The sequence below is a fragment of the Pyxidicoccus trucidator genome (assembly GCF_010894435.1).
Taxonomy (GTDB): domain Bacteria; phylum Myxococcota; class Myxococcia; order Myxococcales; family Myxococcaceae; genus Myxococcus; species Myxococcus trucidator.
In genome coordinates this window covers 630,169-743,066 of the sequence record NZ_JAAIXZ010000002.1, presented here as the reverse complement: position 1 = coordinate 743,066, position 112,898 = coordinate 630,169, and the positions used below count along the sequence as shown (strand labels likewise).

At 71.1% G+C, this 112,898-nt stretch carries 103 protein-coding genes (2 of these 103 only partly in view); 41 read left to right on the top strand and 62 right to left on the bottom strand.

Annotation, left to right across the window (positions count from 1 at the left end):
- The 3 genes from G4D85_RS09575 to G4D85_RS09565 all read left to right on the top strand — a co-directional run.
- Window positions 1–1,678: the 3' portion of an Rne/Rng family ribonuclease gene (locus G4D85_RS09575; RefSeq protein WP_164010243.1), read on the top strand. Its footprint begins 1,157 nt before the window's first position; only the last 1,678 of its 2,835 coding nucleotides appear in the window; its start codon lies off the left edge, out of view; it ends in the stop codon at window positions 1,676–1,678.
- A gap of 434 nt (window positions 1,679–2,112) precedes the next feature.
- On the top strand, window positions 2,113–3,498 hold the full coding sequence (locus G4D85_RS09570; RefSeq protein ID WP_164010241.1) for a YhjD/YihY/BrkB family envelope integrity protein: 1,386 nt from the start codon (window positions 2,113–2,115) through the stop codon (window positions 3,496–3,498).
- A 125-nt stretch (window positions 3,499–3,623) separates the two neighbouring features.
- Window positions 3,624–3,977: an HU family DNA-binding protein gene (locus tag G4D85_RS09565; RefSeq protein ID WP_164010239.1), complete on the top strand. Its 354-nt coding sequence runs from the start codon at window positions 3,624–3,626 to the stop codon at window positions 3,975–3,977.
- Between the two features lie 16 nt (window positions 3,978–3,993).
- Here the strand turns inward: G4D85_RS09565 and G4D85_RS09560 are convergent, their stop codons facing one another.
- From G4D85_RS09560 to G4D85_RS09510, 11 genes are all read right to left on the bottom strand, one after another.
- A complete protein-coding gene (locus G4D85_RS09560; protein WP_164010237.1) occupies window positions 3,994–6,072 on the bottom strand; it encodes a flagellar biosynthesis protein FlhA in 2,079 nt (692 codons plus the stop codon).
- Window positions 6,069–7,118 carry an EscU/YscU/HrcU family type III secretion system export apparatus switch protein gene (locus G4D85_RS09555; RefSeq protein WP_164010235.1) on the bottom strand — a complete coding sequence of 350 codons (1,050 nt, stop codon included), beginning with the start codon at window positions 7,116–7,118 and terminating at the stop codon, window positions 6,069–6,071. Before G4D85_RS09555 ends, G4D85_RS09560 begins: the two co-directional genes overlap by 4 nt.
- Window positions 7,115–7,909 (bottom strand): EscT/YscT/HrcT family type III secretion system export apparatus protein, encoded by a 795-nt coding sequence (locus tag G4D85_RS09550; protein WP_164010233.1) that lies wholly within the window; start codon window positions 7,907–7,909, stop codon window positions 7,115–7,117. Before G4D85_RS09550 ends, G4D85_RS09555 begins: the two co-directional genes overlap by 4 nt.
- The gene (locus G4D85_RS09545; RefSeq protein ID WP_164010231.1) at window positions 7,906–8,175 is read right to left on the bottom strand and encodes a flagellar biosynthetic protein FliQ; all 270 of its coding nucleotides are present in this window, start codon (window positions 8,173–8,175) and stop codon (window positions 7,906–7,908) included. The genes G4D85_RS09550 and G4D85_RS09545 overlap by 4 nt, the downstream gene beginning before the upstream one ends.
- Window positions 8,176–8,179: 4 nt before the next feature.
- The gene (gene sctR, locus G4D85_RS09540) at window positions 8,180–8,911 is read right to left on the bottom strand and encodes a type III secretion system export apparatus subunit SctR (RefSeq protein WP_164010229.1); all 732 of its coding nucleotides are present in this window, start codon (window positions 8,909–8,911) and stop codon (window positions 8,180–8,182) included.
- Window positions 8,908–9,345, bottom strand: coding sequence for a flagellar biosynthetic protein FliO (locus tag G4D85_RS09535; RefSeq protein ID WP_240359168.1), 438 nt, complete (start codon window positions 9,343–9,345; stop codon window positions 8,908–8,910). Before G4D85_RS09535 ends, sctR begins: the two co-directional genes overlap by 4 nt.
- Entirely contained in the window at window positions 9,342–10,487 is a 1,146-nt protein-coding gene (gene sctQ / locus G4D85_RS09530; RefSeq protein WP_240359167.1) for a type III secretion system cytoplasmic ring protein SctQ, read from the bottom strand. The genes G4D85_RS09535 and sctQ overlap by 4 nt, the downstream gene beginning before the upstream one ends.
- Window positions 10,488–10,634: 147 nt before the next feature.
- The gene (locus tag G4D85_RS09525; RefSeq protein WP_164010224.1) at window positions 10,635–11,117 is read right to left on the bottom strand and encodes a hypothetical protein; all 483 of its coding nucleotides are present in this window, start codon (window positions 11,115–11,117) and stop codon (window positions 10,635–10,637) included.
- A 22-nt stretch (window positions 11,118–11,139) separates the two neighbouring features.
- A complete protein-coding gene (locus G4D85_RS09520) occupies window positions 11,140–11,943 on the bottom strand; it encodes a flagellar M-ring protein FliF (RefSeq protein ID WP_164010222.1) in 804 nt (267 codons plus the stop codon).
- Between the two features lie 12 nt (window positions 11,944–11,955).
- The gene (locus tag G4D85_RS09515) at window positions 11,956–12,441 is read right to left on the bottom strand and encodes an ATP-dependent helicase HrpB (protein ID WP_164010220.1); all 486 of its coding nucleotides are present in this window, start codon (window positions 12,439–12,441) and stop codon (window positions 11,956–11,958) included.
- Between the two features lie 15 nt (window positions 12,442–12,456).
- Window positions 12,457–12,945, bottom strand: a complete 489-nt coding sequence (locus tag G4D85_RS09510; RefSeq protein ID WP_164010218.1) for a hypothetical protein — start codon at window positions 12,943–12,945, stop codon at window positions 12,457–12,459.
- A 227-nt stretch (window positions 12,946–13,172) separates the two neighbouring features.
- Between G4D85_RS09510 and G4D85_RS09505 the strand changes: the two genes are divergently transcribed.
- Window positions 13,173–13,493 (top strand): PilZ domain-containing protein, encoded by a 321-nt coding sequence (locus G4D85_RS09505; RefSeq protein ID WP_164010216.1) that lies wholly within the window; start codon window positions 13,173–13,175, stop codon window positions 13,491–13,493.
- A 16-nt stretch (window positions 13,494–13,509) separates the two neighbouring features.
- On the opposite strand, the gene G4D85_RS09500 is transcribed toward G4D85_RS09505, so the two are convergent.
- Window positions 13,510–13,917: a response regulator gene (locus G4D85_RS09500; protein ID WP_164010214.1), complete on the bottom strand. Its 408-nt coding sequence runs from the start codon at window positions 13,915–13,917 to the stop codon at window positions 13,510–13,512.
- 331 nt (window positions 13,918–14,248) lie between these two features.
- Here G4D85_RS09500 and G4D85_RS09495 point away from each other — a divergent pair, with 331 nt between their 5' ends.
- Window positions 14,249–15,301, top strand: a complete 1,053-nt coding sequence (locus tag G4D85_RS09495; RefSeq protein ID WP_205525482.1) for a tetratricopeptide repeat protein — start codon at window positions 14,249–14,251, stop codon at window positions 15,299–15,301.
- Between the two features lie 27 nt (window positions 15,302–15,328).
- On the opposite strand, the gene G4D85_RS09490 is transcribed toward G4D85_RS09495, so the two are convergent.
- From G4D85_RS09490 to G4D85_RS09450, 9 genes are all read right to left on the bottom strand, one after another.
- Window positions 15,329–15,700 (bottom strand): STAS domain-containing protein, encoded by a 372-nt coding sequence (locus G4D85_RS09490; RefSeq protein WP_205525481.1) that lies wholly within the window; start codon window positions 15,698–15,700, stop codon window positions 15,329–15,331.
- A 117-nt stretch (window positions 15,701–15,817) separates the two neighbouring features.
- Window positions 15,818–16,528, bottom strand: a complete 711-nt coding sequence (locus tag G4D85_RS09485) for an SH3 domain-containing protein (RefSeq protein ID WP_164010212.1) — start codon at window positions 16,526–16,528, stop codon at window positions 15,818–15,820.
- A complete protein-coding gene (locus G4D85_RS09480; protein ID WP_164010210.1) occupies window positions 16,525–18,393 on the bottom strand; it encodes a BatD family protein in 1,869 nt (622 codons plus the stop codon). The genes G4D85_RS09485 and G4D85_RS09480 overlap by 4 nt, the downstream gene beginning before the upstream one ends.
- Complete coding sequence (locus G4D85_RS09475; protein ID WP_164010208.1) at window positions 18,377–19,369, bottom strand: tetratricopeptide repeat protein; 993 nt, start codon at window positions 19,367–19,369, stop codon at window positions 18,377–18,379. The genes G4D85_RS09480 and G4D85_RS09475 overlap by 17 nt, the downstream gene beginning before the upstream one ends.
- A 14-nt stretch (window positions 19,370–19,383) precedes the next feature.
- On the bottom strand, window positions 19,384–20,445 hold the full coding sequence (locus tag G4D85_RS09470; protein ID WP_164010207.1) for a VWA domain-containing protein: 1,062 nt from the start codon (window positions 20,443–20,445) through the stop codon (window positions 19,384–19,386).
- Entirely contained in the window at window positions 20,442–21,452 is a 1,011-nt protein-coding gene (locus G4D85_RS09465) for a vWA domain-containing protein (protein ID WP_164010205.1), read from the bottom strand. The genes G4D85_RS09470 and G4D85_RS09465 overlap by 4 nt, the downstream gene beginning before the upstream one ends.
- A complete protein-coding gene (locus tag G4D85_RS09460) occupies window positions 21,427–22,413 on the bottom strand; it encodes a BatD family protein (protein WP_164010203.1) in 987 nt (328 codons plus the stop codon). The genes G4D85_RS09465 and G4D85_RS09460 overlap by 26 nt, the downstream gene beginning before the upstream one ends.
- Window positions 22,410–23,291, bottom strand: coding sequence for a DUF58 domain-containing protein (locus G4D85_RS09455; RefSeq protein WP_164010201.1), 882 nt, complete (start codon window positions 23,289–23,291; stop codon window positions 22,410–22,412). Before G4D85_RS09455 ends, G4D85_RS09460 begins: the two co-directional genes overlap by 4 nt.
- Before the next feature lie 7 nt (window positions 23,292–23,298).
- Window positions 23,299–24,288: an AAA family ATPase gene (locus G4D85_RS09450; RefSeq protein WP_164010199.1), complete on the bottom strand. Its 990-nt coding sequence runs from the start codon at window positions 24,286–24,288 to the stop codon at window positions 23,299–23,301.
- A 208-nt stretch (window positions 24,289–24,496) separates the two neighbouring features.
- Here G4D85_RS09450 and G4D85_RS09445 point away from each other — a divergent pair, with 208 nt between their 5' ends.
- From G4D85_RS09445 to G4D85_RS09430, 4 genes are all read left to right on the top strand, one after another.
- Window positions 24,497–25,408 carry an alpha/beta fold hydrolase gene (locus G4D85_RS09445; RefSeq protein ID WP_164010197.1) on the top strand — a complete coding sequence of 304 codons (912 nt, stop codon included), beginning with the start codon at window positions 24,497–24,499 and terminating at the stop codon, window positions 25,406–25,408.
- A 196-nt stretch (window positions 25,409–25,604) separates the two neighbouring features.
- The gene (locus G4D85_RS09440) at window positions 25,605–27,770 is read left to right on the top strand and encodes a Kelch repeat-containing protein (RefSeq protein WP_476705371.1); all 2,166 of its coding nucleotides are present in this window, start codon (window positions 25,605–25,607) and stop codon (window positions 27,768–27,770) included.
- A gap of 710 nt (window positions 27,771–28,480) precedes the next feature.
- The gene (locus tag G4D85_RS09435) at window positions 28,481–28,879 is read left to right on the top strand and encodes a twin-arginine translocation signal domain-containing protein (RefSeq protein WP_164010193.1); all 399 of its coding nucleotides are present in this window, start codon (window positions 28,481–28,483) and stop codon (window positions 28,877–28,879) included.
- 131 nt (window positions 28,880–29,010) lie between these two features.
- On the top strand, window positions 29,011–30,276 hold the full coding sequence (locus tag G4D85_RS09430; protein WP_164010191.1) for a radical SAM protein: 1,266 nt from the start codon (window positions 29,011–29,013) through the stop codon (window positions 30,274–30,276).
- Between the two features lie 58 nt (window positions 30,277–30,334).
- Here the strand turns inward: G4D85_RS09430 and G4D85_RS09425 are convergent, their stop codons facing one another.
- Both G4D85_RS09425 and G4D85_RS09420 read right to left on the bottom strand, forming a co-directional pair.
- On the bottom strand, window positions 30,335–31,438 hold the full coding sequence (locus G4D85_RS09425; RefSeq protein WP_164010189.1) for an ankyrin repeat domain-containing protein: 1,104 nt from the start codon (window positions 31,436–31,438) through the stop codon (window positions 30,335–30,337).
- Between the two features lie 33 nt (window positions 31,439–31,471).
- Window positions 31,472–32,107 (bottom strand): cysteine hydrolase family protein, encoded by a 636-nt coding sequence (locus G4D85_RS09420; protein ID WP_275900274.1) that lies wholly within the window; start codon window positions 32,105–32,107, stop codon window positions 31,472–31,474.
- Window positions 32,108–32,168: 61 nt separating this feature from the next.
- Here G4D85_RS09420 and G4D85_RS49235 point away from each other — a divergent pair, with 61 nt between their 5' ends.
- Window positions 32,169–32,510 (top strand): linear amide C-N hydrolase, encoded by a 342-nt coding sequence (locus G4D85_RS49235; protein WP_240359165.1) that lies wholly within the window; start codon window positions 32,169–32,171, stop codon window positions 32,508–32,510.
- Between the two features lie 103 nt (window positions 32,511–32,613).
- On the opposite strand, the gene G4D85_RS09410 is transcribed toward G4D85_RS49235, so the two are convergent.
- Both G4D85_RS09410 and G4D85_RS09405 read right to left on the bottom strand, forming a co-directional pair.
- Window positions 32,614–33,387: an AAA family ATPase gene (locus G4D85_RS09410; protein WP_164010183.1), complete on the bottom strand. Its 774-nt coding sequence runs from the start codon at window positions 33,385–33,387 to the stop codon at window positions 32,614–32,616.
- Between the two features lie 95 nt (window positions 33,388–33,482).
- Window positions 33,483–35,264: a serine/threonine-protein kinase gene (locus G4D85_RS09405; protein ID WP_164010180.1), complete on the bottom strand. Its 1,782-nt coding sequence runs from the start codon at window positions 35,262–35,264 to the stop codon at window positions 33,483–33,485.
- Between the two features lie 132 nt (window positions 35,265–35,396).
- Between G4D85_RS09405 and G4D85_RS09400 the strand changes: the two genes are divergently transcribed.
- The gene (locus G4D85_RS09400; RefSeq protein ID WP_164010178.1) at window positions 35,397–36,044 is read left to right on the top strand and encodes a hypothetical protein; all 648 of its coding nucleotides are present in this window, start codon (window positions 35,397–35,399) and stop codon (window positions 36,042–36,044) included.
- A 50-nt stretch (window positions 36,045–36,094) separates the two neighbouring features.
- On the opposite strand, the gene G4D85_RS09395 is transcribed toward G4D85_RS09400, so the two are convergent.
- Entirely contained in the window at window positions 36,095–36,820 is a 726-nt protein-coding gene (locus G4D85_RS09395) for a LytR/AlgR family response regulator transcription factor (RefSeq protein WP_164010176.1), read from the bottom strand.
- Window positions 36,817–38,493, bottom strand: coding sequence for a sensor histidine kinase (locus tag G4D85_RS50215; protein WP_164010174.1), 1,677 nt, complete (start codon window positions 38,491–38,493; stop codon window positions 36,817–36,819). The genes G4D85_RS09395 and G4D85_RS50215 overlap by 4 nt, the downstream gene beginning before the upstream one ends.
- Window positions 38,494–38,622: 129 nt before the next feature.
- Between G4D85_RS50215 and G4D85_RS09385 the strand changes: the two genes are divergently transcribed.
- The 3 genes from G4D85_RS09385 to G4D85_RS09375 all read left to right on the top strand — a co-directional run bounded on the left by G4D85_RS09385 (window position 38,623) and on the right by G4D85_RS09375 (window position 42,406).
- Window positions 38,623–40,029, top strand: coding sequence for an alpha/beta fold hydrolase (locus G4D85_RS09385; RefSeq protein WP_164010172.1), 1,407 nt, complete (start codon window positions 38,623–38,625; stop codon window positions 40,027–40,029).
- A gap of 111 nt (window positions 40,030–40,140) precedes the next feature.
- On the top strand, window positions 40,141–41,400 hold the full coding sequence (locus G4D85_RS09380) for a hypothetical protein (protein WP_164010170.1): 1,260 nt from the start codon (window positions 40,141–40,143) through the stop codon (window positions 41,398–41,400).
- A gap of 94 nt (window positions 41,401–41,494) precedes the next feature.
- On the top strand, window positions 41,495–42,406 hold the full coding sequence (locus G4D85_RS09375) for a LysR family transcriptional regulator (RefSeq protein ID WP_164010572.1): 912 nt from the start codon (window positions 41,495–41,497) through the stop codon (window positions 42,404–42,406).
- A gap of 11 nt (window positions 42,407–42,417) precedes the next feature.
- On the opposite strand, the gene G4D85_RS09370 is transcribed toward G4D85_RS09375, so the two are convergent.
- A complete protein-coding gene (locus G4D85_RS09370) occupies window positions 42,418–43,359 on the bottom strand; it encodes a YeiH family protein (RefSeq protein WP_240359163.1) in 942 nt (313 codons plus the stop codon).
- Window positions 43,360–43,671: 312 nt separating this feature from the next.
- Complete coding sequence (locus G4D85_RS09365; protein ID WP_164010166.1) at window positions 43,672–45,225, bottom strand: S1 family peptidase; 1,554 nt, start codon at window positions 45,223–45,225, stop codon at window positions 43,672–43,674.
- A 316-nt stretch (window positions 45,226–45,541) separates the two neighbouring features.
- Between G4D85_RS09365 and G4D85_RS09360 the strand changes: the two genes are divergently transcribed.
- Entirely contained in the window at window positions 45,542–46,300 is a 759-nt protein-coding gene (locus tag G4D85_RS09360) for a tetratricopeptide repeat protein (protein WP_164010164.1), read from the top strand.
- Between the two features lie 21 nt (window positions 46,301–46,321).
- On the opposite strand, the gene G4D85_RS09355 is transcribed toward G4D85_RS09360, so the two are convergent.
- The 3 genes from G4D85_RS09355 to G4D85_RS09345 form a co-directional block, all read right to left on the bottom strand.
- Window positions 46,322–48,115, bottom strand: coding sequence for a serine/threonine protein kinase (locus G4D85_RS09355; protein WP_164010162.1), 1,794 nt, complete (start codon window positions 48,113–48,115; stop codon window positions 46,322–46,324).
- A 60-nt stretch (window positions 48,116–48,175) separates the two neighbouring features.
- The gene (locus G4D85_RS09350) at window positions 48,176–49,114 is read right to left on the bottom strand and encodes a glycoside hydrolase family protein (RefSeq protein WP_164010160.1); all 939 of its coding nucleotides are present in this window, start codon (window positions 49,112–49,114) and stop codon (window positions 48,176–48,178) included.
- Between the two features lie 157 nt (window positions 49,115–49,271).
- The gene (locus G4D85_RS09345) at window positions 49,272–50,696 is read right to left on the bottom strand and encodes a M14 family metallopeptidase (RefSeq protein WP_240359162.1); all 1,425 of its coding nucleotides are present in this window, start codon (window positions 50,694–50,696) and stop codon (window positions 49,272–49,274) included.
- A gap of 42 nt (window positions 50,697–50,738) precedes the next feature.
- Here G4D85_RS09345 and G4D85_RS09340 point away from each other — a divergent pair, with 42 nt between their 5' ends.
- On the top strand, window positions 50,739–51,254 hold the full coding sequence (locus G4D85_RS09340; RefSeq protein WP_164010158.1) for an ureidoglycolate lyase: 516 nt from the start codon (window positions 50,739–50,741) through the stop codon (window positions 51,252–51,254).
- Here G4D85_RS09340 and G4D85_RS09335 read toward each other — a convergent pair.
- Together G4D85_RS09335 and G4D85_RS09330 are read right to left on the bottom strand one after the other, a co-directional pair.
- The gene (locus tag G4D85_RS09335; protein ID WP_164010156.1) at window positions 51,233–51,949 is read right to left on the bottom strand and encodes a Type 1 glutamine amidotransferase-like domain-containing protein; all 717 of its coding nucleotides are present in this window, start codon (window positions 51,947–51,949) and stop codon (window positions 51,233–51,235) included. The genes G4D85_RS09340 and G4D85_RS09335 overlap by 22 nt on opposite strands.
- A 2-nt stretch (window positions 51,950–51,951) precedes the next feature.
- Window positions 51,952–52,647: a type IV pilin protein gene (locus tag G4D85_RS09330; RefSeq protein ID WP_164010154.1), complete on the bottom strand. Its 696-nt coding sequence runs from the start codon at window positions 52,645–52,647 to the stop codon at window positions 51,952–51,954.
- A 196-nt stretch (window positions 52,648–52,843) separates the two neighbouring features.
- On the opposite strand from G4D85_RS09330, the gene G4D85_RS09325 reads away from it, so the two are divergent.
- The 5 genes from G4D85_RS09325 (at window position 52,844) to G4D85_RS09305 (ending at window position 56,597) form a co-directional block, all read left to right on the top strand.
- Window positions 52,844–53,854: a DUF2157 domain-containing protein gene (locus G4D85_RS09325; RefSeq protein ID WP_164010152.1), complete on the top strand. Its 1,011-nt coding sequence runs from the start codon at window positions 52,844–52,846 to the stop codon at window positions 53,852–53,854.
- Window position 53,855: 1 nt separating this feature from the next.
- Complete coding sequence (locus G4D85_RS09320; protein WP_164010150.1) at window positions 53,856–54,953, top strand: DUF4401 domain-containing protein; 1,098 nt, start codon at window positions 53,856–53,858, stop codon at window positions 54,951–54,953.
- The gene (locus tag G4D85_RS09315; protein WP_205525480.1) at window positions 54,950–55,447 is read left to right on the top strand and encodes a GDYXXLXY domain-containing protein; all 498 of its coding nucleotides are present in this window, start codon (window positions 54,950–54,952) and stop codon (window positions 55,445–55,447) included. The genes G4D85_RS09320 and G4D85_RS09315 overlap by 4 nt, the downstream gene beginning before the upstream one ends.
- Before the next feature lie 113 nt (window positions 55,448–55,560).
- The gene (locus G4D85_RS09310) at window positions 55,561–55,788 is read left to right on the top strand and encodes a hypothetical protein (protein ID WP_164009206.1); all 228 of its coding nucleotides are present in this window, start codon (window positions 55,561–55,563) and stop codon (window positions 55,786–55,788) included.
- Window positions 55,785–56,597 carry a biliverdin-producing heme oxygenase gene (locus G4D85_RS09305; RefSeq protein ID WP_164010146.1) on the top strand — a complete coding sequence of 271 codons (813 nt, stop codon included), beginning with the start codon at window positions 55,785–55,787 and terminating at the stop codon, window positions 56,595–56,597. The genes G4D85_RS09310 and G4D85_RS09305 overlap by 4 nt, the downstream gene beginning before the upstream one ends.
- A gap of 42 nt (window positions 56,598–56,639) precedes the next feature.
- Here G4D85_RS09305 and G4D85_RS09300 read toward each other — a convergent pair whose 3' ends face one another.
- Entirely contained in the window at window positions 56,640–58,364 is a 1,725-nt protein-coding gene (locus G4D85_RS09300) for a sigma-54-dependent transcriptional regulator (protein WP_164010144.1), read from the bottom strand.
- Window positions 58,365–58,705: 341 nt separating this feature from the next.
- Here G4D85_RS09300 and G4D85_RS09295 point away from each other — a divergent pair, with 341 nt between their 5' ends.
- From G4D85_RS09295 to G4D85_RS09280, 4 genes are read left to right on the top strand one after another with little or no spacing between them, the layout of a single operon-like run.
- On the top strand, window positions 58,706–62,191 hold the full coding sequence (locus G4D85_RS09295; RefSeq protein WP_164010142.1) for a serine/threonine-protein kinase: 3,486 nt from the start codon (window positions 58,706–58,708) through the stop codon (window positions 62,189–62,191).
- A 33-nt stretch (window positions 62,192–62,224) separates the two neighbouring features.
- A complete protein-coding gene (locus G4D85_RS09290) occupies window positions 62,225–62,935 on the top strand; it encodes a hypothetical protein (RefSeq protein ID WP_164010140.1) in 711 nt (236 codons plus the stop codon).
- On the top strand, window positions 62,935–64,203 hold the full coding sequence (locus tag G4D85_RS09285) for a YcaO-like family protein (RefSeq protein ID WP_164010138.1): 1,269 nt from the start codon (window positions 62,935–62,937) through the stop codon (window positions 64,201–64,203). The genes G4D85_RS09290 and G4D85_RS09285 overlap by 1 nt, the downstream gene beginning before the upstream one ends.
- On the top strand, window positions 64,200–65,552 hold the full coding sequence (locus G4D85_RS09280) for a TfuA-like protein (RefSeq protein WP_164010136.1): 1,353 nt from the start codon (window positions 64,200–64,202) through the stop codon (window positions 65,550–65,552). Before G4D85_RS09285 ends, G4D85_RS09280 begins: the two co-directional genes overlap by 4 nt.
- A gap of 9 nt (window positions 65,553–65,561) precedes the next feature.
- Here G4D85_RS09280 and G4D85_RS09275 read toward each other — a convergent pair whose 3' ends face one another.
- The gene (locus tag G4D85_RS09275) at window positions 65,562–66,353 is read right to left on the bottom strand and encodes a class I SAM-dependent methyltransferase (RefSeq protein WP_164010135.1); all 792 of its coding nucleotides are present in this window, start codon (window positions 66,351–66,353) and stop codon (window positions 65,562–65,564) included.
- A 196-nt stretch (window positions 66,354–66,549) separates the two neighbouring features.
- On the opposite strand from G4D85_RS09275, the gene G4D85_RS09270 reads away from it, so the two are divergent.
- Window positions 66,550–66,930 carry a response regulator gene (locus G4D85_RS09270; RefSeq protein WP_164010134.1) on the top strand — a complete coding sequence of 127 codons (381 nt, stop codon included), beginning with the start codon at window positions 66,550–66,552 and terminating at the stop codon, window positions 66,928–66,930.
- A gap of 72 nt (window positions 66,931–67,002) precedes the next feature.
- Here G4D85_RS09270 and G4D85_RS09265 read toward each other — a convergent pair whose 3' ends face one another.
- The 6 genes from G4D85_RS09265 to G4D85_RS09240 all read right to left on the bottom strand — a co-directional run bounded on the left by G4D85_RS09265 (window position 67,003) and on the right by G4D85_RS09240 (window position 72,916).
- Entirely contained in the window at window positions 67,003–67,779 is a 777-nt protein-coding gene (locus tag G4D85_RS09265; protein ID WP_164010133.1) for a ZIP family metal transporter, read from the bottom strand.
- A 39-nt stretch (window positions 67,780–67,818) separates the two neighbouring features.
- A complete protein-coding gene (locus G4D85_RS09260; RefSeq protein WP_164010132.1) occupies window positions 67,819–69,075 on the bottom strand; it encodes a COG3014 family protein in 1,257 nt (418 codons plus the stop codon).
- A 37-nt stretch (window positions 69,076–69,112) separates the two neighbouring features.
- The gene (gene lpoB, locus G4D85_RS09255) at window positions 69,113–69,721 is read right to left on the bottom strand and encodes a penicillin-binding protein activator LpoB (protein ID WP_164010131.1); all 609 of its coding nucleotides are present in this window, start codon (window positions 69,719–69,721) and stop codon (window positions 69,113–69,115) included.
- A gap of 13 nt (window positions 69,722–69,734) precedes the next feature.
- Window positions 69,735–70,565 (bottom strand): hypothetical protein, encoded by an 831-nt coding sequence (locus G4D85_RS09250; protein ID WP_164010130.1) that lies wholly within the window; start codon window positions 70,563–70,565, stop codon window positions 69,735–69,737.
- 13 nt (window positions 70,566–70,578) lie between these two features.
- The gene (locus G4D85_RS09245) at window positions 70,579–71,148 is read right to left on the bottom strand and encodes a hypothetical protein (RefSeq protein ID WP_164010128.1); all 570 of its coding nucleotides are present in this window, start codon (window positions 71,146–71,148) and stop codon (window positions 70,579–70,581) included.
- A gap of 127 nt (window positions 71,149–71,275) precedes the next feature.
- The gene (locus tag G4D85_RS09240) at window positions 71,276–72,916 is read right to left on the bottom strand and encodes a mechanosensitive ion channel family protein (protein ID WP_164010126.1); all 1,641 of its coding nucleotides are present in this window, start codon (window positions 72,914–72,916) and stop codon (window positions 71,276–71,278) included.
- Between the two features lie 182 nt (window positions 72,917–73,098).
- Between G4D85_RS09240 and G4D85_RS09235 the strand changes: the two genes are divergently transcribed.
- The 4 genes from G4D85_RS09235 to G4D85_RS09220 all read left to right on the top strand — a co-directional run bounded on the left by G4D85_RS09235 (window position 73,099) and on the right by G4D85_RS09220 (window position 78,121).
- On the top strand, window positions 73,099–73,482 hold the full coding sequence (locus tag G4D85_RS09235) for a response regulator (protein ID WP_120202605.1): 384 nt from the start codon (window positions 73,099–73,101) through the stop codon (window positions 73,480–73,482).
- Between the two features lie 5 nt (window positions 73,483–73,487).
- Entirely contained in the window at window positions 73,488–75,053 is a 1,566-nt protein-coding gene (locus tag G4D85_RS09230) for a cytochrome c family protein (RefSeq protein ID WP_164010124.1), read from the top strand.
- A 114-nt stretch (window positions 75,054–75,167) separates the two neighbouring features.
- Window positions 75,168–77,099 carry a LysM peptidoglycan-binding domain-containing protein gene (locus G4D85_RS09225; RefSeq protein ID WP_164010122.1) on the top strand — a complete coding sequence of 644 codons (1,932 nt, stop codon included), beginning with the start codon at window positions 75,168–75,170 and terminating at the stop codon, window positions 77,097–77,099.
- Window positions 77,100–77,329: 230 nt separating this feature from the next.
- Window positions 77,330–78,121, top strand: coding sequence for a L,D-transpeptidase family protein (locus G4D85_RS09220; RefSeq protein ID WP_240359161.1), 792 nt, complete (start codon window positions 77,330–77,332; stop codon window positions 78,119–78,121).
- A 9-nt stretch (window positions 78,122–78,130) separates the two neighbouring features.
- On the opposite strand, the gene G4D85_RS09215 is transcribed toward G4D85_RS09220, so the two are convergent.
- From G4D85_RS09215 to G4D85_RS09190, 6 genes are all read right to left on the bottom strand, one after another.
- Window positions 78,131–79,885 (bottom strand): AAA family ATPase, encoded by a 1,755-nt coding sequence (locus G4D85_RS09215; RefSeq protein ID WP_164010566.1) that lies wholly within the window; start codon window positions 79,883–79,885, stop codon window positions 78,131–78,133.
- Window positions 79,886–79,981: 96 nt separating this feature from the next.
- Complete coding sequence (locus G4D85_RS09210; RefSeq protein ID WP_164010118.1) at window positions 79,982–82,588, bottom strand: serine/threonine protein kinase; 2,607 nt, start codon at window positions 82,586–82,588, stop codon at window positions 79,982–79,984.
- Between the two features lie 122 nt (window positions 82,589–82,710).
- On the bottom strand, window positions 82,711–83,481 hold the full coding sequence (locus G4D85_RS09205) for a hypothetical protein (RefSeq protein ID WP_164010116.1): 771 nt from the start codon (window positions 83,479–83,481) through the stop codon (window positions 82,711–82,713).
- Entirely contained in the window at window positions 83,478–84,758 is a 1,281-nt protein-coding gene (locus tag G4D85_RS09200) for an ABC transporter permease (protein ID WP_164010114.1), read from the bottom strand. Before G4D85_RS09200 ends, G4D85_RS09205 begins: the two co-directional genes overlap by 4 nt.
- Window positions 84,755–85,456 (bottom strand): ABC transporter ATP-binding protein, encoded by a 702-nt coding sequence (locus G4D85_RS09195; protein ID WP_164010112.1) that lies wholly within the window; start codon window positions 85,454–85,456, stop codon window positions 84,755–84,757. The genes G4D85_RS09200 and G4D85_RS09195 overlap by 4 nt, the downstream gene beginning before the upstream one ends.
- On the bottom strand, window positions 85,453–87,114 hold the full coding sequence (locus G4D85_RS09190) for a hypothetical protein (RefSeq protein WP_164010110.1): 1,662 nt from the start codon (window positions 87,112–87,114) through the stop codon (window positions 85,453–85,455). Before G4D85_RS09190 ends, G4D85_RS09195 begins: the two co-directional genes overlap by 4 nt.
- Before the next feature lie 400 nt (window positions 87,115–87,514).
- On the opposite strand from G4D85_RS09190, the gene G4D85_RS09185 reads away from it, so the two are divergent.
- Window positions 87,515–88,618: an alpha/beta hydrolase gene (locus G4D85_RS09185; protein WP_240359159.1), complete on the top strand. Its 1,104-nt coding sequence runs from the start codon at window positions 87,515–87,517 to the stop codon at window positions 88,616–88,618.
- A 12-nt stretch (window positions 88,619–88,630) separates the two neighbouring features.
- Here G4D85_RS09185 and G4D85_RS09180 read toward each other — a convergent pair whose 3' ends face one another.
- From G4D85_RS09180 to G4D85_RS09170, 3 genes are read right to left on the bottom strand one after another with little or no spacing between them, the layout of a single operon-like run.
- A complete protein-coding gene (locus G4D85_RS09180; protein WP_164010108.1) occupies window positions 88,631–89,434 on the bottom strand; it encodes a hypothetical protein in 804 nt (267 codons plus the stop codon).
- 38 nt (window positions 89,435–89,472) lie between these two features.
- On the bottom strand, window positions 89,473–90,660 hold the full coding sequence (locus G4D85_RS09175; protein WP_164010106.1) for an ABC transporter substrate-binding protein: 1,188 nt from the start codon (window positions 90,658–90,660) through the stop codon (window positions 89,473–89,475).
- 36 nt (window positions 90,661–90,696) lie between these two features.
- Entirely contained in the window at window positions 90,697–91,434 is a 738-nt protein-coding gene (locus tag G4D85_RS09170) for a PspA/IM30 family protein (RefSeq protein ID WP_164010104.1), read from the bottom strand.
- Window positions 91,435–91,694: 260 nt separating this feature from the next.
- Between G4D85_RS09170 and G4D85_RS09165 the strand changes: the two genes are divergently transcribed.
- Complete coding sequence (locus G4D85_RS09165; protein ID WP_240359158.1) at window positions 91,695–93,062, top strand: sensor histidine kinase; 1,368 nt, start codon at window positions 91,695–91,697, stop codon at window positions 93,060–93,062.
- A 3-nt stretch (window positions 93,063–93,065) separates the two neighbouring features.
- Here the strand turns inward: G4D85_RS09165 and G4D85_RS09160 are convergent, their stop codons facing one another.
- Genes G4D85_RS09160 through G4D85_RS09150 form a run of 3 tightly spaced genes read right to left on the bottom strand, consistent with a single transcriptional unit; the run spans window position 93,066 to window position 95,236 of the window.
- Window positions 93,066–94,409 carry a 5'-deoxyadenosine deaminase gene (locus G4D85_RS09160; protein WP_164010100.1) on the bottom strand — a complete coding sequence of 448 codons (1,344 nt, stop codon included), beginning with the start codon at window positions 94,407–94,409 and terminating at the stop codon, window positions 93,066–93,068.
- Window positions 94,410–94,428: 19 nt separating this feature from the next.
- Window positions 94,429–94,833, bottom strand: a complete 405-nt coding sequence (locus tag G4D85_RS09155; protein WP_164010098.1) for a cytidine deaminase — start codon at window positions 94,831–94,833, stop codon at window positions 94,429–94,431.
- Between the two features lie 34 nt (window positions 94,834–94,867).
- Window positions 94,868–95,236, bottom strand: a complete 369-nt coding sequence (locus G4D85_RS09150) for a PilZ domain-containing protein (RefSeq protein ID WP_164010096.1) — start codon at window positions 95,234–95,236, stop codon at window positions 94,868–94,870.
- Window positions 95,237–95,604: 368 nt separating this feature from the next.
- Here G4D85_RS09150 and G4D85_RS09145 point away from each other — a divergent pair, with 368 nt between their 5' ends.
- A complete protein-coding gene (locus G4D85_RS09145) occupies window positions 95,605–95,889 on the top strand; it encodes a DUF4177 domain-containing protein (protein WP_164010094.1) in 285 nt (94 codons plus the stop codon).
- 18 nt (window positions 95,890–95,907) lie between these two features.
- On the opposite strand, the gene G4D85_RS09140 is transcribed toward G4D85_RS09145, so the two are convergent.
- The 3 genes from G4D85_RS09140 to G4D85_RS09130 all read right to left on the bottom strand — a co-directional run bounded on the left by G4D85_RS09140 (window position 95,908) and on the right by G4D85_RS09130 (window position 98,967).
- Window positions 95,908–96,318 (bottom strand): SET domain-containing protein-lysine N-methyltransferase, encoded by a 411-nt coding sequence (locus G4D85_RS09140; RefSeq protein ID WP_164010092.1) that lies wholly within the window; start codon window positions 96,316–96,318, stop codon window positions 95,908–95,910.
- Window positions 96,319–96,394: 76 nt separating this feature from the next.
- Window positions 96,395–97,540, bottom strand: coding sequence for a hypothetical protein (locus tag G4D85_RS09135; protein WP_164010090.1), 1,146 nt, complete (start codon window positions 97,538–97,540; stop codon window positions 96,395–96,397).
- Between the two features lie 122 nt (window positions 97,541–97,662).
- Entirely contained in the window at window positions 97,663–98,967 is a 1,305-nt protein-coding gene (locus tag G4D85_RS09130; RefSeq protein ID WP_164010087.1) for a thymidine phosphorylase, read from the bottom strand.
- 76 nt (window positions 98,968–99,043) lie between these two features.
- Here G4D85_RS09130 and G4D85_RS09125 point away from each other — a divergent pair, with 76 nt between their 5' ends.
- The 5 genes from G4D85_RS09125 (at window position 99,044) to G4D85_RS09105 (ending at window position 105,340) form a co-directional block, all read left to right on the top strand.
- Entirely contained in the window at window positions 99,044–100,231 is a 1,188-nt protein-coding gene (locus tag G4D85_RS09125) for a BMP family lipoprotein (RefSeq protein WP_164010085.1), read from the top strand.
- A 65-nt stretch (window positions 100,232–100,296) separates the two neighbouring features.
- On the top strand, window positions 100,297–101,772 hold the full coding sequence (locus G4D85_RS09120) for an ABC transporter ATP-binding protein (RefSeq protein WP_240359185.1): 1,476 nt from the start codon (window positions 100,297–100,299) through the stop codon (window positions 101,770–101,772).
- Entirely contained in the window at window positions 101,765–102,892 is a 1,128-nt protein-coding gene (locus G4D85_RS09115) for an ABC transporter permease (RefSeq protein WP_164010083.1), read from the top strand. The genes G4D85_RS09120 and G4D85_RS09115 overlap by 8 nt, the downstream gene beginning before the upstream one ends.
- On the top strand, window positions 102,885–103,814 hold the full coding sequence (locus tag G4D85_RS09110) for an ABC transporter permease (RefSeq protein WP_164010081.1): 930 nt from the start codon (window positions 102,885–102,887) through the stop codon (window positions 103,812–103,814). The genes G4D85_RS09115 and G4D85_RS09110 overlap by 8 nt, the downstream gene beginning before the upstream one ends.
- A gap of 374 nt (window positions 103,815–104,188) precedes the next feature.
- Window positions 104,189–105,340, top strand: a complete 1,152-nt coding sequence (locus G4D85_RS09105; protein ID WP_240359157.1) for a sensor histidine kinase — start codon at window positions 104,189–104,191, stop codon at window positions 105,338–105,340.
- 24 nt (window positions 105,341–105,364) lie between these two features.
- Here the strand turns inward: G4D85_RS09105 and G4D85_RS09100 are convergent, their stop codons facing one another.
- The 4 genes from G4D85_RS09100 to deoC all read right to left on the bottom strand — a co-directional run bounded on the left by G4D85_RS09100 (window position 105,365) and on the right by deoC (window position 109,100).
- Entirely contained in the window at window positions 105,365–106,018 is a 654-nt protein-coding gene (locus G4D85_RS09100; RefSeq protein WP_205525479.1) for a hypothetical protein, read from the bottom strand.
- 65 nt (window positions 106,019–106,083) lie between these two features.
- Complete coding sequence (locus tag G4D85_RS09095; protein ID WP_164010079.1) at window positions 106,084–107,811, bottom strand: phospho-sugar mutase; 1,728 nt, start codon at window positions 107,809–107,811, stop codon at window positions 106,084–106,086.
- Between the two features lie 63 nt (window positions 107,812–107,874).
- Window positions 107,875–108,267, bottom strand: coding sequence for a TraR/DksA family transcriptional regulator (locus G4D85_RS09090; protein ID WP_164010077.1), 393 nt, complete (start codon window positions 108,265–108,267; stop codon window positions 107,875–107,877).
- A gap of 14 nt (window positions 108,268–108,281) precedes the next feature.
- Window positions 108,282–109,100, bottom strand: coding sequence for a deoxyribose-phosphate aldolase (gene deoC, locus G4D85_RS09085; protein WP_164010075.1), 819 nt, complete (start codon window positions 109,098–109,100; stop codon window positions 108,282–108,284).
- 111 nt (window positions 109,101–109,211) lie between these two features.
- Here deoC and G4D85_RS09080 point away from each other — a divergent pair, with 111 nt between their 5' ends.
- The 3 genes from G4D85_RS09080 to G4D85_RS09070 are packed head-to-tail and all read left to right on the top strand — an operon-like array spanning window position 109,212 to window position 112,043.
- Window positions 109,212–110,444 (top strand): ComEC/Rec2 family competence protein, encoded by a 1,233-nt coding sequence (locus G4D85_RS09080; protein ID WP_164010073.1) that lies wholly within the window; start codon window positions 109,212–109,214, stop codon window positions 110,442–110,444.
- A complete protein-coding gene (locus G4D85_RS09075) occupies window positions 110,441–111,787 on the top strand; it encodes a ComEC/Rec2 family competence protein (protein WP_164010071.1) in 1,347 nt (448 codons plus the stop codon). The genes G4D85_RS09080 and G4D85_RS09075 overlap by 4 nt, the downstream gene beginning before the upstream one ends.
- A gap of 13 nt (window positions 111,788–111,800) precedes the next feature.
- Window positions 111,801–112,043, top strand: coding sequence for a DUF3006 domain-containing protein (locus tag G4D85_RS09070; RefSeq protein ID WP_164010069.1), 243 nt, complete (start codon window positions 111,801–111,803; stop codon window positions 112,041–112,043).
- On the opposite strand, the gene G4D85_RS09065 is transcribed toward G4D85_RS09070, so the two are convergent.
- A protein-coding gene (locus G4D85_RS09065) for an MFS transporter (protein WP_205525478.1) crosses the window boundary here: on the bottom strand, window positions 112,040–112,898 show its 3' portion. 338 nt of this gene lie beyond the right edge of the window; 859 of the gene's 1,197 nt are visible here — the last part of the coding sequence; the start codon falls outside the window, past its right edge; its stop codon occupies window positions 112,040–112,042. The genes G4D85_RS09070 and G4D85_RS09065 overlap by 4 nt on opposite strands.

Genomic DNA, 112,898 nt, shown 5'->3' with positions numbered 1-112,898 from the left:
GGACCACGTGGGCATCAGCCGCCGCATCTCCAACGAGAAGGAGCGCCGCCGGCTGCGCGAAATCGTGGACAAGCTGCGCCCGCCCGGGACGGGCTTCATCGTCCGCACGGTGGCGGAGAACGTTCCCCAGGAGAAGCTGGAGAGCGACATCCGGTTCCTCATCGAGGTGTGGAACCAGGTGGTGCGCCGTAACGAGAAGCGCGGCGGCCCCGGCCTGCTGCACCCGGACCTGGACCTCATCCTGCGCGCCACGCGCGACCTCTTCGCGCATGACGTGGAGAAGCTCGTCGTCGATGACCGCGAGGAGTACGAGCGCATCCTCGGCTTCGTCACCGCACAGGACCCCGCGCTGCGGGACAGGGTGGCCCTGCACGAGGGCGACGACACCGTCTTCGACGCGTACGGCATCGAGCAGGAGCTGCAGCGTGCCACCCAGCGCAAGGTGTGGCTGAAGAGCGGCGGCTACCTCATCATCGACCAGGCCGAGGCGCTCACCGCCATCGACGTCAACTCGGGCCGCTACGTCGGCAAGAAGAGCCTCGAAGAGACGATTACGAAGATCAACGTCGAGGCGGCCAAGGAGATTGTCTACCAGCTCCGGCTGCGCAACATCGGCGGCATCATCATCTGCGACTTCATCGACATGGAGAAGGCGCAGAACCGGGACAAGGTCTTCAAGTCGCTGCAGGAGGCACTGGGCCGCGACAAGGCCAAGACGAACGTGCTGCGCATCTCCGAGCTGGGCCTCGTGGAGATGACGCGCAAGCGCGTGCGCGAGTCCATCGGCCGCATGCTCCACGAGGACTGCCCGTACTGCGACGGCAACGGCTTCGTGAAGACGGCCACCACGGTGGCGTACGAAATCTTCCGGGAGATTCGCCGCGAGGCTCCGGGCTACAAGGACTCCACGCTGGTCATCAACTGCAACGCGGAAGTCGCGCGGCTGCTCCAGGGCGAGGAGCGCAACGAGCTGCGCCACCTGATGGACCGGTACAACAAGTCCATCCAGGTCAAGGCGCAGCAGAACTACCACCGCGAGCAGTATGACATCTACGGCCGCTCGGCCACGGGCCCCGAGCACAAGGTGGCCTCGTCGCCGGGCTCCGGTGACGGCGAGCTGGCCATGCAGCAGCGCAAGCCGGACAGCAACGGCGGCGGTGGCTACGGGCGCCAGGACCAGGGCCGCAGGGGCGGCGGCCGCGACAGGGACCGTGGTGGTGAGCGCGGCGACCGTGGCGGTGGCGAGCGCGGTGAGCGCGGCGACCGGGGTGGTGGTGACCGGGGCGGTGACAGGCGCGATGGCCGGCGTCCCGACCGGGGCGGCGACCGTCCCCGGGGCGACCGGGGCGGCGAGCAGCGTGGTGGCGGCGAGCAGCGCGGTGGCGGCGAGCAGCGCGGTGGCGGCGAGCAGCGTGGTGGCGAGCGCGGAGACCGTGGCGGCGAACAGCGCGGTGGCGAGCGCGGTGAGCGCGGCGGAGACCGGGGTGGTGAACGGGGCGAGCGCCGTGGCGGTGAGTCACGGGGTGAGCGCGGGGACCGTGGCGGCGAGCGCGGCGGCGGTCAGGGTTCGTCTGGTGGAAGCGGCTCTGGTGGAAGCGAAGGCGGTGGCGCACCGACGCCTCCGACTCCGCCCACGTCGTCGGGCGGCTCGGAGCCGTCGGGCGGCGGCACGACCTGAGTCTCGAAGTGAAGTCGGCTCCCGGCCCTGACGCTTCGTGAAGAAGCCAAGGGCCAGGGAGCAGGCGTCCTGCTTCACCCCGCGCCGTGGGTCCTTCCTGCGCGGGCTCCGCGGGCTCCTGTAAGGGGCCTTGGGCGTCCCAGCCAGGGCTATCGCGCCGTGGGTGCCCGGCGGGGTCTGCCAGGCAGGAGCGCCCGGGCGGTGTCGGATGCAGGGCGCTGGCCGTCCACCCGACCTGGGGTGGGCTGGCCCCGGGGGCCTCGAATTGGCTACCCTGTGGCCCCGTGCCGCGGGGCGTTGTCAGCTCCGGGCCCGGCCAGCTCCCACGGAATGATTTCCTCCTATCTCCCCAGCGGGCCGCCCCTTGACAGGCACCGTACCGCGCTCCGCGGGTGGGCCCGGGCCGGCGCGCGCCGGAGCGACAGGGGGGAGCCATGACGGCCAATCCGCTTCCGTGGCTGAGGGCGACTCGCGCCAGGGCGCAGGCCTGGGCCGTCCGGCTCTGGACGCCCTTCGAAGCCACCCAGGTGGGGCGCTTCGCGACGGACACCTTCATGGCGGCGCGGACCGTCGCCCAGGGCTTCCGCGGGGAGAACCTCCGGCTGCGGGCCGCCGCGCTCACCTACATCAGCATGTTCTCGCTGGTGCCGCTGCTGACGGTGGCGCTGGTGCTGCTCACCGCCTTCCACCAGGACGGCTTCAAGGCCGAGCTGCGCCGCGTCGTGGGCGAGCTGCTGGACCCCGGGGTGGTGGGGAAGACGTCCGTGTTCCTCGACCGGTTCCTGCAGCCCAGCAACCGCATCGCCATCGGCAGCGCGGGCTTTCTCGCGGTCATGCTGTCGGCGGGCTCGCTGCTGCGACAGCTCGATGGCGCGGTGAACGAGCTGTGGGGCATCCGTCGCCAGCGTCCGTGGGGCGTGCGCCTGCTCATCTACGCGGGCCTCCTGGTGCTGGGCCCCTTCTTCCTCGCCGTCTCCTTCTCCGGGACGGGCAAGGTCCGCGACTTCCTGCAGAGCCACGCGCCCCACGCCCCCTCCTTCATCCTGCTGGGCACCACGCTCATCGCCGTGGCCAGCCTCACCCTGCTGTACTACTGGACGCCCTACTCCCACGTGCGGGTGCGCTCGGCGCTCGCGGGAGGACTGGTGGCCGGCCTCGGGTGGATTGTCGCCAAGCAGGTCTACGCCGAGTTCGCCGTCCGCAGCTTCCGCCACAACCCCATCTACGCCTCCCTCAGCGCCCTGCCCCTGTTCCTCGCCTGGGTGTACGTGAGCTGGCTGCTGCTCCTCTTCGGCGCGCGGCTCTCCTACGCGGTGGAGCACGCCGCCTTCCGGGACTCGCTCTTCGCCTTCGGGAGCCATCCGCGCGCGTACGAGCTGGTAGGCGCCCGCATCGCCCAGGAGGCCACGCTGGCCTGGGTGGATGGGACGCAAGCTCCCACGCCCCGCGAACTGGCGACCCGGCTCCGGGTCCCCGAGTCGCTCGTCCACGAGGTCGTCGACCGCATGGTGGAAGCAGAGCTGCTGGAGCGCCTGCGCCGGGGCGGCGTCCGTCCCGCCAGGGACCCGGCCACCCTCACCCTGGCGGACACCACGCTGGCCGTGCACGGGGTGATGATCAGCGGCGACGCCGAGAGCTGGGAAGGCCCCCGCGCCCCCGGCTTCGAGCAGATGGAGCCCCTCTTCCAGGCGGCCGACTGTGCCGGCCTCGACATGCTGCGCCGCACCCGGTGGCTGGACCTCGTGGTGCCACTGCGTCCGGGACTGGCCGAGGCCGTGCCCGCCCCACCTCGAAGGGTTGCGGCTGGCGGAAATCCGTAGAGGTTCTGGGTGGTTGGCTATCCACCTCGCTTGCATGGGGGATGCGTTCTGTTATGTTTTCAGGATTCGACCGAGGGCCAGAGTGCCCTGTTTCCAAGGGGTCACCGGGTTTGCGGGAGCGTCCGATGCTCAAGTCCGATCTGATCAACATCCTCGTCGCCAAGCGGGGCGTGACGCAGAAGCAGGCTGAGGCCACCATCGAGACGATTTTCGAGTCGATGAAGGATGCCCTCTGCCGCGGGGAGAACATCGAGATTCGCGGCCTGGGTGCCTTCCACGTGAAGAACTACCAGGGCTACCAGGGCCGCAATCCGAAGACGGGACAGGTCATCCCGGTGAAGCCCAAGCGCGGCCTGCTCTTCCGCACGGGCAAGGAGCTGCGAGACCGGGTCAACCGTCCGCCGCCCCAGCAGGCCCAGACGGACCTGTCCCCTGTCTCCGAGAGCAAGAGCCCCGGCAGCACCGGCACGGGACTCTGAGCCATTCCCGACGGCATCAGCGCCCCATCGGCACGGGCGACAGCCGGCCGATGGGACGAATCTGCAGGGCCCCTTCCAGCTCGCCGTAGGTGAGCACCGCCACGTCCGGGAAGGCGCCCTCACAGAGCCTGCGCAGGGGCCGGCGCACATCCGGCGCGGTGAGCAGCACCGCCCTCCCGCCCGTGGCCACCTGCCGCACCCCTTCGAGGATTTCCGCCACCCGCTCCGGGTCGGGCGCGGGCCCCCGGGTCCCCGTGGCCCGAAGCACCTCCTCCACCTCCGGGTCCACGAGGTAGGCGTAGAGGGGCCCCGTCGGAGCGAATTTGTGGCTGAGGTACCGGCGCAGCGCCTGACGGCAGCGCTCGGCGAGCGCGACGGCGTCCCCCTCCGTGGTGGGCGAGACGAGCGCCTCGAGGATGGCGCGCAAGTCCCGAATGCTGACGCCTTCCTGGAGCAGCTTGCGAAGCACGTCCGTGAGCAGCGGGAGGGGCACCTTCTGCAGCGCCTCCTTCACCAGGACGGGTGACTGGGACTCCAGTCCCTCCAGCAGCCCCTGGACGTCCTGCAGCCCCAGCAGGTCCGCGGCGCGCGCTCGCAGCACGCTCCTCAAGTGGTCCGCGAGCAGCCCTCCCGGACGCCGCAGGGGCACCTGCGCCGTCTCCAGCAGGGCGCGCCCGGCCTCCGAGATTCGACTGATGGCCCTGCCGGTGGCGGGCTCCACCGCGGGCTCGGCCTTCACCTGGAGGAACGCGAGCTCATCCGGGGGCGCCAGCGCATAGAGGGCGCCCGGAACGACCTGGCCTCCACCCGCGGGTACCTCGTCCACCTGGATGCGGTACTCCCCGGGCGACAGGTACGCGGCCTGCGTCCGCACGCGGATGCCGGGGACTCGCACGCCCAGCTCGAAGAACAGCTCGTCCCGCACCGCGTTCAGCGTCTTGTGGACGAAGGCGCCGCCTTCCTCCTCCGCCAGCACCGTCAGGTCCGGTGCCAAATCCAGGGTGAGCGGTGAGACGCCCACGGGCACCGAGGCACTCTCTGGCGGAGCACCCGCCGCCCCCGCCGCTGGGGCCGCTCCCGGTGCCCCCGCCTTGTCACCGTCCTTCACTCCCGCCGCCAGGAGCCCGGGCTGGTTCAGCGCGTAGCCGAGCCCGCCCAGCCCCGCCGCCAGCACCAGGAACGTCAGGTGCGGCATGCCCGGCATGCAGGCCAGTGCCCCACAGAGCCCCGCCACCACCCAGAGCGTCCGGGCCTCTCCGAAGAACTGCGAGCCAATCTCCGAGCCCAGCGTGTCCTCCTCCTTCTCCGAGGCCACCCGCGTGACGACGAGCCCCGCGGCCACCGCGATGCAGAGCGAGGGAACCTGCGACACCAGCCCGTCGCCAATGGCGATGAGCGCGAAGGTCGACGCGGCCTCGGACAGCGACATGCCGCCCTGAAGCACGCCGATGACCGTGCCTCCCAGCAGGTTCACCCCGACGATGACGAGGCCCGCCACCACGTCGCCCTTCACGAACTTCATTGCGCCATCCATGGCGCCGAACATCTGCGACTCCCGCTCCAGGTCCCGCCGACGCCGACGGGCCTGGGCCTGGTCGATGGCTCCCGCCCGCAGGTCCGCGTCGATGGACATCTGCTTGCCCGGCATCGCATCCAGCGTGAAGCGGGCGGACACCTCCGCGACGCGCTCCGCGCCCTTGGCCACCACCAGGAATTGCACCAGGGTGAGGATGGCGAACACCACCGCGCCGACCACGTAGTCCCCCCGCACCACGAACTCGCCGAAGGCCTGGATGACCTCACCCGCGTGCCCCTCCGCGAGCGCCAGCCGCGTGGACGACACGTTGAGCGCCAGTCGGAACAACGTGGTGAACAGCAGCAGCGTGGGGAAGGACGTCACCTTCAGCGCGTCGCGCGCGCGGAGCGCCGCCACCAGCAGCGCCACCGCCACCGCCAGGTTCACCGCGAGCCCGGCATCCAGCAGCCAGGCCGGCAGGGGAATGATGAGGGCGCCCAGCACGGCGGCCATCGCCACCGCGAGCACCACATCCGAGGACTTCCGGGCCTTCAGCAACAGGTTCGAGAGCAGTTTCATGGCGTCCTTCTTCGTGGATGGTCGTCCACGCTTCGTGCCTCCATCGCCGTGCGCAGGACGACCGCGGCCGCCTGATACAGCTCCTCGGGGATGGGCTCGCCGAGGTCGTAGTGGATGAGGCTGCGCGCCAACGGGATGTCCCGGACGACGGGAATCCCGAGCCGCCGCGCCTCTTCCCGGAGCGCGAGGGCGTCCTCCTCGCGGGCCTTGGCCACGAGGTAGGGCGCCTCACACTCCTGGACGTCGTAGCGGAGGGCAATCGCGAGGTGCGTGGGGTTGATGACCACGGCGGTGGCCTTTTGCACTCCACGTGCCGGCCCTCCCTGCGCGAGCTGGCGGTGCAGCGCCCGCCGCTGACCCTTGTGACGCGGGTCACCCTCGCTCTCCTTGTGCTCGCGCTTCACCTCCTCGCGGCTCATCATCAGGTCCTTCACGTGGCGACGCCGCGCGAGCGCGTAGTCCCCCACGCCCAGCACCAGCACCACCCAGGCCAGCCGGGTGGCGAGCTGCCCGAGGCGCTCCACCAACAGCGTCATGCCCTCGGTGCCTCCCAGCCAGGAGGCGCGAAGCGCGTCCGGGCCGAGCTCCTCCACCTCGCTCCAGACGAGCACCGCCACGAGAGCCACCACCGCAAGCGCCTTCGCCATCTCCACCAGCGGCCGCATGCTGAACAGCCGCTTCAAGCCCGCCGCCGGGCTGATGCGCTCCAGCTTCGGTGCCGCATGGCTCGCCTCCAGTTCGAAGCCCACGGTCGCGACCGACACCGCGCACGAGGCCACGAGCGCTCCACCCAACGCGGGTCCGCAGAGCCGCGCCGCAATCCACAGTCCCTCCTGCCATGCCCCCAGGCCCTGCTGCTCCAGGAACAACCGCGCCGTCCAGGCCTGGAGCCGAAGGAAGCCCTCGGATGCGAACGCGGTGAAGCCGAGCAGTCCTCCCAACGTCACCGCGCTGGACGTCAGCAGCCGGCTGCGCGGAAGCTGTCCCTTGCGCCGCGCCTCACGGAGGCGCTTCGCGGAGGGTTGCTCCGTCTTCTCGCCACTCACCGCGCCACCTCGCCCAGCAGGGTCAGGGCTCCGTCCGTGGAGAGCACGCCCGCCAGCAACCGCTCACAGAGCACGCCCGTGCCCAGCCACAGCAGCGCGCCTCCTCCGAGAATCCGCAGGGGTGCCCCCACCTCCTGCAGGTTCACCTGCGGTGCCGCCCGGGAAGCCAGTCCGAGGAAGCAGTCCACCGCCAGCACCGCCGCCGCCACCGGAGCCCCTACCGCCAGCCCCGTGGCCATGGCGCCCCCCGCCAGCACGACGACATGCAGCGTGGCCGCCTCCGTCGGGACGAAAGCCCCCAGCCGCACCACCCCGAAGCCACGCAGCAGGCCAGAGAGGACCAGCGGAAACAGCGCGCCCGACACCACCAGCGCCACGAGCAGGTGGTGGAGCCCATCCCCCGTGGCCGACTCTCGGCTGCCCGCCGCCGGCAGGCTGGCCTCCGCCGACGTGCCCCGGAACAGGTCGATGAAGCGCCCGCCCATCCGCGCCGCGTCGAAGGGCAGCGCCGCGACGAGCCCCACCGACATCCCGTAGACCAGCTCGCGAATCACCAGCGCCGCCAGCTCCAGCGTGGACGCCACCGGCTCCGCCAGGGCCACGCCTGCCTCCACGCGCAGGAAGAGCGCCAGGGCGAGCACCAGCGCCAGACGGACTGTCGTGGGCGTGGCCTGCCCACCCAGCAGCGGGCACAGGAAGGCGATGGGCACCAGCCTCGCGGCGCACAGCGCCACCACGACGATGTCCGGCCCCAGTGCCTCCAGCCAGAGGCGAAGCGGCTCCAGGTTCATGCCGCCACCTCGGCGATGAGCAACAGGAGCTGGTGGGTGAAGCGCGTGAGCTGCCCGGCTATCCACGGCCCGGCGAGGACGAGCGCGAGGACCGCCGCGCACAGCTTGGGCACCACCGCGAGGGTGCTCTCCTGGAGCTGCGTGGTGGCCTGGAAGAGGCTCGACAGGAAGCCCACCAGCAGGCTCGCGCCGATGGGCGGCAGCGAGGCGAGCACCATCAGCAGCAGCGCCTCGCGCCCCAGGGTGAGCAGGACGTCCTGGGTCATGGTGTCACCGGTAGCCGAGGATGAGGCCACGCGCGAGCAGCGCCCAGCCATCCACGGCGACGAAGAGGAGGATCTTGAAGGGCAGGCTCACCTGACTCGGTGACAGCGTCTGCATCCCCAGCGCGAGCAGCACGTTGGCGATGACCATGTCCAGCACCAGGAACGGGAGGAAGACGAGGAAGCCAATCTGGAAGGCCTCCTTCAACTCGGTAATGACGAAGGCGGGAATCACGACGAAGAGGTCCGTCTCCCGCACCGCGTCCGCTTCCTCCGGCGGCCGGAGCTCGCGCGCCAGGTCCACGAAGCGGGCCCGCTCCTCCGGACTGCCATGCTTCACCAGGAACGAGCGCAGTGGCTCCGCCACCCGCGACGCCGCGGAGAGGAGCTGCGCCCCCGAGCCCGCCTCTGCCTCGTAGTACGCCACCTGCCCCGCGTCGTACATGCGCTCCATGACGGGGGCCATGATGTGTCCCGTGAGCACCGCCGCCAGCCCCGTCAGCACCATCGTCGGCGGTGCCTGCTGGGTCCCCATCGCAGAGCGCGCCAGCGACAGCACCACGGCGATCTTCGAGAAGCTCGTCAGCATCAGCACCGCGAACGGCAGCAGCGACATCAGCGCGAGCATCCCCATCATCGACAGCGGGCTGCCCGCGTAGGACATCCGTGAGAGCGAGGCCTCCGCCGCGGAGGCCACGGCTGGGACGAACAGCCCCATGCCCAGGAGCACGCGCTTCATCGCCCCACCCCCTTTCCCCGCCCTGGAACCCGCCGCTTCGGCATCGGCCGGCGTGCCTGGGCCAGCGCCCCCGCGAACACCACCTCCTGCTCCTGCGTCTCGCGGATCTCCGCGAACGAGTCACCGAAGGCCACCAGGTAGCCGCGCCCGTCCACCTCCACCAGCGCCAGCCCACAACGCGGCGACAGCCCCGCCCGGGAGACGACATTCATCCGCTCCATCGTCGGAATGCCCGGCACCGCGGAGCCCCGGCGATGCAGCCACCAACCCAGGCCCCCCAGCGCCACCGCGCCCAGCAGCCACCGAGCGGCGGCGGTCATGGACAGGCCCCCCAGTGGCCCGAGCGCCGCCAATCCGAGGATGAGGGCCCCCGCCGCCAGCAGGCGCGCGCGGGGAGACAGGGAAGAGAGCAGGTTGTTCATCGGGCGGCTCACGGCAGCAGCGCCAGGACACGGGCGCCGACCTCGCCCTCGATTTCCACCAGCTCCGCACGGGCCACCGCGCGGTCCCCCACGCGCAGCAACACCGGCTCGTTGGCGTTGATGTGCAGCGGCAGCAGCGCACCCGGCTTCAGCGCCGCCAGCTCCGACAGCGGCACCATCACCCGCGTCAGCTCGATTTCCACGTCCACCGGCAGCGGGGGCATGCCCTCGCTCTTCTCGTTCACAGCCACCATGTCCGACTCCTGGGAAAACGCGCGTCCCTGCGCGCGGGTCAGCGAAAAGCCCTCGGCGAGAAAGTCCCCCGCCAACGCGAAGCCCCGGGTGACCAGCCGCCCCTTCCCCAGGAGGCGCCCGTACTCGCGGCGCACCCCTTCGAAGAGGACGACGTCCCCCACCACGAGCGCCTCCAGCGCCGTGGCCGGCAGCGGCGTCTGTCCGATGAGACACCGCGCCTCCAGCGAGGCCGCGAGCACCTCCGGGGCGATGTCCGCGCCGCGCTCCACCGGCAGCTCCTGGAACACCGTCTGGAGCACCGGGGCCGGCACCAGCAGGCGCGCTCCCGCGCTCACCGTCCCCACCGTCAGCGACAGCTCGATGGCGACCAGCGACTGCCGGCAGTCCAGCCGCGCCACCACGTCCGCCCTCCGCATCGTCACGCCTGACAGCCTCGGCCCAAGCCTCGGGTTCAGCCCTCCCTGAGAACGCACCGCGGAGAGCGCCAGCAACAGCAGGTACGCCAGCGTCGCCTCCTCCAGCCGCGCCAGCTCCGTCACCACGCCCGGCCGCTGTCCCGCGCCAGCGATGCGCTCCAGCGCGGCGAAGGCCAGGGCCGGCTCCAGCTCCAGGACTCCCATGCCGCCCACTGCCGACAGCTCCAGCAGCGCGAACACCGCCGGCTGCGCCAGGCCTGTCGCCGGTGGAACGGCTGACTCCAGCAGCCGCGCCCGCGCCGTCACAGGGCAGCCCAGCTCCCGGGCCAGCACGTCCGCCACCACGCCCAGTGCCTCCCGGCCCAGCTCGGCCGCCCGGGGACGCTCGGCGAGCGCGAGGTGCGCCCGGGTCAATCGGCGTGAGCCCAGCCGCCGCAACGGGCGGACCTTCCTGGTGGGGGACTGCTCGGCATCAATGTTCATCGCAAGCTCCCTGGCGGCGTTGGGACACACCCCACCCGTGCACGGCACCCGCCAGGTGCCGCGCCCGTGAAGTCGAGGGGTTGAAGAGACGCGGCATCCGGATACGGGATGCCGGGTACGCGGGCCGGGACGGCTCCGCGGAAAGACTCAGCGCGTGGCTTCGCGGATGAGCCGCTCGGCCAGGGCGCCCAGCGCGGGCGGACTGGCCTCATCGACGGGCTCCAGCTGACGCTCCGGGAACAGGGTCCGGTGGTAGGGCGGCAGGCGACGGAAGAGTTCCCGGCGCAGCGGCTCCGACACCTCCTCCATCACCCCCCTCAGCCTCGCGGCGGCATCGGCCCGCTCCCCGAACTCCACCGCGACCTTCGCCTGCCGCTGCGCCGAGGACATTCCCGAGATGCGCAGCAGGTGCTCCTTCGCCCGCTCCGCCTCGCGCGTCCCCAGCCCGCTCAGCAACTCCGCCGCGCGCTCCCGTCCGAGCACCCACGCCACCAGCGCGTAGCGCTCCAGCGGCAGGGCCAGGGGCGGAAGAGGTCCGGCTGGAGGAGGCGCCTCCTCTCGCGGCGGAAGCTGAACGGGCTTCGTCTTTGCCTTCGGCCGGGTGGCCCGGCCCACACGTGTCGCTTCCATGGTGACGCCCTCCCCTGGCCTCTCACGCCACCTTGCGAGCCGCACCTGGCGTCAGCACCGGCCTCGCGGGCGCTGGCGTCGAGGGCGGCACCAAGGCCCGGTCCCGGTAGTGGCGCATCCGCAGCGTCACCAGCACCAGCGCCACCGCCAGCCCCGTCACCACCACGCCCAGCGCCGCGAGCAGCGCACGCAGCCTCGTCAGCGGCGACACGCCCACCCCCACGGGGACCTCCACCCGCGAGGAGACCTCGTCCACCAGCAGCGACACCGACTCCGGCGCCAGCCCCTCCACGCCTCCCGCGATGAGCGTCCGCAGCGTCTCCGAGGACTTCCGCACCCGGGCCGCGCTCCCCGGCGCCACGCGCAGCATGGCCGAGGCCTTCGACGGCGTGGGCACCTGACCGGGCCTCGGTGGCGCCGGCACCACCAGGTGGACACGCGCCAGCAGCACGCCGTCCACCGTCTGCAGCGTCTTCTCCAGCCCCCGCTCCAGCACCCGCACCCGGCAGACCCCCTCCTCCACCGGCGTGCGCACCAGCCCTCCCCCACCGAAGACGTCACACCCCACCTCCTCCGCGGGCCTCGGCAGCCCCAGCTCCGCGAGGATTCGCACCGCGTCCGAGGACTGCTCGTCCGTGACTTCGATGGACCAGGTGGGCTTCTTGCCGGCCTCCGGCACCTTGCGGGCGTCGAGCCCGCGCTCGATGAGCACCGCCTGGAGCTCGTTGGCCTGCCGCTCGTCCAGGCCGTGCTGGATGCGCTCCCGGCACGCACTGGCGCCCAGGAGCAGGAGGAAGATGAGACAGCGTCGGGGAGGGAATCGCATGATGGGTGCTCCTCAAACCTGGGTCTGGAGGACCTGCTTGACGCCGCCGGTCGCCTTCTCGACGACCTTGCCGGCGAGGTCGAGCTCCTGGCTCGCCCGGTAGACGTGGGCCTGCAGCGCGAGTAACTCCGCTGCTGTGAAGGTGCGGCCGGACTCCGCGAGCTTGAGGATGGTGTCCAACCGCTTCTGCGCCTGCCCCACCCGGTCCAACACCTGCGCCGCCTGCTGCTCGCGCGCCGCCTGCACCGAGTCCACCCGCGCGCCCGGCTTCACCTCCGCGCAGCCCGGTGAGGCCCGGCCCACCGCTTCCGCCCGGCTCGCTCCGCGTGGGGCTTCCACGGGCGCATTCCCCGGCGGCCCTTCCGTGGCCACCGGCAACCCGGCGCCCCGGGCAGGCCCCCGCGCTTCTTCCAGCACCTTCCCAAACCGCTCCCGTCCAGGCTCCACCGCGGGCGACACGCCCGCTCCGCCCACCGGGCCCACCTTGTCCATGGCCATGGCTCGCGCGGCTCCTCAGCGGATGTTGTTGATGGCCGCTTTCGCGGAGTCGTGGCGGACCTTCATGATGTTGGAGATGGCGTTGTGCTCGCGGCTCTCCTTCTGCATCTCGTTCTGGAGCTGCAGGTAGGCCATGTTGAACTTCTGGCCGTCCGCGCTGAGCGCCCGCTGCGCCTCCAGCAAGTCCCACGCGTCCCCACTGCCCGTGGCGCCCGTCGAGCCCGCGCCCCCCACGCTCCCGCCGCTGCCCGTGCCCCCCGCCACCGGCACCGTGGTGCTCGCGGAGCCCGGCGTGGTGGCCACGGCCGACACCACCGCCCGGGTGCTGGAGATGGCCGCGCTGACGATGGGGCCCGCCGGAATCATCCCCCCGACGATTCCCGCGCCCGAGCGCACCACCTCCTGTGCCGCGCGCGCCAGCACCGTGCCGAACTCGTCCTTCGGCGTCTGCCGCTGCACGGTGTGGGTGATGGTCAGCGAGGGAATCCGTTTGTCGTGGTCCATGGGCCGCCTCCTGCGGTGGGTTGCGGGAGGGCCTTCTTCAGCCGGCGTGCCAGAACGAAAGCCCAGCAATCCCAAGCACATGGCCCGAACGCGAGGGGACGACACCCTCCACGGTCCGGGAGGAGGGTCCGTCCCACGGGACGGACGGGGCGGACGGAAACTTGCCTCTCCTGCCGCGTGCCTCAGAGTTGTCGCACCCTGTCGCACGCAGAGGAGATGCACCGGTGATGACTCCCACTGACCCCAAGACGGTCGAGCGCTTCCACCCGCGCGTCGAGGCCGACATCCCCGTGAAGGTGCTCCTGGCGGGCCGGACGGTGAATGTCCGGGCGCGAGACGTGTCCATGGCCGGCCTGTTCCTCCAGGCCCACCCCGCGGACACCATGCGGGAGCTCACCATCGCCGTGCCCCTGCCCGGCGACCGCGAAATCGTCACCAGGTGCAGCATCCGGCGCCGCGACGTGGACGGCGTGGCACTGGAGTTCGGCGAGCTGGACTGGGACGACTTCATCGCCCTGGCGCGCTTCCTCCACCCGCGCCTGCCCTGAGGGGCTGGACGAAGGCTCAGGCGGGCTCGGTCTTCACCGGCCCCGCTCGCAGCCGCTCCACCAGCGCCATCAACTCCGCACCGCGGAAGGGCTTGTGGATGTAGCCATCCGCGCCAGCCAGCGTGGCGCTCTCCATGTCTGACTTCTTCGCCTTCGCGGTGAGCATGTAGAGCGGCACGTAGGAGGTGGCCGGGTCGCTCTTGATGATGCGGCACACGGAGATGCCGTCGAGCTGCGGCAGCACCACGTCCATCAGGATGAGGTGGAACGTCTGGCTGCGCGCCAGCTTCAGCCCTTCCAGCCCGTTGGCCGCGCACACCACGTCCACGGAGCCATCGCTCAACATCGAGCGCACCAGCTCTCGGATGACCGGTTCATCCTCGACGAGCAGGATGTGGAAGGGTGCCTGGTAATTGCCAGCCATGGTTCTCCGGACGCGACTCGAGACCACTGCGGGATGGCTCGCGGGCCTGCGCCACCCCCCGATGCCGGTGCCACCTGCGGCGCGCGGTATAGCCCCGGGGGGCCCCCACGCAACAGGGTGGTTACGTCGATTGTCGGGTGTCACCCGCATCGCCCATACGTAAGCCGCTCCCCGCGCGGTTGCCCCAACTTCCCTGCTGGAGTCCCAACGCATCCCGACCCCGGTCGCCCTCATGCCCGCTGATTAGCCGGCCTGACAGGCGGGTGAAGCCCGTATTGGGCGCCAGCGCACCCGGGCGGCGGTGACCCGCGGGCGCTATGATGAGCCGGAAATGGCTGCAAACCTCGAATGTCCCGAGTGCCAGGGGGCAGTGGCCGGGAACGACTTCCAGTGCGGGCACTGCGGGCTGCTGCTGGACGCAGACCAGGCCAGCGGGGAGTACGTCGCGACCGAGCCCACCATCGTCCGGGCGCTGCTGTCGCCTCCCCAGCGCACGCGCACGCTGGAGGTGCCCCAGCCTCCTCCGCCGAAGCCGCCCACCCCGCACGACCTCGCCACCGCGCGCTTCACCGTGCCCATGGACTCGCACACGGTGCCGCGCCTGCGGGCCGGGCTGGACATCGCCCTCCAGCCGCTCCACCCGTTCGAGGCCCACATCGCGTCCTTCATCGACGGCGTCCAGCCCGTGCCGGAGCTGGCGCTCGCGGCCCGGCTGCCGGAAATCGAGGTGAAGGTCGTCCTCAAGGCCCTGCTGGAGCGCGGCGTGGTGGAGCTGCACCGCATCCCCGGCGCGCCCTCCCTGCCCTTGCCCCCGGAAGAGCTGCCGGTGCTGGACGGCAACGAGTTCCTATCGCCGGAGCCCATGGCGCTCGGTGACGAGGAACCGCCGCCGCCGCCCAGGGCCTCGCGCCCACCGCCCCCCGCGCCGGCCCAGCCCACCCCGGCCCGCGCGCAGCCCCCCCTCGCCCCAAGCGCTCGCGCCGCGGCCCCCACGCCTCCGCCCCGGCCGTCCCGCCCCACCATGCCCCTGGATGCGCCCCCCACGGGCTTCGCCCCGGCGACGGCGGAGGACTTCCTCCAGCGCGCGGTGCGGCTGGAGCGCGACGGCCAGGTGGAGCGCGCCATCGAGGTGCTCACGCGCGCCATCGCCCGCGTGCCCGAGGCCGCGGTCCTCTACAGCAAGCTGGCCCTCATCCTCGTCCACCAGCGCAAGGACTACGCGCGCGCCGCGGAACTCCTGGAGCGCGCCGTGGAGCTGGAGCCGGGCAATGCCGTCTTCCAGCAGAACCTGCTCAAGGTGACGGGCCTTGCCGCCGCGTCCGCGGGTGAGCGCAAGCCGCAGAAGCCCGGCCTCTTCGCGCGCCTCACCGGCCGGCGGAGCTGAACCGGAGGGCCCGCCTCCCGGCACGGCTCACGGAGGCTCGCCACCGTCCAGCATCCGCTCCGCCTCCTCCAGGGAGAAGGCCAGGTAGGCCTCGTAGCCGATGCTCCGGCTGATGCGCTGGAACTGGAGGGCGGCCTCCGCGGAGCGCCCCACCACCCGCACCACCTGGCGCAGGCCTCGCGCCTGCGCGGCCTCGACGATGCGCCGGAGCTGCGCCGCGCACTCCACCGGGACTCGCGTCAGGCCACTGAGGTCCGACAGGATGTCGAGCCCCGGCCGCAGCCGGTCGACGGCGCGCACGGCGGCGTCGCCAATCTGGCGCGCTTCCGCATCGTCGAGGTCTCCCCAGATGCGCACCACCAGCCGATTCTTGCCGACGCGCGCCTCGACCTCGAACACGGAGCCACGACCTCCAGGAAGAAGCCGCCTTCCCTCCCGCGCCCAGTCTATCGCCGGGGCCTCGCGCGCTTCCAAGCCCCGTCGAGCGACACTTCCCGGCGGGCATCCGCCAGGGCTTCAGATTTCCGCTATCCCGTCCCGCTCGGCCCAACCCTCCAGGCCATTGGGGAGGCGGATGCGGACGAAGCGGCCCGTCTCCTCCAGGAGCCGCACCTTGAGGCCGGCGTGGACCTCGAAGATGGAGCGGGCGCCGGGCTGGGGCAGCTCGCGCGCCACCAGCGTGGGGGCCAGCACCACGGCCTCGTGCACCGTTTCGTCCACCCATGCATGCGTGGCGAGGAGCAGCCCCGAGGGCACCGCCACCGCGAAGAGCAGCGCGGCCACCACCCCCACCCCCGTGCGCCGGCCCGGGCGGAGCGCGCGCCACAGCAGCACCAGGGCGAAGGCCGCCACCCAGGTACCGAGGAAGGTCCACGCCACCACGTTGCCATCCGTGGCCGCCGCCACGCGGGGAAGGAACTCCTCCTCCGCCGTGGCGCCCACCACCTTGTCCACCTGGCGCGCGCGGGCCACGGACAGGTTGGCCTCCAGGTCCGGCGCGCGGCTGCCTTCCTTCTTCGCCTGCTCCAGGGCCAGCACCGCCCGGCCCAGGTCTCCCCGCGCCAGGTGCGTGGTGCCCAGGTTGTAGAGCACGTCCTGCCCACCATGGCCGTTCGTCAGCAGCTTCTCGTAGCCCGCCTGCGCCGCCGCGTAGTCCTCGCGCGCGTACGCCTCGTTGGCCTTCAGGAAGACGTCCTGCGCCTCTTCCGGCGTGTAGTAGCCGCTCACGCCCAGCCCTCCATGGCCGCCGCCGCGGCGTCCATCACCTTCTGACGCTCGGCGGGGTTGCCTCCGCCGCCATAGCGGCCGAGGTCACACGCCTCCAGCACGAACAGCACCTTCGAGCGCCGCTCCGCATCCGCGCCAGCCGCCGTCAGCCGCTCGGCGAGCACGTCGCGCGTGAGGCCGCCCACCGGCACGCCCAGGCGCGCCTCCAGGAAGCCATGCACCGCCTTCTCCACCTCTCCGTAGAAGGCCCCCACGTTGCCGCCTCCCTGCAGCTTCTCCGCTTCCGCCAGCCGCTTGCGCGCGGCCTTCGCCTGCTGCCGGCCGCGGTCCGCCTCCGTGCGGGTGGCCAGCTTCCCGCGCACCCCGCCGATGAGGGCCACGCCCAGCAGCAGCCCCAGCGGCGCCAGCACCGCCGGAAGGAAGAAGCTCCGCTTCCAGGGCGGCTCGGACGGCGTCACGAAGCGCGCCTGGTAGCGCACCGGCCGCAGCCCGCCCGCCGTCAGCACGTTCTTCTGCTCGTTGGCCGCATCCGCCACCTGCGACGGCGACGCGGGCAGCGCCGACACACCGCCCGCGCCCGCCTCCACCGTAATCGTCACCGGGTCCGTGCGAGCGACGTCGTACGACTGCGCACGCGGGTCGAAGAAGGGGAACTCCAGCGCGGGCAGCGTGAAGGTGCCCGTGCGCTGCGGCATCACCAGGTACTCCACCACGCGGCGGCCCTGCACGCGGTTGCGCTGCGGCGCCACCTTGTCGGTGGTGGTCGGGTCATAGATTTTGAGCGCGGCCGGGCCGGTGAGCTTCGGCGGGGTGACGTTCTTCACGTTGCCCACGCCCTCCAGGATGACCTTCACCGTGACGGGCTGGCCCAGCTCCACGCGCGTCTGCGACACGTCCATGGACAGCCGCCAGCTCCCCACGTGCGCGTTGGACATGCCCGGCGGAGCGCCCGGCGGCAGCGGCTTCACCTTCACCTTCAGCCCGTTGGAGACGCGGTGCACGCGGTGGCCCGCGAAGAGGAAGCCGGTGGTGATGTCCGCCTCGGCGGGGGTGATGGACAGCGCGCCGGCCTTCACCGGGAACAACGCGCGGCGGCGCAGCAGGTAGGCCCGGTATGGGATTCCGTCGACAATCTTCTGCTCACCGGACAGCTGCGTGGGGCTCTCCACCTCCTCCGTCCAGAAGCCCTCCAGCTTGGGCATGGTGACGGAGTCCACGCTGGACAGGTCCACCCGCGAGTAGATGAAGAGCGACAGCGTCAACTGCTCGCCCACGAAGACCTCGTCCCGGTCCAGGCTCGAGCGCAGGAACAGGTCCGAGTCTCCGCGCGGAATCGTGGGCTCGTCCTCCTCCAGCGCGTCCCCGAACGGGTCCGGCCTCTGCGTGGAGGGAGCGCTCGCGAACGGGTCCGGCAACGAGCTCCCGGACTGACTGGAGGGCGGCGACGAGCCCAGCCGGCCCGCCCTCACGGAAACCTCCACCGGCTGCGTCCTGTACGTCTTCCCGCGCACCGTGATTTGCGAGGGCGGAATCTTCAGCCTGCCGGCGCGATTGGCCCGCATCACCAGCGTGTACCGGGTGATGTCCTGGATGACGGCCGGGCCGCCACCCGACAGCGAAATCGAGCGCTGGCTGCTGCGTGAGCTGGAGAGGACCTCGAAGTCGTCCGACTCCGGCAGTTGCACCTGTGCGTTGGGCGGCGCGTCCACCACCACCACCGTCAGGCGGAACGGGTCCTGGCTCCCGACCTCTTCGCGGTCCACCGTCTGGTAGAAATCGAGGTCGTCGTTCGCCCAGGCCGGCGCAGTGGCCAGCAGGGCGAGCACGGCCAGCATGGCCCCGCGGGCGCTACCAGTCCTTCTCATTGGGCTTCCTCTGCTTCTTCTTCTGCTGGAAACGCCAGAGCTGGAGATTCCGCTCGTTCTGCTTCATCGCATCCAGCAGGCGCTCCGCTTCCTGCCGGTCCAGGTCCGCCGGGCTCATCCCGCCATCCGCGGCGTCCTCCGCGTCCTCTTCTCCCGCACTGCCGCCGTCACTGCCACCGTCCTGGGAGTCCCCCTCGCCGTCGTCCTGTCCACCATCCGCGCCGCCGTCCGAGCCGCCATCGCCCTTCTGCTCCGGCCCCTGCTCTCCACCGTCCCCGCCCCCATCCGCGCCGCCGTCGCTGCCGCCATCCCCCTGGCCGCCATCCGCGCCGCCGTCCGAGCCGCCATCGGCACTGCCACCGTCGGCGCCGCCATCCGCGCCGCCGTCCGTGCCTCCATCCTGGGGCGTGCCGCCATCGCCCTTCTGCCCACCGTCAGCGCCCGAGTCCGGACGCCCGCCGTCACTGCCACCGTCGGCGCCTCCATCCGCGCCGCCGTCGGGCTGGTTCTGCTGGGGCGGAGGCAGGTTGCGCAGCACCACCTCGTAGTTGTGGCGGGCCTGCACGTCCTGCGGGTCCAGCGTGAGCGCGCGCCGGTAGGACTTCAGCGCCTCCTGCCGGTCTCCCGTCGTCGCGTGCAGGTTGCCCAGGTTGTACCAGGCCTTCTGCCGCAGGTCGGGCCGGTTGGACTCCGTCACGCCGCGGAAGACCTCCTGCGCCTCGGGAATCTTCCCCAGCTTGGCCAGCGCGTCCGCGCGGTTGAAGTCCACCGCGGGGTCATTCGGCAGCTCCTTCTTCGCCGCCTCGAAGGCCGCGAGCGCATCCTCGAAGCGGCCCGCCGTGTACGCCTCGCGTCCCTGCTGCACCAGCGGATGGTCCTTCTCCAGCGGCCCCGCCGCCCCGGCGGACGACGGCAGCGCCAGCGCCACCACCAGCGCCCAGGCCAACAGGCGCGCCGCGTTCCCACGCGACTCCATGCCCCGCTCCGCGCTCACGACGAAGACCTCCGGCGCGAGGACGGCAGCAGCAACATGCCCAGCGCGAGCAGCGCCAGCCCCGGAATGGCGAAGGACTGGAAGCGCTCGTCGTAGCGGACCGTCACCCGGCTCTCCAGCTCGCTCTTCTGCATCTGGTCGATGCGCTCCACCACCTGCGCCATGGCCACGCCGCGCGGCTGGAAATAGAAGGAGCCCCCGGAGGCCTCGGCGATGGCTGTCAGCCCCGCGCGGTCCAGCCGCGTAATCACCGTGTCTCCCGCCGCGTCCTTCTTGTAGTCCACGAACTCGCCCCGCCTGTCATAGACGGGGATGGGCTCGCCGGACTCGGAGCCCACGCCCACCGCCAGCACCGGGACGCCCGCCTCCTTCAGCGCCTCGCTGGCCTCGGCCACTTCGCCGAAGAGGTCCTCGCCGTCCGACAGCAGCACCACCACGCGCTCCTTCGAGCCGCGGTCCGCGTTGTCCAGCACCTGCTTCGCCAGCTTCAGCGCCGCGCCCACGTTGGTGCCGCCCTGGGGCATCACCTCCGGGTCCACCGCGCGCAGGAACAGCTTCACCGCCGAGTAGTCCGACGTCAGCGGCGACTGGATGAACGCGTCGCCCGCGAACACCACCAGGCCCACGCGGTCGCCCTTCAGCTCGTCCAGCAGCGTCGTCAGCTCCAGCTTCGCGCGCTCCAGGCGGCTGGGCTGCACGTCCCGCGCGAGCATGGACTTGGACGCGTCCAGCGCCACCACCACGTCGATGCCCCTGCGCTTGGTCAGCTCGCTCTTCGTGCCACACTGCGGCTGCGCCAGCGCGAAGCCGAAGAGGGCCAGCCCCAGCCCATACAGGCCGCTCTGCATGGACGGACGCCACACGGAGACGCCCGGGGTGAAGCGCTCCGCGTGACGCTCGTTCAGCAGGGCGCGCACGCGGCTGCGACGGCGCAGCGCTCCCACCAGTGCGAGCAGGCCCAGCAGCACGCCCAGCACCATCAGCAGCAGGTAGAACGGCTGCGCCAGTCCCGCCTGGTAGCCGAGCACGGTGAAGCGCCAGGGTTCCACGGGCGTCACGGGAAGACCCTCAGGAAGGACGCGCGCAGGAGCAATTCCAGCGCCGCGAGGCCGAAGGCGGCCAGCAGGAACGGATGGAACTCCTCGCGGTAGGTGGCGCTGGCGCCGCCCTCCATCAGCTTCGAGCGCTCCAGCGAGTCGAGCACCTTCTGCAGGCCCGCGCGCAGGCCTTCGGGGTCCGTGGCGCGGTAGTACTCGCCGCCGGTGCGGTCCGCGATGTCCTGCATCAGCTCCGGGTTGATGGGAATCTCCGTCTCGCGCCACACGGTGTTGCCGAACAAGTCGGTGCCCTGCGGGAAGGGCACCTTGCCGCCCTTGCCCACCAGAATCGTGTAGATGGGCACGTTGAGCGCCTGGGCCATGTTGGCCGAGTCCATGGGGCTGATCTTCCCGGCGTTGTTGTCGCCGTCGGTAATCAGCACCACCACGCGGCTCTTGGCCTCCGAGTCGCGCAGGCGGTTGAGCGAGGTGGCCAGCGCGTCACCAATGGCCGTGCCGTCCTCCAGCACGCGGGTGCGCAGCTGCTTGATGACCTCCTTCAGCACGCCGTAGTCCAGCGTCAGCGGCGCCTGCGTGTAGGCCGCGCCCGCGAACACCACCAGGCCGATGCGGTCATTCACCCGGTTGGCGATGAACTCGCTGAGCACCTCCTTGGCCACGTGCATGCGGTTCTGCGGGCGGAAGTCTCCGGCCTCCATCGACGTGGACAGGTCCAGCGCCACCACGATGTCGATGCCCTCCACCGACAAGTCCCGCACGCGCGAGTCGCGCCCCTGCGGCCGGGCGATGGCGAGGATGGCCGCCGTCACCGCCGCCGCGCGCAGCAGCGGGAGCAAGGGCAGCAGGTACGTGCGAAAGCCCTTGCGGCTCCGGCCGAAGACGTGCGCTCCGGAGAAGCGCAGCGTGGCGCGGGCGCGCCGCTCCCGCCAGGCCTGCACCAGCAGCATCGGCACGAGCAGCAGCCCCCAGAGCGCCTCGGGGTTATTGAACGCGGGGAGCGGCGGCATTGACGGGAGCCTGGGGCGGCGGGGGCGGGACGTACGTCTTGTCGAGGAGCGCGTAGGCGAAGCCGAGCGCGTCGCGGCAGGACTCGGGAGAGGCATCCGCGCGCGCGTACTTCACCATGTCCGACTCGGACACGAAGCGCATGAGCGCGGCCTCGGGGAGGCCGGGGGTGGGCAGGCGGCGCAGCGAGGCCATCAGCTCGGAGCTGGTGCACTCCAGCGCCTCGAAGGCGTAGCGCTCACCGAGGTAGCCACGGATGATTTCGGACAGGCGGAAGTAGTAGTCCTTCACGTGGCCGCGCGCGGGCAGGTCCTCGGCCTTGAGCGCATCCAGCGCCTTGCGGGTGCGCACGTCCAGCGGCAGCGGCGGCACCACCACCACGTGCTTCGGGCGGTTCTTCCACCAGCGCCACAGCGCCCAGGCCAGCAGGCCCGCCGCCAGCACGCCCAGCACCGTCAGCACCAGCTGCCACGAGCGGATGGGCACCTCCTGCGGCGGCTGGTAGTCGAACAGCTCCGCGCCCTGCCCGTCCGCGTCCGCCGGCAGCGTGGACGTCACGTCCACCTCGCGGCCCGGCAGGGAGAACTTCTTCGGCCCGTCCGGCGTGGCCACGTCGAAGGTGAGCGCCGGCACCTGCACCGTGCCCAGCGCGAAGGCGGACATGCGCACGCCAAAGGTGGTGGTGGCCGAGTCCGGCCCGTCCTGGCGCTGGCGCGTCTGGTCCAGCAGCTCGAAGTCGCCCGTCTCCTTGGGCAGCACCAGCTCGTAGCGCTGGTCCTTCGGGTGGGTGAGGACCACCTCGTAGACGAACGGGTCGCCGATGCGCACCTGCTTCGGCTCCACGCGCACCGACACGTCCTGAGGCTGCACCGCCTCGTCCGCGGGCGCGCCGGGGGGCTGCGCGCCCCACGCCGGCAGCGCGGCCATCCACAGCAGGGCCAGCAGGGGCAGGAGCCGCTTCACGCCGCCATCCTCCGGGCCCGCGCGCGGAAGAACTGCGCGAGCGCCTTGCCGTGGTCATCGCCGGCCCGCAGCTCCACGTGGTCCAGCTCCAGCTTCTTGAACAGCTTGCGGCGCTCGTCGCGCGCGGCCTGCATGGCGCGGGCGAAGCGGCCCCGCACGCGCGGGTCGCTGGTGTCGACGACGAAGCGCTCACCCGTCTCCGGGTCCTCCATGTCCACCAGCCCCATGCGCGGGAAGTCCGCCTCCATCGGGTCTTCCACCACCACCGGCACCAAGTCGTGCTTGCGCCCCACCAGCCGCAGCGGCTTCTCGTAGTCGCGCGCCATGAAGTCGGAGATGAGGAACGTGACGGCCTTCCGCTTCGCCACCTGTCGCAGGTAGGTGAGCCCCGTGGCCAGGTCCGTCCCCTTCCCCTGCGGCTTGAAGGTGAGGATGTCGCTCACCAGCCGCAGCACGTGCGTGCGGCCCTTGCGCGGCGGCACCACCTTCTCCACCCGGTCCGAGAAGAGGATGAGCCCCACCCTGTCGTTGTTGGCAATGGCGCTGAAGGCAATCTGCGCGGCGACCTCGGCGGCAATCTCCGCCTTGGTGCGGTCCTTCGAGCCGAACTCCTTGGAGGCGGACACGTCCACCAGGAGCATCACCGTCAGCTCGCGCTCCTCGGTGAAGACCTTGACGTAGGCCTCGTTCATGCGCGCGGTGACGTTCCAGTCGATGATGCGGATTTCGTCACCGGGCTGGTACTGCCGCACCTCGGAGAAGGCCATGCCGCGGCCCTTGAAGACCGAGTGGTACTGACCCGCGAGCATGTCGGAGACCACCTTGCGGGTGCGAATCTCCAGCTTGCGGATGCGGCGGATGAGGTCCTTGGGGAGCACGGGCGTGTCAGGGGACTTCGACGCGGTCGAAGACGCGCTGGATGATCTTCTCCGCGGTGAGCTCCTCGGCCTCCGCCTCGTACGTCATGGCGATGCGGTGGCGGAGCACGTCGAAGGCAATCGCCTTCACGTCCTCGGGGGTGACGAAGCCGCGGTGGCGCAGGAAGGCGTGGGCGCGGGCGGCCTGGGCCAGGGAGATGGTGGCGCGCGGTGAGGCGCCGAACTGGATGTAGTCCGCCAGGTCCTTGAGGCCGTACTTGTTGGGCTCGCGCGTGGCGAACACCACGTTGAGGATGTACTCCTTCACCTTCTCGTCCATGTAGATCTGGTGGACGAGCTCGCGGGCGCGGACCAGGTGCTCCAGGTTGATGACCTTCTGTGCCTTGGGCGTGGTGCCCCCGGACATCCGGTCCATGATGACCTTCTCTTCATCCCGCGTGGGGTAGCCCACCTTCACCTTGAGCATGAAGCGGTCCACCTGCGCCTCGGGCAGCGGGTAGGTGCCTTCCTGCTCAATCGGGTTCTGGGTGGCCAGCACGAGGAACGGAGAGGGCAGCCCGAAGGACTGGTCGCCGATGGTGACCTGGCGCTCGGCCATGGCCTCCAGGAGGGCGGACTGGACCTTGGCGGGGGCGCGGTTGATTTCGTCCGCGAGGACGATGTTCGCGAAGATGGGGCCCTTGCGGACGGTGAAGTTCGCCGCCTGCTGGTTGTAGATCATCGTGCCCACCACGTCGGCGGGCAGCAGGTCCGGCGTGAACTGGATGCGCATGAAGGTGGCGCTGAGCGCGTCCGCCACGGTGCGCACGGTGAGCGTCTTGGCGAGGCCGGGCACGCCCTCCAGCAGCACGTGGCCGTTGCAGAGCAGGCCGATGAGGATGCGCTCCAGCATGTAGCGCTGGCCGACGATGACCTTGCCGGTCTCCTGGTTGAGGACCTCGACGAAGCTGCTTTCCTGCTGCACGCGCTCGGTGAGCGCGCGGATATCCGTGTTCATGTCGCCTCGTGTCGGACTGGCGGCGGGCAGCCTAGGGGTTCCCGGGCATCGGGCTCAACACCGCAGAAGCCCGGCCATTCCAGTAAGTTGCGCGTCCGACCGCCCCTGATGGAGCGCCCCTTCCCATGTCCCACCCTCCCCCGTCCCGCCTCCCGCCGTTCCACTCCGGGTGGAAGCCGGCCCGTCCCGTGCGTCCTGGGGGGCGCCCATGAAGGCCCCGGCGAAGGCTCCGGCGGTGGGCGCGGTGGAGGCGGGGCTGCTGGGGCAACTGGCCCCGGCCGTGACGGCGACGGTGCGCTGGCTGCCGGGCGGCGGGGCGTTGCGGGTCCTGGAGGGTGGAAAGGGGCCCACGGTGGTGCTGCTCCATGGGCGGGGCGGGGCGGCGTCCACGTGGTTCGTCTACCTGACGGCGCTGGCCCGGGGGCACCGGGTGCTGGCGGTGGACCTGCCCGGCTTCGGGATGTCCTCGGCGCCCGAGGGGGCCATGGACTCGGCGGAGGACGGGGTGCGCTTCTTCACGGAGCCGGTGGAGGAATTGCTGCTCCAGCCAGGCACGGGGCCGGTGGCGGTGGTGGGCCACTCGCTGGGCGGGCTGGTGGGGCTGGAGCTGGCGCTGCGCGGCCGGGTGCCGGTGGAGCGGCTGGCCCTGGTGGATGCGATGGGGCTGGGGCCGGAGCTGGAGCGCAAGGCGCGCCTGTTCTTCCGTGCCGGGCCGGAGCGGCTGGCGCGCTCGCTGGGGCCGTGGGCCTGGTCCCGGCTGATACCGCCGCCTCCCACGCCGCTGGGCGAGCGGCTGGGGGCGCTGGCGTATGAGCTGCTCTCGGTGCCCGAAGGCCGGGACGCGGGGGCGCGGGCGTTCAACACGCTGGTGCCGGTGACGGGGCCGGTGTTCCACCGGCGCGAGCGATTGGGTGAGGTGAAGGCGCCGGTGCTGCTCGTGTGGGGCGAGAAGGAGGATGTCCTGCCCCTGTCTCTCGGGGAAGAGGCGGCGCGGAGGTTTCCCCAGGCGCGGCTGCTGCGCGTGGACGCCGGGCACAGCCCCCACCAGGAACACCCCGAGCGCGTGCTCCCGGAGCTGAAGGCGTTCCTGGATGAGGGATTGCCAGCTCGCGAGCAGTGACGTGAGTGCGCCGATGAAAGCCATCCAACGCGCGCACCAGCCTTTCGCCCCGTGCCCTGTCGCTGGCTCGTTCCCGGCTCGCTCGCGCACCCGTTCTGCCTTTGCTCCGTGAGTGCACGGATATCAGGATGTGAGTCAGCCCGCCGCCAGGGTTCTTCCATGGTGTGCCAGGGCTACCCCGCAAAGGCGACTCCTCATGATGAAAAGACTTGCAGTACTTCCCTCCCTTGTCCTGCTCCTGGCATGTATGGCCTGTGGAGCGGATGCGCCCGCCACGGATTCCCGGGCCCCCGACACGCAGCGCGCTGCGCTGGGAACGCCCCAGTGGCGCGCCACCGGCAGCGCGATGACCAGCCGGTACAATGCCTCGGCGACGCGGCTGGCCTCCGGGCAGGTGCTCGTCACGGGCGGCTCCAACGGTTCCACGGTGGCGGCCGCGGAGCTGTACGACCCGGCCACCGGCACCTGGACGGCCACCGGCGCGATGACCATCTCTCGCTCGGAGCACACCGCCACCCTGCTCAACAACGGCAAGGTGCTGGTGGCCAATGGCTACACCTGCTGCCTCGCGGGCGTCTATCTGGCCACGGCGGAGCTGTATGACCCGGCCACCGGCACCTGGACGGCCACTCCCACCAGCCCGCGTGCGCGCGGCGTGGGCAAGGACGTCCTGCTCGCCTCGGGCAAGGTCCTCATCACCGGCGGCGCCGCCAGCAGCTCGCCCGCAGGTCCCACCAGCAACGTGGATGTGTATGACCCATCCACCAACGCCTGGTCGGTGGGTCCGAGCCTCCTCGCCGCCCGCTACCGGCACACGGCGACGCGGCTGCCCTCGGGCAAGGTCCTGGTGGCGGGTGGCAGCAGCCGGACCACCACGCTGAGGACCGTGGAGGTGTACGACCCGGCCACCAACGCCTGGACCTCGGGCCCGCAGCTGGGACTGGCGCGCTCCAACCACTCGGCGACGCTGCTGCCCTCGGGCAAGGTCCTGGTGGCGGGCGGCGGCAGCACCCTCACCGCCGAACTCTATGACCCGGCGACCAACACCTGGGCCTACACCGGCAGCATGACGCAATCCCATTCCAGCCACCGCGCCTTCCTGCTGCCCTCGGGCAAGGTGTTCCTCGTCGACAGCTTCGGTGCCGCGGAGGTGTATGACCCGGCCACCGGGACGTGGAGCGCGACGGTCAGCATGGCGATGACCGCCCGCACCGGCGCTGCCGTGGAACTCCTGCGCTCCGGGCAGGTGCTCGTTGCCGGCGGTTACGTGTCGCCCACGGCCGGCTACACCGCCACGGCGGAGCTGTATGACGCGGGCCGCTTCACGTGGAATGTCACCGCTCCGCTCTCCACGAACCGGTGCGGACACACCGCCACCCTCCTGGACTCCGGCCAGGTGCTCGTGGCGGGAGGAAACGACAGCGCCGGCTCGCTGGCCAGCGCGGAGCTGTATGACCCCGTCGCCCGGACGTGGACGCCCGTGGGTGACATGACCGAGCCGCGCGGAAATGCCGTCGCAACCCTGTTGCCCTCGGGCCAGGTGCTCGTCGTGGGCGGCAACTTCGACAGCACCGTCACCACCTCGGAGCTGTACGACCCGGCCACCGGCACCTGGACGGCCACCGGCAGCCTGCTGACCGCGCGCGTCTACTTCACGGCGACCGTCCTGGCCTCGGGCCAGGTGCTCGTCACCGGTGGGCGAAGCGACGGCGGCATCTACCCGACCAGCACCGAGCTGTATGACCCGGCCACCGGCACGTGGTCCTCCTCGGGCAACCTCGCCACGGGCCGCATCAACCACTCCGCCGTGCTCATGAGTGACGGCCGGGTGCTCATCGCGGGCGGCCACTACCAGGTCTTCACGACCCTGTACCGGCTCGCCAGCACGGAGGTGTACACGCCGAGCACCGGGAGCTGGCTCACCACGTCGAACCTGGCCCAGGCCCGCAGCAACTTCACCCTGCACCTGCTGGGCTCGGGCAACCCGCTCGCCGTCGGTGGGCTCATGGGAACCGGCTCGTACGTCGGCCAGGGCTCGCTGGCCTCGGCGGAGAAGTTCCAGGCGGTCGGTGTCTGGGCTTCCGCGGGCAGCATGGCCACGCCACGCCATGACCACGCGAGCGCCGTGCTGCCTTCGGGCGCGGTGCTGACGGCGGGAGGAATCTGGAAGATTGGCGGCTCCAGCGTCTCCAACCTCCAGGCCAGCGCGGACCTGTACGACCCGGCCACCAACGCCTGGAAGCCCACGGCGAGCATGCTGGCCGCGCGCTCAAGCCACACGCTCACCCCGCTGCCGACCGGTGAGGTCCTCGCGGTGGGCTGCGTGAGTGGCAGCGCCCTCGCGGAAGTGTATTCGCCGTGACGTGAGACAGCGGCGCGGGCCCGGCGCGAAGCAGGCCGGGCCCGCGCTTCCCGCGGCCGTCACCCGACCCCGGACGCGTGACTCATCAGGCCAGGGGAGGAGTGGCGGAGCCGTTCTTCAGCTCCTTGCGCACCGCCTCGCTGACGCGCTCGCGGAGGGTGTCGGCGATGCGCTCGGGGTCGAGCGGGCCGTACCCTGCGCCTGGACGCCCATGCCCATGGTCCGCTCGCTCAGCATGGTGCGCAGCGCCTCCCCAGCTCGGGAGGAGGGGCGCTGGCGCTCAACACGTGGGTGCCGCCCCCACCAGGCCCCCGCCGAGCGCATGCTACCGAAGCTCAAGACGCTCCTGGACGAGGGATTGCCGGCTCGAGAGGAGTCACGGCGATGAGCCGGGGACGTATTGCCTACCGGCTGAAGCGCACGCACCGCATCTGAAGTCCACCCTGGTCAATGGCAGACCGTGTGGGTCATTCCCAGCCCACGAAGGACCTTCCTGCGCCTCGTGACTGCCGGTGAGGTGTCATTGCCTCGGCTGGGGCACCCTCTCATACGGTGTCAAGGGAGACCTCAAATACAGTTTTTGCGTATTTTAACGCACTGGCTGCTCAAGCATTTCTATACGGGTTACCACGTATTGAATGCCTTACTTGGCCCGATACACACTCATATGCGCAGTGTGCGGCACCCCATCCGACGAAAGAGAGACAAACATGTCTGATCGCAAGAACGTGAAGCCGCCCGAGCAGCAGCCGGAGAGCACCGAGACCGCGGACAGCCGTCGCGGCTTCCTCGGCAAGCTGGGCCTCGGGGCCGCGGCGGTAGTCGCGGCGGCGGCGCCGGGCACCGCCCAGGCGCAGGAAGCGGACTGCAATGACCCGGCCCAGCGCGCGCGGGAAATCGTCACGGCGTTCAACTTCAACCTGGCGGCCGGTCACAAGATGTCCAAGGACCAGGTCGTGGAGATGAGCAAGGCGGTGGATGAGACGATCAAGAACGCCGTCGTCCGGGACGTCATCGGCACGCGGCTCAAGGAATATGGCCTCATCGAGTTCAATGACATCAACGAGGTCGCCAGCAACTTCTCGCTGCACATCAACGTCAGCTGGTAGCACCCGGGCACGCTCCGGCCTTTCGCTGTCCCCAGGCTCCGGCGGTGCCCCTCGCCGCCGCGAGCCGCTCCGGGCGGGCCACCTGCCCGTCCACCGTCCCCAGTGAAGCCCGCCCCCGCACCGAGGTCCCCATGAGCACGTCTCCAACGTCCTCCCAGATGATGCCGGGCATGCCGGCCCGCGTGAGCCCCGGCAAGCTGTTCATGCCGCAGGTGTACATCATGAAGGTCGCCAGTCGGTGCAACCTCGATTGCAAGTACTGCTACATGTACAACCTGGCGGACCAGACGTGGCGCAAGCAGCCACGGAAGATGAGCGAAGAGGTGCTGCGCGCGGTGGCCCGCAAGGTGGCGCTCGCCGGCACGCCCGCGCAGATCATCTTTCACGGCGGCGAGCCCATGCTCCTGGGGCAGGACTACTACCGTCGCGCAGTGCAGATCTTCCGGGAGGAGTGCCCGAAGGTGCGCCTCAACTTCGGGATGCAGACCAACGCCACCTTGCTGAACGACGCGTGGGTCGACACCCTGTATGAGCTGGGCATTGGCGTGGGCGTCAGCCTGGATGGCCCGGAGGACGTCAATGACGCGAACCGGGTCTACCGCGGTAGCGGGAGTGGCAGCCACGCGGACGTGGTCGGCGCCGTCCGGCGGCTGCAGAGCAGTGAAAAGGGCAGCAAGGTGCTCGGTGGCGCGCTGTGTGTCATCAACCTGAAGCAGGACCCGCTGCGCACCTACCGCCACTTCGTGGAGCTGGGCTTCAAGCGCATCTCGTTCCTGCCCATGGACGGCACGTACGAGAGCCCGCCCCCCGGCAAGGTGGCTCCCTTCGAGGACACACCGCTGGCGGACTGGCTCATTCCCATCTTCGACGAGTGGTTCCAGAACAGCCAGGGCGTGGTGGTGTCGCTCTTCGAGCAGATCATCCAGCTCATCTTCGGCGCCCGCGGCAGCTACGTGGACCTGCTGAGCACCTACCCCAAGGCGCTGGTCGTCATCGAGACGGACGGCGGCATCGAGCCGACCGATTCGCTGAAGTCGGTGGCCGACGGCCTCACCAAGATGGGGCTCAATGTCCTGCACAACGACATGGAGGACATCTTCACCAAGGACCTCTTCCTGCACCTCCAGGCCGGCGAGGAAGGGCTGGCGCCCAAGTGCAAGTCCTGCGTCTACAAATACGTGTGCGGAGGCGGGCTGCTGGCGCACCGCTACTCCGAGCGCAACGGCTTCGACAATCCCACTGTCTACTGCGCTGACATGTACAAGCTCCTCGGCCACATTGAGCGACGCGTGGGAGAGAGCCTGAGCCCGGAGTTGATGCAGCGTCTGCGCACCGCCATGGCCAGGCCCCCGGTGGCGGCAAGGGAAGGCGGGAGCCCGCCCGCCCTTGACGCGTGAAGGTCCTGACAGGACGCACCCACGGATGCGCGGGTCCACCCGCGCGGCTCCGTTGACGCTATTTGTCGATTCGCTGCTGGACGTCGAACCGGCCCGCCATCACCTGGTGGCGCTCAATCGTCAGCGTGTCGGCCTTCAGCACGCCGCGAACCTCCAGGCCGTAGTCATTGTAGTAGGCGTCGACGGCCCGGGCCCGGAGGTCGCCTCCGATGACCACGGGGCCCTCCGTATAGAAGGTGTCGCACTCGAAGTCGCCCCCCACGAAGAGCTGGCGGCCCTGGACGTTCTCGGCCTTCCCCTTCACCTTCAGATTGCCGGTCACCATCAACGAGCCCACCTTCAGGCTCCCATCGACCTCCAGGTCGCCGTGGTGGACGTAGACATTCTTCGAGACCTTCTTGACCGTCTTCTGCCTGGGCTCCCGGGTCGAGACCTGCTTGATGAGGCCGATGCAGGCGAAGACCAGGTGCGGCCTCATGCCGCCGTGCTCTTCGATGCTCTCGTAGAGCTGGTCGATGGTGACCGAGTACTCCTCGACGAAGACACTGTCCATGAAGTCCCGGAGCGCCTCCCAGTCCCGGGCCGCCAGCCGCTCCGGCGCGGTGCCGGACAGGTAGCGGGTGACGTTCTCCTCGGAGAGCTCCTTCGCCTTCTTCGGCGGGGGCGGTCGCTCTGACTTCGTCTTCTTCAAGAGCTCGACCAGCAGGGGGACCACATTCTTGCTGTGCCTCGAGCTTCGAGCAGCGGACAGGACAGTCCGGCCGCCCGGCGTCTTTCCTCGCGGGTCCAGCCCCTTCTCGATGAGGAGCCGGACCACCCTGTCGGCTCCGAACTCCGCCGCCCGGTGCAGCGGCGTGTCGTAGCCGGCCGTCGAATGGAGGTCGGCGCCATGCTCGAGCAGGAGCTGGACCACCTCGACGTTGTTGTGCGTCACCGCGACAGCCAGGGGCGTGTGGCCATTGATGGTCTTGAAGTCGAGGCTCACTCCCTCGGAGAGGAGCCGCCGGACGCCGTCGATGAGCGCGGCATTGCCGTCCTGGGCCTTGCGCAGGATGGCGAGGTACTCGGCCTGCGGCAGCTCGACCCTGTTGTAGGTCTCGATGTAGTGCAGGTCGTTGATCTTCTGGAGGAGGGAGACCAGCTCATGCTGCTTGTCCGTCATGGCTGGGAAGTGTATGCGACCCCCGCCCGCGCCTCACTTCGAAGGTGGAGGCCGCTTCGCCGAGCTGCGCTTCCGCTTCGCGGTCAGCTTCAGCTCATCGCTCCGGCAGACCCGCACGCGGAGGAAGCGCTGGAGCTGTGAGAGCGCGAGGTCATGGTCCTCGTCACTCTCGGCGGCGCAACAGTCACTCAGCACGGTGAGCTTGTACTCGTGCATGTGCGCGTCGTGGGCACTGAAGAAGATGCAGAGGTTGGTGGCGATGCCCGCGAGGATGAGCTTCTTCGTGCCCAGGTGCTCCAGCAGGGGCACCAGCGAGGTGGCGAAGAAGGCCGAGTGCTTGGGCTTGAGGATGAAGTAGTCGTCCGGCACGGGCTTGAGGGCTCGCGCGACGTCGCGGCCCCGGATGCCTGGCCGCGTGCAGTGCTTGTAGATGTCGCTGAAGTTGCTGCGCCAGTACCCGAAGTTGTCGTTGACGTAGATGACCGGCACTCCGGCCCGCCGCATCCTCGCGGCGAAGGGCCCCAGCCGGTCCACCATCCGCAGGGCCCACGGCAGGACCTTCTCTCCACCAGGGAAGTCCAGGTCGTTGATGACGTCGATGATCAACAGCGCCGTGTCGGAGCGCTTCTCGTTCGCCCGGCTGCTTCGCGCCTTCGCCTGCTTCGTCACGTCCACCTCATCAGCGGAAAGCTATAAGAGCACGATAAGCACGGGGGCCCTGTCGCGCCCGGTGAGGAGGACGCAAGCGCGTCCCGTCGGAACGCGGACCTCCGTTCCTTTCCAAAGCCAGACACTCAAGCTGCTGCCGCTGCACCTCCCCATCCACGATGCCAGCGGCAACAGCATCGTCGTGGAGTTCATCGACGGGAAGCCGAACATCTACTCCAACCCCGTGGCCGTCCTGACCAACGACCCGCCCTTCCCGCTCCAGCTCGAGAACCTCGGAGGCTACTCGAACCTGTCGCCCTGGGATGCCAGGCCCGTGGAGATGGGTGGCAAGTCCTTCGCACCCTCGGGACACGGCAGCGGCCTGAGGGGCATGCCGGGTGGCTCGTGTACTCCATCGACCTGAAGACGCTCGACTTCGGCAAGGCCGCCGGCAAGACGTTCCCCGTGCCGACGAGCCCCACCTCCATCGACCTCACCGCGAAGCTGTCGACCTGACCTGCTCCGCGTCAGGCCTCCTGACGCGGCACGAGCGGCTGGAAGCGGGACACGCCGTCGGCGGTGTCGACACGTTCGACCTCCTCGAGGTCGAACGCGTCCGCCAGCGTCACCGACGGCGTGCACAGCAGCACCTGGGAGCGGGAGGACGCCGTGCGAGCGGACTGGACCCGGTCCCAGAGGGCGTTCGCGGGCAGGTCCAGGTCGGGCTCCTCCAGGAGGAGGACCGTGTCCCCCGTCGTGGTGAAGTCGCCGGCGGGCTGGACGCGGAAGCCGCGCAGGAACTGGCGGACGTGCCACAGCGCATTGCTGACGACGAAGCCCAGGAACCGGGCCTCCGCGTCGTCAGTGCCGCCGCAGGAGTCAGGCGTGCTCTCGGGCTCCCGGGCCGCGTAAATGGGGAGCATTGACTCCTCGTGGGGAGCGTCGGTCGACGGGTCGATGAGGCTCATCGACGCGCCCGCATGGAGGTCCAGCTCCTCCTTCGTGAGGCGCCACACGCCCTCGGGAAGGTGCCGGAGCTCCACGCGGTACATGTTGAAATCCACGCCCAGCCCCAGCCGCATGAGCCCCCGGGCGCCCAGGCCGTCCAGCACGCCGGGCCGCGCCAGATGCTGCTGGAGCCGTCCCTCGGCCAGCTCCCGCAGGAGCGTGAAGAGCGCGGCCAGGTCTCGCGTGGCAGTGCCCCGTGCATCCAGGAACACCTCCAGGGGCCGTGGGCACAGCACCACGTCGCGCAGCGAGCGGAACCCCTCGACTTCCAGCCGCGTGAGCCGGGTCAGCATGCGCTGGAGCCTATGCCACGCGCTCCCGTGCTCAGGGCTCGAATGCGACGGTGAGGAAGGGCGTGGGGTCTCTCTGTCAATCGGCGGGCGCCGCCTCAGCGGTTGCGGTGGACGATGGTCGTGTCCTGCCCGCCGACGGGCTGCGCATCTCGAGGCGGGATGAGCCGCGTCGCCTCGTCCTCCACGTCGGGAATGGGCGCCGAGGGTAGCTCGCGCGTGAGCAGGGCTTCGACCTCGGCGGGCGTGGGGTCCCTGAGCTCCGACAACGCCCGCTCGCGAGCCCACCGCTCCGCGAAGTTCTCCCGCAGCCAGCTCGTGAGGTCGACCGCTGGAAGCTGGTGCCGGACCACTTCGAGCTCACGCTGGAAGGCCTTCGCGTCGGCGTAGCGTTGCTCCGGCTGCGGGTGGAGCGCGATGTCCAGGAGGTCCCTGAGCATTCGATATGGAGCCGGCGCGTCGGGGCGCTCCAGGCGCGGAAGCCGGATGGCCCCCGACGAGACACCGGGGATCAGGCCGAAGAGCAGCTCGTACAGGACGCAGCCGAGCGCGAAGAGGTCGCCGGACACGGTGGCCTCGGCCCCCTCGCGACGCTCGGGGGGCATGTACACGAACTTCCCGATGATGCCGCCCACCTCCGTCAGGCGGCTCACGGAAGGCACCGTCACGGTTTCCGAGACGCGCTCCTGCGGCTGCCCGGAGCCATGCGCGATGCCGAAGTCGACCACCTTCACCACGCCATCGAAGGACACCACGAGGTTGTCCGCGCTGATGTCGCGATGAATCACGCCGCGCTCGTGCGCGTAGGCCAGCCCGCGCAGCGCCTGCTGGCAGATTTCGACGATGACCTCGAGCGGCAGCACGGCGCCCTTGTTCACGCGCCGGACGAGCTCCAGCACGCTCACGCCACTCAGGTACTCCATGACGATGAACCAGCCACCATCCACCTGCCCGAGGTCATAGACAGACACGAGGTGCGGGTGATGGAGGCTGGCGGCGGTGCGGGCTTCTCCGATGAAGCGGTGGAGCCGGACGGCAGGGTCCTCGTGGCCCTCCTCCAGCATCCGCTTGAGGACGACGAGTCGATGGAAGCCCGCGCGGCCCGTCCTCACCGCGAGCCACACCTCGCCCATGCCGCCGCGGCCGAGCCGCACCAGCCGGCGGTACCGATGGATGCCGGTGCCCAGGTCCGCGCCCCGGAGCGAGCGCGCGGTGAGGATGGCGAGCGCGGTGGACGCGAGCAGCAGGAACGGGAGCCCCACGAGCGCGAAGAGCGGAGGCCCCGGGCTCCAGCCGACGTCGATGGCGAGCTCACGGGCCAGGAGCGCGAGCGCACAGAGCGCGGCCACGAGCACGGCGGCGGCCATCGCGCCGCGGCGCCGCAGGAGCCGTGCCGCTTCCAGCGCCCAGGTCCCGGCCACGCACGTCGCGAGCAGCCAGAACAGCGGAAGGCTCAGGCCCGCCGTCGCCCGCGAGAGCGCCTCCGCGGTCAACCCCGTCGCCGGCAGCGTGAACACGGACCAGGAGATGTCCACCACCCGTACGACGCCGAGCGCGACGGCCACCCCCAGCATCACCCGCCGCCAGCGCGTGAGCGGCAGGTCCAGCAGCGACCACACGACGCGCAGCAGGGGGTATGGAAGGAGGACCGACGTGAGCGCGCCGAGCAGGAGCCAGGGGCGCGTGTCGGAGAACACCGCGCTGGCTTCGCGGCTGGTGAGCCCCGTGGTGAAGCTGAGCACCGCGAACCCGAGGAAGCTCGAGGCCAGCCAGAGCTGGACGCGCTGGGAGCGCACCGCCGCCCACGTCGCCGAGTGCACCAGCGCGAGCACGAAGAACGCTCCCGCGAGTGCGAGGTGTAGCATCGTGTAGGGCGTCATGGGCCGGGACGGTAGTCGACCTGTCGGCGCTTCGTGAAGACGGGTGGGAATCCTGGGACGGTGAGGTCGTGGGCGACTCGTAGTGGATGGCGGCCTGAATCCAGCCCGCCTTCACCACCAGCGAGTCCATCCATGAATCGTTCAGCGTCCCTTCTCATCCTGTCCCTGTCGGCCTGGGGCTGCGGCACCGAAGTCGCCACCCCCTCCTCCAGCGAGGTGGCCGAGGTGCTCGCCAAGCAGGGCGTGTCACTCTCCAACGAGGAGCTCCAGGCCAGCCTCTTCCATCCCAGGGAGGCCATCCTCCTGACGCTCAACGGCGACAACCGCTCCGCCCTGCTCATGCTCACGGACAAGCCGGGCGCCTGCGCCCGGTTCAAGCAGGGCAAGATCGCCCCGTGGGAGAAGGGGATTACCTTCGAGCTGGGCAAGGCGGACGGCTACACCGAGGACTGGGCCGAGGCGAATGCCCTCCCGCTCGATGCGGGCTTCTACAAGGTCGTCCACCATGACGACACCTCGGCGGGACCGTTCCAGGACCGGTGGACCATCGTCTTCACCGCCGAGCGCGACGGGCAGTGCAACAACACGAGCACCCTCGGGTCCGCGCAGTCCGGCGGCGTCTTCCTCCAGTCGCTCGACCTGGGCGCCAGCGGCGGAGGCCAGGGTGCGTACTACGTGTCCTTCGGCGCCACGGCGTCGCAGCAGCGCTTCGGCGCCTTCGAGGCCACGCCCTGCCACATCAACATCGAGGACCTGCCGCCCGTGTTCACCTGCGAGTAGCGCCTGGGGAAACGCGAGCAGTGCACGGCGCGCGCCGAGGGCCAGGTCCGCTACTTCCGTGGCGGCATCCCGGAGTCCACGGACGTGGGCTCCAACCGCTCCTTGAGTGCCTTCACGCGGCTTCGGCCCACGGGAAGCCGCGTGCCCGCCTTCAGCTCCACGGACGTGCGTGAGCCTTCTTGAGTCCACAAGCGGGCCACGTCCTGGAGGGGGACCAGATAGGAGCGGTGGATGCGCACGAAGTCCGAGGGGAGCAGGACCTCCAGTCGGTCCAGGCTCTTCTCGCTCAACTCGGTGCCACCAGCGCGCAGCACCAATTCCGCGTAGTCCCCGGCCCCCTGGATGTAGGCCACGGTCTCCAGCGGCACGCGGAGGATGCTTCCGCCCTTGCGCACGGCCAGGGTCCGCAGCGGTGCCGCGGCACGGCCCTGGACGCGCGTGAGGGCCGTGGCCAGCCGCTCGCGCGTGTAGGGCTTGGCCACGAAGTCCAGCACCCCGAGTTCGAAGGCGCGCAGGGCCTGGTCCGTGTTCGCTGAAACCACCACCGTGTGGAAGGAACCCGCCGCCGCCTCTTCCAGCAGTCGGAAGCCGTCCTCCCCCGCGAGGTTCAGGTCCAGCAGCATCAGGTCCACGGTGCGTCCGGCCAGCACCTCTCGCGCGTCCGCGAGGCTGTCGCGCACGAGGGGCGGCGGCACGCCCGGGCCCAGCAGTTCCTGGCTGAGTCGCGCCAGGCGCCGGGCCGCCAGGGGCTCGTCCTCCACGATGAGCACCTTCATGCGGGAACCTCCATCACCGTGGTCCACCCCGCCTCCGTGGGCCCGGCCTCCAGGCTCCACGCGCCAGGGAAGGTCTCGTTCAGCCGCGCTTCGAGGTAACGGCTTCCCGTGCCCTCCCCCATGCCCGCAGCCGCACGCGTGCCGGTCGGCGCGCTGAAGGTGTAGCGCCGTCGGCCTCCCGCACGCCCTTCCTGGAGGCGGAAGGTCACCGGCGCGGTGTAGCGGTTGTGGGTGAAGGCATTCTCCAGCAGGGTGTGGAGCACGGCAGGCGGCACCGTCGCTTCGCCATCCACGCCCGGGGCCTCCAGCGTGAAGGTGAGACCATGGCGGTAGCCCATGACCTCCAGGTAGGCGCGACACAGCTCCAGTTCCCGGGCCAGGGAGATGCTCCGCTCGCCCGACACGCCGAGGAGGTGCCGGTACACGGCGCCCAGCGACTCGATGAAGCGCACGGCCTGGGTGGGCTCCGTCTCCACCCACTCACTCACGGCGCCCAGGGTGTTCATCAGGAAGTGGGGCTGGATGCTGCGTTTGAGCAGCTCCAGTTGGAGGCGCTCCGACGCGCGCGTGGCGTCGTCCAGGCGCTGTTGCTGGCGGCGGAGCTGGTGGGCATGCACGCCTCCCAGGCACAGCAGCAGTCCTCCGAAGGCGATGAAGAAGCCGCGCTCGGGAAAGTCCTGGGGCGACAGGAGGTAGAGCGCCATCGCGAAGCCCAGTCCCCCCAGGGCCGCCCATGCGCCGGGTTCACGCCGAAGCCTGGCGCGCACCACGATGACCAGGGACACGACCAGGGAGAGCCCCAGGCCCAGGGCGTTCCTGCCATCGAAGCCCCGGACCGCCAGGAGGCCGAGCAGGCTCACCGCCAGCAGCCCCCACCAGGGGGCTCGGCGCGGCTCGGCGAAGGCCACGTGCAGGGTGGCCGGCAGGAGGACGGCCACGGCCAACACGAAGGCGGACAGGAGCCAGAGCCGGACGATGTGCAGTGGGTAGGGATAGCTCGCGAGCCCCCGCCACGCTTCGAGGAGCAGCAGCGCCGAGGCGGCCAGGCAGAGCAGCCCCAGCAACAGCGTGGCGCGGCTGCGCCGCTCCAGGAAGTACCGCGCAAGGTGGAGCAGCCCCATCAGCACCATGGCCCCCAGCGTGGCCAGGGACGGCACGAGCCAGAGCAGGCGGGAGCGGGCGAGCTGTGAGGCCTCACCCACCTGGAGGCGGTAGAGCATGCCGATGGGCTGGAACCCCCGATGATGCGCCGAGGCCCGTATCACCAGCAGGTGCGGGCCCGGGGTGGCGTGCTCCGGTGGCAGGGGGAGCAGCAGGTCCACGTTGCCCGGAACCTCCTCCCCGGGCGTGCGTCCCACGCGGCCGTTGCGCCCCAGGAGCGCTCCGTCCCACCAGGCCTCCCACGAGCCCAGCAGGGAAAGGGCCAGGGCGGGCGTGGGCTCCCCGGGTGCTCGCGGAGGGACGTGGACGCGGGTGCGAATCCAGAAGGGAGCTGGCCCCTCGGCGACGCGCCACATCGACACGGTGCGCCAGCCTTCACCGCCGGGAGCCAGGGCGCGTTCCACGGGGAGGTCTTCCGCGTGCACCTCGACCCGCGCCTCTTCAATCGAGGGAACGGGCGTCTGGGCCATGAGGAAGATTCCCAGGCACGCGATGAGCAGCCAGCGAGACATGACGCCAGCATACGCAGTCCGGCGCCCCTCGCCTCGCACCTGGGCGACGTCACGAGACGCTGGGCGATGCGCTCCCCCGCGAGGCCCGGGTGACTCCTAGTTTCAGGGCACACCCACTGGAGGAGATTCATGCGAGCCCTGCTGCTCTTCACCCTGCTCACCCCCTTCGTCCTGGCGCATGCCGCGGACCTTCGATTGGAGCCCCACACCTTCCGCGCCAGGGATGGTCGGACAGTGGAGACCGAGCTGGGCCACCTGACCGTCCCCGTGCGACACGCCCGGCCCGAGGGCGCCTCGCTCACTCTGCGCTTCGTCCGCTTCAAGAGCACGAACCCGAAGCCGGGAGCGCCCATCGTCTATCTCGCGGGCGGACCGGGCGGCTCGGGCATCGATGCCGCGAGAGGCGTCCGCCATGACCTCTTCCTGGCGCTTCGCGAGGTGGCGGACGTCATCGCCCTGGACCAGCGAGGCACGGGGCAGTCCACCTTCCACCCCGAGCTGGGCCACCCCTGGTCGGTCCCACTGGACCAGCCGGTGGATGAGGCGCTGCTGACCGCGACGCTGAAGAAGGCCACCACCGAGGCCGCGCAGGCGTGGACCGCCGCGGGCGTGGACCTGGGCGCCTACACCACGGTGGAGAGCGCCGAGGACCTGGAGTCCCTTCGCGAGGCCCTGGGCGTGCCCCGCTTGAACCTCTGGGGCATCAGCTACGGGACGCACCTGGGACTGGCGTACCTGCGGCACCATGCGGACAAGGTGGACCACGCCATCCTGGCCGGAGTGGAGGGGCCGGACGACACCTGGAAGCGGCCCGCCCAGGCCGAGGCGCTGCTGGACCGCTGGGACGCGCTGCTGCGCGCCCGGGAGCCGAAGGGCAAGGGACTCAGGGTCCGGCTGCGGACCCTGATGGATGCGCTGGGGCGCGGTCCGCGCACCGTGAAGTTCACGGATGACAAGACGGGCACCGAGCGGACGTGGATTGCAACCCGGTTCGACCTGCAGCGGGCCACGTTCGAGTCACTGCGAGACCCGGCCACCTTCGAGCGCTTCCTGACGCTGCTCCCCGTGCTGGAGGCGGGACACTTCGAGGCGATGGCCCCCTTCGCGTCGGACCTCCGAAGAGGAGAGCTGGGGCCCATGTCGTTGGCCATGGATGCCGCGTCCGGAATCAGCCCTGCTCGCAGCGCCCGGATTGCCCGTGAGGCACGCACGGCCCTGCTGGGGGGAGCGGTCAACGCGGGCGTGGCGGAGGCCGCCTGGGCTCCCGGGGTGGTGGACCTGGGCGAGGGCTTCCGGGGCCCGCTGAAGGCGCAGGTCTCCGTGTTGATGATCAGCGGCACACTGGATGGCCGCACGCCTCCCGACAACGCGGAGGCGCTGCGCCCCGGGCTGTCCAGGGCCGTGCACCTGGTGCTGGAGGGGGCGGGCCATGACGGCCTCTTCCAGTCGGACCCGCGCATCCTGGAGCGCATGAAGGCCTTCCTCCGGGGCGAGAAGCTGACCGATGCGCGCCTCCAGGTAACGGGCGCGCGCTGAGCGGACGAGGCCTGCCCGCGCTCGCGCTCGCGCGGTGCAGGACACCCTCAGTCCCAAGCGCAGGCCAGGGCGCCGCGCAACCTGTAGGGCTGGCGCGTGTTCGCGGAGGGCATGCACCCAAGACTCCTGATGCTTGCCACCCTCCTGCTGTCCACCTCCAGCTTCGGCTTCGGCGAGGACCTCTGCTACGCCACCGATGGAGGAACACCGCTCAACTGCCAGCCGCTCCCCGCCGGCTGCGCGCCTGGAAACGCATCGGCGCAGTGCAAGACCGCGGCGCTCGCCGCGGCGGGAAATGCCCAGGCGCAGTCGAGCGGCGGCCGCAGCCTCGTCCACGCCGATACCACCCACCTGCTCGCCCAGGCCGTGGGCTTTCCGGCCGACAAGGCCTACTGGATTGCCGCCTACGACCAGGCCACCGACTTGAGCGTCTTCGAGCCGCGCACCCTCTCGGGGGCGCCGCTCTCCGATGGCGTGCAGCGCACCACCCGCTCCATCAACGGCGTCAACCGGGGCAACTTCGCCACCGGCGGCGTGCTCTTCCACTTCGTCGCCCCGCGCAATGGAGGCTCCACGGCGCCCGACCCCACCGTGGACGGCCTGCATCCGGACGCCGAGGACGTGGACGAGGTGCTGCTCACCAACCTGCGCGCGTGGGCGCTCGGGGGCTCGGCTCCCGGTCGCGCCTGCGCTGCCGGCCTGACGGTGCCCACGTCCGGTGGCGGCTATGCGCTCGGTCCGGCGTGCTACCAGTTCGGCGGACAGCCGGGCACCATCTCCGGGAGCCTCGCGGCGGTGGGACCGACGGCCGTTCCCTTCAACCTCCAGACCGGCCCGCAGGTCATCGATGATGAGGCCGGCGTGCTCGCCACCGACTTCGACACCTATATCGGAGCCAATGCGCCCGAGGCCCGGGCCGGCATCTATCTGCACACGCTGGCCGACCGCATCTCCCACCACGTCTGCACCGATGCGTCCTCCAGTTACGGCCCCACCGGGCTGCAGCGCACCTTCACCATCGACATGTCCAACGCGGAGTGCGTCCAGACGATGCACGTGCTGCGGCACGTCTGGGAGACGGGAGTGAACTTCTCCGCGCTGCCGCCCGCCGAGCGCACCACCGAAGCGGCCCTGGGCGCGGTCTTCGACGCGCTGCTGGAGATTGCCACCTACCGGGGGCTGGCCTCCGGCCCCAGCAGCCAGACCGAGGCCCTCAAGGCCCAGCTCGTGTCGGAGCTCTCCACGGCCCTGCAGGTCTTCGATGCCCGGCAGCGCGCCCTCGCCATTCGCGACGTCGGCTGCCAGCGGGGGTTCTCCGCCTTCCCCGGCATGGCCGTGTGCAGTAGCACCGTGCTCGGCGACGCCCCCTGAACCCCGGGGCGCCAGGTCCCTGCGCACTTGCGCGTGGACCGCGACAGGGCTTCTGTTCCGACGAAGCGTCGACCCGTTCCGTCCGGAGCCCGCCCTGTCTTCCCGTCTCGACCCTCGCCGTCTCGAAACCTTCCGTGTCGTGGCGACGACAGGCCAGATGTCCGCGGCCTCGCGGCTCCTGCACCTGTCGCAGCCGGCCGTCACCGCGCAGGTGCGCCAGCTCGAGCATGACTGTGGCCGCCCCCTGCTGGTGCGCACCGCGCGAGGCGTGCGCCTCAACGAAGCCGGGCGCATCCTGCTGGAGTACGCCCAGCGCCATCACCGGCTCCTGGACGAAGCGGCGCTCGCGGTGGCGGGAGAAGCAGCGCTGAGTGGCGAGCTGGAGCTGGCGGCCAGCACGACGGTGGCGAGCTACGTCGTGCCAGACCTGCTCGCGTCCTTCCTGCGAGACCACCGGGGCGTGCAGGTGCGGCTGGAGGTGGGCAACACCGAGCAGGTGCTCGCATGGGTGAGCGAAGGACGCGTGCCGCTGGGGCTGGTGGAAGGACACGCCCGGGCCTCGCGCATCCGGCTGGAGCACTACCTGGATGACGAGCTGGTGCCCGTCACCGCCTCGCGGGCTCCGGCGGAGCTGCTGCGGGTGCGCACGGTGGAGTCGCTCCGGACGGTGCCGCTGCTCTGGCGCGAGCAGGGCTCGGGAACGCGTGCCGTGCTGGAGCGCGCCCTGAAGCGTGTCGGCGTGCGGCGCCGGGGCCCCCAGCCGGGAGACCTGCAGCTCGGCAGCACCGAGGCCATCAAGGGCGCCGTGTCCGCGGGCCTCGGCGTGGGCTTCCTCTCCCGTTGGAGCATCCAGGGAGAGCTGGCCTCGGGCCGCTTCCGCCTGCTGCCGCTGTCCGGGCTGCACGTGAAGCGCGCCTTCTCATGGGTCCTGCCGGTGGACGCCCCCGCGGGAGTCGCCGGCCACTTCCTGAGGCATGCCCGTGCCACGCCGCCCGTCCAGCCGTGACGGTGGCGACCTCATGCGACGAGGTGGAACAGGATGGCGCCCAGGCTCAGGCTGGCCATGACCACCCATAGCAGCAGCCCCTGGAGCAGGGGCCGCATGCCCACGGCGCGGACGGCGCTCCGGGTGAGGTTGGCCCCGATGAGGAACAGGGTCAACACCAGCACCTGCCGGGAGACGCCCGCCACCACATGTCCCGCGGGCTGGAGCCCGGGCACCCAGGCGACGAGCGCCGCCGCCGCGAGGAACCCGAGGATGAACCAAGGCCAGCGCGTCCGCCCCTGAAGCGCCACCCCGCCCTTCCGGCGTTGCCACGCCCCCACCCCCAGCGTCAGCGGGACAATCCACAGCGCACGGGCCAGCTTGACGGTGGTGGCCACCGCCAGCGACTCCGGGCTGTACCGCAAGGCCGCGCCCACCACGGAGCTGGTGTCGTGGATGGCCAGGGCGCTCCACAGCCCGAACTGGTTCGCGTCCAACTGAAGCACGTGCCCCACGGCCGGAAAGGCGAAGAGGGCCACCGCGTTGAGCAGGAACACCGTGCCCAGCGCCACGGACACCTCCTGCTCCTTCGGGCGCAACACCGGCACCACCGCCGCGATGGCACTTCCTCCGCAGATGGCCGTGCCGATGCTGATGAGCAGGCCCGCCTCCCGTGACACCCCGAGCACCCGGGCCAGCAGGATTCCCAGCAGCAGGCAGGTGCCGATGCCCACCACCGTGTAGAGCACGCCCCCTGCCCCCACGGCGGCGACCACGCGCAGGTCCATGCCCGCGCCCAGCCCCACCACCGCGAGCGACAGCAGCGCGTGGGTGGCCCGGCGGGTGAAGTCCACGTAGGGGTTGCCCACCGTCAGTGCCACGCCGACTCCCGCCACCAGTGCGACTCCCGTGGACACGAAGGGCAGGAGACTGACCACCGCGCACAGCGGCACCAGCAGGTGCCCTGCGCTCAAGGAGCCCCAGCGCGGTACGAAGGGCGCTTGAAGGAGGCGCTGTCTGTCGCCAGCGCCGTCGGTGTGGGCATCCATGCGCCTCAAGCTGCGCTCGAAGGCATCAGCCCACCAGCCGTAAGAAGCGATGAGCCATCAGCTTCCTTGATGGCTGGGCTCCAGCCTGCTCCCGTGAGCAGGCACAAGAAGCGACGAACGCATCAGGCTCCCAGCCACTCACGCGCGGAGTGACTGGGAGCCCGTGGGTTTCCCGCCGTGCCAGAAGCGAACCCCACCCGCCTGTCGCTCGCGGGCGGGGCACGCACCCGGCTCAGGTCAGCGGTAGTCCCACTTCTGGTTCGCAGCGCCGGTGCACTCCCAGATGTGCAGCTTGGCGCCGCTGTTCCCATTCCACGCCGCGATGTCCACGCACTTGTTGGCGAGCACGCTGACCAGGTCCCCGGCGCCGCTCAGCACGAACTGCTGAGCCGGGTTGCCGTTGCAGTTGGCGAGCTGGATGGCCGCGCCGTTGGCCGTCGACGCCCAGGCCACGTCCATGCACTTGCCGCCTGCCTGGAGCGTGCCGTTGATGAAGGTCCACTTCTGCGCGCCGCTGTTGTTGCAGTCCCACATCTGGAGCTGCACGCCGTCGGAGAAGTTGGAGTTGGGCACGTCGATGCACTTGCCATTCCAGCGCGAGATGAACGACGCGCCACCGCCACCACCGCCCGTGGTCCGGAGCGTCAGGCCGTAGGTGCTCAGGATGGGGTTGATGGGCTGGTAGAACGTCTGCGGAGGGTTGCCATTGGCGCACGTCCCCGCCACGCCGGACGTCACACCCTGCGCCTGGTTGCCGGAGATGACCGAGCCACCCGAGTCACCGCCATCCGCGCAAGCGTTGGTCCTGCTGAGGCCATAGACGGGGCCGTTGGAGTAGTTGACCGTCACGTTCTTCGCCTGGAGCACCCCGCAGCGCCAGCCGGTGGTGTAGCCGGACCGACAGATGGACGCGTTGAGCGGAGCCTCCTGCGAGCCGGCGACCGTCACGTTGGCGCCAGCGTAGTTGTAGACCCAGGGCTGCGGAGTCCACGAGCCGTTGGTCGCCACCCAGCCGAAGTCGTTGCCGGGGAAGACGGACGCGCGGATGGTGCCCATCGCCACGCCGTTGTGGCCGGTGGTCGCGGTGCCCGCCCCGCCACAGTGGCCCGCGGTGACGAAGCCGCCGTTGACGGAGAAGCCCACCGAGCAGCGGTAGTTGCTGAAGTAGTACGGGTCACCGCCGCGCACGTCGTACGCCAGCTGCGGCGCATGGGTGGACGGGACGACGCGGATGGAGCCGTCCTTCGCGCCGCTGCTGCGCGCCACGAAGGCGTCGGCGCGGAGCTGCGACTGGCTGGCGGCATCCGCGTAGACGACGACGGTGTTGGTGGGCAGGTCGACGTACCAAGAGTGGATGGCGGGCGAGAGCTCCTGGACGTTGCCGTCCAGCTCCGCCTTCACGCGCTCCAGCTGCGCCAGGCTCCGCGTCACGCGCTGGGGCAGCGCGCCCGCGAGCCGGACCCGGGCGGCGCTGGCCTCATCCGTGACACCGACGACGAGCTGGCCACCCGCGGCGTCGAGCCAGGCGCCACCGAACTTCGCACCCAGTTGTTGGCGCAGCGCCTTCTCGAGCCCCGGAGCTTTCGCCTCGAAGGCGAGCCGGCGGTGGACCTGCTCCTCGGTGAGACCCAGGTCACGCCGCATCGCGGAGACGATCTCCGGAGACACGTCCCGCGCGGCAGGGGCCTCCTGAGAGGCGGCGGCCTCGGCGGACGTCGGGAGGCCGGTCAGGGTGGCCATGCCGGCGAACATCGCCGTCACGGTGGAGAGCCAATGGAAGGTTCGGGTCATGGATTGGGTCGGATGAGCCCAGAGCAGAGGCGAACGCCAGGGTGAGGGGGGCCCCTGCTCGTGGGCGATGGAGGTGTCCCTGGCGTTTCGCGTTTTCCCTGAGCAGAAGACATGCCAGCTCTTTCGCGAACCGCTGGGACTGCATGTTCCGAGGCAGGCGGGCCCGCGAGTCCGGGCGCCATGCCGTCAGACAGTGGTAACTGGAGTGACCAGGTGGAAACCGCTGTTACCAGCCGCACAGTCAGGGAGACGGCCCACCTGCCCCGGCCCGGCGCCTCCAGCGCGCGAACGGGGCCCCATGGTAGGTTTGGAAGGCATGGAATCCCACCTTCCCCTGAGAGTCTCGGTACCCCTGCTGGCACTGCTGTGCCTGTGCACCCTGCCCCGCGTGGCGCTGGGAAGCGACACGGGCGCCTCCGGGTCCGAGGAAGCCCTGAGCTCCTTCCAGCGCCGCATCGAGCGCGCCGAGCACCTGTACGAGTCGCTCGAGTACGAGAAGGCGCTCAACTGGCTGTCCCAGGCGAAGCAGGTGGCGTCCACCATTGAAGAGCAGGCGAAGGTGGCGCTGTACCGAGGCATCGTCCTGGCCGACCTAGGCCGGCGGAAGCAGGCGCTGGAGGAGTTCCGCGCCGGGCTGTCGCTCCAGCCGGAGTCCGCGCTGCCCTTGCAGGTCGCGCCCAAGGTCCGGCGGGACTTCGAGTCGGTGCGCAAGCAGGTGCTGCGCAAGCTGGGGACCACCGCCTCCAACTCCAAGCGCACGGGCGACGCCGACGCGGAGAAGCCAGTGGAGGAGCCGGCGGCAGCGCCTCCCCAGGCCGAGGCGTCCGTCGCCGAGAAGCCCGCCGCCGCCACGACGCCGGCTGCCACGCCAGCTCCCACGCGCGCGTCCACGGACCTGCGCTCCCGGCTGGGCGCCGCAGGCTCGGAGGTAGGCCAGCGCTTCGGGTCGGCCCTGGGCTCGGCGCTGGACACGGTGGTGGGCCAGCCCCGCAAGCCGGCGCAGACCGCGCAGCCAGAGGCTCCGACGGCTCCGGCGGCTCCGGCGCAGGAGAGCACCGCGAAGGACGAGCCGTAGGCCCGCGCGACTTCGCGGCCCTCACTCCTCCAGCAGGTTGAGCTTGAAGACGTTGGCCTCGCCGGCCTTCACCTCGATGCTCCGAGTCACCTTCTTGCCGAGCTTCGGGTTGACGGCCGTCACCGCGTAGATGCCCTCGGGCACGTCGATGGGAGCGAACGGCGTCTCGCCGACCTTCTTCCCGTCCAGGTACACGATGGCGTACGGCCGGATGCGGAACTCCAGCGTGCCGAGGTCTCCCTTCACCTCCCGCCGCGCGACGACCTTCCGCTCCGTCGTGGAGCCTCCTTCGGCCTTCGCGGTACTCGCGGGCGCCGTGCCCTCGGTCGGAAGGCCACCTTCCGGTGCCATCTCCTCGCCGTCCGCCAGAGTCTTCGCGGTGCCGGCGAGTTGAGTCCCGGCTCCTGTCGCCACCGCCGCACCGCCCACCGTGCCTGAGGGTTGCGTCCCGGCTCCTGTCGCCACCGCCGCACCGACACGTGGAGCCCCGTCCGCTGAAGCCGCCGCACCGCCCGCCGGAGCCAGACCGACGGCGGCGCTCAGCCCCTGTCCATTGACGGCGGGCGACGTGGGCGAGTCCGCCCCAGGCGCTTCGCGAGTCTCGGAGGCCGTGGCTGGCAGGGGCCGTGGCAGGTCCGCCCCTGGCGACGTCCCGAGCAGCAGATAGCCGCCTCCCGCGACGAGCAGCACCCCGCCCGCCACCGCCGCCGGAACGAACTTCCGGAAGCCCTTCGCGGACCGTGGGCGCTTCACCGTCGAGACGGACGAAACAGAGGAGGGCGGCTCCTCGCCGTCTCCTTGTCGCCGCGCGCCGCGCCCCATGGCCCGCGTGGGCTCCGTGCCGTCCTCGACCTCCGGACGGCGCGGCGAGGTCGCCGGCGTGGGCGCCGTCGGCGCGGCGTGCCCGTCCACCACCTGCTCGACGAGCTGGGCAATCTGGTACGCCCCCACCGGCACGCCCGTGGACATCACGAAGCGGTCCAGGTCCGCCTGGAGCGCACGGCAGTCCGGGTAGCGGCCCTCGCGGTCCTTCGCCAGCGCGGTGGTGAGGATGGACTGCAGGACGCGGGGCAGGTCCGGCCGGTAGCGCGTCGCGGGCACGGGCGCGTCCGAGACAATGGCCTTCATCATGCCCAGCTCCGAGGCGGACTCGAACGGGAGGCGCCCGGTGAGCAGCTCGTACAGCACGACGCCCAGCGCGTACACGTCCACCCGCCGGTCCAGCGGAGCCGCCGTCACCTGCTCCGGCGGCATGTACGCGACCTTCCCCTTCACGATGCCCGTCTGCGTCCGGTGCTTCTGCCCCGCCACCTTGGCGATGCCGAAGTCCACCACCTTCACCGCGCCCTGCCGCGACACCAGGATGTTGTCCGGGCTCACGTCGCGGTGAATCAACCCCAGCGGCTCGCCCGTGGCCGGGTCTCGGAAGTCATGCGCGAAGGCCAGGCCCTCGGCGGCGGCGGCGACCACCCGGGCGCAGATGGCGGGAGGCAGCTTCACCCCCTTCGACGCGGCCTGTCGCTCCCACCGGCGCAGGTTCGGGCCGTCGATGAACTCCATGGCGAGGAAGTAGCTGCCCTCCGCCTCGCCGAAGTCGAAGATCTGCACGATGTGGGGATGGTTGAGCCCGGCGACCAGCCGCGCCTCGCCGAGGAACATCTCCACGAAGGACGGGTCCTCCACCAGATGCGGGAGGATGCGCTTGAGCACGAGCGTCTTCTCGAAGCCCCCGGGCCCCTCGGCCTTCGCGAGGAAGACCTCCGCCATGCCCCCCGTCGCCAGCTTGCGGATGAGCTGATATTTGCCGACTCGCATTGCCGGGGGTTTTCCCAGGTTTGTGACGAAAGGGAAATCCCTCCCCCCCGCCCCCGCGGCTCACTCGTAAGGCAATGAGAGGTAGTGCGCGCCCAGCTCCGTCACCACTCCCGGTGCGCCGAGCAGGCTCGCGTAGCATGGGTCATTCGTCCACCGGCCGGTGAACCACGCGTAGCGGAACACGTCTTCACGGCGCTCACAGACGGCGACCATCTCCGCCATCTGCGCCTTCTGCTTCGCGACGGAGTCAATCTGCGCGCCGTCCTGCTGGCTGTGACAGTTGGCGAACTCGGTGACCCAGAAGGGCTTCCCATACTTCTTGAGCCGGTCGAGCTGACCCGCGAGCCCATAGTCATACCAGTGGAACGCGAGGTAATCGATGCGCGGGGCGCGGTTGCCATTCGCGGAGCGATAGGCCGCGTAGAACGCGTCGAGCCAGACGACCGGGTCCGAATACCCCTGCACCGTGCCCCAGCTCAGCGCGGGCCCCACGAGCTTCACCCCCGTGTTCGCGGCGACGCTCTCATACCGGGGCCACAGCTTCGCCGCGTCCTGGGGCGACATGTTCGCCTGGTCCGCGAGGTTGGGCTCGTTGAGGAGCAGCAGGTATTGGATGTGCGGGTTCGCCTTGAGGAAGGCCTCGATGCCCGGGGCGTCGAAGTTCCCGTTCCACAGCATGGGGATGAAATCCATCCCGTAGCGGGAGCGATAATCCGTGGGCACATCCCGATGAGGCCGGGGACTCCAGTTGTACCACCAGCTCACTCCGGAAGAGATGGCGGCGAGGTCGGCCGGCGTCGCGAGGTCAAAGGCAATCCCCCGCTTGGCGCTCTTCGTCGGAGCATCCGTGCCCGCATCCGATGAAGACCCGGTACCGGCATCCCATCGCCCCGAGGGCCCGGCGTCCGCCATCGGCGGAGTGCCCTCTCCCGGAGTGCTCGCACCACAGGCCAGCAGCAGGAGCGCGGAGAGGCAGGCCGGCACGAAGGACCTTCTCATGTGTCTTCACCTCGGGCCGGGAGGAAGGCCCCGCTGTCGTCTCAAGGCTGCCGGGCGAGCTTAGTCCAGAAGCCGAAGAAACTTCGCGAGGCGAGCGCGTCCAAAGCCCAGCGTCTCGGTGACGGCGACCGAGGGTCGGGCGCGGAGCCCGTGCGGCTCACCCGTCGAAGCGGATGATGCGCTCGACGCGATAGGTGGACGCCGACTCCAGCGCCTTCAGGAGCAGCAGCTCCCCGGACTGTCCCAGCTCCACGCCATCCTTCCCGGGCTTCTCCAGGCGGAGGGTGTCACCCACCTTCGCGGAGTGCCCCGCCAGCGGCACGGCGAACAACCCCTTGCCGTCCACTGTCTCGACCGCGCCCAGGACGCGCAGGTCGCCCAGCTCCGCCACCTTCCCGACGTGGGCCAGCTCGAGCTGCTGGCCCTTCCGCCGCACCTCGCGCGTGACGGCGATGCCCACGTCCGCGGTGAAGGGCTTCCCATCCGCGCCGAACAGGCCCACGTCCTTGAGCAGCACGTACACCAGGCCCGAGCTGACGTTCTCCGGGATGGAGTCGTAGCGCGCCACGTCCGCCTCCGCCGCCTTGCCGGTGGCGAGCGCGTCCAGGGCCGTGGCCAGCGCGACGAAGTTGAGCCGGACCAGCGGCTCGTCCGGCGGCAGCGACGTCCAGGCGCCCGTTTCGATGAGGACCGACGGCGTCCCCCAGCGCGTCATGTTGTCGCCGAAGGCGCGCACCTCGAAGGAGTCGTCGTAGCGCCCCACCTGCCCCGGCGCGAGCGTCTCCACCGCGTCGCGAATCACCGCGCACACCTTCTTGGCCAGCAGCCGCCCCGGGTTGTCGCTCCGCTTCTCGTCGAAGGCCGCCGCGAGCAGGGAGATGGACGCAGGACGCCCCGTCCGGCCCACCGCGTGGCGCCAGTCCTGGTTGTGGAGGTTGAAGCCGATGAAGGGCTTGAGCCTGTCGCGAAGCCCCTTCAACGCCCTCGCCTCCGGCGTCTGGAGCGCGAGCGCATCCCGGTTGATGTCGATGCCCTGCGCGTTGCGGCGCTGGAAGCGCTCGGCGCCGTCGGGGTTGAGCAGCGGCACGGCGTGGAGCGTCAGCGCCCCGAGCATCCGCGCAACCCACGGCTCCTGGCGGTGCGTCCGCACGTACTCGAGGAAGTCGAGCAGGGCCGTGGTGGCGGTCGGCTCGTCGCCATGCATCTGGGACCAGAGCAGCACGTGCCGAGCTCCGGTGCCCAGCGACACGTGGTACAGCGCCCGCCCCTCCACCGAGTGCCCGATGACTTCCAGTTGGAAGAGGTCCGGCGCGCGCTCCCGAAGGGCCTTCAGGTGCTTCTCCACGTCGGGGTGCCGCACCAGGGGCGCAAGTGGCAGCGCCTTCGAGTGAGCCTCCGACCACTGCGCGGAGAGCACCCCGGGAGATGGCATCGCCTGAGAGGAGACGGTGGAGGAAGCACGCATGGAAGTCTTGGGCGGCGCAGCGCCGAGCAGGAAGAGGGAGGACAGCAGGAGCAGGAAGCCTCGCGGCCGGAAGGTCTGTCTGACGGAGCCCATCACCATGTCCTTGTCTGCCCTCATGCTAACAGCCGGGAGCGCCCGATTGAGGCAAGATGCAGGCACATGGACACGCCGCGAGTGCCGCTCCGGGCACAGCCCCTCACACGCGAAGCCTTTGCCCCCTTCGGTGACGTCATCGGCCTGGGACTCTCTGGGGGCTCCACCGCCAACCAGGGGACCGCCACCCGGTTCGACAGGGTGGCCCGTCTGGCAGGCAGCCGGCCCCAGGCGGAGCCCAACCTCGCGGTGTTCCGCTCCGTGGCGAAGACGCTGCCCTTCGAGGTGCGGCTGCTCGAACGGCACCCGTGCTCGACGCAGATGTTCGTGGCGCTGTCGTGCCAGCGCTTCCTCGTCGTCGTGTGCCCGGATGACGCGCGCGGCGAGCCGGACCTCTCCCAGCTCCGCGCCTTCGTGTGCGGCCCCGGCCAGGGCGTGAACTACCGCGCGGGGCTGTGGCACCACCCCATCATCGCGCTCGACGGGCCGGCGGACCTGCTGATGCTCGCGTGGGAGGACGGCACCGCGCGCGACTGCGAGGAGCGTCCCCTGCCCGAGCCCTACCTCGTCACCAGCGACTGACGCAGGGGCGGGTCGAGCCGCGCCTCGCGCAGCACGCCTCCCTCGTTGTGCAGCTCGACCAGGGGGTGGCGCACGGGCTCCAGCCGCTGATCCGGGTGCAGGAGCGCGCCACCTCCCAGCGGAATGCCGATTCCGCGAGCCCCCGGGCCCGCCGCCCGCACCGCGCGCTTCAGCTCCTTCCAGTCCGGCTGCTCATGGACGCCGACGAGGAAGGGCGCGAGCGCGAGCGGTGTGAAGAGGGACGCCTCGCCGGACAGGGGCTCGCTCCACGCCTTCGCCGCGAGCTGCATCGCTCCCGCGGAGATGCCCATGAGGATGGCGCCTTCCGCGTGGCGCCGCCGGAGCAGTGGCTCCACCCCGTTGCGCTGGAAGGTCTCCCACCCCAGGAGCGGGTCTCCTCCAGCCAGCAGGATGATGTGCGCGCTCGCGAGCCACGCGCGGTCCTCGTCCGAGGGCCGCGAGGGAATCATCCGGCAGTGGGTGATGCCGGCCAGCTCCATGGCGCCGACGAAGAGCTCGAAGTACGCGGGCTCGTCTCCGTTGGAAGCGCCCAGGTAGGCCGCATGGAGTGACGGGCCGCCCGGCTCCGCCCCCAGCAGCGAGTGGAGACGGGCCAGGAACGGCCCGTCCCCGCTCCGCCAGAACAGGAGCGAGCTGTCCGCGAGGAGGAACAGCGGCTTGAGCGGAGCCCCCACCGTCAGTTCGTGAGGTCGCTCACGAGGTTCAAGGGGACGCCTGCCTGCGCGGCCAGGCCGTCCTCGTCCTGGAGATCGAGGTCCCCCGTGGAGATGACCCACACGTCCAGCGCCGGGTCGTTGTCGACGTTCCCGATGCACGCCATGGTGATGTTGCAGTCGGGGCACTGGCCGGACAGGCCGAGCCGCTCGGCCACGTCCGGGGGCAGGTCCGCCGTGGAGAGGGGCTGCATGGTGCCGTGGCGGAAGGTGTCCACACTCACGGCCACCGCGCCCTCCGTCGGCTCCGCCTGGGCCTGGGTGCGAGCCTCGACCGGGCCCTGGCCCGCGAAGTAGGCGTAGCGGTTGCCCCGCTCGGGCGCGAAGCCCACCTTCGCGAGGTTCGGCTCGTAGGTGTTGGCGTCGGCGTAGTGCGCCTGCTGGGCCGAGTACCACGCCTTCAGGTTCGCCTTGCACTCCGACTGCTTCGAGCGGGCCTGGAACCTGATGAAGTTGGGAATCGCGATGGCGGAAATCATGCCCACGCACGGGCAGGCCAGCAGCACCGCGACGACGCCGAGGATGATGTAGAGCGTCTTCCGGCTGGACCCCGCCGGGACGGAGGTCACGTTGCCGCACGCGCAGGTGATGCCGGAGCCCGGTGCGAGCCCCGTCACGTCGAGGGCACGGCCGCACTTCGGGCACTTCATGGTCGCCATCTGGAGAATTCCCCCTTCTGTTCCGGCGCACCCTCGCGCCGTGCGCGGCACCGTAGCATGGCCTTTCGTGCGCTCCGCCAATCCAGACTCCCCATTCGCGGCGCCCCATTGAGAGGCGAGGTCTCCCCGGCCCCACGAAAACAGGGCCCAGGGTGAACGTGGACCGCCGAGGCCCGGGGGCGGCTACACTGCGCCGGTGCCGAAAGACCTGCTCGACCTGGATGCGACGCCCGAGCGCCTGCGCGCGCTCGCGGACGCCGGAATCCTTCCGCCCGCCGCGCTGGAGCGCGCGCTGCACCTGTCCGTGGCGTCGCCTCCCAGGGCGGAGTGGCGGAGCTTCCTGTCCACCGCGCTGATGGCGCTGGGCACGATGCTGGTGCTCTCGGGGGTCATCTACTTCTTCGCGTACAACTGGGCGGACCTGCACCGCTTCGGGAAGCTGGGCCTCATCGCGGCGGCGATGGTCGGCACCTCGGTGGCCGCCTGGCGCCTGGGCGAGGGGCTGGCCGGACAGTTCGCGCTGCTGGCCTCGGCGGTGCTCGTGGGGGCGCTGCTGGCCGTGTACGGGCAGGCGTACCAGACGGGCGCGGACCCGTACGAGCTGTTCCTCGGGTGGGCCGTGCTCATCCTCCCCTGGGTGGCCCTGGCCCGCTTCGCGCCGCTGTGGCAGTTCCTGCTCGTGCTCCTGGACACCGGCGTCATCCTCTTCTGGGCGCAGGTGCTCGACGGCGACGAGGACAGCGCCGCGTGGCTCGCCGTGGTGCTGGGCCTGCTCAACGGCTTTGCCTGGGCCACGTACGAGCACTTCGCGAACGCGGGCGTGTCCTGGCTCCAGAGACGGTGGGTGCCGCGGGGGCTGGCGGTGATGACGGTGGCCCCGCTGCTCGCGGCGGCGGCGGTCTTCATCGTCGCGCCGTCGGAGGTCGGGCCTGGGGCCGGCGTGGCGCTGCTGCTGGTGCTCGGCACCCTGGCGGCGGACTACGCACTGCACCGCCACCTGCGCGGAGAGCTGTTCCTGCTCACCCTGGGCGTGCTGTCGGCGATGACGCTCGTCACCACGTTGGTGGGCCGGCTGCTCATCGTGGAAGGAGACATCAACGAGTTCAGCCTCTTCCTCATGCCCTTCGTCATCATCGGCGAGGTGGCGCTCGCGGTGTGGTGGCTGCGCAATGAAGCCCGGACCACGGGCTCCGCGGAGGAGGCCTGACATGGCACGCCCCTCGTTGCAGGACGTATTGAGCTCCCTCCAGGCGGAAGGACAGCTGGCCCCTGACGCCGAGGCGCGGGCCCGGACCGCCATGGAGGTGTACCGGCGCACCGACGTGGCCACCCCGTGGTTCGTGAAGGCGCTCGCCGGCTTCGGCGCCTGGGTGGCCGCCGGGTTCCTCCTCAGCTTCTTCGGCTGTGTCGGCATCCTGGATGAGGAGGCGGTGGTGGCCGTGCTGGGGCTCGTCATCTGTGGCGGCGCCACGGCGCTGCGCCGCCACGGACACGGCGTCTTCCTGGAGCAGCTCGCGCTGGCGCTGTGCCTGGCCGGAGCCGCCATGGTCGTGGTGGGCGTGGGCTCGGCGCTGGACAGCGAAATCGCCCCGGCCGTCGCCATGCTGGTCATCGGAGCGGTGCTGCTCGCCTTCTTCCCAGACGCCATCCTCCGCTTCCTGATGACCGTCTGCATGGCCGGGGCGACGGTGTTCCTGCTGTGGAAGGCGCTGGGAGAATTGGGCATCGAGCTGGGGCTGCTGGGCTTCACGGTGGCGGTCCACCTGCTCTTCCTGGAGCAGGTCCGGCTGCGCCTCGGGCGGTGGGGCGAGCTGGTGGGCCCCGTGGCCTACGCGCTGGCGTGCGGAGTCATGTGCTCGCTGTTCTCGCTCCGCTACCTCGGCATGGTGGACGCCATGCTGAGAGACCCTGGCGTCGCCACGCCGGATGCGCTGCTGACCCTGGGGCTGACGGCGGTGACGCTGTACACCGCGTGGCGGGTGATGAAGGAGCTGGGGCTGGACGCCACGGGGCTGGCGGGCGCGGCGGTGTTCGTCGCGCTGGGGCTGACGGCGGTGCTGACGCTGCACACGCCGGCCCTCATCGCCGCGGTGGGGTTGATGGTGCTCGCCTTCCACCGGCGCGCCCCGGTGCTGCTGGGGCTGGCGGGGGCGTTCCTGCTCGCGGCCGGCGGCGTGTACTACTACGACCTGGGGCTCACGCTGCTGGCCAAGGCGCTCGCGCTGACGGGCAGCGGCCTGGTGTTCCTGGGCCTGCGGACGTTCCTGCTGCGGCGCTTCCCCGCCGCGCCAGCGGAGGTGCGGTGATGCGCGCGGCGGTCATCTTCGGCGGGCTGGCGCTCGCGCTGGGAGCCCCGGCGGGGCTCGTCGCCCAGAAGGAATACGTGCTGGCCACCGGCCGCCCGGTGCTGCTGGAGCTGGCGCCGAGAGATCCACGCTCGCTGATGCAGGGCGACTACATGGTGCTCGACTACGCCATCAGCCGGGAACAGCAGCAGCAGGACCCGGGGCAGCCGCGCGACGGCCACCTGGTGCTGCGCCTGGACGAGCAGGGCGTGGGCCGCTTCGTGCGCCTGGACACGCCGGAGACGCCGCTGGCGCCGGGAGAGTTCAAGCTCCGCTACCGCGTCCGCCAGGGCCGCGTGCGCCTGGGCGCGGAGTCCTTCTTCTTCCAGGAGGGCCACGCGGGCCGCTACGAGCAGGCACGCTACGGCGAGCTGCGCGTGGCGGGCAGCGGCGCCAGCGTGCTCGTGGGCCTGCGCGACGAGCAGCGCGAGCCCATGGGGCGCGACGCCCGGTAGCCCGGGAGTCCACCCTTCCACAGACGCAACACCGTGGCGGCTTGCCCTCCGGCCCCCTTTCGGGCATCATCCATTTGATTTCGATAATCAAAATCAAAATCAGGAGAGAGAAGATGCTCGGTCAGGGATGCGGCAAGACGGTGTTGGCGCGAGGTCCGTGTGCGGAGGTGACGCGGTGCACGTGTGGGCACCTGCACCTGGCCATGGGCCCAGTGACAATCCGCGTGGAGGAGGACGTCCTCCGGGCCATCGGGTTGACGCTGGCCGAGGCGCTCCAGCGGCTGGGCGCGCCAGGAGCGTCGCCCGAGGGCGTGCTGGCCTCCGGAGGGTGGGAGCAGTGAGCGCCACCGGCTCCCTGCGCCGGCCCCGGACGGACCTGTCCGCGCGCGTCCGCCGCCTGCCCGACGTGGAGCCCTCCGAGCCCCTGCGCGCGCCCGGGACGGCCCCGCTGTCCGTGCTGCTGGAGGAAGGGACGGAGAAGACGCTCCAGCAGGCGCAGGACTCCCTCTTCCTCCAGACGCTCTTCCTCGACACCTGGGACGGAGGCGTCTTCGGCCAGTTCGTCCGGGCCCAGCACTACGTCAGCTATCTGCGCCAGCTGCACTTCCTCTACTCCGCCTTCGAGGACTTGCTGCCGCGCGTGGTGGACACGGCCATGACGCCGGTGCTGCTGCTGCCGGAGCTGCGCCGCGCAGAGGCGCTGGAGGCGGACCTGGACTACTTCTGCGGCGAGACGCGGACGGACACGTTCGCCTGCCTGGAGGCCCGGCTGCACGCGGAGCGCCTCCGCGAGGTCGCCGACGGCGCGCCGCACCTGCTCGTGGCCCATGCCTATGCGCGGTGCATGCTGGACCTCTTCACCGCGCCGGCCCGGGCCCGCTGCGTCGCGGAGGCGTTCGAGCTGGAGGACGGCCGGGGCACGCGCTTCTACGACGCTCCCCGCGCGCCGGAGCTGGACGCCTTCCGCGTCCGTCTCCACTCCCGCATCGACGGGCTGGAGCTGGACGCTGACGAGGCCCAGGAAGTCGTCCAGGAGGCCCGCATGGCCTTCCGGCTCCATGCGCTCGTCTGCGCCGAGCTGGCGCGCGGCGCGACGGGAATCGCGGCGAGGGAGGGCTCGGCGACGAGAGCGCCCTGCCCCTCCCGCTGAGCGCCGTCCCACCGGCGGTGCCCTTCACCCGGGCACCGCCGCTCAGGCCGCCTCGTCCTCCGACAGCAGGTCGGCGAAGGGAGACGTGTCCTCACCCAGGGCCTTGTAGAGCGCCTCCACCTTCTCCAGCTCGCGCTTGAGCGCCTTGTGGTGGTTGCGGTTCTTCACCAGGCTCTCGCGGCCCAGCAGCCGGAAGCCCTCGTCGCGGCCCACCTGGCGGATGGCCATGCCCAGCACCAGCCCGCGGAAGGCGTCCGCCAGGTCCAAGTCCAAGGGGGCGTTGCGCTTGCGTGCCTCGGCGACGAAGGCCTGCGCCGCCGCGCGGAGCGCTTCGGGGAGTGGCTTGGCGCCCGGGGCCTGCTCGTAGTCCAGCGCCCGGGCGACGTGCTTCTCCTGCAGCACCAGCTCGCCGGTGGCGTTGGTGTGCTCCACCATCGCCAGCGTGTAGGCCCGGCGGACGATGTTGTCGAGCTGCCGCAGGTTGCCCGGCCAGCTCCCGCCCACCAGCAGTCGCTCCGCCTCCTGCGTCAGCCGCGCGCTGCCCTCGGGCAGGCGCTCGCGGTGCCGCCGGACGACCATGTAGCGCGCCCACAGCGGGATTTCGTCCTGGCGCTCCTGCAGGGCCGGCATGCGCACCGGCAGCACGTTGACGCGGTAGTAGAGGTCCTCGCGGAAGCGGCCCGCGCGCACCTCGGCGTGCAGGTCCGCGTTGGTGCCGATGATGAAGCGCACGTCCGCCTGACGCTCGCCGGTGCCCTCGCCCAGCGGACGGTAGCTGCGCGACTCCAGCAGGTGCAGCAGGCCCGCCTGCGCCTTGAGCGACAGCTTGTCGATTTCGTCGATGAACAGCGTGCCGCCGTCCGCGCGCGCCACGCTGCCGGGCGCGTCCCGCACCGCGCCGGTGAAGGCGCCCTTCTTCCAGCCGAAGAGCTCCGCCATCTGGAGGTCCTCGGGCACCGTCACCAGGTCCAGCGTCTCGAAGGGCTTGCCCCGGCGGTTGGAGCGCTCGTGGCACCAGCGCGCCAGCCGCGACTTGCCCGCGCCGGTGGCGCCGCTGATGAGGATGGTCTCATCCTGCAGCGCGAAGACGCGGAGGATGGGCAGCAGCTCCGCCATGGAGCGCCCCACCACCGGGAGGAACTCGTCCACCTCGGGCGTGGCCACCGGCCGCTGCGGCAGCCCCGCCAGGTATGGCGCGGCGACATCGGCGAGCAGCTGCAGCCGGTCTCCCGCCGACAGCCAGACGAACTCCTGTCCCATGGCGGCCAGGCAGTCCGCCTCCAGCGAAATCATTCCCTCGATTCCGCCGCCCGGCGTGCGCAGCGGCAGCACGCACACGTGCGTGGCATGCCGGCCGAGGAAGCGCTGCCGGCTCTCGTTGCTATGGAAGCCCGCCAGTCCCGGGTCGCCCGTCACCGGGGCGTTGGGCGCGTGCGGCTGCACCGTGCCCACGTTGACGTCGATGGACACCGCGCACCGGTGCTCCACCACCGCGCGCCAGGCCGTGGCGGACGTGAAGAAGGGCGTCCCCACACTTGCATCCGTAATCTCAGAGGCCCCTACATCCAGCGCGGCCAGGCGGCGGTAGGCCTCGCCGGGGCGCAGGTGGACGATTCCGCGGAGGACGCGGGCCCGGGCTGCGTACCGACTGGACGCAACCGCCTCCTGGGCCAGGGTCAGCAGCCGGCGCAGGGTCGCGGACGCGGCGGTCTCGAAGTCCTTCGCCCCCCGCAACGCGGTCAGGAGCTGCGCCATCTCATCTTGCATCCACTCGCCTCCATCCGGAGCCATCCGACCCAACCCGTCAGGGCCGCATCGGAAAGGAGCAAGTGTAGCGGAGATGGAGATGAAGAACGCGGAAGGAGCGGCCCCTCCTTCCGCGTTCTCGGACCTCCATGACGGCGGGGCGTCCTGGTTTCCCGTGACGCCACGCCCGAACACCATGCGAACTTCGGGCCACGCGATCATCCGGCACCCCGTCCCAGTCCTTTCAAGGGGATGGCTCGAAAGGGGCTCCAGAGGCGCTCCGGAGTGCGTTCCAGGAGGACGCGAGCGCGTCCTGGTGGGACGCAGCGGGTTCTCGGCGGACTCAGCAGGGGGCGGCGGGTATGCTCCGCGCCCCTATGACGGCTCCAGCGTGGCTCCACTCCCTTCCTGGGGTGGGGGAGACCCTCGGCCCCTACCGGCTCCTCGAGGTGCTGGGACAGGGGGGCATGGGAGTCGTCTACCGGGGTGAGCACCCTGACACGGGCGAGGCGGTGGCCGTCAAGACGGTCCGGGCCGCCTCCGAGGTGCCGCTGGCCAGCATCCGCCGGGAGATTCACGCGCTGCGTCGGCTGCGGCACGCGGGAGTGGTGCGCATCGTCGCGGAGGGCGTGACGGACGGGCTGCCCTGGTACGCCATGGAGCTGCTGCGCGGGCAGACGCTGCGCGGCGCCAGCGCCGGCCAGGAGGCGGGCCCGGTGGGCCCGGAGCGACTGCGTGCCGTGCTCACCCTGGTGCGGCGCATGTGCGCGCCGCTGGCCTTCCTGCACGCCAACGGCCTCGTCCACAGAGACCTCAAGCCGGAGAATGTCTTCCTCCGCCCGGACGGCACGCCGGTGCTGGTGGACTTCGGCATCGCCGCGAGCTTCGGCGGCTCACGCGGCCGCGAGACGCTGGATGTGGGCGGCACGGTGGTGGGCAGCGACGCGTACATGGCCCCGGAGCAGCTGCGCGGCGGCTTCGTGGACGCGCGCGCGGACCTCTACGCGCTGGGTTGCATCTTCTATGAGCTGCTCACCGGCCGGCCGCCCTTCCTCCCCGGCCGGGAGGGCCCGGTGCCGCACCAGCACCTGCACGTGGCGCCGGTGCCCCCGTCGCGGCGGGTGGAGGGCTTGTCCGAGGCCGTGGACGCGCTGGCGCTGCGGCTGCTGGCGAAGAAGCCTCCGGAGCGGCCGGGCTACGCGGAGGACGTGGCGGCGGCGCTGGACGCGCTCGGCGCGGAGGGCGGCGGCGACGGAGGCGACACCGCGCCCAGGACACCGGCCTATCTGTATCGGCCGGACCTGGCCGGGCGCGGGGGCGAGCTGGGGCGGCTGATGGACGCGCTGGACGCGGCGTCGCGAGGCCAGGGCGGGCGCGTGTTCCTCGGCGGAGAGAGTGGCGCGGGCAAGACGCGGCTGGCGCTGGAGCTGGCGTCGGAGGCCACGTGGCGGCGCATGGCGGTGGTGACGGGCGAGTGCGTGCCGCTGGATGCCGGGGGCGCGGACGTCCACGCGGCACCGTTGCAGCCGCTGCGCCCGCTGCTGCTGGCGGTGGCGGACCGGTGCAACGAGCGCGGCGCCGAGGAGGCGGACCGGCTGCTGGGGCCGCGCGGGCGCGTGCTCGCCGCGTACGAGCCGTCCCTGACGCAGCTCCCCGGCCAGGGCGCCCAGCCCGAGCCCCCGCCCCTGCCCGCCCCGGAGGCGCGCGCCCGCGTGCTGGCGGCGCTGCGCGACACGCTGCGGGCCTTCGCGGAGGTGCAGCCGCTGCTGCTGGTGCTGGATGACCTGCAGTGGGCGGACGAGCTGACGCTGAGCTTCCTCCAGGAGCTGGGCGCCGCGCACCTCGCGTCGCGGCCGGTGCTGCTGGTGGGCACGTACCGGATGGACCAGATGGACGCGGAGCTGCGCGCCGTGGTGGGCGCGCCGGACGCGGTGCGGGTGGAGGTGGGCCGGCTGGACGCGGCGAGCGCGGGGGAGATGGTGCGCGGCATGCTGGCGCTGCGCGAGGTGCCCGGTCCCTTCGTGGATGCGCTGGTGCGCGAGACGAGCGGCAACCCCTTCTTCATCGCCGAGTACCTGCGCGCCGCCATCGACGCGGGGCTGCTCTTCCGCGCGCCCTCGGGGGAATGGCTCTTCGAGGCGGGCGGCAGCGCGGGCACCCGTCCCCTGCCCCTGCCGGGCAGCATCGTCGAGCTCATCGAGAGGCGGCTGGCCGACCTGGGCGCGGAGGGCCGCGCTCTGGCGGAGGCGGCGTCCGTGCTGGGGCGCGAGCAGGACGCGGAGCTGCTGCTGGCCACCGCCGCGCTGTCGGAGGCCGCGGGGCTGGAGGCAGTGGAGGAGCTGCGCCGCCGGCAGGTGCTGGAGGAGTCCGGCAGCGGGCGCCTGCGCTTCGTCCACGACAAGCTCCGCGAGGTGGCCTACGCGCGGATTCCCGCCGGGCCGCGTCAGGCGCTGCACCTGCGCTCGGCCAAGCTGCTGGAGCGCCGGTACATGGGCACCCCGGAGCTGGAGGGCCAGGCCGCGGCGCTGGGCCACCACTGGTCCCGCGCGGGTGTGCCGGCCCGGGCCAGCGGGTGGCTCGCGCACGCGGGAGACCGGGCACGGGCCGCGTACGCCAACGGGGATGCGATTGCGTTCTACGAGGCCGCGCTGCGCGAGGTGGCGGCGTCCGGCGGGAACGCGGACGCGTCTCCGGGGAACGCGGAGCCCCCCGGGGTTGGCTCGGGAGCACTCGCGGTGGACCGCGTCTGGGAGGGGCTGGGCGAGGTGCTGGCCCTCACCGGAAGGCAGGCCGAGGCGCGCTCGGCCTTCATGGAGGCCCTGGCACGCATTCCGCAAAGCGAGCGCGTCCATCGCGCCAACGTCCTGCGGAAGGTAGGCAAGGCCCTGCAGACGCACCACCAGAACGAAGAAGCCCTGCGCGTCTACGCGCGGGCGGAAGCAGAGCTGGGCCCCGCGCCGGGCCTTGGCTCATCCGCGCCAGGAGAGTCCGAGGCGGCGTGGTGGCACGAGTGGGTGCAGCTCCAGGGCGAGCGCATCACCGTGCACTACTGGCTGGCGCAGCTCGACGCGATGAAGGCGCTGGTGGAGGGCGTGCGGCCGGTGGTGCAGACGCACGGCACGCCGCTCCAGCGGGCGCGCTTCTTCAACTCCCTGGTGCAGATGCAGCTGCGCAGCGAGCGCTACCAGGCGTCCGCGGAGACGATGGCGCACGCGCGCGCCTACGCGGAGGCGGCGATGGAGGCGGGCGGAGACCCGGAGCGCGCGGGAGCCCGGTGCGTGCTCGCCACGGTGCTGCTCTTCCACGGCGTGCTGGACGAGGCCCGCGCGGAGATGGAGCTGTCGCTGCGCGAGGCGGAGCGACTGGGCGACGTGACGCTGCAGACGCGCTGCCTCACGTACCTCACCGTCATCCTCCGGCGCCTCGGACAGGTGGACGCGACTCGCGAGGCGGCCGGGCGCAGCCTGGAGGTGGCCTCCACCGCGCGGATGGCGGACTACGTGGGGGCGGCGCACGCCAACCGGGCCTGGGTGGCCTTGCGCGCCGGAGACCGGGCACAGGCTCGCGAGGCGGGCACCGAGGCGCTGCGGCTGTGGCAGCCCCTGTCGCTCGTCTATCCCTTCCAGTGGCTGGCGCACTGGCCGCTGATGTCGGTGGAGCTGGACGAAGGGCGCCTGCCCGAGGCGCTGGGCCACGCGCGGGCCATGCTGGCCACGAGCCAGCAGCGGCTGCCGGACACGCTCTCCGCGCCGCTGGCCGCGGCGGTGGCGGAGGAGGCGAGCGCCCCTTCCGCTAGCGAGCAGCTCCTGCTGGCGCGAGAGTCCGCGCGGCGGCTCGGCTACTTGTAGCAGTGTGACTTCCCACCGTTCACCGAGGAATGCATGGCTCCCAAGAGCGAGAAGGAATTCGTCTACCTCTTCATCCAACCCGACGAGACGAACATCCTCGAGGGCTTCACCACCGAGCTGAAGGTGATGGGTGTTCCGAAGAATGACCCGAACCACCCGGAGAACGTGACGCGGTTCGTGGACTTCAAGGTGAACCCCCCGCTCACCTCGGACCTGGTGGACCGGCGGGCCCAGGTGAAGATTGTCGACCGGACCCACGAGGCCGTCGTGGTGAAGGCGACGAAGCCGAACGCCGAGCCCGCCGAGCTGCTCGCCATTCCCAAGAAGGACTCGCCCCTGGCGCGTGGACTGGAGGCCCGGGCGCGGCTCTGGGTGGACGAGTCGGACCTGCTCCTCTATGCACCGGACGGAAGGGTCTACTGGCTGCCCACGAAGATGTGGACCAAGGCCCGGTCCTTCAATCCCAAGGAGCTCAAGGACCTGAAGCACCTGTCCAAGGCCATCATCCCGCTGCTCAAGAACGAGGCGGTGGTGGCCAACATCCCGCACCACGTCGGGCAGGAGGTGGAGGGAAAGCCGAACCATGCGGGCGGCAGCATCTCGGTGCCCGCTGGCGAGCCCGCCGAGCCCGTCACCTGCTTCCTGCTCAACCTCAACAGCATCCTGTTGAGCTACACGCCCAGCAAGAACCTGGACGCGCAGCGGCAGGACGCCTCTCCCTTCCCAGGCAGGAAGAAGTCCTGATGCCCCCTCGCTCCACCCGTCGCACGCCGGAGGCGGCCCCTCCCTCCGGCACCCTCAAGTCCTTCCGTCACGGCACACACCGGGTGGTGTCTCCCGGCGAGACGGTGGAGCGCGTGCGCCGGCTCATGCCGGCGCTGGGCATCACCCGCATCGCCAACGTCACCGGGCTGGACACCCTTGGCATCCCCGTCGTCATGGTGACGCGGCCCAACGCGCGCTCGCTGGCCGTGTCCCAGGGCAAGGGACTCACGCTGGACGCGGCGAGGGCCTCCGGGCTGATGGAGTCCGTGGAGGGCTACCACGCCGAGCACGTCTCCCTGCCGCTGAAGCTGGCCACATACAACGAGCTGCGCTTCCGCGAGGCCGTGGTGGATGTGGCCGGGCTGCCCCGGCTGTCGGTGAGCCTGTTCCACGAGAACTGGCGGATGCTGTGGGTGGAAGGGCTGGACCTGGCGCGGGGCAGCCCGGTGTGGCTTCCCTTCGACCTGGTGCACACCGACTTCACGCTGCCGCTGCCCACCGGGAGCGGCGCATTCCTGATGAGCAGCAACGGGCTCGCCTCCGGCAACCACGTGCTGGAGGCCACGCTCCACGGGCTCTGCGAGGTGGTGGAGCGGGACGCCACCGCGCTCTGGCACGCGCGGGGCCCTCGCGCGCAGGCGCCCACCCGGCTGGACCTGGACTCGGTGGACGACCCGGCATGCCGGGAGGCGCTGGAGAAGTACGCGCGCGCGGGCATCGCCGTGGGCGCGTGGGAGACGACGAGCGACGTGGGGGTGCCCGCCTTCACCTGCTCCATCATCGACCGCGAGCCGGAGCCCCTTCGCCCGGTGGCGGTGGCCGGCGGCATGGGCTGTCACCCGTCGCGCGAGGTGGCCCTGCTGCGCGCGCTGACGGAGGCGGCGCAGAGCCGGCTGACGCGCATCAGCGGCGCGCGGGACGACCTGCACCGCAAGGCCTACGAGGCGGCGCGGGACGGAGTGGCTGCGGAGCGCCTGCGCACGCGGCTGCGCGAGGAGCCCGTGGTGCGCCGCTTCCAGGACGTGCCATCTCAGGACGGGGAGACGCTGGAGGAGGACCTCGCGTGGGTGATGGGGCAGCTGGTGGCGGTGGGACTGTCCCAGGTGGTGGCGGTGGACCTGACGAAACCGGAAGTGGGCGTGCCCGTGGTGCGGGTGGTGGTGCCGGGCCTGGAGCCCACGCACGAGGCGCCGGGCTACGTGCCGGGCCCGCGCGCGCGGAAGGCCCTGCGGGAGCGAGAGGAATGAAGGTCTTCATCTTCACCGGACCCACGCTGCGGCCCGAGGAGGCGCGCGCGGAGCTGGACGCCATCTACCTGCCGCCCGTGCAGCAGGGCGACGTGTACCGGGCCGCGCGGGAGGGCCCGGTGGCCATCGGCATCATCGACGGCTTCTTCGAGCACGTGCCCGCCGTCTGGCACAAGGAAATCCTCTGGGCCATGTCGGAGGGCATCCACGTCTTCGGTGCCTCCAGCATGGGCGCGCTCCGGGCGGCGGAGCTGTCCGCCTTCGGCATGGAGGGCGTGGGCGACATCTTCGCGGCCTTCGAGCGCGGCGAGCTGGAGGACGACGACGACGTGGCGGTGGCGCACGCGGGCGCCGAGGACGGCTGGCGTCCACTCTCCGAGGCGATGGTGAACATCAGCGCCACGCTGTCGGCGGCCTGGGTCGAGCGCGTGGTGAGGGAGGACACCCGCAACGTCCTGGAGCGGGCGGCCAAGGCGCTCTTCTACGTGGAGCGGGCCTGGCCGGTGGTGATGGCACGGGGCGCGCGCGCGGGCGTGCATCCGTCGCAACTGGACGCGCTCAAGGCCTGGCTGCCCAAGGGCCGCGTGGACCAGAAGAAGGCGGACGCGCTGGCCCTGCTGCGCACGCTGCGCGAGCGACTGGAGGCCGGGTTGTCACCGAAGAAGGTGGCCTTCCCCTTCCAGCACACGGACGCGTGGGAGGAGGCACGGCGGCGCGCGGGGCGGCTCCCGCTGCGGAGGGACGCGCGGGCCCTCGAAGGCGTGGCCTCGGAGTCCCTCCTGGACGAGCTGCGGCTGCGGGGCTCGCTGGGCGCGGCGCGACGGGCGGGCATGGCGCGGGCGCTGGCGGTGGAGGAGGCCCGGCGGCTGGGACGCGAGCCCGCCGCCGAGGAGCTGCAAGCCACCGCCGAGTCGCTGCGGCATGAGCGGGGCCTCGCGCCCGAGTCCTTCGAGCGCTGGCAGGCGGAGCAGCAGGTGGACGACCTGGGACGGCTGCTGCGCGACGAGTCCCATGTGCGCTGGGTGGAGACGCTCTTCGAGCCGGATGTGCTGCGGCACCTCGCAGACCACCTGCGCCTGACGGGCGAGTACGGCGAGTTGCTGGCGCGGGCGCGCGACAAGGAGCGGGTGCTCGCGGAGGCAGGGCAGGTGGTGCCCCGGCTCGAGGACGCGGGCATCACCGAGGACATGCTGTGGCGCTGGTACTTCGAGGAGCGCCAGGGCCGGCTCCTGCCGGAGTCCCTGGGCAGGGCCGCGCGCGACGACGGCTTCGCGGACGTGGACACCATGCGCCGGGCCGCGCTGCGCGAGCTCTGCTACGTGCTGGCCAAGGCCTCCGCGCCGGACTGAAGCGGTGCGCTACCGCGTCCCGTCCGGCTGGAGGATGAAGACGCGGTCCAGCCGAAGGCTGCTCCGGCGCACGGGCGACTCCAGGTCGTAGTCGAAGTCGTACGCGCCCACCACGCGCAGGCCCGCGTCGCGGAACAGCTTCGTGGCCTGCGGCGCGCTGTACGTGCGGAAGAACCACGTCGTCTCGATGAGCCAGTCCTTCCCCGGCCCGGTGACGCGCAGCCGGTTGCGCATGGGGGAGCGGCGCGCGCGGCGCTCGGGCAGACCCTCATGCGTGTTGCAGACGACCTTGTCCTTGCCGACGCGGCCCACCCAGCGCTCGTGCTCCGGGGTGGTGCGCGCGTAGTCCGTGAGGTGGAAGCCGAGCACGTAGATGCCGTTGGGCTTGAGCAGCTTCCGTGTGCCGATGAGGTGCTCGCGCGCCGCGGCCTCGCTGTCCAGGTAGCGGAAGGTGGAGACGAGGCAGTGCGCCAGGTCCACCTGCCCCTCCAGCGAAGGCTCGGAGAAGGTCTCCATGCGCGACTGGGCGAGCCGCACACGGCGGCGCTGGGCGGGCGTGAGGCGCTTGCGCGCATGCGCCAGCATTGCCTCGGAGAGGTCATAGCCCACCACCTGGAGGCCCCGTCCGGCGGCCTCGGCCACCAGCCGTCCGGCGCCACAGGCGGGCTCCAGCCATTGCTTGCCGCCGGTGCCATGGCGCTCGCTGAGCGCCTGGAGGAAGTCCACCTCGCGCACCGTGTCGGTGCCGAAGATGGCCTCGTAGTACTCGGGGTGCTCGTACCAGTCGGTGCGTTTTTCCATGGAGGGCGCGCGCATCCTCAGGTCCCCGGCGGCGAAAGCCAAGAAGAAGCACGGGCTCCCCTGACTGCCCGGCGGGCGGCGGCACCGGGAGGAGTCCCGCGCCCGGGCTCGCGACGGCCCCGTTCACATCTCCCGGCTCGCCTCCCCATGGAAGGGAACGGCGGCCCCGCCGCCCCCATCCATTCCGAGGCGATTGATGCACACCGTCCTGCTGGTCGACGACGACCCCAGCCAGCTCTTCATCTACACCCAGGTGTTGGAACTCATGGGCTGTGCCGTCGCCACCGCTTCGGATGGGCTGGAGGCGCTGAAGATGACTCCACACCTGCGTCCCCACCTCATCATCACCGACGTGTCCATGCCGAGAATGGGCGGGCTCGAGCTCTGTCAGCGCCTCGCGGAGGACCCGTGGCTGCGGGACACCCCGGTCATCCTCCACAGCGGAATGGATGGAGTGGTGGCACCGGAAGGCGCCGTCTTCCTGGCCAAGCTGGGGGACCTGGAGGAGTTCGAGGCCCAGGTCCTCCGCAGCCTCGCCCGGGCTCGCCCGGCGCGACGACTCACCCCAGCCGCCTGAGCCGGTGGGCCGCTCCGGGGCCCCCCTCCGTAAAGGAGCGGCCCGCCGGCACGGGCGCATCCCCTCCCCGGCTCAGTGCCCCGGGTGCCCCATCCACTGCGCGAGGAGGAACATCAGGAGCAGGCCGCAGAAGAGCGCCAGCACGTTGCGCCCCGGGTGGTCCTTGCCGTGCCGGTGCACGTGCGGCAGCAGGTCCGACACCGCGATGTAGAGGAACGTCCCCGCCGAGAAGGCCAGCGCCTTGGCGGCGAGGCTCTCGAAGTTCAGCACCGCGTCGAAGAGGAAGTAGAGCGCCGCGCCCGCCGGCACCATCATCCCGTACAGCGTGGACAGCCACAGCACGGAGCCGCGACCGCGGCCCTCCGCCTTGAGGATGGACGCCAGCGACAGCGCGGACGGCACCTTGTGCGAGACGATGGCCAGCAGCGCCATCAACCCCACGCCCTCCTCCACCGCCGAGCCCAGGGCAATCCCGTCGAACAGCGTGTGCGTGGACAGCCCGAGGAACGCGGTGAGCCCCAGCACCTGTCCGGGCTGCGCCGGCGCGCCGGTGCTGGACATGTGGTCCCCGGGCAAATCCTCGCCCGCGTGCGCCACCAGGTAGCGCTCCAGCACCATGATGAAGACGAAGCCGCCCGGCACCAACGCGAAGGCCCACCACCCGCCTCCGGAGTACGCCTCCGGCAGCATGTGGAAGAAGGCCGCGCCCAGCATCACCCCCGCCGCGAAGGCCAGGAAGCGCACCAGCTGCGTGGGCTGCTGGTTCCACACCACCACCACGGCGCCAGCGAGCGCACCCAGGACGATGATGACGGAATAGAGGGCCACCGTGGCCAGGACCGGCGACATGGGGCGCGCACCCTACATCAAATAGTGCAGATTTCGCGCTCAGTAGCGCCGCACCACGATGAGCCCCACCCGCCCGGGCTTCACGTCCACGACGTGCTCCGACGTTCGCCCCCCCGCCTCCACACGCACGGTGTGGCTGCCCGACTTCACCCGGAAGCGCGCCACCTGGAACTCCGCTGGCAGGGAAAGCCAGGAACGCAGGTCCGGCGCGTTCATCGCGTTGAGCACCAGGAAGGTGAGCACCCCCACCTCCTCGCTCTTCGTCAGCGCGCCCAGGCCCGCCGCGAGGCCCGCCTTCACCGCCGCGCCCGCGAGCTGCTTCGCCAGCATCCCACCAATGCGGCTGTCGAGGTGCACGCGCGCCACGTCCGCAATCGACGTCACCGTCACCGCCGCCAGGGACGCCTCTCCCAGGGACACCCGCACCCGCGGCGCGCTGCCCCGGTCCCGGTACACGGGTACCTCGATGAGGTCCCCACCGTTGCCGCCATCACGTGAGGCCCGCTGCTTCTCCGGAGACAGGCCGGCCTCCACCACCACGACGACCTGGGACTCGCCCGGTGCCAGCGGCTCGTGCGGCACGTCCGGGTACTTCTCGCGCAGCTCCGCGTACGCCTCGTCCCGGCCCGCCTGCTTCGCCAGCCGCAGCAGCGGCTCCACCAGCGCGCCCAGCTGGGGCTCCAGCTCGTAGGCCTTCGCGTAGTCGATGTACGCCGAGTCCCAGTCCCGCTGGCCCTCGCGGATGACGCCGCCGAGGTAGCGCGCAATCGCGAGCTGCTCGTACGGCTTCTTCTCGTCGGAGACCATCTTCTCCAGGCGCTCGTTGACCTGGCGGACCTCCACCATCGCGCTCTCGTCCTCGCCCAGCTCGGCGTAGTTGAGCGCCTGGATGACGGAAATCATCAGCTTCTCGAAGTCCTCCCCGCGGTACGCGCGCTGGCGCTCGTTGGTGACGAGCGCCCCGGCCTCCTCGCTGACGGAGACGCCGTCGAGCTGCTGGCTGAGCCGCTCCGCCTCCTCCAGCACGGTGTTGCTCTCCGCCCACCTTCCGGCGGCGTGCAGCACCATGCCCTTGTCCAGGAGGACGAGCAGCTGGTCCTTCTCCAGGCTCGCCCGCGTGGCGGACTCCAGCGCGCCCAGCGCGCGCGCGTAGTCCTCCGACTGGTACGCCGCGCGCACGCCTCGCGTCCGCGCCACGTAGTCAGTCGCGCAGCCGGACAGCAGGAGCAGGCTCAACAGCGCCAGCCCGCCCCACCGAATCCGGTGGAGCGGGCCGCAGTGGAGGGAAGACCTCATGAAAGCGGACCTTCGCGGGGAGGACACCGGCGGCGGATTACCAGCCGACGCTCTTCTTCTCGAACTTCTTGCGGATCTGCTTCTCGTCCGTCCACTCGATGAGGCCGGTGCGAACGTTGCTCAGCTTGGCCGTCATCTTGTAGTAGACGAGCTTGTCGTTGCCGACCTCCTGGATGATGGAGGCGAGGTCGCCCGTCATCAGGAAGTCCACCGACGACTGCTGCCCCGGCGCCTTGGCGGCGTTCGGGTCCACGTAGCCGGACTGCTGGTACTCGTACTCCTCGGCGATGTCCTGGCGCGCGGCCTGGTCCACCAGGGCGAAGCGGCCCGTCTGCGCGAGGGCCGTCTGAATCTTGTCGCCCAGCGAGCGCATGTCGATGTGCTCGGAGGTGCTGTTCTTCAGCTTGCCGACCAGGACGATGGGCAGCGAGCCGTCGGGCCGGCCCTGGGCGAAGCGCGGCGAGGTGGCCAGCGACTCGGCCATCTTCTTGGCGATGAGCTGCAGGTCGTTCTCGTTGAAGCGGTCCGACAGCATCTCGATGGTGTTGGGGTCCTCGTACGTCCCACGCGTGTAGGCGCGCGGGCCTCCGCACGCGGCGAGCGTGGCGACGAGGCAGGCGGACAGAAGCAGGTTGCGGGGGTTCATGGTGCGGTGACTCCTAGTTCCATTCGCATTCGAAGCGGCTGCCTTCGAAGTTCCACTTGTAGGTCAGCACGGCGTCGCGGCGGTAGCCGGCCGTCAGGCGGCAGAGGCTCTGCAGCGAGGCGCGCGGGTAGTCGAAGGTATAGGTCTGCGACTTCGCCCGCTCCTGGTCGGTGAGCTGGTTGGGGTGCGTGAGCGTGGGGCTGCCGCTGGCGGCCACCAGCACCTTGTGCGGGCCGTACGTCTTGAGCGCCACCTTGCCCGCCAGCTGGACGCGCCGCACGGTGCGGGCCACCATGATGTCGCTGCGGTCCACCATCGTCTCGTGGCTGTTGCGGCGCTGCAGCAGCTCCGGGATGTTGGCGGTGAAGACGCGGGTGACGTCGCCGTCGTCCACGAAGAAGTAGAGGAACGCCTCGCGCGCGGTGCGGCTCTCGCCCGTGAAGTCGAGCGTCACCAGCAGGTCGAGCGCCCGGTTGGGCGCCAGCCCGTGCCGGGACACCGCCGCCAGCACCGCCTTGTCCACGCCCGCCTTCTTGAGCCGGATGAGGCCGTCGGCGCTGGCGTCGCAGGTGCAGCGGCGCTCCTCAATCATCTTCACGAGCTGCGCGGGCTCGAAGCCGGCCTGGGACAGCTTCGTCAGCTCCTCGTCGGTGAGCGGGAGCTGGTCGGAGCGCTCGTAGATGCGCGGGAGCTGGTTCGGGTCCCACTGGATGATGTTGTAGGTCTGCACGTCCCCAGTCGGGAACGGCAGGGCAACCTGCGGACTTCCGCGCACGGCGGGAGCCACGACAGGCGCCTGGCTGGCGGCCACCGCCAGGGTGGCGGCGAGGATCTGGGCAATCATGGTGGGGCCCCCTCTAGAACTTGTAACCGACGGCCATACCCAGGCGATGCGTGGCGCTTCCGCCGCCAATGGGGATGTCCGGATTGTAGTTGAGACCGAGCAGGATGTTGTCGTCGTCGTCCAGGAAGAACTCGGCGCCCAGCTGCGGGGAGATGCCGAAGCGAAGCCCCTCGCCCTCGGGAATCACGATGGCGCCCGCCTTCAGGCCCGCCGTGAAGACAATCGGCCAGCCCCACGTGCGGAAGCGCGGGCCAATCATTCCGATGAACCGGCCGCCGTCGAAGACATAGGCGCCGCTGAAGTCGAGCTGGTACCAGTCATCTCCCCACAGCGACACGGTGGCGCCCACATACAGCGGCGGGCCTTCCGGCGCGCCCCGGGGCGGCTCCTCGGCGTTGACGGCGGCACCCCAGTCGAGCTGGAGCGACACGCCCCGCCCGCCCGGGTCCCCGTATCCCCCATGGCCGTACTCCGACTCCTCGGGGCCATCCGTCCGGCCACCGGACGACTGTGCGCCGGCGGTGAGCGGCGCGGCGGCGGCCAGCAGCATGAGGGCCCCGCACAACCTGGCATGACGCTTCATCTCGAAGACTCCCCCGAGCAGTAGGTGCGTGAATTCCAGCGCTTCGACGGCGCGCCGCGCCGAATATTCAAGAGCCCCTGCCCGGCAAGCAAGGACTCCCTGCACCTGTCCTCCAACCCGGGCTTTCTCAGGCCCTGGGAGGGGGCTGGGGAGCGGGAGGCGACTGGCCGTCCCCCGGGGGCGACGCGGGGGGCACCTGGCGGGCCTCGGTGCGCGTAATCGGCAGCCACTGCGGGTTGGCGCGCAGGAACTCCACCAGCCGCTCGCGCACCAGGGCGCGCAAGTCGAACAGCTTGTCCGAGCTGGCCACGCTGACGAGGGCCCGGACGGTGAGCGTCCGGTCCATCACCTCCAGCACCACCACGTTGCCCACACGGCGGTCCCACATGTCCCGGCCCTCGCCCTCCAGGATGCGCGTCAGCTCCGCGCGCAGGGCGTTGATGTCCGTGAAGTAGTCCACCTGGAGGGTGACGGCGCCCAGCATCTCCGGGCTCCCCTTGCTCCAGTTCTGGAAGGGCTTGTCCATGAACTGGGTGATGGGGATGACCAGGCGGCGCTGGTCCCAGGTGCGCATCACCACGTAGGTGAGGGTGATGGCCTCCACGGTGCCGAACTCGGCCTCCACGATGACCGTGTCGCCGATGCGGATGGGCTGGGTGATGGAGAGCTGGATGCCGGCCAGCAGCGTGGAGATGGACTTCTGCGCCGCGAGGCCGAGCACGAGGCCGGCGATGCCGGCGGAGGCCAGCAGCGACACGCCCACGCTGCGCACCACGTCGAACTGGATGAGCAGCAGCGCGGTGGCGATGACGTAGGTGGCCACCTCGAAGATGGACCGCAGCACCACCAGCTGGGTGCTCACGCTGCGCGCGCGCGACGCGTCCTTCATCTCCACGGACACGCGGTTCTGCACGAAGGACGCGGACACCCGGAGGAAGCGCAGGATGAACCAGGCCAGGGAGATGACCCCCAGCGAGTAGCCCACCCGGTTGAAGAACTCCTGCGCCGGGCCCGGCAGCCGGAGGAACGTGGTGCCCGCCACCAGCAGCGCCGAGAAGAGGACCAGCCGCAGCGGCCCCTTGCCGGCGGACACCAGGTCGTCATCCCAGGTGATGCGAGTCCAGCGCGCCAGCCGCAGGGTGAAGGCCAGCAGGATGCGCTCCACCACCACCGCCAGCGTCAGGCTGCCCAGCAGCACCACCAGCAGTCCCAGCCACTGCCAGGGCTCCAGCCCCAGCACCGTGTCGGAGAAGAAGAAGGGCGGCAGCCACTCCGCGACGCGGGGGCCATACGCCGCGAAGAGCGGGTCCACCTGCCGCACCGTGGACTCGCTGAACACCCACACCAGCGCGCCGTCCGCCGTCACCCGCTGGATGCGGATGGGGACGTTGGCCCCCTCCAGGGGAATGAGGCCCACCTGCTGCGTCCGCGAGTTGGCCGGCTCTCCCTCGGGCACCTTGCTCAGGGAGGACAGGTCCACCGCCAGCTTCCGGTCGACCACGAACTTCAGCCGCCGGGCGAGCTGGAAGCCGCGCTCCGCCTGCTGGGCGCGGGGGATGTAGTCCAGGTCCAGGTAGTGGGCCGCCAGGGCGTAGTCCCCCCGGTGGGCCGCGGCCAGGAAGCCCTGGACGGTGGAATGGGGCGTCTGCCGGTCCACGCCGGGCGGAGGCGTCCCCAGGCCGGAGTTGAGCGCCGCGGCGGGGAGGCTCCACAGGACGCTCCAGACGAGAACCAGGGCTCTCAGGCCCCAACTGTCACGGTGCATCATGGTGTCCTTCCATACTCCTTTTCCGGCGTCATGCCGGAAGAAGTGGGGCCTGCCCCACGAGCGGGCGACCGTGCGGCGGTGGACAGGCGGACGCGGGAGCAGGCGGGCCCATCTCAGGGGATGGGAAACCGTTGGTGCGACGGATGGGGGTAGGATAGAAACGGCCCTCAAGGAAGGTCGCCGTGTCCGAGAAGCGAAGAATCCTCCTGATTGACGACAGCGAAATCACGCTCGCCATGGAGAAGGCGGTGCTTGAGGCGCGAGGCTATGAGGTCGTCGCCACGTCGACCCTGATGGAGTTCGAGAAGACCCTCCAGAGCTGGCGGCCGGACCTCATCCTCACCGACATCCACATGCCCGAGGCCAAGGGCACCGACATCTGCCGGACGCTCAAGAACGAGTACGGCACGCAGGACATCCCCATCGTCCTGTTCTCCAGCCTCCCGGACGACGAGCTGTCCAAGCTGGCGGAGCAGGTGGGCGCCGACGGCTCGCTGTCCAAGGTGAACGGCCTGGAGGCGATGGGCGAGAAGATAGACGAGCTGGTGCAGAGCATCCTCTGGTGAAACCCATGCGCCGCGTCCTCGTCGCCGCGCTGCTGGGCGCGTCGCTCGCCGGGTGCATGCGCAAGGAATCGGCGCCCCCCGCTCCCGAGGCGGGGACGGCACCGTCCGCCGCTCCCCAAGCCGCCGCGTCCACCGCCCCGGGCGCCATCCTCTTCGTCTCCGCGGACACGCGCGGCTACCTGGGCCCCTGCGGGTGCAGTGAGAACATGCGCGGCGGCATCGCCCGCGCGGCCTCGCAGGTGCTGGAGGCGCGCAAGGGCGCCCTGCCCGTCCTTTATATCGACGGCGGCAACAGCCTCTTCGGCGAGACGGAGCTCAAGCCCGGCCAGGTGCCCCAGGAGGAGCGCAAGGCGAAGGCCCTCTCGGACGCCATGCGGCTGATGGGGCTGGCCGTGCGCGCCACGGGCCCGATGGACGAGACGCGCGGGGCGGAGTTCCGCCAGGGGCTCGGGCTGCCGGAGCTGGCCCCCGGCGCTGTGAAGATGCTGCCCGCGGGCGCGCGGAAGGTGGGCGTGGTGGCGGCGGACTCGCCGGAGCAATTGGTGACGGCCAGCGCCCGGGCCCGCGCGGAAGGGGCGGACTTCGTGGTGGCCCTGCTGGACGCCACACTGGAGGCGGCCCAGTCCGCGGTGGAGCAACCGGGGCTGGCGGCGGACGTGGTGGTGGCCACCCGCACCGCCTCCGAGTTCAGCGGCGAGCAGAACAAGCTGGTGCGCGCCACGGTGCCCGTGGTGGCCCTGCAGAGCAAGGGCCGCTCGCTGCTGCGCGTGGACCTGGGCTACGCGCCGCAAGCCGGCCCCTTCACCCCGCTGAAGGGCCAGGGCGATACCGAGCGCGAGGTGGCGGCGCTGGACCAGCGGCTGGCGCTGCTGGACAAGGAAATCAACCTCCCCGGCGTGGACCCGAAGCTGAAGGCGCTGAAGCAGGGCAAGCGGGACGAGCTGGTGGCGCGCAAGCAGGCGCTGCTGACGGCGCCGGCCGCGCCCGCGGGCGGCACCAACGGCTTCACCCTGCGCTTCATCCCGCTGGAGTCCAGCCTGCCCTCGCACCCGGACGCCCAGACGCTGGTGGCGGCCTATGACGCGGACGTGGGGAAGATGAACCTCGCCTGGGCGAAGGAGCACGGGCAGGACTGCCCCGCGCCGAAGAAGGGCCAGGCGGGCTTCGTGGGCAACGAGCCCTGCCGCACCTGCCACGAGGACACCTTCCCGGTGTGGGAGAAGACCAAGCACCACCACGCGTGGGAGACGCTGGAGGAGGTGGGCAAGCAGTTCCACCTCAACTGCGTGAGCTGCCACGTGACGGGTTGGGAGCAGCCCGGCGGCGTGTGCCGACTGGACAAGGTGGCTGGCCGCGAGGACGTGGGCTGCGAGGGCTGCCACGGCCCGGGCTCGGAGCACGCGGACGCGCCGTCCACGGACAACATCATCGCCTCGCCGGGCGAGACGGTGTGCGTCACCTGCCACAACCCGGAGAACTCACCCCACTTCGACTTCGCGACCTACCTGCCGCGAATCCTGGGACCGGGACACGGAAAGCCGGCAAACGCCCAGAAGCCCGCGACGCCGTAGGGCTCGCCTGCACGCCTGCCCCTCACACGGCGTGGCATGTTGTTTGACTGTCAAGAAAAAGCGCGAATACTTCGGCCTCCGCCTGCTTCTGGGCGCCCCCGGGTTCGCGACTCCATGCCGCCTCTTCCCATCCTGCTGCTCGCCCTGGCCTCGCTTCCCGGCTCGGAGGGCGCTCCGCCCCCCATGCCACCGCCTCCTCCCGGCATGCGGGTGCTGGCCGCGGATGAGAAGCGCCTGCTGACGGGCGAGGCTCCCGAGCCTCCCGAAGTCGAAGAGCCCGCGTCCGAGGAGGAGGCCACCAGCGCGGAGGTGGAAGCCGAGTCCGCGGAGCTGGAGGAGCTGCGCGCGCTGGAAGGCGCGACGCTGGACCCGGCGGCCCGGCCCAACGCGGAGGTCATGCAGTCGCTGCGGCGGCTGGGGCTGGCCAACCCGCTGCGGATGCGGATGCTGGACGCGCTGGACGAGCCCACCTTCCGTGAGGATGAGGAGCTCGCGCCGATTCCCCTCATCACCAACGTGGCGACGTTCGACGTCGGGCAGATTCAGGACCGCTACGACATCCCGGTGGAGATGCAGCCGCTGGTCGCCCAGTACATCCAGTTCTTCCAGGGCCCGGGCCGGCGCTGGTTCCGCAAGTGGATGTCGCGCGCCGCGCGGTACGTGCCGGTGATGCAGCCGATTCTCGAGCAGTACGGGCTGCCGAAGGACACGGTGTACCTGGCGATGATTGAGAGCGGCTTCTCCGCGCATGCCTACTCCTGGGCGCACGCCGCGGGGCCGTGGCAGTTCATCTCCAGCACGGGCAAGCAGTACGGGCTGAAGCAGGACTTCTGGGTGGACGAGCGTAGAGATCCCATCAAGGCCACGCACGCGGCGGCGTCGTACCTGAAGGATTTGAAGCGGGAGCTGGGGCACTGGTACCTGGCGTGGGCCGGGTACAACACGGGCTCCGGGCGCGTGCGGCGGATGGTGGCGCGGCACGGGACGAGCGACTTCTGGCTCCTGTCCCAGGAGCGTGGACTGGCGAAGGAGACGCAGCACTACGTGCCCAAGCTGATTGCCGCGGCGCTGGTGGCCAAGCACCCGTCGGCCTTCGGCTTCTCCGAGGAGGAGTTCGAGCCCGAGCCGGTGCTGGAGTTCGACGAGGTGGAGCTGACGGACGCGGCGGACCTGGACGTGGTGGCGCGCGCGGCGGGCGTGCCCGTCAAGGCGGTGCAGGACCTGAACCCGGAGCTGAAGCGCTGGTGCACGCCGCCCGCGAGCACGAAGAACCCGTACGCGCTGCGGCTGCCCCGGGGCGCGAAGACGCAGTTCGCGGAGAACTACAAGCGGCTGGCCCCGGCGGAGCGCCTGACGTTCCGCATCCACAAGGTGAAGCGCGGGGACACGCTGTCGCAGATTGCCGAGAAGTACGGCACCGCGTCGGAGGCCATCCTCCAGATGAACCAGCTGAAGACGGCGCGGACGCTGAAGCTGGGCCTGGAGCTGGTGATTCCGGTGCCGGCGGGCAAGAGCGGCTCGGGCACGGCGCTGGCGAGCAAGGTGGCGCAGGCGCGCCGCAGCGGCGTGGTGGTGCACCGGCCGGAGGACGAAGTGCCGGCGGGCACGCCCAAGGGGCCCGTCGCCACGGGGCCGGTGAAGACGGAGAAGGTGGCCGGCCGCACGCGGGTGACGTACGGCGTGCAGTCCGGTGACAGCCTCTGGGTGATTGCGACGAAGTTCAACGTGTCGGTGGACGAGCTGAAGAAGTGGAACAACCTGGGGCGGCGCACGCCGACGCTGCAGGTGGGCTCGCTGCTGCACGTGTGGCCGGACGGAGACCCGGCCGGGGCGCAGGTCCAGGAGCGCGCGGGCACCGTGGTGGCGAAGCACACGGTGGTGGCGGCGAAGCCGGGCGGCAAGGTGCACCCGCTGGCCGAGGGCGAGACGCTCTGGTCCGTGGCGCAGCGCTACGGCGTCACCGTGGAGGACATCATGCGGTGGAACAACATCAAGGACCACCGCACCATCCCCGTGGGCAAGGTGCTCAACCTCAGCGCGCCGTGACACCGGGCGGGTGATTTGCAGTGCGGCGGGGGATGACCTCATCCATCCTGCCCTCCGACGCACGCACCCTCCTCGACGCTTCTGACGTCCGAGCCCCGCCGACGACGACGGAACGTACGTCCGGCGGGCCATCCACCTCGCCCGGCGTTCCGTCGTCACAAGCGAACACCCGCCATCCGTTGGATGGGCGTCCAGTCTACGGGACACCTTCCGAGGCACGGGACGCGGCCGTGCGGGCCCGCATCCCGGAACCACCGTCCAACACCCGCTTCACCGGCCTGCCGGACCTCGCGGACGTGGCCTCGGGCCAGCGGACGCTCGGGCCGGGCACGCGCGGAGACGGCCTGCGCGCCGTGCAGACCGCGCTGCTCGACATGGGCTTCGCCCTCCACGGCGGCGCGGACGGGCGCTACGGCCAGCAGACCGCGAGGGCGCTCCGCAACTTCCAGCAGCACGCGGTACGCACCTTCCCCGCCGTCCGCCCCACGGGCACGCTGGATGCCCCCACCCTGCGCGCACTGGACGCCCTGGCCCCCGCCCCGGGAGCCCGTGGCCAGCCCCGCGCCCTGCCCTCGGCCTTCTACGACGGCCAGCCCGTGCGCGTGGTGGTGGCCCTGCGCGAGCACCGCACCTTCCTCTTCGACCCGAATGGGCGCCTCGTGGACATCTTCCCCAACGCCACCGGCGCCGCCGCCACACCCACGCGCGCGGGACTCAAGGTGGTCCGCGCCAGGCTGGACCAGGCTGCCTCCGAGGCCGCGGGCGCGCGGCTGTGGAATGACCGCCACGTCTTCGGCGTGCGCCTCCTCGACCTGTCCTGGGCGGACGGCCGGCATTCCGGGGAGGAGCTGCATGGGACGAACGCCCCTGCCCTATTGGGGGCGGACGTCTCCCACGGCTGCATCCGTCACTCGAACGAGGCGGTGCTCGTGCTCCACGACGCGCTCTCCGCGGGGGACCGCGTGGCCATCGTGGAGCACGTGGACGACCCGCACCTGGGAGTCCCGGTGCCGGTGTCCTGACGGGGACGGCTACGACTCGAGCAGCGCCTTCAGCTCACGCACGCGCTGGGTGATGAAATCGCGGTCCATGGAGCGGAAGGTCTCGGGCAGCAACTCCCGGCTGGTGCACTCCTGCACCGCGGCCAGGTTCTGCAGCTCGATTTCGAGCGGGTAGCTGGGGGGCACGAAGTCCGCCAGCACTGCCGCCACGTCCTCCTTCGTCACCTTCTCCCGGTCCTCGGCCAGCGCGCGGAACTTCGAGCGCACCATGACGGCCTCGATGTCCGCGCCGCTGAAGGCACGGATGCCCTCCGGAATCAGCGCGGCGAAGGAGTCCACGCCCTCCACCGACACGCCTGTCTTCTTGGACATGACCTTGAAGAGCTCGTCCCGCTCCGCGTCCGTCTGCGGGTAGAAGAGCGCGATGTGCTCCTCCGCGCGGCCCTGGCGCTTGAGGTCGATGGGCAGCAGGTCCGGGCGCGCCGTCATCAGGAACCAGACAATCTTGCCGCGGTACTGCGTGTTGCCCATGAAGGAGGCGATGGAGCCGAACACGCGGCTGCTCGTCCCCGAGTCGCCGCCGGAGTCGCGGTTGCCGAGGAAGGTGTCCGCCTCGTCGATCATCACCGCCACCGGCCACAGGGCCTTGAGCAGGTTGAAGATCTTCTCCAGGTTGGACTCGGTGACGCCCTGCCACTGGCTGCGGAAGTTGAGGAACTTCACCACGGGGATGCCAATCTCCCCGGCGAAGCAGCTCACCATGAACGTCTTGCCCGTGCCCACCGGTCCGGTGAGCAGGTAGCCCATGGGCATGACCTCCAGGCGCCCCTTCTTCAGGGCGCTGGCGGCCTGCCGCAGCATCTGCTTGGCCTTGGTGTGCCCGGCCACCGCGTCCAGGTTGTGCGTGGGCTCGATGAACTCCAGCAAGCCGTGGCACTCCGCCTGGATGATCTCCTTCTTCTTCTCCTTGAGGAGCTCGGGCGTAATCCGCATCTCGCGCTCGAGCGCTTCGGTGAGGACGCGGTCCAGGTTGATGCGGGACAGACCCGCCGTCATCTTCGCCAGGCCCGCCAGCGGCACGTCCGACAGCGACTGCAGCCGCTTGCCCTCCAGCTTGTAGCGCACGTACTCCAGCCGCTCCTCCTCGTCGGGGAGGGGCAGCTCGATGGGCGCCGCGTAGGGGTTGCGGCTGATGCGCGGGGAGATGTCCGCGAGGTTCTCCGCCAGCAGGACGACGGACACGTCGCCCGCGAGGAACTGCGGGTCATGCGCCCACTTGTCCAGCGTGGCCAGCACGAAGCGGTCCTCGGTGGACAGGTGGGAAATCTCCCCGCCCGGCACCAGCGTCTCCGCGAAGTCGATGATGAGCGCCAGCGAGCGGCCCTCGCTCACGCGCATGCGCAGGAAGTTCTCCAGAATCTGGAGCGCCCGGCCCGGGTCCCTCGGCATGACCTTGGCGTAGTCCGTGCCGTACATGGCGTCGTAGCCGGACATCGTCCGCATCAGGTCCTTCTGCGTCTCCGGGGTGCCGGAACGGATGCCGGACGAGCGGTCATAGAAGAGGACGTGGTCCCGGCCGCCGAAGAGCTCCTCGGAGAGGAACGTGCGCAGCGTGCCGAAGCCACGGCTGCCGTCCTCCATCTGCAGGGGCTGCAAATCCCTCACCGCTCCGTAGAGCAGGAAGGTGCTGACCGTCTTCGTGTAGTACTTGCGGGCCAGCTGCTGCGCCCAGCGGGGCAGGTCCGCCAACGGATCCGCCTTGTTGACCTTGCGCACCTTGCTCACAGCCACACGCCTCCTCTCGCTCCACCGGATGGGGAGCTGGTCGCTCCGCCGGACGGGGAGCTGACCCGCCCGCTCCCGAGGGGAGCGGGCATGGGGCTAACGGCAGCCGCGCTGCCGCTTGAGGGAAACCGGCGCGATGGCCAGTTCCTGCCCGTCCTTCGAGTCTGGCACGTCCACCTCGGCCGCGTCGTGGCACTTCAGCTTCAGCAGGAACTGCCTGGAGCTGGCGGGCACCTGCACGGTCGCCGGGGTGGTGGCCCCCAGGTCCTTGCCGTCCACGAAGATGGTGGCGCCGGCCGGCTTGGACTCGACCTTGACGGCCACCTTCGTCACCAGGGGCTCCAGCTTGATGGTCGCCTGCGCCCGGCCTCCGCCGGACACCGCCACCTGCTTGGACTGGGGCTTGAAGCCCGGAGCGCTCACCTCCACCATCCACGCATCCCCGGACACGGGCACGTCGTTGAGGAAGGCGTCCGTCTTGCCCTGGGTGCGCACCACCTTGCCGTCGACCTTCACCTGGGCGTCGTCCGGCTGGGTGACGAGCATCAGGGTCGCCGAAGGCGTCAGGCTCTCCAGCACCGCCTGCACGTTGGTGACGTCCTTGCCCTTGGTGACATCCACCGTGGTGGTGAAGGGCTTGTAGCCCACCGCGCTCACCACGACCATGACCCGGCCGGCGGGCACCTCGCGCAGCAGCGTGGTGCTGCCCTTCTCGATGGGGACCTGCTGCATGTCCAGCATCACCTGGACCTTGTCCTGGGCGCCTTCCGGCACGCGCTGCAGGTCCACCAGCACATAGCCGGTGCCCGGGCCCGAGAGCGCCCAGCCGAGCAGGGCCAGCACGACCAGCGCCAACACGCCCAGCCCGCCGAAGAGCACCACCCGCTTGTCCAGGCCCCGTCCCGCGAGCGCGAGCGCGGGGACGGCGGCCGTCGGCCGCTCCTGCTCGTCCTCGTCCTCGTCGTGCTGCAGGCCGCGGGCGCCAGCGCCCTGGTTGACCGAGGGCGGCAGCGCGGAGCGAGGAATGCCCTGGGACACGTCCGGCGGCAGCGCCGAGCGCGGAATCCCCTGGGACACGTCCGGCGGCAGGTCCCTGCCGAGGCGCGGCGGCAGCTCGTTGCCACGAGAGGGGCGCAGCGTGGGCGGAGGCGCCGCGTCCGTGGGCGACAGCGTGGGCACGCTCATCGACGGGCGCGGCGGCGCGACGGGCGGGGGCGGCATCGTCGCCGGCATGCTCGACTGGGACAGGCGCGGCGCCGACGGTGGCAGCCCGGTGGGCGGAGACGAGAGGACCGCCGTCTTGCCAGTGGTGGGCTCGTCCTCGTGGGCGGGCTGCACGGCACGCGACTCCAGCGGCGTGACGGCGCGGCCGACGGCGGCGCCCGGCTGCGTGGTGGGCTCCGGGCTGTCGTCGAAGACGTGGTCGCTGGACACCAGCTGCGTGGCCAGGTGCTCTTCTTCCTTGGCGGCGGGCGCGGCCTGGGCAACCGTCAGCTTGGGCAGCGCGGCCAGCGTGGGCGAGCGGCGGGCCCCGGCGCCCAGCGGGCTGCTCACACTGGGGCTCACCGTCCCCATGGTGGCCGTCGCGCGGGGCGGCTGCGGGGCCACCGGCTGAACCACCGGCACCGGCACGGGCGCCTGCGGCGGGGCCGAGGGCTGGCCCGGCATGCTGTTGAACGACGCCGCTTCCAGCGCGGCCAGCATCCCGTCCGGCGGCTTGATTTCCGAGTAGTCGATGAGGCGCTGCTTCTCGCGCTCCACCTCTTCGGCGAACGTGGACTTCATGTACTGCATGAGGTCCTTGCGGCCGAAGATGGTCTCGCTGGTGATGAGGAAGCGCTGCAGGTCGTCGCCCAGCTCGCTGGCGTACTGGTAGCGCTCGTCCACGTCCTTCGCGAGCGCGCGGAGGACGATCTTCTCCAGCGCCTCGGGGATGCGGCGGTTGTACGTGGAGGGCGGCGGCACCTCGGCCTTGCGCACCTTCTCCAGGACGCTGAAGTCGCTGTCGCCCACGAAGAGGCGCTCACCGGTCAGCATCTCGTAGAGGCACACGCCAATGGCGAACACGTCCGAGCGCCGGTCCAGCGGCAGGCCGCGGATCTGCTCCGGGCTCATGTAGCCGAACTTGCCCTTGAGGATGCCGGCCTGCGTCTTGGTGGCCTTGCCGGCCGCCTTGGCGATGCCGAAGTCGATGACCTTCACCTCCCCCTCGTAGGAGATGAGGATGTTCTGCGGCGAGATGTCGCGGTGGACGATGCCCATTTCCCGCCCCATCCCGTCCTTCTTCCGGTGGGCGTAGTCCAGGCCCTCGCACATCTTGGACACGCAGAAGGCCACCAGCGGCACCGGCGCGGGCTCACCCTTCTTCCGACAGCGGTCGAAGATGGCCCGCATGTCCTTGCCGGGGATGTACTCCATCGAGATGAAGTAGCTGCTGGAGATGTGGCCCAGCTCGTAGATGCTCGCAACGTTGGCGTGGGTCAGCTGGACGCTGATCTTCGCCTCGTCGATGAACATCGAGATGAACTCTTCATCCTCCGCAATGTTGGGGAGGATGCGCTTGATGGCCACGAGCCGCTCGAAGCCGCTCGCGCCGAACTGCTTCCCGCGCCACACCTCCGCCATGCCGCCGATGTTGATGCGGTCCAGAAGGAGGTACTTCCCAAACGGGATGGGCTGCCGCTTCGGTTGAGAGGTCGTCACGTGGGGGAGGGTCCGTTCGCAGGGGAGCCTAGCGATCGCCGCTCCACAGGGTCAACCACAGCAAGGCCCATCCTACCTCAGCAAGCAGGCGGGCCTCCGCCCTTCTGAAAGGCCGCTTCGGCTCAGGGCCGGACGCTGGAGGTGCCCGCGTCGGCGGCCGGGGCCTCTCTGGCCACTTCCTCGTCACGAAAGGCCGCGGCACCCTCCTCGTCGGGGGGTATCGGCCGCACCAGCATGAAGCGCGTCTCGCCCCCGGAGGACACCACCGCGGGCACGCCGAAGCGCTGCTCCGCCGGCAGCCCCACCAGCGTCACCCAGGCGCCCCGCCGCTCCGGGGCGACGCAATACAGCAATGTCCCCGGGAGGACACCGGGGGCCTCCCGCACGGGGCCCTCGCAGTCCTTGCGCACCTGGAGCGTGTACGCCGCCACCGGCTCCCCCCGGACGAGGTAGGGCGGCCTGCCGAGCTGCTCCAGCAGCGGCTGGAGCACCCGGGGGTCGTCCGGCACGGCCTGCTCGGAGGTCAGCTCCTGGGCCTGCCTGTGAAAGCTCTGGAGGGACATGGAGGCGATGTCCAGGGAGGACAGCGGCACGCGGCTCTCCGCCAGGACGAGGTCCGCGAAGAGCGAGCCCACCAGGACGATGGGCAGCAGCCGGTACCCCTTGAAGCCCTCCTCCTTCCCCCGGGTCAGGCCGCCGATGACGACCAGCGTGGCCAGCAGGGCCAGGGCGAGCACCACCGCCGGCCCCACCGGCGAGGGCAGCGTGGTGAAGGCGGCCACCTCCGCGCTCCGCGCCCGTACGGCATCGGACAGGTCGCCGCCGTAGATCCAGGCGATGGCGGCCAGGCTCAGCAGGTTGGCCAGCAGGGTCTTTTTCGAGGGGAGTGTCATCCGGCGAGCGTGCGCGCCGGGTCGGTCGCGGCCGCGCGGCGGGCGGGGAAGTAGGCGCCGGCGAGCGCGGCGACGAGGCCCAGCACCACGCCGCCCAGCACCACCGGCCAGGGGAAGGAGAAGAAGCTGTCGGGCTTGAACGGGAAGTTGGGCAGGTAGCCCGTGGCCAGCCGGTTCACCGCGAAGGCCAGCAGCAGCGCGAGCGCGGTGCCGGCGACGCCCCCGGCGAGGCCCACCACGGCGGCCTCGGCCAGGACGATGCCACGCACGTCCGAGCGCGAGGCCCCCACCGCCTGCATGACGCCAATCTCCTTCGCGCGCGCACGGACGGAGGCCGACAGCGCATGGGCGATATTCACGGCGGCCAGCACGCAGATGAGGATGGACAGCAGCGCCAGCGCGGAGGTGACGAGGGCAACGGCCGCGCCCGTGTTCTCCGCCATGCGGCGCTCCTGGTCGTCGATTTCCAGCCCCATGCCCTTCACCGCGTCCACGATGCCGGGCACCCGCGACGGGTCCTTCGCCACCAGGGTGACGCCGGAGAAGCTGTCCGCGTCCACGCCGGCCTCGCGGTTGATGCGCACCGCCGTCTCCAGCGGAATGGTGAGGCCGGCGAGCATGGCCCGGTCCGACGCGCCCACCACCTGCGTCGTCGCGGAGCGGGTGGGCCCCTGCACCGCGGCGGCCACGTAGGAGCGGTTGAACTCCACCGGGAAGCCGAAGCCGACAATCATGTTGGCCGACAGCTGCGGCAGCTTGCGGGCCGGGGCGAACGTCTTGTTGTACAGCTCCAGCAGCCGCGTGGAGACGAGCGCGGGGATGGGCTGGCCCTCGCCCGGGTCCTTGAACTCGCCGAGCTGCACGTCGCCCTTCACCAGGCCGGGCTCCACGCCCACGGCGAGCACTTCCATGCCCATGCGCAGCTTCGTGCCGAAGAAGACGCCGTCGTAGCGCGTCACCGCGGGCACGCGCACGTTCATCTTCCGGTACGCGTCCTCCACGCCGTCCAGCGCGCGCAGGCGCTCCACGGTGGCCGCGTCCAGCTTGCCGCCACCCAGCAGCGAGCCCAGCGACACCGCCGAGGGCACCACGTCCACCAGCCGCGCGTCGGTGGGGAAGATCTTCTCGCGGATGACGCGCCCCACCCCCAGGCCCAGGCCCAGGAAGAAGACGAGCGCGCCCACGCCCATGGCCACGCCGAAGGCGGAGAACATGGCGCCCTTGCGCTCGCGGGCGAGGCTCAGTCGGACGAGCCGGGACAGTGCGTCCAGCCTCACGGGGCACCTCGGGTGGCCAGGTGCAGGTCGGCGCGCTCCTCGACGAGGCGCCCTTCCTTGAGCCGCAGCACGCGGCGGGCCGCGGCGCTCATGCGCTCCTCGTGGGTGACGGCCAGCACGGTGAGGCCCTCGCGGTGCAGCTCCTGGAAGAGCTGGATGACGCCTGCGCCGGTGGCCGAGTCCAGGTTGCCCGTGGGCTCGTCGCAGAGGAGCAGCTTGGGGCCTCCAAAGAGGGCTCGGGCGATGGCCACGCGCTGCCGCTCGCCGCCGGAGAGACGGATGGGCGCGCGGTCCTTCTTCGAGCCCAGGCCCACGCGCTCCAGCATGGCCTCGGCGCGCTTGCGGGCATCCGCGTGCGGCGCGCCGAAGTGCGAAGGCAGCAGCACGTTCTCCAGCGCGGAGAGGTTGGGGATGAGGTGGAAGGACTGGAAGACGAAGCCCACGTGGGTGTTGCGGAAGCGCGCCAGGGCCTGGTCGTTCAGGCCGCGCAGCTTGACGCCACCCACCTCCACCTCGCCCTGGTAGTGCACGTCCAGGCCACCCAGCAGGTGCAGCAGCGTGGACTTGCCGCTGCCGGACGGGCCCACCACCGCGACGAAGTCCCCGTCGTCCACGTCCAGGGACATGCCGTCGAGGACACGCACCTTCGTGCCGTCCCCATCCACGTACTCCTTGACGATGTCGCGAGCGCGAATCACGGAGTGGCCGGCTGGGTGGTGGTGGAGGCCGGCGGGGCCGGCGTGAGGCGCAGGGACAGCTCCGCCTGCAGGGCCTTCTCCTTGCGCGACACGGCCAGCGTCACCGCGCGCAGGTCGTCGGTGGCCTCCAGCCAGCGGACGGTGGTGGCCTTGATTGCGAAGCCGCCGATGCCCCACGCCTCGGAGGGCAGGTTCTTCACCGCGTCCGACAGGCGCTTCAAGTCCAGCACCGCGACGAAGGCGGCGTCCTTGCCGGCGTCCTTCAGGTCCGCGGCCACCGGGCCCTCGCCGGACGGCTTCGCGAGCGAGGCCAGCGTGGCCTCCAGCCGGGCGCGCGGGGCGGCGACCACCAGCCGTCCATTGGGAGCGAGGGCGAAGTGGGCGCCCTCTCCGGCACGGTAGGACGTGAGGTAGACCTTCTGGCCCTTCAGGTCCGAAGGCTCCACCTTGGCGCCGAAGTCCTCGGCCATGGCCGGCAGCTTCTCCAGCGTGGCCTGCGTCTTGGCGGCGTCCTCGGTGTCCGCCAGCGCGACGAGGTGCACGAAGCGGAACGGGTTGGTGCGGCGCAAGTCCAGCGAGGGCATGCCGGCGCCGAGATTCACGGTGGGCGACAGCGACATGCCCAGCACGATGCCGGGCTTGAAGTTGTCGAGCACCTCGCCCTTCATGTCGAGGCCACTCTTCTGCACGGCGCGGGTGAGGTAGCCGCCCAGGAGGTACGGCCACGCACCGTCGAGGTGCGACGGGTCCCCCCGGAAGCGCGCCACCAGGAAGCTGTCCGCCGGCAGCGCGCCCGACAGGTCCGCGACATCCTTCATCGGGTCCAGCGCCGCAAGCGACGCCTGGGTGTCCGGCCAGGGCGCGTCCGCGTGCACCGTCACCGCGCGCTCCTCGATGCGGCCCGTGAAGGTGATGCCCTGGACGGTGCCCGCCGGGACAAGGAAGCCGGTGCCGCCGGGGAGCCACACGTGGAAGTCGCGCTCCTTGGGGAGCCGCTGGAGCGACGCGGCCAGCACGGGCTCGCTCGCGAGCGACTTCTCCTGGGGCAGCGTGGCCAGTGTGCCGAGCGTGGCCACCGAGGCGCCCGCCCCCAGCAGGGCGTAGTCGGTGCCCTTCAGGAAGAGGAGGCCCAGGGCGGGCTCGGTGGAGCCGGGGCGGCTGAAGGTGACGAGCTTGCCCCCGTCCACGGACGCTTCCTTCTGCTCCGAGGCGCCCAGGCGGCTGCGCGCGAAGTTGCCGAAGGTCTCCTTCAGCTTGTCGGCGTCCTTGGTGCCGACGATGGAGACGGCCCGGTTGCCTCCGAGGAAGGCCGCGGCGGCGCCGCGCTCGGGAGCGATGCCGGCGGCCTCCAGCGCCTGGCGGCTGCGCAGGTCCACGCCCACCTGCCGCATCACCGCGGAGACATAGCCCTCGGCGGAGGAGAAGTTCTGGAGCTGCGCGGCGAAGGAGGCGACCTTGAGGTTCTGGAACCGGGCCAGCTTCTCTCCGAGCGCGCCCAGGTCGTTGATGACCACGGCGGCCTGCGCATCGCGCGGGAGGTAGCGGGCGGGCCCTGCCGCGGCGCTCGAGCCAGCGGGGCCGGCCTCCTTGCCACAGCGGGAGCAGCCCGCGACGGCGAGCACGAGGAGAAGGGTCGGAAGCCAGGCTCGGCGGAACATGACGGCAGAACAGGACGGCTGGGCCGGAGAGTCAATTTATTCGTGGAGCCCATGTGGGCCCGGACTCGGGGGAGCTGCCGGGATGACGGACAGGCAACGTCCGGGTCCGGAGCCACACGGAGCGTGAGGCCGCGCGGGAGGCCCTCCGTCCGGGGCACCCGCGAGCGGAGCCGCCCTGGGAGGTCGGACCGGTGGAGCCGCCCCTGTTCGCCGCCAACGCGGCGGGACTGGGGTGGGCGGCGACTCTCTTGAGCGCTCCCCTGCCTTCCTGGAAGCCTGACCGGGCCTCATCGAAGCGGGCCGGGACTCCGGCCCCCACACTCCCCGGCGTCACCTCCCTCGAGCCGGGCCCCACCAGGCCCACGCGCTTCGGGGACGACGCCTCCAGGAAGGACACCGCATGCACCTGTCATCCCCCCGCCCGGCGCTCGTGCCGGGCCTGCTGCTCGCGCTGCTGCTGAGCACCACGGCCGGAGCCACCACCGTCCGAGTCCACTTCGACGTGGGCTATGGAAACCGCATCACCCTGCGCGGCAGCGCGGCGCCGCTGTCCTGGACGTCGGGGCAGAACGCGACGTGGACCCAGGGCAACGTGTGGACGTACTCGTGGCCGGACAGCGTGGGCGACGTGGACCTCAAGCCGCTCATCAACGACACGCGCTGGTCCACCGGAGCCAACTACCGCGTGCGCGCGGGCACCACGGTGAATGTGTATCCGTTCTTCGGCCCGGCCACGGGCACCCGGCAGCAGTTCGACAACTTCTGGTCTCCGCAGCTCGGCAACACGCGGACGCTGCGCTTCTACCTGCCGCCCAGCTACGCGGAGAACCCGCTCAAGCGCTACCCGGTGCTCTACATGCACGACGGGCAGAACCTCTTCGACGCGGCCACCGCGTCGTACGGCGTGGAGTGGCGCGTGGACGAGACAATCAACTCCCTCATCGGCTCGGGGCAGATGGACGAGGTCATCGTCGTGGGCATCGACCACGCGGGCGCCAACCGCATCTACGAGTACACGCCCTGCTGTGATGCCTCCTACGGCGGAGGCGGCGCGGACCTGTACGAGCGCTTCCTGGTGGAGAGCGTGAAGCCCTTCGTCGACGCGAACCTGCGCACGCGGACGGGCAAGGCGGACACCGCGCTGATGGGCTCGTCGCTGGGAGGGCTGGTGTCCTTCCACATCGGCCGGCGGCGGCCGGATGTCTTCTCGAAGGTGGCGGGGCTGTCCAGCTCGTTCTGGTGGAACAACCAGGCGATGACGCTCGCGGTGGAGCAGTCCACGGTGAAGCTGCCCCTGCGCTTCTACCTGGACGCGGGCACGCAGAGTGACGGGCTGACGGAGACGACTCGCATGCGCAACGCGCTGGCGGCGGACGGCCACGTGCAGGGCGCGGACCTCTACTACTACGTGGCCCAGGGCGCGGGGCACACCGAGTCCGCCTGGGCGGCCCGGGTGAACCTCCCCCTCACGTACCTGTTCCCCTGGCAGGGCACGGTGTACTGAGCCGGGTGCCGACTACCGCACGCGCGTGCCATGCGGCAGCGGGCCGCGCGTCTCCTCGGAGAACTCCAGGAACTGCTCCATCTGCCGCACGGACTCCTCGGTGGCCTCGGCCTCGGCGCTCAGCACGGTGAGCTGGCGGTTGACGCTCTCCGGGTCCCGAATCGCAATCGACTGCTCGTGCGTCAGGCGCATCAGGTCTTCAATCCCCGCGAGCTGGTGGCTCACCACCTCGCGGCTCTCGCCGGCCTGCTCGAAGCGCGCCAGGCGCTTGCGGAGGATGTCCACCCGGTTCTGCTTCACGTCCTTCAACCGGGGGTTCGCCTCCCGCGCCACGTCCTCCTCCAGCTCCCGCACCTCGCGCTCCAGGTGCTCGCGGTCCGAGCTGTTGAGGTAGGCGCGGTACTGGTTCAGCGTGGAGATGAGCCGCAGGAAGTTGGTGAGCAGCGCGTCCAGCCGGGGCTCGCTGTCCGACTCCAGCACCTTGCCGCCCGGCAGCTTCCGGTAGTTGGCGAGAATCTTCTCCTTCAGCCCCAGGAGCTGCTGGTAGTGCTCGCGCTGCGACGGCGCCAGGTCCGCCTGGAGCGCGTCCACCGCCTTGCGGGCCGCCTCCGGGTCATTGGGCGTCTGCGCCCGCACCGCCCGCTGGAAGCGCTTCATGGACGAGACGACGCCCAGGTAGAGCCCTTCCAGTCCGAGCGCAACCAGCGCCGGCAGCGGCTCGCCCGTCATCGCCGCCGAGGCCGCCGCCGTGCCCAGCCCCACCAGGTTGGCGGGCATCAGGAATGCGGCCTTGATGTAGTTCGGCGACTTCGCCACGTCCGTCCTCCCCGTCCCCGCGTCCCGGGGCTCGGCTCTCAGGGGCCTCGCGCCTCCGACACATACTTCAACGCGCCCAAGTCTCGCGTGTCCTCCGCGGGAGGCACGCGTGGCCCCTGCTTGAGCTTCTGGAAGAGCGCCGCTGCGCTCTGGAAGAGCTCGTCATAGGTGACCGGCGCCTCGCCTGAAAGGCCGAAAAAGGCCCGATTGTCCGCAAGTGTCGCCGGCGGCGCGCTGCGGATGGCCTCAATCGGGTCTCCCAGGTACGGCGCCACCTCGCCCAGCATCCGTGCGCCCGCCGTGGGGTCCTTCAGCACGCTCTGCCCCGCATCCAACAGTCCCCGCAGCACCCGGCGCACCGCGTCCGGGTAGCGCGCCGCGAAGTCCCCGCGTGCCACCAGCACCGTGGCGATGAGGTGCGGCGCGTCCGCCGTCGTGGCCAGCACCGCTCCGCCCCTGTCCCGCGCCGCCAGTTCCACGTCGCCCCACAGCCCCACCACCGCGTCCGTCCGGCCCTCGCGCAGCGCGCGGCCCGCGTCCAGCGTGGAGGGCAGGTCCACCCAGCGCACGTCCGTCGTCCGCAGCCCCGCGCGCGCCAACACCCACAGCGCGAAGTAGTGCGAGGAGCTGAACGGGTACACGCCCACCCGCTTGCCCCGCAGCGCGGTGAGGTCCGACACGCCCACCGCCGCCAGCGCCTCCTGGCCCCGGCTGCGCCCCACGAGCAGCAGCGTGCGCGGCGCCGCATCCCGCAGCGCCGGAGCCCACGCCGCCAGCCGGTCCACGGACAGGGCGGCCATGTCCACGCCGCCATTCTCCGCGCCAATGGCCAGCGCCTGCCGCAGCTCCTCCTCGCGGGCGAAGAGCACCGCCCGCGCGTCCAGCGCATAGGCCGTCTTCAGGAAGCCCTGCGCGGCGCCCGGCGGAGGCACCGGGTTGTCCAGCGTCGTCGCGCCGCCCGTGGCCACCAGCAGCGCCGCCGCCGAGCCGCGCGCGGTGAAGCCGATGACCACCGGCCGCAGCGGCACGGAGGCCACGTCCGCCACCGGAGCGGCCACCCCGGCGGGGAAGTCACCGGGCGACAGCCGCACCGCTTCACGGGCGGCGGGGAAGAAACGCTCCTGGAGCCGGTCCAGGTAGCCCAGGCGCGACGCGAGCGCGTAGCCCGCGCCCAGCGCGCAGAGCAGGAGGAAGAGGAAGAGGCCTGGCCCGCGGTGGAGCTTCATCCCGAGTTCCGTTGGCCTCTTCCCCTCACGGGTGGGCTACTCCACTCCCACCTTCTTGCCGATGGTCTTCTCGGTGCCGCCGCCCACGTCAGACACGGGCGCCGGGCTGTCCATGAGGCCCATCTCCATCTTCATCTGCTTCACGAGCTCGTTGGCCTGGATCTTCTCGGCCTCCTCCTCGATGTTGACCGCCATGTGGTCCACGCCCTCGAGGGCCATCTGCATCCGGGCCTCGTTGACGGCGGACTTCTCCTGCACCTTGCGCAGCATCTCGTCGTGCGTCGAGTCGATGCCGGCGACGGTGAAGGACTCCATGGTGTCGGCGACCTTGGCCTGCCACTTGGCGCGGCGCGCCTCGCGGATGGCGTTCATGGCCTCCTGCGTCTTGCGCTCCTTCTCGCGCATGAACGCCTTCTTCACCGTCAGGGCCTTCTCGTAGGCCAGGCGGGCCGTGGCCAGCTGCTGCTCGTTGCGGCCCAGCGCGTCCTTTTCAACCTGCAGCTTGCCGGCGTACTGCGCGGCCAGGTCGTCACGCCCCGCCTGGATGGCGGCCTTCACCTTGGCCGTCAGCGAGCGCACGTCCTCCGTGTATTTGGCGTTCTCCTTCTCCAGGAGCGTCACGTTCGCCCGGACCATGGCGATGGACTCGTTCATCTTCGGGACCTGGTCGTTCAGGTCTCGGACGTTCTGCTCGAGAATGAGCTCCGGATCCTCGATGGAGGAGACGAAGAAGCCGGCGAAGCTACGCATTGCCCTCTTGAATCTTTCCCACATGTCGGCGGTCTACCTCCATCCAGCCCTACGTGCAGCCACCTTACACGATACCCGGGTGAGCAGGCAGCCACAGTCCCATCAGTCTGACAACAGCTACGCGCTCCTACCTAAGGTCATTGCTCCCGACGCAAAAGTCCCGCCCGGACGGCTGGTCCCGAGGCCACCAGCCCTCCCGAGCACCGGCGCTCGACCGCCTTCCCGGAGGGTCTGGAGCTTGAAGCTTGCCCGACGGGGAGGAAGCGGGGAAAACCTACCCCTGAGTGTCGATATCTACCCCCGCCATGCCCTTCGATGACGCGCTGACGCGGGCGGTGGACGCCCAGCGGCGGAGCGTGCTCGGCGCGGGCGCGGCCGTCAGGCTGGTGGGCGCGGCCGTCTTCCTGGCCATCAGCACCGGCCTGTGGCTGACGGGAGGCGAGGACTGGGCGTCCTATCCCCCCATCCTGGCGCCCTACGTGGGCGTGGCGGCGACGCTGTTCGCGCTGCGGCGGCGGCCGGTGGCGCGGTGGCTGGGGGTGGTGCAGGCGCCGGTGGACGTGGGGCTGGTGTACTGGCTCCAGCATGTGGCCATGCCCCTGTCGCGCTTCCCGTCCGGGGTGGCGGGCTTCAGCCTGGGGCTGTTCGCGCTGGTGGTGGCGCTGAGCGGGCTGACGCTGCGGCGGAGCGTGGTGTACGGGACGGCGCTGCTGTCCGCCGTGGCCCAGGGCGCGCTGATGCGCGAGGCGGGCGTGAGCTGGGGCGCGGTGGCCGTCGCGGTGGTGGCGCTGCTGTTGGTGGCGGCGGTGAGCCACTACGGCACCGGGCGGCTGCGGCAGCTCGCGGTGGCCCTCTCCCACGCGGAGGTGGACCGGGCGCTGGAGGCGCGGCGCTTCCAGGAGGTGGAGGAGGCCCGGCGCACCATCGAACGCATGCTGGGCGACGCCCAGGCGAGGAACGACCAGCTCCACGCCCTGCAGCGGGACAAGGAGCTGCTCACCCAGTTCCTGGTGCACGACCTGCGCTCCCCCCTGTCCGCCCTGACGATGACGCTGTCGTGGATGGAGCAGGAGGTGCCGCCGGGCAAGAGTCCACTCAACGAATCGGTGCGCACGGGGCTCGCCGTCACGGCGCGGCTGGACAGGATGATTTCCGACCTGATGGACGTGCCCCGCCTGGAGCAGGGCCGGCTGGAGCCCCGCAAGGTGGTCTTCCCCGCCGCCATCCTGCTGGACGAGGTGCGCCGCTCCCTGGACGGCGTGGCCCGGGCCCGGCGGCTGACGCTGGACGTGGTGGCGCCCGAGGAGCTGGAGGTGATGGGCGACTCGGAGCTGATGGTGCGCGTGGTGGAGAACCTGGCCTCCAATGCGCTCCGGTACGCCCCCACGGGTGGCCGGGTGCGGCTGGAGGCGGGCATGGACTCGGGGTACCACTGGCTGGCCGTGCGCAACGACGGGCCGCCCATTCCCCCGGAGACGCGCGCCCGCATCTTCGACAAGTACGTGCAGGGCGAGGCGGAGAAGGACAGCCGCCGGGGCTACGGCCTGGGGCTGTACTTCTGCCGCCTGGCCACCGAGGCCCACGGCGGGCGGCTGGAGGTGGAGGACACGCCCGGCTGGTCCACGTCCTTCGTGGTGCGGCTGCCGGGCTGAGCCTCAGCCGCGCGCGCGCTTGCGGCGACGGCGGAGGATGCGCTCCACGTTGGCGCTGGCGCTGGCGAGCACCGCCGGCGCGTCCAGCGTGGTGAGCACGCCGTCCCGGAGCACGGGCTTGCCGTCGATGAAGACGTGCGTCACGTCGCTGGCGCGCGCGGAGTGGACCAGCGGGGCCAGCACGTCCTCGGCCGCGGGGGCCGCGTGCAGGCCGCTCACGTCCACCACGGTGAGGTCGGCGCGCTTGCCCGGCTCGAGCGAGCCCACCTCGTCCTCCAGCCCGAGCGCCCGGGCGCCATGCAGCGTGGCCATCTCCAACACGCGCATGGGCGTCATGGCGCGAGGCCCGACGCGGGGGTTGTGCAGCACGGCCGCGAGCCGCATCTCGTGGAAGATGTCGAGCGTGTTGTTGCAGGGCGCGCCGTCCGAGCCGAGCGCCACCGACACCCCGGCCTCCAGCAGCTCCGGCACCTTGGCGATGCCCGAGGCCAGCTTGAGGTTGGAGCCGGGGCAGTGGCACACCACCGTGCGCGACTCGCGGAGAATGTCCTGCTCCTCCTGGGACAGCCACACGCAGTGGGCCAGCGTCACGTGCGGCCCGGTCAGCCCCACCTTGTGGAAGAAGGCGACGTTGTCCTGGCCGCCGGTGTACTGGCGCACGGCCTCCGTCTCCTTCGCGTTCTCACTGGCGTGGGTGTGGATGCGCACGCCGTGCTGGTGGGCCAGCTTCGCCACCTCGCGCAGCAGCTCCGGAGTGCAGGAGAGGACGAAGCGCGGGGCGAAGGCGTACCGCAGGCGCCCGTCCTGCTGGCCGTGCCAGCGCTCCAGCAGCGCCAGGCTGTGGGCCAGCGACTCGGTGGTGCTCTCGCGCAGCCCTTCGGGCACGGCCGCGCCCGCGTCCATCATCGCCTTGCCACCCACCAGCCGGAAGCCGGCGTCGCGTGCGGACTCGAAGACGGCGTCGTAGTGGTGCACGCTGCCCATGTCGAGCGCCGCCGTGACGCCCGAGCGGATGAGCTCGGCGAAGGTCAGGTCCGCCGACGCGCGCATGGAGGCCGCGTCGTGCGAGGCCTCGAAGGGCCAGATGCGCTCGCGGAGCCAGTCCAGCAGCTCCAGCCCGTCCGCGCGGCCGCGGAACAGCGTCTGGCAGGCGTGCACGTGGCCGTGGATGAGGCCGGGCAGCACCACCTTCCCCGTCACGTCCACCACGCGCCGCGAGCCCCGGGGCTTGAGTCCCCGGCCCACCTTCGCGATGCGCCCGTCCTGGACGAGCACATCCGCCGCCACGAGCACCTCTCGCTCGCGGTTCATCGTCACCACGGTGCCGCCAGTCAGGAGCAGGTCCACGAGGTGCTCGGGTCGCTTTCTAGAGGAAGTCCTTCGTGAAGGCGTGCGGCAGCAACTCGCCCAGGGTGTAGCGCGCCTCGCCGCCCTTCGGCGTGCGGCTGCGCACGGGCAGGTCGGCCGGGCCGAACTCGGCCATCACCTGCCGGCACATGCCACACGGAGGGCACGGCTCGGGCGTGTCCACGACGATGGCCACGGCGACGGGCTTCGCATGGCCCTGGGCCACGCCCGCGGCGAAGGCGTTGCGCTCGGCGCAGACGGTGAGGCCGTAGGTGGCGTTCTCCACGTTGCACCCGGGCACCACCGCGCCGTCGGCATAGAGGACGGCGGCGCCCACGGGGAAGTGCGAGTACGGCACATGCGCGCGCGAGCGCACCCGCGCGGCCTCCTCGAACAGGCGCTCCCAGGGAATCTCGTCCGCCATGACGCCCTCCATGAATCGCCGGTCCGGAGTGGACCTAGCGGGTGCCGCCGCCCTGCGCCAGCACGTCATCCAGGTGGCGGGCGATGGCCAGCTCCGCCTCCACCGGTAGTTCCATGAAGCGCACGTGCGCGGCCGGCCCCTGGGGGCCGTTGGTCACCTGGAGCACCTCGCCCACCACCTCCACCTCGTCGGGAAGGATGGGGAGCTTGAAGCGGACCTCTACCTTCGCGCCCGCCTCCAGCCCGGTGCCCTGCCAGGCGCAGCCGCCCAGTGACAGGTCTCCGTCCTGCGTGTCGAAGTCACCCGAGCTGCCTGCCCGCCGCACCTTCAAACGCATGGGCACCCGGGGAGAGTCGCGCCGGTCCTCGGCCTTGTCGCTCATCGAGTCGTTCCTCTCGGCCATCGCCGTTGCCTCCCTGCCGCTCATGCTCGCGCCACCGCCGGAAGAATGTGTCCCGGGGACTGGCGGGACATCCGGCCGGCCCTCCTGGACAGGTTCTCGGCAGACGGCGGCTGCTCGCCGACGGAGAGACCGGCCTTGTGCTGGAAGTCGTTCGCGGGAGCCCCCACCGCGGCCCCCGCCTGTTCGTCAGACCGCATCGTCGGGGCATCATACGCGGACCTTTCCCGACAAGAGGACCCGAAATGCACCGGGCCCGTGCTTGGGGCCCTGATGGGTCCACTGCACCGGGGGTATCACGGGGCCACGCCCCCGCGTCATACCCGCCTACACCGGAGAAGGCACAGTTGGGGCGGTGCTATGCAGCCTGGATGAACCGGAACACGCTCCTCCTCCTGGGTGTCTTCGTCCTCGGCTGCGCGGCGGGCATGCATGCCGACTCGCGGGCCCACGCGCGAACGCAGACACAGACGTTCCCCGCCCCCACCACCGTGCGCAAGTGGCAGCAGTTCTGCTCGGACCACCAGGCGGTGGGCAATGAGATCAACAATGTCCTTCGCCAGAAGGGCGAGGAGGGCTGGGAGCTGGTGAGCGTCACCGAGCACCAGGAGGTGTTCAAGGCCCTGCTGGTCTGCTTCAAGCGCCCCGCCGAGTGAGCCGGGAGCGACGAAGCTTCACTCCGGCATGTCCCCGTCCCGGGACTTCCACCAGTTCTCGCCGTAGCTGATACAGATCTGCTCGCCGGGGTGGATGGCGCGCAGCGCGTAGAAGGAGAAGAGGTCGCGGTCCACGGCGCGGTAGTAGGCCGCGTTGGGCTCCTGGGCGTGGTTGTAGATCATCCCGTAGCCCATCACGAGGGCGACCCAGTCTCCCTCGCGGGGCTCCTCCTTCTCGCTCCACTTGATCTGGAAGACGTAGTCATCGAGCGCTGGTATCCGCGCGAGCTTGTGCGGCACCTTGAGGTAGTGACACTCCTCGATGAGGTCTCCGGCCCGGATGAACTCGTCGGTGAAGACGCCATAGCCCCACTGGCATGGCCGGACCTTCACACCCGGATGGATGTACAGCGCTTCGCCCAGGTTCATGTCCCCTGCCTGTTCCTCCTGCCCGGAAGATGGCGCGTTCTTCGGGCCGGGTGAAGCGCTGGATGACCTGGCTGCCCTACAGGGCCGCCAGCGCCGACTCCAGGTCCGGGTGCAGGCAGGTGCCCGGTACGCCGGCCGCGGTCAGGTGACGGGCGGCGGACCTGTTCACCCACCATGCCGTGCGCCCAGGGCGCGCGTGGAACCGGGCGAAGAGCGGGTGGAGCAGCGTGCCCATTCCCTCGAAGCCCGAGAGGTCCATCAGGAGGGGCTCCTCGGGAGGAAGCGAGGCGAAGAAAGCCTCCAGCGCCTCGGCGTCAGGGGACGACAGCCCTCCGAAGAACCGGATGCGACGCGGAGTCTCCTCGAACACCTTCACGGGGAGCCCCCCGGTGCCGAGGTACCCGTGGAGCTGCTCCAGGAACTCCACCAGGGCGGGCTCGCGGGCCAGGTCCGCGGCGAGCCGGTAGAGCGCCAGGACGAAGCCGTGCTGCCGGGGGGAGTGCTGAGCGTCAGGGCTCCAGGCATTGAACCTCCGGACGCCGCCCTCCTGTCGGATGAGGCACTCCAGGGTGATTCCATCCGCGCCCAGCTCGAGCGCGTCAGGGATGCCCAGCGGGTCCAGGGCCGCGAGTTCGTCGAGGAACCGCAGGCCCCGCTCGGAGGGAATGGCCACGGTCTCCGAGGTCGTCGCGTTCCTCTCGCTGGCGATGGTCACCGTGTCGCCGGCCTCGCTGAAGGTCGCTGCGATGAGACCCTTCTCGTCGAACGAGGGGCTGAAATGGACCCCGTAGAAGGTGCCCGGCCAGGCGGGCAGCTCCAGCCTGGGCACGTTCTTCCCTTCCGGCTCGGACTCCACCTGGAAGCCGCGGGCCTCGGCGGCCGCGCGCAGTTGGAGCATCGTGTCCTTCGAGAGGTTGCGCCCGGTCCACTCCGTGGTGTTCCTGTATGCGTCGCGCACCTCCTGGATGGAGTCCTTCGCCAATTGGGGAAGGACCTGCCGCAGGAGGGCGGCCTCCTTCAGCGTCGGGCTCTCGCCCCGCCAGCGGATGCTGAGGCGCCAGTCGGACTCGACGCCGCGAGGCATCATCGCAGTGAAGGGAGCCGCCATGACGTAGTCGCACGAGAGACACGGGGCGAAGCAGTACCCCCGTTCGACGGTGGCCTCCCCCAGCGGGCCACCACAGCGGGGACACGTCAGCTTCTCGTCTGCTTCGCTTCCCATGACGGTCTCCCGGTCGGTGCCAGCGCGCCAGGGACGCGGCGCCAGGGGGACAGCTGACCAGCCCCGCTGCGCAGTACGCCACGGGCTGGAAGGTGCTCCAGTACCTGGAGCACCCGGCGCGGCTACTCCACCCGCTCCCGCACCAGCGGCCGGGCCGGAGGCGCCGCGTCTCCGAAACGGTACGCCGCCAGCAGGCGCGTCTTCACGTCCTCCACCGGGCCCGCGTCGTTGTAGTGCACCCGCACCACGGGCTCGCCCTGCTTCACCGGCTCGCCGGTCTTCTTCAGCAGCGTGAAGCCCACGGCCGGGTCAATCTTGCTGTCCACCCGCTGCCGCCCCGCCCCCAGCGCCACGCCCGCCAGGCCCACGCCCTCCGTATCAATCGCCGTCACCCACCCGTCGCGCGGCGCCACCACGTCCACCGTGGACCGCGCCCGCGGCAGCAGCGAGTAGTCATCAATCGCGCGCGGGTCTCCGCCCTGCGACTGGACGATTTCCTTCAGCTTGCGCACCGCGCTGCCGTCCTCCACCACCTTGCGCAGTTTCTCCCGCGCCTCCTCCACCGTCGCCGCCTTCTTCCCCAGCACCAGCATCTCCGCCGTCAGCGCGTAGGTAATCTCCGTGTAGTCGTCCGGAGCCTCGCCGCGGAGCATGTCCACCGCCTCCTCCACCTCCAGCGCGTTGCCCACCTTGCGCCCCAGCGGCTGGTCCATGTCCGTGAGCAGGGCCACCACCTTCTTCCCCATCTCCGCGCCCAGGCCAATCATCGTCCGCGCCAGCGTGCGCGCGTCCTCGTCGCGCTTCATGAAGGCCCCGCTGCCCACCTTCACGTCCAGCACCAGCGCGTCGATGCCCTCCGCCAGCTTCTTGCTCATGATGGAGGACGCAATCAGCGGGATGCAGTCCACCGTCGCCGTCACGTCGCGCAGCGCGTAGAGCTTCTTGTCCGCCGGAGCCACCTGCGCCGTCTGGCCAATCAGGCAGCAGCCCACCTCGCGCACCAGCCGCCGGTACTCGGACGTGGGCAGGTTGACGTTGAAGCCCGGAATCGACTCCAGCTTGTCCAGCGTCCCGCCCGTGTGCCCCAGGCCCCGGCCGGAAATCATCGGCACCGGCACCCCGCAGGCCGCCGCCAGCGGCGCCAGGCTGAGCGACACCTTGTCCCCCACCCCACCCGTCGAGTGCTTGTCCACCTTCACCGCGGGAGTGTCCGACAGGTCCAGCACCTCGCCGGACTCCAGCATGGCGCGGGCCCAGGCCCCCAGCTCCCGGGAGTCGAGTCCCTTGAAGAAGATGGCCATGCACATGGCCGCCATCTGGTAGTCCGCCACCGTCCCCGCCGTATACGCCTGGATGAACGCACGAATGTCCGCCGGGTCCAGCCGGCCGCCATCGCGCTTTGCCTTGATGAGCTCGTAGGGTTGCACGGGGCCAGCCCATACCAGGAACCCACCCCCTCATGCACTCCGGGAAAGGCAGGGCTTCATCTGGTAGATAGCCAGCATGATGCTCCGCCTCCAGGTCCTCGCCCTCGCCGCCCTCCTGTGCGCGTGCTCCAAGAAGGAAGAGCCGCCCCCCGCCGCTACCCCGGGCGCCACCGCCCCCCAGCCCGCGAACAAGCCCATCCCCGTGGGGCTCGTCATCGACGTGGGCGGCCGTGGCGACCACTCCTTCAACGACGCCGCCCTGCGCGGCCTGGAGCTGTACGCCGCCGGCAAGCGCTACGAGGGGGGCAAGTACGTGGACGCCACCCCCGACGAGGTCCGCAAGTCGCTCCCGCCCTTCCTGGCCTCGATGGCCTCCTCCATCCAGCCCCTGCCGGTGAAGCCGATGGTGCTCCAGAGCAAGGCCCAGGAGGACTACACCCCCAACCTCCAGCTCCTCGTGGACCAGGGCGCCCAGCTCACCGTGGGCAATGGCTACATGCTCGCCAACGCCGTGCGCAGCGCCGCCCAGGAGAACCCCAAGGCGCAGTTCCTGCTCATCGACAGCCAGGTGCTGGACGCGCAGGGCAAGGTGCTGAGGCTCCCCAATGTGCGCACCGTCCTCTTCAAGGAGCAGGAGGGCAGCTTCCTCGTCGGCGCCCTGGCCGGGCTGGTGACGAAGACGAACAAGGTGGGCTTCGTGGGCGGCATCGAGGTGCCCCTCATCCAGCGCTTCGAGGTGGGCTACCGCGCGGGCGTGAAGACGACCAACCCCCAGGCCGCCCAGTCCCTCACGGCCGTCTACACCGGCAGCTTCAACAACATGGCCGCCGGCAAGCAGGTGGCGCAGGACCTCATCTCCAAGGGCGCGGACATCCTCTTCCACGCCGCGGGCGCGGACGGCATCGGCGTCATCCAGGCGGTGCAGGAGGCGCGCGCCGCGGGCAAGAGCGTGTACGCCATCGGCGTGGACTCGGACCAGTCGCACGTGGCGCCGGACGCCATCCTCACGTCGATGATGAAGCACACCGACCTGGCCATCTACCAGGCGGCGAAGGACCTGGTGGAGGGGAAGTTCTCCGCGGGTGAGCAGCTGCTCGGCCTCAAGGAGAACGGCGTGGGCATGGCCGAGGTGCGGCTGGACTTCCCGGGCAAGGCGGAGGCGCTCCAGAAGGTGGAGGCCCTGCGCCAGCGCATCGTCTCCGGGCAGCTCCAGGTGCCCGCCGTGCCGGCCGACCTCGTCACCTTCCAGGCTGCCGCGCCCTGATTTCCCTCCGTCACATCCACAAGGCGTTCGGCACCTGCGTCTCGCTGGCGGACGCGTCGCTCGACATCCGCGCCGGCGAGCTGCTCGCCGTGGTGGGGGAGAACGGCGCGGGCAAGTCCAGCCTGATGAACGTCCTCTACGGCCTCTACCAGCCCGACGTGGGCGAGGTGTCCGTGGGCGGGCAGCCCGTGCGCTTCAAGAGCCCGCGCGACGCGATTGCCCGGGGCATCGGCATGGTGCACCAGCACTTCATGCTCGTGCCCACGCTGACGGTGGCGGAGAACGTGGTGCTCGGCCGCGAGCCCACGCGCCGCGGCCTGTTCGACATGGAGCGCGCGGTCAGCGAGGTGGCCGCCACCTGTGCCCGCTTCGGCTTCAACCTGGAGCCGCGCGCCCGCGTGGACACCCTCACCGTGGGCTCGCAGCAGAAGGTGGAAATCGTCAAGGCGCTCCACCGGGGCGCCCAGGTGCTCGTGCTCGACGAGCCCACCGCCGTCCTCACTCCACAGGAGGCGGACGAGCTGGCCCGGGTCATGCGCGGCCTCGTCGCGCAGGGGCGCACCGTGGTGCTCATCAGCCACAAGCTGAGAGAGGTGCTGGGCGTGGCCGACCGGGTCGCCGTCATGCGCCGGGGCCGGGTGGTGGCCGAGGTGCGCGCCGCGGAGACCACCGTCGAGCAACTGGCCACGCTCATGGTCGGCGAGGGCCACCGGCACCTGGTGGATGCTGGCGAGCACGCCCCGCCGCTCGCGACCGCGCAGCCCCCGGCGACACCGGCGGGCGAGGTGCTCCTGGAAGCGCGAGGGCTCCAGGCCGTGGGGGACAACGGCCGCCCGGCGCTGCGTGGCGTGGACCTCACCGTGCGCGCGGGTGAAATCGTCGGCATCGCGGGCGTGGACGGCAACGGGCAGCGAGAGCTGGCCGAGGTCCTCACCGGCCTCCGCCCGCTGACGTCCGGCGGCGGCACCCTGCTCGGAGGTCCGCTCGAGGGCCTCACCCCGGCCCAGGCGCGCGAGCGCGGCGTGGGCCACGTGCCCGAGGACCGGCTGCGCCGCGCGGTGGTGCGGGCACTCACCGTGGAGGAGAACGTGGCCCTGGGCCGGCACACGCGGCCGCCCTTCGCCCGGGGCTCCTGGATTGACTTCGCCGGCCGCCGCGAGCGCACGCGCGCCCTGCTGGAGGCCTACGACGTGCGCCCCTCGGACCCGACGCTGCCCGTGCACGCGCTGTCCGGCGGCAACCAGCAGAAGGTGGTGGTGGCGCGCGAGCTGGATGCGAGGCCCCGCCTGCTCGTGGTGGTACAGCCCACGCGAGGCCTGGACATCGGCGCGGTGGCCCAGGTGCACGCGAAGCTGCGCGAGGCGCGCGCGCAGGGCACCGGCACCGTGCTGGTCTCCCTGGACCTGGAGGAAGTGCTCGCGCTGGCGGACCGCGTCTATGTCTTCTTCGAGGGCCGCGTGACGGGCCACTTCACCCGGCCCGAGTACGACGAGCGGGAGCTGGGACGGCGCATGCTGGGAGCGGAGCCGGGCCATGCATGAGCGCCTGAGACAGGCCCTTCCCTCGGTGCTCTCCGTGCTGCTGGCGCTCGCGGTCTGCTGGGTGCTCATCGCCCTGACGATGACGCCCGGCACCGCAACCGACGCGTACCTACAAATGCTGTGGGGGGGCATCGGCAACTGGCCGGGCTACCTCGACGGAGCCGCCGCCACCGTCCTCACCCGGCCCCTGGGCGAGGCCGCGATGAAGGCCGCGCTGCTCACCCTCACCGGCCTGTCCGTGGCCGTGGCCTTCAAGGTCGGCCTCTTCAACATCGGCGCGCAGGGGCAGATGATTCTCGGCGCGCTCGCAGCCGCGGTGGTGGGCGCCCACGTGGCCCTGCCCGCCGTGCTGCATATTCCCGCGGCGCTGCTCGCCGCGGCACTCGCGGGGGCCGCCTGGGCGGGCCTCGCCGCGCTCCTCAAGCTGTACCGGGGCGTGCACGAGGTCATCTCCACCATCATGCTCAACTGGGTGGCGCTGCGCCTGGTGGACAACTGGCTCGTCATCGGCCCGCTGCGTGGCGTGGCCGAGGCCGGCCAGTCCATCACCGGCACCGCCGAAATCCAGGCCACCGCCACCCTGCCCCGGCTGCTGGGAGAGCTCTCCCGCCTCAACCTGGGCTTCCCCCTGGCGCTGCTGCTGGCGGTGGCGGTGTGGGCCTGGCTGGAGCGCACGCGCTCCGGCTTCGAGACGCGCGCGGTGGGCCTGGGCGCCGAGGCCGCGCGCACCGCCGGAGTGCCGGTGGCGCGGCGCACCGGCCTGGCCATGGCGCTGGCCGGCTCCATGGCCGGGCTCGCGGGCGCGGTGCTGGTGCTGGGCACCGAGGGGCGCTACCCCGGCTCGCTGGGCGCGCCCTACGGCTTCGACGGCATCGCCATCGCCCTCATCGGCAACAACCACCCGCTGGGCGCCACGCTGGCTGCCCTCTTCTTCGGCGTGCTGCGCGCGGGCGGCACGCGCATGCAGCTGCTGGACGTGCACAAGAGCTTCCCCGAGCTCATCCAGGGCCTCGCGCTGCTCTTCGTCGCCGGCCGCATGGTGTGGCTCGCCATGCTGCGCCGCCGCCAGCCCGCGGCGCCGGCCGCCGCCCCCGCGGTGGTGGAGGTGCCCCGTGCTTGAAGTCGTGCACTCGCTCCTCTTCTCCACCCTGGACGCGATGCCCGCGCTCGTCTTCGCCGCCCTGGGCGCGGTGCTCTCCGAGCGCGCCGGCGTGGTGTCCGTGGGCGTGGAGGGCATGATGCGCGTGGGGGCCTTCTGCGCGGCGGTGGCGGCGCTCGTCATGCCCACGCCCCTGGCCGTCGTGGCCGGCATGCTCGCCGGCGCGGCGCTGGCCGCGGTGCACGGCTTCCTGAGCATCCGCTGGCGCTCGGACCAGGTGGTGTCCGGCATCGCCCTCAACCTGGTGGCCCTGGCCGGCGGCACCTTCCTGCTGGAGTCCCACTTCGGCCCCAACGGCACGCCGCCCATCCAGCAGCTGTCGCGCTGGGACTTGCCCGGGCTCGCGTCGGTGCCCGTGCTGGGCGCGCTGGGCAACCACTCCGCGCCCACGTACCTCGCGCTGCTGCTGCCCTTCGCCCTCCACTTCCTGCTGACGCGCACGCCCCTGGGCCTGCGGCTGCGCGCCGTGGGCGACAAGCCCCACGCGGTGGGCACCCTGGGCCTGAGCGTCGCGGGCCTGCGCTGGGGCGCGGTGCTGGGAGGCGGGCTGCTGGCGGGCCTGGGCGGCGCCGTGCTGTCCACGTCCGTGCTGAACCGCTTCGAGCAGCACACCCCCGCGGGCCTGGGCTTCATGGCCCTGGCCGCCATGGTGTTCGGCCGGTGGACGCCCGTGGGCGCCTTCCTCGCCGCCCTCTTTTTCGCATTTGGTGATGCGCTGAGAATCGGCCTCGCCTCCAGCGTCCCCGGGCTGGTGGACGTCGTACCTCAGGGCATGTTGCAGGCACTCCCCTACGTGCTCACCCTCACCCTCCTCACCCTCCAGGGGCAGCGCAGCAATGCCCCCGCCGCCCTCGGCGTGCCCTATGAGCAGGAGTCGCGCTGAGGCTCGCACCAAGGCCCGGGTCTTTCCATACCCGGGTCATTAATGATTCCTGGTCATGAGTGACCCCTGGCCGTCCGCTGAGCAACACGGCGGGTGGGGGTCCCGTACCGGAGCCGACAGCGCAACCCCTTGATGTTACTGGGGCGCAAAAACCGGACTTCCAGCAGACACCGAACAAACCAGTGTCACTGGAGCGGCACGCACCTCGCATGGTGACTGCTGCGTATCGAACCGCGTACCGGACTGGAAGCAGGCTCCGGGGGGGAAGTCGCATCCAGTCCGGTATGCGGTTCGTAGGTACTGCTGGAAACACCCGGGTGAAGCTGGCCCGGTCACCATTGTGGTGGGGTGGCGTGATGCTGGAGACGACGGGAATGACCGCAACGTACCGGCCTCGGGTGCTGGCTGTGGACGTCGGGTCGAGCGACATGGAGCGGCTGTGCTCCATCCTCGCACCAGCCGGCTATGACGTGCTGCCCACCAGCGGGAAAGCCGCCGCCGCCACGGCGTCACGGCAGTCCGCGGACCTGGTGCTCCTGGACGTGGAGCGGCCCGGCACGGACGGGCTCGCGACCTACCGGCGGCTCCTGGCGGAGCTGGGCGGCCCGGCGCTGCCCGTGCTCATGCTCACCCCCAGCGCGGACCGGCAGACGCGCCGCGAGGTCCTGGAGGCGGGCGTTGACGACCTGCTCATCACCGAGCCGTTGGATCCACTGGAGCTGAAGGTCAGGGTGCACACCTTGCTTGAGCTGAAGGCCCACCGCGAGGCGGGGGGCATGCGCGCCGAGGCGATGCTCGACCCGCGCAAGCGCTGGGTGGAGATGGAGCGGCTGGCGCGCCTGGGCACGCTGGCGGCGGACGTGGCGCAGAACCTGGGCCGAGTGGGCGAGGGGCTGCAACAGGCCCTGGCGCACGTGCAGTCGCGGGCCATGCAGGGCCTGCCGCCGGAAGTCTCGGAGCTGAAGAAGCTGGGCGTGGCGGGCGAGCAGATGCGGCTGCACGGCCAGCATCTCCTGTCGCTGGGCCCCACCAGCCCCAAGGACATCCAGCGCTTCGACCTGCGCGAGGTGGTGCCCGTCGTGGTGGAGCGGATGCGCGCCGCCGGCCGCCTGGGCTCCGCCGAGGTGAAGGTGCTGCTGCCGAGAGATCCGATTGCGGTGGTCTTCAACCGGCGCCAGCTGGAGCAGGTGCTGGTGGAGCTGCTGGCCAACGCGGCGGACGCGGTGGAGGACGTGAAGGACCGTCCGCGCCGCATCCACGTGGGCGTGGAGCTGCCGGACATCTTCGGCGAGTTCGGCCCCTGCATGTTCGTCAAGGACACCGGCATCGGCATCTTCGAGGACGAGGTGGGGGCCGTGTTCGAGCCCTACTACACGACGAAGGCGCCCGAGAAGGGCGCCGGCCTGGGCCTCACCGTGGCGCGCGCCCTGGTGGAGGCCATGGGCGGCAAGCTGACGGTGGTGAGCCGCGTCAACCTGGGCAGCACCTTCACGGTGGAGCTGCCCGAGCAGACGTCCTCCTGGTAGTCGCCGCTCACGGCGCGCCTGCCGCTAGAAGCGGTAGGCGACGCCGAAGAGTGCCTCCAGGGTGAACTCCGTCGCGTCGAAGTCCGGGATGAGGGAGGGCCCCAGCCGGACGTTGAAGGTGACGTCGAGGCTGCGGTCCACGAAGTACTCCAGCCCACCTCCCACGAGGATGGGGAACACCGGGCCGACGCTGTTCCCGAAGTAGACGTGGAAGGGGAGGTCCAGCCCCAGGTTCACCATGACGGCGCTGCCGGCGGGGATGCCAATCACGAAGCCCACGGGCAGCGCCAGGCCCACGTCCGTGTCGTCCCGCCCGCCGGTGTCCTCGAAGTAGAAGAAGGGGCCCGGCTGGAAGGTGACTGCCAGCGACACGTTGGACGTCTGCGCCAGCATCAGCCGCATCCACGCCTGGAACTTCACGCCGGGGTCCGTGTAGCGGACCCATCCCTCGCGGCCCCAGTTGAAGGTGAACTTGCCGCCGATGTCGAAGCGCTCCGAGCCTCCGTGGAGCAGGCCGAGCGTGAGGCCGGGCCAGCCAATCTGCCCCGAGAAGGCGGTGTTGCCCCGCCCCAGCGTGTCGGCGGCGAGGATGGACCAGCCCTGGCCCCGCTGCGCCAGCGCGGTGCCGGGAAGGGACAGGAAGCAGGCGAGGAGGACTCCGGGGATGAGACGCTTCACGCGGTACCTTTCTGCGGGGGCCGCGCGGGGGCACGGCCAGTGGCTGCGGTGGTGTGCCTCAAGACTCAGGTGGGCTGCCCTCGCTCACGCGCGAGCGCCAGGAAGTCGTCGATGAAGCGAGCCAGCCGACCCTCCGCGCGCTCGCGGGCCTGGGCCAGCGGCTCGCCGGCGGAGAGCGATTCCTTCAGCTCGAAGTAGTACTTGATTTTGGGCTCGGTGCCGGACGGGCGCAGGGTGACGCGGCCGCCGCTCTCCAGTTCGAGGGCGAGCACGTTGGACGGCGGCAGCCCCGCCCCGCCCTGCTTGTAGTCGCGCACGGCGCGCACCGCGTCCGCGCCGATGCGCGAGGGCGGCGACGCGCGGAAGGCGTCCATGATGGCGCGGATGAGCTGGGCGCCCGCGGCGCCGGGCAGCGTGACGTTGCGCTGGGCGCCCACGTACATGCCGTGGCGGCGCTGGATTTCCTCCAGGTAGCCGAGCACCGTGGTGCCGCGCGACTCGCACCACGCCGCGAGGTCCGCCATGACGAGCGCCGCGCCGACGCCGTCCTTGTCGCGCGTCACCGTGCCCACGGTGTAGCCGAGCGCTTCCTCGTAGCCGAAGATGAACTGCGTGCCCTCGGTGCGCTCGCGCTCCAGCGCGCGGTTGGCAATCCACTTGAAGCCGGTGAGCACCTCGTCATAGGCGGCGCCCAGCGCGCGGGTGATGTCGCCCAGCTGCGTGGAGGAGACGATGGTGCTGACGACGTGCGGGCGCGCGCGCTTCGTGCCCTGGGTGAGGACGTAGTGGCCCAGCAGCACGCCCACCTCGTCGCCGGTGAGCATGCGCAGGCTCCCATCCGCGGCGCGCGCCATGACGGCGAGCCGGTCCGCGTCCGGGTCATTGGCCAGCACCAGGTCCGCGCGCACGCGCTCGGCGGTGGCGCGGGACAGGTCCATGGCGCCGGGCTCCTCCGGGTTGGGGAAGCGCACGGTGGGGAAGCGGCCGTCCGGCATCTGCTGCTCGGACACGGCGGTGAAGCGCGGGAAGCCCGCGTCGCGCAGGGCGCGCTCCGCCCACACGCCGCCCACGCCGTGCATGGCGGTGTAGACGATGGACAGCGAGTCCGAGCCGCGCTTGTGCACGCGCAGCCCGAGGATGCCGCGCAGGTACGCCTCCCCCACCGAGTCCTCCAGGTCCTTCCAGAGGCCCTTCGCGCGCGCGTCCGCCGGAGCCAGCAGGGGCACGCGGTTGGCGGGCTCCACCCGGGCGATGGCGGCGGCGATGCCCGTGTCATGCGGGGGAATGATTTGAGCGCCGTTGCCCCAGTAGACCTTGTAGCCGTTGTACTCGGGCGGGTTGTGGCTGGCCGTCACCATGATGGCCGCGGCGGCGTTGAGGTGCAGGGCGGCGAACGCGGCCAGCGGCGTGGGCACCGGGTGAGGGAAGACATGCGCGGGAATGCCCTCCGCGGCCAGCACCGCGGCGGTGTCCTCGGCCAGCTCGGTGCTCAGGCGGCGGGCGTCGCGGCCCACGACGACGCCGCGCGTGGCGGCGTCCGGCACCTGGTCCTTGAGGTAGCGCGCCAGGCCCGCGGTGGTGCGGCGCACCACGGCGCGGTTCATCCGGTTGGGGCCCGCGCCCAGCACGCCGCGCAGGCCGGCGGTGCCGAACTCCAAATCTCCGGCGAAGCGGTCGGCCAGCTCGGTCCAGTGGCCCCGGGCCAGCAGCTCCGCCAGCTCCGCCGCGGTGGACGTGTCGGGGTCCGCCTGCCGCCAGGCCTCCGCACGCTCTCTCAATCCGGTGGTGTCCATGAGCCTCGGAGCCTCGTCTAGCCGTAGGGGACGCGCGGAGCACGTGGCTCGCGCGCCGGTTGTTCAGGTGTAGTCGGTAAGCTTCTTGCGGGTGGCACGGCCCTTGGGGCCGTCCTTGGCACCCTGGCACGTGACGCAGTACTCCGCATACGGCATCGCGCGAAGCCGGCCCAGGGGCAGCTCGTCGCCGCACTCCTCACACTCGCCATAGGCGTCCGGGTCGTCGCGCAGCTTGCCCAGGGCCTTCATCACCCGGGCCAGCACGCCGTCCATGTTCCGGTTCCGGTTGGAGGCGATGGCCTGCATCATCTCGTTGAGGGGCTGCTCGTCCTCGTCGCCGCCGATGCGCGCGTCATCGGTGCGGTTGGGCTCGATTCTCGACGGCGTCTTCTCCGTCAGCTCGGAGTGGAGCGCCAGGAGCAGCTGCTTGAATTCCTCTCGCTGTTTCGCGTTCACGTCGCCGCCGGGTGTCAGTACTTCGCGGTGGAGGTCTGCCCGCTGACGATGGCCACGGACGCGGACGCGCCCAGGCGGTTGGCGCCCGCGCGCAGCATCTTCATCGCGTCCTCCATGGAGCGGATGCCTCCGGAGGCCTTCACGCCCACGTCCTCGCCCACCACGCGGCGCATCAGCGCCACGTCCTCGGCGGTGGCGCCGCCCGGGCCGAAGCCGGTGGACGTCTTCACGAAGGCGGCCCCCGCGGCCTTTGACAGGGCGCAGGCCAGCACCTTCTCCTCGTCCGTGAGCAGGGCCGTCTCCAGAATCACCTTCACCGGCAGCGGGCGGCTGGCGTCCACGACCGCGGCGATGTCCTGGTGCACCAGCGCATAGTCGCGCGACTTGAGCGCGCCCACGTTGAGCACCATGTCGATTTCCCGCGCCCCGGCGCGGATGGCCTCGCGGGCCTCGAAGGCCTTGGCGGACGGCAGCGACGCGCCCAGCGGGAAGCCCACCACGGCAATCGGCACGGTGGAGGCGCCGGCCAGCACGCGCGCGGCGGTGGCCACATGGGTGCTGTTCACGCACACCGTGGCGAAGCCGTGCGTGCGGGCCTCCTCGGCCAGCTTCACCACGTCCTCGGCGCGGGCCTCGGGCTTGAGCAGCGTGTGGTCGATGTAGGGCGCCAGGTCCGCCGGGGAGCGGATGGACTCCATGTCGACGCGGCCCGTGGCTGGCGGCATGTGGGGGGTGGGCTCCTGCGTCGAGGACTCCTTCCAGGCGTTCATCCGGCGGCGGGCCTGGTCGGCAATCTCCTCGACGAGCTTGATGACGTCCTGGGAGTCGGACATGCCGCGCCCCTTAGCCCACTTCCCGTCCCTCGGGAAGCGCTCGCACGGGGAGCACGCATCCGCTGCCCATCCAGGTGCCGAGGAGAGGAGCGGAGCGGTAGAGTCCGCTGCGTGACGTCTCCTGCCCGGCTGCTCAGCCTCCTGGTCCTCCTGCTCGCCTCGCTCCCGGGCGTGGCCGCGCCTCTGCCCGCCCCCGCCGGCAAGTCACTCACGGTGTATTTCTTCGACGTGGGCCAGGGGGATGCCGCCCTCATCGTTTCGCCCACGGGCAAGACGGTGCTCATCGACGGCGGCCCGCCCGAGGCCCGCGAGCACCTGACCCGCCGGCTGAAGGAATTGGTGAAGGAGCCGCTGGACCTGGTCATCCTCACGCACCCCCACCTGGACCACCTGGGAGGGCTGACGCAGGCCTTGCGCGCGGTGGGGGCGAAGCGCTTCATGGACCCGGGCTTCGACCACGCGAGCGACGCCTACAGGGACTTGCTGAGCTACGTGGGTGGAGCGGTGGGCCAGGTGATGACTCCGGAGCCCAGCGCGCAGGCGCCCCACACGCTGCTGACCATCGGCCTGGGCGAGGGCACCTCGCTCACCGTGCTCTGGCCCCGCGTGCCGCAGGAGCCCTTCCTGGACAACACGCGCTCGGACCCCAACTCGAACTCCATCGTCGCCAAGCTGACGTACGGGAAGACGGCGTTCCTCTTCACCGGCGACGCCGAGCCGGACACGGAGGCCGCCCTCCTCCGGAAGCCCATCGACTTCTCCTCCACGGTGCTCAAGGTCGCCCACCACGGCGGGCGCCACTCCTCCACGGCCGCCTTCCTCGCGGAGGTGAAGCCGAAGGCCGCCGTCATCTCCTGCGGTGCCGGCAACGACTACGGGCACCCCACGGCGGAGGCCCTGGAGCGCCTGGACGCCTCGGGCGCCCGCGTCTTCCGCACCGACGTGGACGGAGAGGTGGTGGCGGTGAGCGACGGCACCTCCGTCACCCTGCGCGCCAGGAAGGGCCGCGCCGCGCCCCTGGTGGTGCCAGGCACGGTGAAGCCCGGCCCCGTGGCGCTCGGCCCGATTCTTCCCGGTACGCAGCACGTCCGGAGCGGCACGCGGGCGAAGGAGCCCGAGCCCGCCTCCCGCGCCGGGAGCGCCACCACGCGGGGCCCCTCCGAGACGCCCTCGCCCTCCCGGGCCGCCGCGGAGGAGGGGCGCTTCATCAGCCTGAAGGGCAGCAAGGTGTTCCACAGCGAGGACTGCCGCACGTTGAAGCGCTCCAAGTCCGAGCGCACCGTCTATCCGAGCCGCGCCGCCGCCCTGAGCGAGCGCCGCCCCGCCGAGGACTGCCACCCATGAGCCCGCGCCTCTTCTCCCTCCTCGGGGTGCTGCTGGCCACGGCGGCCTGCCAGGAGCCGCCGCCACCGCCCCCTCCGACACCCGTCCCGGTCCGCGCCACCGAGCCCCGCCGCTACTTCGGCGGGGCCCCGGACGGGAAGCTGCACGTCTACTTCTTCGACGTGGGCCACGGGGACGCCGCGCTCATCGTGTCCCCCGAGGGCCACACGGTGCTGGTGGACTCCGGCCCCGCCAGCGCGGCGGACCACCTGGTCAACCGGCTGCCGGAGCTGCTCACGCAGCGGCTGGACCTGGTCGTCCTCACGCACCCGCATGCGGACCACCACGGGGGCCTGGAGGCGGTGGAGCGGCGCGTGGGCGTGAAGCAGTTGCTGGAGCCGCAGCTGGGCGCGGCTCCTCCTGAATACGACGCGCTGCTCACCACCCTGGGCAGCCAGGGCGTGGAGTTCCGCTCGCCCGCCCCGGACCCGTCCACGCCCAATGCGCCGCTGCGCCTGCAGCTGGGCACGGGCGTGGAGCTGAACGTGCTGTGGCCCCGCCCGCCCAATGGCATGATCGACGTACCGGAGGCCCCGCTGGAGGCCAACTCCATCGTCCTGCGGCTCACCTACGGCGACACGGCGCTGCTCTTCGCGGGGGACGCGCACGCCCGGACGGAGGCGCAGCTGCTCGCGCGCGGCACGGCGATGAAGGCCACGCTGCTCAAGGTGGCGGCGCACGGCGCGGACGGGCCGTCCACCGAGGCGTTCCTGCGAGTCGTGGAGCCTCGCGCCGCCGTCATCTCCACGGCCCCGGGCAACACGCGCGACGCCCCGGCGGCCGCCACGCTGAAGCGGCTGGAAGGCCTGGGCGTCCAGGTGTTCCGCACGGACGTGGCCGGCGAGGTGCAGGTGGTGAGCGACGGGAAGAAGCTCGTCGTCACCCCGCAGCGCCTGCCCGAGGGCGTGCCGGAGGACACGCGCTACACCTTCCCCGGCCTGAGCACGGCCTCCGCCCCGGTGGCGAAGGCCGGGGACGCGAAGGCGGAGCCCGCGCGAGCCACCCAGAGCCCGCGTGGCACGACGGGCCCGAAGCAGTACGGACAGGTGGTGGACATCGACGACCTGCCCTCCGCGGCCGCGCCGCCGCCGCGCGTGAGCACCGGCACCCGTCCGCCGCGAGGGAGCGTCGAGCCGCGCGGAATGTCCTCGGGGACCTACGTGGCCAGCAGCAAGGGCGAGGTCTTCCACGTGCCGTCGTGCCGGAACGCGATGAAGATAAAGCCGGCCAACAGGCTCGTCTTCAAGTCCCGCGAGGAAGCCAGCCGGGACAACCGGCGGCCGGCCCGGGACTGCAACCCCTGAGAGGAGCCACCCCGTGACTCGCGCCACACTGGACCGCATCGAGGACGACGTCGCCGTGCTCGTCGTGGAGGGCCGCCAGGTGACACGCCCGCTGAGCGCCCTGCCCGAAGGCGTGCGCGAGGGCGACGTGCTGGACCTGGACACGCTCCAGGTGGACCGCGAGGCCACCGAGGCCCTGCGCGCCGAGGTGCGCGAGGCCCGCACGCGGGCGAAGCAGGGGAAGAAGCCGCCTCCGTCCGGCGACTTCGACCTCTAGCTCGCGGCGGGACGGGCGCGGGGCAGCAGCACCCAAAGCAGCACCGCGCTCACCGCGGCCAGCAGGCCCGCGAAGAGGAAGGCCGGCGCGCTGCCCCACCGCGTCCACACCGCGCCGAACAGCAGGCCCGCGGCCAGCGAGGCCCCGCCGGTGAGCCCGTTGTAGAGGCCGAAGGCCCGCCCGCGCACGGCGGACGGCACCAGCGACGTGAGCAGCGACTTCTCCGCCCCCTCCGCCAGCGCGTGGTACAGCCCGTAGAAGGCCATGACGGCCAGCGTGCCGGGAACGCCGCGCACCTGCGACAGGGCCACGTAGCTGAGCGCGTACAGCCCCCACCCCGCCAGCACCACGCGCGAGGAGCCCAGCCGGTCCGCCAGCCAGCCCGCGGGGTACGAGACGGCCGCCTTCACCAGGTGCAGCAGCAGCCACGCCAGGGGCAGCAGCGCCGGGGGCGCGCCCTCCTCGGTGAGCTTGAGCAAGAGGAAGGCGTCCGTGGAGTTGGCCACGCCGAAGAGCACCACCGGCACCAGGTAGTACGCGAGCCGCCGGGGCACCGGCACCAACGCCGCGCCCTTCCCGTCCTCCAGCGGCGGGCGCGCGGGCTCGGGCACCACGGCGATGCACAGCAGCGCGAGGAAGCCCGGCACCGCCGCCGCGAGAAACACCTGCTCCGCGCGCAGCCCCCACGCCACCAGCACCATGGCCACCAGCGCGCCCAACGCCGCGCCCGCGTGGTCCATGCTCCGGTGGAAACCGAACGCGCGCCCTCGCGCGCCCTCCGGCACCGAGTGGGCGATGATGGCGTCACGCGGGCTGCTGCGCACGCCCTTGCCCACCCTGTCGAGCGAGCGGATG

Bases quoted from the DNA above. Each gene is read 5' to 3' on its own strand.
- G4D85_RS09260 (WP_164010132.1), bottom strand. From the start codon at position 69,075: ATGAGGTCTTCCCTCCACTGCGGCCCGCTCCACCGGATTCGGTGGGGC.
- G4D85_RS09450 (WP_164010199.1), bottom strand. From the start codon at position 24,288: ATGAACACGGATATCCGCGCGCTCACCGAGCGCGTGCAGCAGGAAAGC.
- G4D85_RS09345 (WP_240359162.1), bottom strand. From the start codon at position 50,696: ATGAGGGCAGACAAGGACATGGTGATGGGCTCCGTCAGACAGACCTTC.
- G4D85_RS09290 (WP_164010140.1), top strand. From the start codon at position 62,225: ATGGCTCCCAAGAGCGAGAAGGAATTCGTCTACCTCTTCATCCAACCC.
- G4D85_RS50215 (WP_164010174.1), bottom strand. From the start codon at position 38,493: ATGTCTCGCTGGCTGCTCATCGCGTGCCTGGGAATCTTCCTCATGGCC.
- G4D85_RS09505 (WP_164010216.1), top strand. From the start codon at position 13,173: ATGACTCCCACTGACCCCAAGACGGTCGAGCGCTTCCACCCGCGCGTC.
- G4D85_RS09360 (WP_164010164.1), top strand. From the start codon at position 45,542: ATGGAATCCCACCTTCCCCTGAGAGTCTCGGTACCCCTGCTGGCACTG.
- G4D85_RS09520 (WP_164010222.1), bottom strand. From the start codon at position 11,943: ATGCGATTCCCTCCCCGACGCTGTCTCATCTTCCTCCTGCTCCTGGGC.
- G4D85_RS09265 (WP_164010133.1), bottom strand. From the start codon at position 67,779: ATGTCGCCGGTCCTGGCCACGGTGGCCCTCTATTCCGTCATCATCGTC.
- G4D85_RS09480 (WP_164010210.1), bottom strand. From the start codon at position 18,393: ATGAGAAGGACTGGTAGCGCCCGCGGGGCCATGCTGGCCGTGCTCGCC.
- G4D85_RS09355 (WP_164010162.1), bottom strand. From the start codon at position 48,115: ATGCGAGTCGGCAAATATCAGCTCATCCGCAAGCTGGCGACGGGGGGC.
- G4D85_RS09340 (WP_164010158.1), top strand. From the start codon at position 50,739: ATGGACACGCCGCGAGTGCCGCTCCGGGCACAGCCCCTCACACGCGAA.
- G4D85_RS09560 (WP_164010237.1), bottom strand. From the start codon at position 6,072: ATGAAACTGCTCTCGAACCTGTTGCTGAAGGCCCGGAAGTCCTCGGAT.
- G4D85_RS09105 (WP_240359157.1), top strand. From the start codon at position 104,189: ATGACCGCAACGTACCGGCCTCGGGTGCTGGCTGTGGACGTCGGGTCG.
- G4D85_RS09280 (WP_164010136.1), top strand. From the start codon at position 64,200: ATGAAGGTCTTCATCTTCACCGGACCCACGCTGCGGCCCGAGGAGGCG.
- G4D85_RS09365 (WP_164010166.1), bottom strand. From the start codon at position 45,225: ATGACCCGAACCTTCCATTGGCTCTCCACCGTGACGGCGATGTTCGCC.
- G4D85_RS09300 (WP_164010144.1), bottom strand. From the start codon at position 58,364: ATGCAAGATGAGATGGCGCAGCTCCTGACCGCGTTGCGGGGGGCGAAG.
- G4D85_RS09135 (WP_164010090.1), bottom strand. From the start codon at position 97,540: ATGGGAAGCGAAGCAGACGAGAAGCTGACGTGTCCCCGCTGTGGTGGC.
- G4D85_RS09425 (WP_164010189.1), bottom strand. From the start codon at position 31,438: ATGACGGACAAGCAGCATGAGCTGGTCTCCCTCCTCCAGAAGATCAAC.
- G4D85_RS09270 (WP_164010134.1), top strand. From the start codon at position 66,550: ATGCACACCGTCCTGCTGGTCGACGACGACCCCAGCCAGCTCTTCATC.
- G4D85_RS09495 (WP_205525482.1), top strand. From the start codon at position 14,249: ATGGCTGCAAACCTCGAATGTCCCGAGTGCCAGGGGGCAGTGGCCGGG.
- G4D85_RS09510 (WP_164010218.1), bottom strand. From the start codon at position 12,945: ATGGACCACGACAAACGGATTCCCTCGCTGACCATCACCCACACCGTG.
- G4D85_RS09545 (WP_164010231.1), bottom strand. From the start codon at position 8,175: ATGACCCAGGACGTCCTGCTCACCCTGGGGCGCGAGGCGCTGCTGCTG.
- G4D85_RS09405 (WP_164010180.1), bottom strand. From the start codon at position 35,264: ATGACGCCCTACACGATGCTACACCTCGCACTCGCGGGAGCGTTCTTC.
- G4D85_RS09185 (WP_240359159.1), top strand. From the start codon at position 87,515: ATGCACCTGTCATCCCCCCGCCCGGCGCTCGTGCCGGGCCTGCTGCTC.
- G4D85_RS09320 (WP_164010150.1), top strand. From the start codon at position 53,856: ATGGCACGCCCCTCGTTGCAGGACGTATTGAGCTCCCTCCAGGCGGAA.
- sctR (WP_164010229.1), bottom strand. From the start codon at position 8,911: ATGAAGCGCGTGCTCCTGGGCATGGGGCTGTTCGTCCCAGCCGTGGCC.
- G4D85_RS09190 (WP_164010110.1), bottom strand. From the start codon at position 87,114: ATGTTCCGCCGAGCCTGGCTTCCGACCCTTCTCCTCGTGCTCGCCGTC.
- G4D85_RS09515 (WP_164010220.1), bottom strand. From the start codon at position 12,441: ATGGCCATGGACAAGGTGGGCCCGGTGGGCGGAGCGGGCGTGTCGCCC.
- G4D85_RS09145 (WP_164010094.1), top strand. From the start codon at position 95,605: ATGAACCGGAACACGCTCCTCCTCCTGGGTGTCTTCGTCCTCGGCTGC.
- G4D85_RS09175 (WP_164010106.1), bottom strand. From the start codon at position 90,660: ATGAAGCTCCACCGCGGGCCAGGCCTCTTCCTCTTCCTCCTGCTCTGC.
- G4D85_RS09410 (WP_164010183.1), bottom strand. From the start codon at position 33,387: ATGCTGACCCGGCTCACGCGGCTGGAAGTCGAGGGGTTCCGCTCGCTG.
- G4D85_RS09430 (WP_164010191.1), top strand. From the start codon at position 29,011: ATGAGCACGTCTCCAACGTCCTCCCAGATGATGCCGGGCATGCCGGCC.
- G4D85_RS09550 (WP_164010233.1), bottom strand. From the start codon at position 7,909: ATGAACCTGGAGCCGCTTCGCCTCTGGCTGGAGGCACTGGGGCCGGAC.
- G4D85_RS09435 (WP_164010193.1), top strand. From the start codon at position 28,481: ATGTCTGATCGCAAGAACGTGAAGCCGCCCGAGCAGCAGCCGGAGAGC.
- G4D85_RS09115 (WP_164010083.1), top strand. From the start codon at position 101,765: ATGCATGAGCGCCTGAGACAGGCCCTTCCCTCGGTGCTCTCCGTGCTG.
- G4D85_RS09155 (WP_164010098.1), bottom strand. From the start codon at position 94,833: ATGGCGGACGAGATTCCCTGGGAGCGCCTGTTCGAGGAGGCCGCGCGG.
- G4D85_RS09475 (WP_164010208.1), bottom strand. From the start codon at position 19,369: ATGGAGTCGCGTGGGAACGCGGCGCGCCTGTTGGCCTGGGCGCTGGTG.
- G4D85_RS09250 (WP_164010130.1), bottom strand. From the start codon at position 70,565: ATGATTGCCCAGATCCTCGCCGCCACCCTGGCGGTGGCCGCCAGCCAG.
- G4D85_RS09500 (WP_164010214.1), bottom strand. From the start codon at position 13,917: ATGGCTGGCAATTACCAGGCACCCTTCCACATCCTGCTCGTCGAGGAT.
- G4D85_RS09095 (WP_164010079.1), bottom strand. From the start codon at position 107,811: ATGGACACCACCGGATTGAGAGAGCGTGCGGAGGCCTGGCGGCAGGCG.
- G4D85_RS09075 (WP_164010071.1), top strand. From the start codon at position 110,441: ATGAGCCCGCGCCTCTTCTCCCTCCTCGGGGTGCTGCTGGCCACGGCG.
- G4D85_RS09295 (WP_164010142.1), top strand. From the start codon at position 58,706: ATGCTCCGCGCCCCTATGACGGCTCCAGCGTGGCTCCACTCCCTTCCT.
- G4D85_RS09140 (WP_164010092.1), bottom strand. From the start codon at position 96,318: ATGAACCTGGGCGAAGCGCTGTACATCCATCCGGGTGTGAAGGTCCGG.
- G4D85_RS09225 (WP_164010122.1), top strand. From the start codon at position 75,168: ATGCCGCCTCTTCCCATCCTGCTGCTCGCCCTGGCCTCGCTTCCCGGC.
- G4D85_RS09570 (WP_164010241.1), top strand. From the start codon at position 2,113: ATGACGGCCAATCCGCTTCCGTGGCTGAGGGCGACTCGCGCCAGGGCG.
- G4D85_RS09400 (WP_164010178.1), top strand. From the start codon at position 35,397: ATGAATCGTTCAGCGTCCCTTCTCATCCTGTCCCTGTCGGCCTGGGGC.
- G4D85_RS09350 (WP_164010160.1), bottom strand. From the start codon at position 49,114: ATGAGAAGGTCCTTCGTGCCGGCCTGCCTCTCCGCGCTCCTGCTGCTG.
- sctQ (WP_240359167.1), bottom strand. From the start codon at position 10,487: ATGAACATTGATGCCGAGCAGTCCCCCACCAGGAAGGTCCGCCCGTTG.
- G4D85_RS09395 (WP_164010176.1), bottom strand. From the start codon at position 36,820: ATGAAGGTGCTCATCGTGGAGGACGAGCCCCTGGCGGCCCGGCGCCTG.
- G4D85_RS09440 (WP_476705371.1), top strand. From the start codon at position 25,605: ATGATGAAAAGACTTGCAGTACTTCCCTCCCTTGTCCTGCTCCTGGCA.
- G4D85_RS09385 (WP_164010172.1), top strand. From the start codon at position 38,623: ATGCGAGCCCTGCTGCTCTTCACCCTGCTCACCCCCTTCGTCCTGGCG.
- lpoB (WP_164010131.1), bottom strand. From the start codon at position 69,721: ATGAACCCCCGCAACCTGCTTCTGTCCGCCTGCCTCGTCGCCACGCTC.
- G4D85_RS09380 (WP_164010170.1), top strand. From the start codon at position 40,141: ATGCACCCAAGACTCCTGATGCTTGCCACCCTCCTGCTGTCCACCTCC.
- G4D85_RS09170 (WP_164010104.1), bottom strand. From the start codon at position 91,434: ATGTGGGAAAGATTCAAGAGGGCAATGCGTAGCTTCGCCGGCTTCTTC.
- G4D85_RS09125 (WP_164010085.1), top strand. From the start codon at position 99,044: ATGATGCTCCGCCTCCAGGTCCTCGCCCTCGCCGCCCTCCTGTGCGCG.
- G4D85_RS09275 (WP_164010135.1), bottom strand. From the start codon at position 66,353: ATGGAAAAACGCACCGACTGGTACGAGCACCCCGAGTACTACGAGGCC.
- G4D85_RS09240 (WP_164010126.1), bottom strand. From the start codon at position 72,916: ATGATGCACCGTGACAGTTGGGGCCTGAGAGCCCTGGTTCTCGTCTGG.
- G4D85_RS09150 (WP_164010096.1), bottom strand. From the start codon at position 95,236: ATGGCCGAGAGGAACGACTCGATGAGCGACAAGGCCGAGGACCGGCGC.
- G4D85_RS09310 (WP_164009206.1), top strand. From the start codon at position 55,561: ATGCTCGGTCAGGGATGCGGCAAGACGGTGTTGGCGCGAGGTCCGTGT.
- G4D85_RS09525 (WP_164010224.1), bottom strand. From the start codon at position 11,117: ATGGAAGCGACACGTGTGGGCCGGGCCACCCGGCCGAAGGCAAAGACG.
- G4D85_RS09565 (WP_164010239.1), top strand. From the start codon at position 3,624: ATGCTCAAGTCCGATCTGATCAACATCCTCGTCGCCAAGCGGGGCGTG.
- G4D85_RS09330 (WP_164010154.1), bottom strand. From the start codon at position 52,647: ATGGCGACCATGAAGTGCCCGAAGTGCGGCCGTGCCCTCGACGTGACG.
- G4D85_RS09245 (WP_164010128.1), bottom strand. From the start codon at position 71,148: ATGAAGCGTCATGCCAGGTTGTGCGGGGCCCTCATGCTGCTGGCCGCC.
- G4D85_RS09465 (WP_164010205.1), bottom strand. From the start codon at position 21,452: ATGCCGCCGCTCCCCGCGTTCAATAACCCCGAGGCGCTCTGGGGGCTG.
- G4D85_RS09230 (WP_164010124.1), top strand. From the start codon at position 73,488: ATGCGCCGCGTCCTCGTCGCCGCGCTGCTGGGCGCGTCGCTCGCCGGG.
- G4D85_RS09205 (WP_164010116.1), bottom strand. From the start codon at position 83,481: ATGACACTCCCCTCGAAAAAGACCCTGCTGGCCAACCTGCTGAGCCTG.
- G4D85_RS09445 (WP_164010197.1), top strand. From the start codon at position 24,497: ATGAAGGCCCCGGCGAAGGCTCCGGCGGTGGGCGCGGTGGAGGCGGGG.
- G4D85_RS09285 (WP_164010138.1), top strand. From the start codon at position 62,935: ATGCCCCCTCGCTCCACCCGTCGCACGCCGGAGGCGGCCCCTCCCTCC.
- deoC (WP_164010075.1), bottom strand. From the start codon at position 109,100: ATGTCCGACTCCCAGGACGTCATCAAGCTCGTCGAGGAGATTGCCGAC.